The sequence below is a fragment of the Herbaspirillum camelliae genome (genome assembly GCF_001929405.1).
GTDB lineage: Bacteria > Pseudomonadota > Gammaproteobacteria > Burkholderiales > Burkholderiaceae_D > Herbaspirillum > Herbaspirillum seropedicae.
The window spans coordinates 624,929-739,095 of sequence record NZ_KV880769.1 but is presented as its reverse complement, the minus strand read 5'-3'; the positions used below and the strand labels follow the sequence as shown (position 1 = coordinate 739,095).

Below are 114,167 nucleotides of genomic sequence, written 5' to 3'. Positions count from 1 at the left end.
CGTCGGCCAGCGCCTTGACGCTGTGGGAAGCACGCGGGCGGTCGCGCGTGCAGTCGGCCAGCACCGGCGGTTCATCGGCATAGGCCGGGCTGATCAGCGAAAAGAAGGGACGCTTGCTTTCGACCTTGCCGATCGCAGCCGTTTGCATGGATGCCACCAGCGGGGCGCCGCCAAAGTCGATCCAGTTGCCGCCGTCGGTGGCAGCGGCCTTGGCAGCTGCTGGTGCGGATGCTGGCGTCGTCTCGGCAGGTGCTGTGGCGACGGCGCCTGCCTTGGCCTTGGTGTTGCCAGCGGTGGAGGCGCTGGTGCTGGTGGTGGACGTCGTTGCTGCACCATCGCTGTTGCTGGTGCCGTGGCGCGCCGTACGCGTATTACGGGCGCGGACACCGCCCTGTGTTGCGGCTGTACCGCTGGTAGCTTGGCCGGCCGTGGCCGTGGTTTCGGTGGCGTCACCCTTGTCCTGGCGATAGAACTCCACTCGTGGACGGCGTGCGGCCAGGTAGTTGTCGAAGCTGGCCTTGTCGCTCAGTTCCGCGATCTCCACGCGCCGGTTCTTCGCGCGTCCTTCCTCGGTCTCGTTGCTGGCCACCGGGTAGAACTCGCCGGCCCCCTGGAAATACAGCGAGCCAGCGGCGACACCGTGCTCCTGCATGAAGCGCGACACGGCGCGGGCGCGACGTTCGGAAAGATCGGCATTGAGGCGGGACGAACCGGTGTCATCGGTATGGCCCACCAGCAGCAGCTTGCGTTGGGCCATCTTCTCGAGGTACTGCTTGCGCAGGTTGGGGTCCTGGATATCGGCGGCGCTCTTGCGCACGTCGTAGGTGGCGGCGATGGCGGTGAAGTAGTCGCGGGCGCGTGCAGTGAGCTGGTCGGAGTTGCTTTCGAAATGTCCGCCCGCTCCAGCCGGGTCGCGGATCTCGACCACCGAGCCGGCCGTCTCCTGCTTGGCCTTGGCGCTGTCGGCGCCGGTGATCGCTTCACCCTGGGTATCCAGGGTCGTCACCTGCACGTCGAGCTGATATTGCTTGGCAATCTTGGAGAGTTCGCAGCGGCGCTTGTCGATGTCGTTGCCGATCAGACCTCCGACCAGTCCGCCCAGTGCGCCGCCGATCAGCAGGCCCTTGTTGTCGCCGCCTACCTGCTTGCCCAGTATCGCTCCGGCCAGCACGCCTACGCCGATGCCGATATTGCGGGCGTTCTGCGAGCATGGATCATCGCTGGCGAAGGTTTCCTTGAAGGAGGGTTTGCCGGTGGCCGGATCGACCGCGCAGCCCGATGCGAAACTTGCACCGATGGCGGCCACGAGCGTGCGCACCACCAGCGTCTTGCGACGAAGTGTCAGTGTCATGATTCAGGTTTGCTGACGGCGCAGCGGGATCGCCGTGTTTTTTCCTGCCAGTCGCGCATGCCCCCCAGCATGCCCCCGGTCGGGTGCTAAGCGTCGTCTGGTGTTGCGGTGGCAGCCGGCATTTCTGGCCCCTGTGCCTGGCTGCCTTTCATTTCTTTCTGCGCCCGCCTTGACGGCGGGACCGGGAAGGGTTCACTGCAGCGGCTAGCGCTTAGTAGATGCTTGCTCTTTTGCAATCCCTTTTCCGGCGGAAAATATACCACGCGGAAAGTTTCTCGTTTAGCGGGATCAAAAGTTTTTTGATTTCTAGTTAAATGGCTAGCTTATTTTTCGGTAATTATCTCGTTTTTTTTTGCGCGGGTCTCGTAACGCGGGAATGATGATTTTCTATGCAGAGCTTGTCTCCGCTGGCCATCGGTGTAGAATCCGGCCCACGACAAAGACCGCGCAAGCGGCCCGCGTCGCACCGCTAGGGGTCCTGGCGCTCAAGCTCATGCTTGGGTAGCCGGGTGAGAAATACCCTTGAACCTGATCTGGATAATGCCAGCGAAGGGAAGCAACCGGCAGCTTGACGCACCCACGGCCTGTATCACCCTCCCGCCGTCCGTCCTCTTCCGCAACCTCCTTTGCTGGCTCCGAGCCATGAGTCATCAAGCAAAGGAGCCGAAATGAATGCCAACCCGAAATTCCTGTCCGCGACGGCCACCGTCGATGAGGCAGCCGTCCAGCCTCTGCCGAATTCCCGCAAGATCTACGTGACCGGTTCGCGCCCGGACATCCGCGTGCCCATGCGCGAGATCAGCCAGGCCGACACGCCCGCCATGTTCGGTTCGGAAAAGAACCCGCCCATCTACGTCTACGACACCTCTGGTCCCTATACCGACCCGGACGTGAAGATCGACATCCGCGCCGGCCTGTCCACCCCGCGCCTGCCCTGGATCCTCGAGCGCAACGATACCGAGGAGCTGCCCGGCCCGACCTCCGAATACGGCCAGCAGCGCCTGAACGACCCGGCCCTGGCCGAGCTGCGCTTCAACCTGCACCGCAAGCCGCGCCGCGCCAAGGTCGGCGCCAACGTGACCCAGATGCACTACGCGCGCCGTGGCATCATCACGCCCGAGATGGAATTCATCGCCATCCGCGAAAACCTGCGCCGCAAGGAATACCTGGAGCAGTTGAAGGCTTCCGGCCCTATGGGCAACAAGCTGGCCGACCTGATGGGCCGCCAGCATCCGGGCCAGTCCTTCGGTGCGTCGATTCCCGCCGAGATCACCCCGGAATTCGTGCGTGATGAGGTGGCTCGTGGCCGCGCCATCATCCCCGCCAACATCAACCATCCGGAAGTGGAACCGATGATCATCGGCCGCAATTTCCTGGTCAAGATCAACGCCAACATCGGCAACTCGGCCGTGACCTCTTCCATCGGCGAAGAAGTGGAGAAGATGACCTGGGCCATCCGCTGGGGCGGCGACAACGTCATGGACCTGTCCACCGGCAAGAACATCCACGAAACCCGTGAATGGATCATCCGCAATTCGCCGGTCCCCATCGGCACCGTGCCGATCTACCAGGCCTTGGAAAAGGTCAACGGCAAGGCCGAAGACCTGACCTGGGAAATCTTCCGCGATACCTTGATCGAGCAAGCCGAGCAGGGCGTGGACTACTTCACCATCCACGCTGGCGTGCGTCTGCAATACGTGCCGCTGACGGCCAAGCGCATGACCGGCATCGTCTCGCGCGGTGGTTCCATCATGGCCAAGTGGTGCCTGGCGCATCACTGCGAATCCTTCCTCTACGAACACTTCGAAGAGATCTGCGAGATCATGAAGGCCTATGACGTCAGCTTCAGCCTCGGCGATGGCCTGCGTCCCGGTTCCATCTACGATGCCAACGACGAAGCCCAGCTGGGCGAGCTGCGCACCCTGGGTGAGCTGACCCAGATCGCCTGGAAGCACGACGTGCAGGTCATGATCGAAGGCCCCGGCCACGTGCCCATGCATCTCATCAAGGAGAACATGGACCTGCAACTGGAGCAGTGCCACGAAGCGCCGTTCTACACCCTCGGCCCCTTGACCACCGACATCGCGCCCGGCTACGACCACATCACCTCCGGCATCGGCGCGGCCCAGATCGGCTGGTATGGCACGGCCATGCTGTGCTACGTCACCCCCAAGGAACACCTGGGCCTGCCCAACAAGACCGACGTCAAGGACGGCATCATCACCTACAAGATCGCCGCCCACGCCGCTGATCTGGCCAAGGGCCATCCAGGTGCGCAGATCCGCGACAACGCCCTGTCCAAGGCGCGCTTCGAATTCCGCTGGGAAGACCAGTTCAACATCGGCCTGGACCCGGACAAGGCGCGCGAATTCCACGACGAGACCCTGCCCAAGGATTCGGCCAAGGTGGCGCACTTCTGCTCCATGTGCGGCCCGCACTTCTGTTCCATGAAGATCACCCAGGAAGTGCGCGACTACGCCGCCAAGGAAGGCATCTCCGAGATCGACGCCTTGAAGCAAGGCATGCAGGTCAAGTCGGTCGAGTTCGTCAAGATGGGCGCCGAGATCTATGCCAAGCAGTAAGAGCCGGCCACCATGCAGATCGAACTGAACGGCAAGCCTCACCCGCTGCCTGACGGCGCCACGCTGGACCAGCTCATTGCCGGCCTTTCTCTGGCCGGCCGTGCAGTGGCGGTGGCGGTGAACCGCCAGGTGGTGCCCAGCGCGCAATGGCCTGAGCGCACACTGGCCGAGGCCGACAAGGTAGACGTCGTGCGCGCCATTGGCGGCGGTTGATCCGCCCGCCTGCGCACATCCCAAGACAAGGAATCGACATGAACATGAATGACGCCCCCCTCGTGAACGAGGACAAGGGCCTGACCATTGCTGGCAAGACCTATCGCTCGCGCCTGCTGGTGGGTAGCGGCAAGTACAAGGACCTCGACGAGACCCGCGCGGCGACGGTGGCCAGCGGCGCCGAGATCATCACGGTGGCGATCCGCCGCGTCAACATCGGCCAGGACCCCAATGCGCCCAGCCTGCTGGACGCGGTGCCGCCTTCCGAATTCACCATCCTGCCCAATACCGCTGGTTGCTATAACGCGGCCGATGCGGTGTACACGCTGCAACTGGCGCGCGAGCTGCTGGGCGGCCACAAGCTGGTCAAGCTGGAAGTGCTGGGCGATGAAAAGACCCTGTTCCCCAACATGCCAGAAACCCTCAAGGCCGCCGAGACCCTGGTCAAGGACGGCTTTGATGTGATGGTCTATTGCAGCGACGATCCCATCCAGGCGCGCATGCTGGAAGACCTGGGCGTGGCCGCCGTCATGCCGCTGGCTTCGCTGATCGGCTCGGGCATGGGCATCTTGAATCCCTGGAATCTCTCGCTGATCATCGAACAGGCCCGCGTGCCGGTGCTGGTCGATGCGGGCGTCGGCACTGCCTCGGATGCCGCTATCGCCATGGAACTGGGCTGTGATGGTGTGCTGATGAACACCGCCATTGCCGGTGCACGCGATCCCATCCGCATGGCCCGCGCCATGAAGTTGGCGGTGCAAGCGGGTCGCGAAGCCTTCCTCTCTGGCCGCATCCCGCGCAAGTTTGCCGCCTCGCCGTCGTCGCCGATGGCGGGTCGTGTGGCGTAAGCATGCAGGCGGCCTATCGTTGCACGCCACCCTGCGTGCTGGTCTTCTCCGGCTCCGACCCTAGCGGCGGGGCCGGCATGCAGGCCGATATCCCGGCCATCACGGCGCTGGGGTGCCATCCCTTGTCGGTGCCGACGGCCTTGACGGTGCAGGACAACGTCAGCGTCTTTGCCGTGCATGCACTCGATCCTGAACTGGTGCGGCACCAGGCCCAGGTGCTGATCGACCGCTTCGACATCGCGGCGGTCAAGCTGGGCATTGCGGGCAGTCGTGAGAATGCCGAGGTCATCGCGGCCTTGATCCGGCAATTGCGCGAGCGCAATCCGCAACTGCCGGTGGTGCTTGATCCGGTACTGGCCAACGGCAAGGGAGACCAGCTGTCGCGTGATGATGCGGCGCGTGTGATCGAGCCGTTGTACGAGCTGGCTACAGTGATCACGCCCAATCTCAACGAGGCGCGCCGGCTGTGCGGCGAGGTGGAGCCTACGCAGCAGGCGGCGCAGTTGATGGCGCGGGGTTGCGCGCATGTGCTGCTCAAGGGCGGTCATGGTCCGCAGGAGCAGGATGTGATCAATCGCTGGTATGGACAGCTGTTCCGTTCCGAGTTTGCCGAAGAAGCGATTGAAAGTGCGCGCTGGCGCTGGACCCGCCTGCCCGATGAATTCCACGGCAGCGGCTGCACGCTGGCGGCGGCCCTGTCGGCCTGCCTGGCGCGGGGCCTGCCGATGCGCCAGGCCATCGAGCTGGCCCAGCACTACACCCAGCATGCGCTCGCTACCTCGTATGCCATTGCCGACGGGCAGCGCATTCCCAACCGCGTGCCTGCCTTCGAACCTGTTGTTGATGCCGCACCTGCGGCAGGAGCCTGACATGAAACCCGAGTATGCAAAGCGTCTGCGCGGCCTCTACATCGTCACACCCGACTGGGATGACACCGCCCAATTGCTGGCGGCCACCGAGCTGGCCTTGCAGCAAGGTGCTGCGCTGGTACAGTACCGCCACAAGACGGCCGGCGCGCAGCAACGGCAGGCGCAAGCCTCGGCACTGCTGGCCTTGTGCCGGCAGTACCAGGTGCCGCTGATCATCAACGATCATGTGGACCTGTGCCTGGACATCGATGCCGATGGCATCCACGTCGGTGGCACCGACGCTTCCATCGCCGAGGTGCGCAAGGCCGTCGGGCCGGACCGCATCGTGGGCGCGTCCTGCTATGGCACGCTGGAGCTGGCGCATGCGGCCTATCGTGATGGCGCGAGTTACGTGGCCTTTGGCGGCTTCTATCCGTCGCGCGTGAAAAAATATGATTTCCGCACTGCACCGGAAATCATTGCGCAATCCAAGCGCGAGATTGCCTTGCCGGTGGTGGTGATCGGCGGTATCACCCTGGAGAATGCACCGCCGCTGGTGGCGCAGGGGGCCGACATGGTGGCCGTCATCAGCAGCGTCTATCTTGTGCCGGTGGAAGAACGCAAGACGCGGCAACTGGCCGACCTCTATCACTGATGCATGCCATCCTCCGCCAACACCGTTCGTACTGAGTAGACCCGCAGGGTCGTATCGAAGGCGCGCCAGCGGTGGCGCAAGCATCGCCGCGCCTTCGATACGCCGCAGGGCGGCTACTCAGTGCGAACGGTGACTGGAAAAGACGCCGTTCGTGTGGAGCAGGTAATTGTCTTGGCAAGCAGTGCCGGCCTGGTTGAGGCCGCCATCCATCGGATCTGACGCCCGACTTATCCGGATGACGAATTTTTCCGTGAGTACCAAGCGTGGGGACTTCGCCATTTTTTGATTAGATATTAGCCAGATTTAGTGGATTCCGCCGAAAAGTAGTGAGATCTAATATTCGTTCCAAGCAAGGCATTCAACACAAAAAGCTGCGCAGCAATGTGTTGCCAGCTAGTGCATTGCGATCCAGCTATTCATCTCTATGGGAAGGAACGAATCATGAAACTCAACAACAAGGTGGCATTCATTACCGGTGGCACATCGGGTATCGGCCTGGAAACCGCAAAGCTGTTCCAGGCGGAAGGGGCCAGTATTGTCCTGGTCGGTTCGAACGCTGAACGCCTGGCCGAAGCAGGCGAGGCACTCCATGGCAAGGCTCTGTTGATCCAGGCCGATATCCGCAAGGTCGCCGACATCGAACGTGCGGTCGAAGAGACCCGTCGCAAGTTCGGCAACATCGACGTGGTGTTTGCCAACGCCGGCGCCAGCAAGGTCGCCCCCCTTGATGCAGTCACCGAGGAGTACATCAACGACAACATCGCCTTGAACTTCACGGGCACATTCTTCACGATCCAGAAAACCGCTGCCTTGATGCGAGCGGGCGGTAGCGTGATCGTCACGACCTCTTTCCTGAACACGATCGGCTACCCGGGCCTGTCGATCCTGGCCGCCACCAAGGCTGCGACCCGCTCCCTGGTGCGTACCCTGGGTGCCGAACTGGCATCGCGCGGCATTCGCGTCAATGCCGTCAGCCCAGGGGCGATCGCCACACCCTTCTACAGCAAGATCGGCCTGCCTGAAAACGTGCTGGCCCAGGTTGCCGCAAGCATTACCGACAAGGTTGCCCTCAAGCGTTTCGGTAATGCCGAGGAACTGGCCAAGACCGCCCTGTTCCTGGCCAGTGAAGATTCCTCCTACACCACCGGTACGGAGCTGGTGGTGGATGGTGGCCTGACCCAGTTCTGACGCCTCAAATCAGCAAGCAGCAATCCGGGCAGCCTCCATCCTTTGGATGGAGGCTGCGATCATTTCGGCGAACCGAATTAGAATTGCTCCCTCACCCATTTTTTCAGAGCCCCAATTGGACAGACTAGAAGCAATGGCAATGCTGGTGGCCTCGGTCGAGGAAGGCAGCTTGTCGGCGGCTGCCAGAAAACTGAACATCCCGGTGGCCACGCTCACACGCAACGTCAATGACCTCGAAGCGCTGGTAGGCACGCGGCTGCTGGTCAGGACAACGCGCAAGCTGGTATTGACCGATGCAGGCGATGAATATGTGGTGGTGGCCAAACGTATCCTCGAAGAAGTGGATGAACTGGAAAGACGCGCCGCCGGCGAATTCACGACACCACGAGGAGAGTTGGTGGTCGCCTCTCCCGTGCAGGTAGCACGCCTGAGAGTGCTGCCAGTCATCAACCAGTTTCTCGCCCTGCATCCGGAGATCCGCATTCGGCTCATCCAGTCTGATCGGGTCATTGACCTGGTGGATGCCCGCGCGGATGTCGCCATTCGCGTCGGCCGCTTGCGCGACAGCAGCCTCATCGCCACCCGGGTCGGGGCATTGCGCGTGGTGACGGTAGCCAGTCCGGCCTTTCTGGATAAGTATGGTTGTCCCGAAACGCCGGAAGACTTGCGTGATCGGCCATGTGTGGTGTTCGACAGTCCCAGCCTATCCCCTTGGCGCTATGTCTGCCACCATACGGGCCAGACCTTTACCGTGGCCGACACCCCGAGACTGCTCGTTTCGTCGCCGGACGCTGCCGTGGACGCGGCCATCGCCGGAATCGGTGCGACGTTTGTGCTCGAGCACGATGTTCATGATGCGATCATCGCGGGAAAGCTCAAAACCATCCTGCCATCGTTTGAAGTCGAGCCCATCCCGATCCATGTGGTTTATCTCTCCAGAGATGCCGTCCCCGCGAAGCTACGGCGATTCATCGATTATGCCGTGCCGCAACTTCGCCAATTGCTCGCTGAATTCGGGCGCATTCCTTCCGAGTAAGTTCTTCCCGATCATGCTCGCCCACGACAGGCGCACAGGTCGCTGCGCTGATTGTCGTACCTCCGCGTACTGCGCGCAGATTGCCGTTCTCGTCGTCTTCCCTTTTTCCATCAGGGAGAACCTGGCCAGCCCTGGCCCGGGTTGGATGGGTTCCACCGCGCTGCATTCTCCTCCCTATTTCATCATTTCCTGGTCAGATGCTTCTCGCTGTCGGGTGATTCTGTTTTGAATTTGGCAGGCGCATGATTCTTTCAGGCGAAATGATCAGCTTAGACAGATGACCGAATCGATGGACCGACAGACAGATCCCGGTTCGCATTGTGGGTTGGCGGTCGTTCTGCCACTCCAATCAACCAAGATGAGATAAACGAAATGAAGACCATGCACAAAGCTGCGCGCAGCCCAGGCAATGCAGGCGCGCCAACAGCGAAAGCCGCACCGATCACCTCAGCGCTGGCCATGATGGCAATAGCTATCGGCGTGATGTCCCAGGTACCGGCCCAGGCGCAGGTATCGATCAGTGGAAGGACACTTCCCTTGAGCACGGCCATCATCGCCGCGCAAACGGCGGTGGATACCTGCAAAGCCAACGGCTATGACGTCACGGCCACCGTGGTTGACGTATCGGGCACGCCGCAGGTGGTCCTGCGGGGCGACCATGCGGTCATTCACACCAAGGACAGCAGTTTCCGGAAAGCCTATACGGTAGTGACCATGGGCCCGATCTTTCATGCCGACACCACCAGCGGCTATATCGGGGTGCTGTCGAAGTATCCGCCCCTGCTAGCGCAATCGCTGGCAAGCACACCCAATGTCACGGCGCTGCCCGGCGGTGTGGCGTTCAAGGTGGGAGAGGAAACCATCGCCGGGCTCGGCGTGGGAGGCTCGCCTGGTGGTGACAAGGACGAAGTGTGTGCGCAGGCTGGCGTCGCCCAAGTGGCAGAGCTTTTGAAGAAGTAAGGTGACACGGTCTGATGGAGGATATCGCCTTCATCGACCGCCGCGTGGATCATCAGCATGATCTCCGGCTGTCACGGTCGATCAACATCATTCAACTCAAACATCATGAAGACAAGACATGTGGCCCTCGCGATGGGCCTGACCATCAGCCTCTCTGCAGCCGCAAGCGCTGCAGACAAGAAACCGATGCACGAAGGTCCCTCGGTGAGCATTCCCGCCAACGAAATCAAATTCGTTGATACGGGCGTCAATTCGGACGGCAAGGAACTCAAGGCAGGACCGGCCTACGGCAATCTCGCCAATGGACGCCACGGTACATTCGTTCGTGCGCCAGCCGGCTTCAAGAGCGCGCCGCATACGCATACCGAGGACTACTATGCAGTGGTCTTGAAAGGTGTCGGTGCGAACTATCAGGAGGGTGGGAAAGTCGTTCCGCTTCCGGTAGGTTCCTACTGGTTTCAACGTGGTGAAGAATCACACGTGACGGAGTGCATCTCGGACACCGATTGCCTGTTCTTCCTGGTTCAGCCAGGCAAGTTTGATTATGTGCTGAGCAAATAATCAAGATGCGGGATCCCGATCCTGGGATCTCGCTGTGAGCCAGGAAAAATGGCCGGCAGAATGATCTGCCGGCCATTTTTTCGTGGATCAACTTCAGGTCAGCATCAGCCTTCCAGCAAGCTGCGCAGCATCCATGCATTCTTTTCATGCAGCTGCATGCGCTGGGTCAGTAGGTCGGCGGTCGGTTCATCGGCGGCTGCATCCACGGTCGGGAAGATCGAACGGGCAGTGCGGGTCACGGCTTCCTGGCCGGCCACCAGCTGGGCGATCATCTCCTGGGCGTTGGGCACGCCATCGGCTTCGGGGATCGAGGACAGCTTGGCGAATTCCTTGTACGAACCCGGAGCCGGATAGCCCAGTGCGCGGATGCGTTCGGCGATCAGGTCCACGGCCAGCGCCAGTTCGTTGTACTGGCCTTCGAACATCAGGTGCAGGGTGTTGAACATCGGACCGGTCACGTTCCAGTGGAAGTTGTGGGTCTTCAGGTACAGGGTGTAGGTGTCGGCCAGCAGCTTGGACAGGCCGTCGGCAATCTTCTTGCGGTCCTTGTCGTTGATGCCGATGTTGATCGAGGGGGCTGCCACATTCTTCTTTGCCATTATTCGCTCCTTAGCTGTTCGGTTGTTCGTAAGCGGTTACACAACTCCGCGATTCTATTGCAAATCCGCAGGGACAAACTGCGGCTACGCAAGTATTGATAAGAGAGTCGGGACGACGTTCCTTATTTCAACCGATTTTTCAGCGCACCGCTGCGCAATAAATCAATGGGGCCGATAGATAAACACCTATCGGCCCCATGTTCAGTCAGCGTTCAGATCGTGCAGATCAAGACTTGCCGCGCTGCTGCGCACTCCGATACAAGGACAGCGACAAGGCCACCGCACCGATGGCGGCAATGGCGGCGAAGAGGAATACCTGCGCATAGCCAAGCTGCCCCGCGATGGCCCCGGCCAGCGGGCCGGTGATGCCCAGCGCCAGGTCGAGGAAGACCGAATAGGCCGCCAGCGCCGCGCCGCGATTGGCCGGCGACACCAGGTTGACGGCCTCCACCCCCAGCGAAGGGAACACCAGCGCAAAGCCGAAACCGGCCAGGCCTGCCCCCAGCAGCGCCAGTTCGGGCGTGGTGGCGCTCCACAGCAGCAGCAGGCCGACCGCTTCGGTGAGGAAGCTGACCACGGCCACGCGATAGCCGCCGAAGCGCGTGATGGCATTGGCAAACAGCAGGCGCGCACCGACGAAGGCGCTGGAGAAGGCGGTCAGCGCAAAGGCCGCGCCGCTCCAGTGCAGGTCGGCGTAATAGAGCGTAATGAAGGTGGCGATCGAACCAAAACCGATCGTGCCGAAGGCCAGCCCCATGCCATAGGCGAACACCTTGCGCAGCACCAGCTTGAAGGACAGCTGTTCACCCTGCACCACCGGCGTGACCGGGCCGCCACGCGCCAGCACGTAGCCCAGCACGGTCAGCAGCATGCCCGACAGGCCGATCATGGCAAAGCCCAGCGAGCGGTCCAGCACCACGCCCAGCGGTGCGCCGATGGCCAGTGCCGCATAGGTGGCGATGCCGTTCCAGGAAATCATCTTGGCCGTGTTCTCGGAACCCACCCGGCCCACGCCCCACATGATGGCACCAGTGCCGACCAGGCTCTCGCCCAGGCCCAGCAAGGCGCGGCTGGCAAACAGCAGGACCAGCGACAGGAAGGGCAGCGGCTGGGCCAGCGCCGAGCACAGCAGCAAGGCGCCGCTGGCCGAACACAGCAGCATGCCGCGCATGACGGTCTGCTTGGCGCCGACGGTGTCGATCATGCGGCCCGCATTGGCGCGGCTCACGAAGGTGGCGAAGTACTGCACGCTGATGCCCAGGCCGGCCATCACCGAGCTATAGCCCAGGTCCAGGTGGATGTAGCCCGGCAGCACCGCCATCGGGATGCCGATGGCCAGATAGACCAGGAAGGTGAAGAAGGCGGTGGCGATGATCTGCCGGGTGACCTTGGCCGGCGTCAGCGGACGCGGCGGCGCGGCCGGCACAGGCGTGGCGGAGGGACTGGGACTACAGGAATCGTCGGACATGGCGGGGGAGTTCGGAATGAGGTGTCGCAGGCGCGGATGTGCGCGTGAACAACATGCCGGATTTTACTCCCGCCAGAAAAATGCTGCAGGACAGCAAAAGATTTTTTCCTGTCGATTCAGTCGCTTAGTCGCTTTTCTGCCACGTTATCCGGATGGCAAGACGGCCTTCAGCGTTGGCAGCGCAGGGCTTCGGTGGCGCGTTCGCGCACTGCCGGGGGATAGTCCGCGCCCAGGATCTCCGCATCCAGCTCGGCCAGGTCGCGCTGCACGGCGGGTTCGCACCAGTGGCCGTTCAGGCGCGCCAGCGCAGCCAGCAGGTCGGGGGTGAGGCGGTCCAGCACCGGGCGCACCTGCAGCGCCAGGTCCGGCGGATTGGCGAAAGGTGGGCGCTGCTCCACGCGCCACTGGCGGTGCAGGTCGCGCTGCACGATCTTGCCGGCCTCGAACTGGTCCTGGAAGAAACGCCGCGTCCACGCCGCATCCAGGCCCAGCTTCTGCGCCCGGGCGGCCACATCGTCGAGGATCACCGCCTCGCGCGCCGGATCATCAATGGGCGCATGCGAATTCCATTTGCTGCGCGCCACCGGGGCGGCGACGTCCAGACGCGTCTTCTGCAAGCTCAGCAATTGCTCGACATCGCTGCGCGCGGCCGGTGGCGTGCTGGTGGCGCAGGCGCTCAGCAAGAGGGTGGCGATCAGGGCGAGGGCCGGAAGGCAGGAGGAGGACAGGCGGCGCATGGGCGGGAGAGTCGTCGATTGAGAAAGGCTGTGGATAAATCAAGGCACCGCAGTATAGCGCCGCCCCTGCTCGCCCGGTCAGGGCACGCGCCCTTTATAATCGCGGGATGCAAAATCTTCTCCACAACCTCAACGAAGAGCAGCTCGCCGCCGTGACGCTGCCCGCGCAATCGGCGCTGATCCTGGCGGGCGCCGGTTCCGGCAAGACCCGTGTGCTGACCACCCGCATCGCCTGGCTGATCCAGACCGGGCAGGTCTCGCCTTCCGGCATCCTGGCGGTGACCTTCACCAACAAGGCCGCCAAGGAAATGACGGCGCGCCTGTCGGGCATGCTGCCCATCAATACCCGGGGCATGTGGATCGGCACCTTCCACGGTCTGTGCAACCGCCTGCTGCGCGCGCATCACAAGGATGCGGGCTTGCCGCAGACCTTCCAGATCCTGGATACGCAAGACCAGCTCTCGGCCATCAAGCGGCTGTTGAAGCAGATGAACGTGGACGATGAGAAGTATCCGCCGCGCAACCTGATGTACTTCATCAACAGCGCCAAGGACCAGGGCCTGCGCGCCAAGGACGTCGATGCCTACGACGACTACAACCGCAAGTTCGTCGAACTCTATGAGCTCTACGACCAGCAATGCCAGCGCGAAGGCGTGGTCGATTTCGCCGAGCTGCTGTTGCGCACCTATGAATTGCTCTCGCGCAACCAGCCCCTGCGCGAGCACTACCAGAGCCGCTTCCGCCACATCCTGGTCGATGAGTTCCAGGATACCAACGACCTGCAATACAAGTGGTTGAAGCTCATGGCCGGCCAGCACAACGCGGTCTTCGCGGTGGGCGACGATGACCAGAGCATCTATGCCTTCCGTGGCGCCAACGTGGGCAACATGCAGGCCTTCGAGCAGGAATTCCATGTGCAGAACCTGATCAAGCTGGAGCAGAACTATCGCTCGCATGGTCACATCCTCGATACCGCCAACGAGCTGATCGCCAACAACAGCAAGCGCCTGGGCAAGAACCTGCGCACCGATGCCGGTCACGGCGAGCAGGTGCGCGTCTATGAAGCCACCAGCGACCTGCAGGAAGCGCAATGGATCATCGAACAGGTCAAGGACCTGATCGCCGAAGGCTGGGCGCGCAGCGAGATCGCCATCCTCTATCGTTCCAATGCGCAATCCCGCGTACTGGAGCATGCGCTGTTCAGTTCGGCCATTCCCTATCGCGTCTATGGCGGCCAGCGCTTCTTCGAACGCGCCGAAATCAAGCACGCCATCGCCTACCTGCAGTTGATGGACAACCTGCACAATGATTCGGCCTTCCTGCGCGTGGTCAACTTCCCCACGCGCGGCATCGGCGCCAAGGCCATGGAGTCATTGCAGGATGCGGCGCGCCAGTACGGTTGCTCGCTCTATGCCGCCGTGCCTTACGTGGCGGGCAAGGCGGGCTCTTCGTTGAATGCCTTCATCAAGCTCATCGAAGGCGCGCGTTTCGAGACCCAGCATCTGCCCTTGCCGGAAATGGTCAAGGTGGTACTGGACCTGTCCGGCCTGATGACCCACTACCGCAACGAGAAGGAAGGCGCAGACCGCATCGAGAACCTGGAGCAATTGGTCAGCGCAGCGACCCTCTTCGTCTCGGAAGAAGGCTATGGCCTGGATGCACCGGCCTTCCTCGGCCCGCAGGCGCAGGCCTCGGCCGGCACCGCCCTCACCACCGCCGATGGCGTGGAAGTGCTGGACGCCGATGCACCGCTGGTGACCATCATGTCGCCGCTGTCGGCCTTCCTCTCGCATGCCTCGCTGGAAGCTGGCGACAATCAGGCGCAGGCGGGCCAGGATGCCTTGCAGTTGATGACGGTGCACTCGGCCAAGGGGCTGGAGTTCGACGCGGTCTTCATCACCGGCATGGAAGAAGGCCTGTTCCCGCACGAGAACAGCGCCAAGGAAGAGGGTGGGGTGGAAGAAGAACGGCGCCTGATGTACGTGGCCATCACGCGTGCGAGGAAGCGCCTCTTCATGACCTTCTCGCAGACCCGCATGCTGCACGGCCAGACGCGCTACAACATGCGCTCACGCTTCTTCGATGAGATGCCGGAACAATCGATCAAGTGGCTCTCGCCCAAGATCGCCCAGCATCACTGGTTCGCCAATCCCAAGTCGGCCTGGGATGAAGTGCCGGAGGCGGGCAACAACAAGATCGCCCAGAGCTTTACGCGCCAGACCGATTCTGGCTGGCGCATCGGGCAGAACGTGTCGCATGCCAAGTTCGGCGAGGGCGTCATCGTCAATATCGAAGGCGGTGGCGGGGCGGCGCGGGCGCAGATCAACTTCGGCAAGTTCGGGATGAAACTGCTGGATCTGTCGGTGGCCAAGCTGGAGAAAATCTGACGCGTGACGCGGCGTGACCGCGCCCCGGTCAAGCGTCTTCCCACCCCTGGGCGCGCTGGCGGCGGGCATGTTTGAGCCAGCTCCTGACCTGTTCGATATCGCCAAACGCCGCCAGCGCGGCGCGCAGGTCCTGACCTTCCTGGCGTAGCGCGGTGATGCCCCGGTTCAGGTAGCGCATCATCTTCTCGGGCGTCAGCCTTGCCGTGGAAGGCAGGCCATAGGCGCGCCGGAACTGGCGTTCGACGTGGTTGATTTCCTGGTCCAGCTCGTCGGCCTGTTCCTGCAGGATCTGGTTGTAATGCGCCAGCCGCGCCTCACTCACCTCGGTCTGGGGATGCCGGGTGATGTGTTCCATTTCCAGCTGCAATTCCAGCAGCTTCAACAAATCATTTTTTTCGTAGGCCTGGTTGACCTGCTGCATCAGCGCGGTCTTGCGGGTGCGCTCGTCTTCGTCGGGTTCGCGGTCCGGATGCAGGGCGCTGGCCAGACGGCGGTAGACGGCGCGGATGGACTGGCTCAGTTCGCTGCGCTGCGCCTGCTGCTGGTGTTCGGCGGCGCGCTGCTTGGGCGGCTTCTTGCGGCTGGCGCGGCCGGCTTCCCGCGCCTGGGCGGCGGCCTGGCGTTCGCGCTCCTGGCGCTCCAGCATGGCCTCCATGCGCTGCATGATTTCCTCGGGCGTGCCGGTGGTGAAGTCGTCCTCGGCAATGGTCTCGTTCCCGGCAGGCGATGATGGCGCGTGGACGATCTCTTCGGCGTCCTCTTCTTCTGCGTGCTGCTGGTAGATCAGCGCCAGCTCGGCATCCGCGCTACGTTGCAGCAGCGCTTGCGCCATGTCGGCGATCAGGCCCGACAGGGTGATGCGCTCCCCCTTGCCCAGTGCCTTGTGCGCCCAGGCTTCGTGCAGACGGTAGACGGCCTGGCGCTTCAGTCCCAGCAGTTCCTGTTCCAGCGGCACGTACTGGGCCGCGTATTTCCTGTGGAATTCGTCGCTGGCGGTTTCCCATTCCTTGAGCCGCGCGCGGCGGGCGCCGATGGCGTCGATGAGCGCATTGAACTGCTCTTGCGCCGGTGACAGCCGGGTAGCGGACTGGCCGTTGACCAGGGTGACATCGTGGGGCGTGGGCTTGTTCATGGAGAGAAACGGATTGAGCGGTGGCGGATTCTAGCCATTCGGCCAGCGACCCACAAGCGCAGCCGCTGCTGCGCGATCAGACGGCGAAGCGGCCATCAGGATACTGCTGGCACATGAAGTCCACGAATGCCCGCACCTTGGGACTCTGCAAGCGGCGCGAAGTATGCAGCACCCACAGCTCGACTTCGCCACCCAGCTTGCCCCACAGCTTCAGCTGTCCCGCTTCTACCAGCGCGCCGACCACCGACCATGGCAGCAGCGCCGCACCCGCTCCGGCACAGACCGCATCCTTGACCATCATCAGCGAAGACAGCCGCAGCACCGGTTGCGGTGCGATCAGCAGTTTGCCTTCGCGCAAGGACCAGATATCGCTGTCGCGGAAGGTCGGCATCACCACCGCCGGCACCGGGTGCGACTTGCCCACCCGTGCGCGCGGCATGGATAGCGTGGGTGCCGCCACCAGGGCCAGGCTGTCGCGAGCGAAGCAGCGGCCCACCAGGTTGCCGTCTTCGCCGGGATTGATTCGGATGCAGAGGTCGAAGTGTTCCTGCACCAGGTCCACCAAGCGGTCTTCGGCCGCCACTTCCACTTCGACCTGCGGGTAGGCAGCATGGAACAAGGCCACCAGCCTCCCCAGCGCCAGTTGCGAAAACACCAGCGGTGCGGCAACGCGCAGACGGCCGCGCGGCGCGCTGCTGCCTTCGCGGGCCTGGGTCATGGCTTCCTCGAGTTCGCGCAGCGGGCCTTCGCTTCGTTGCAGCAGCAACTCGCCAGCCTCGGTCACGGTGAGGCGTTGCGTGCCGCGCTCAACCAGGCGTACACCCAGTTCTTCTTCCAGCTCGGCCACGCGGCGCGACAGCGTGGCCTTGGCGCGTCCGCTCTCGCGGCTGGCGCGGCCAAAGCTGCCATGGGCGGCGACCAGCTGGAAATCCACTAGGGCATTGATGTCCATGGTGTCTCAATAATGATCCGGATAGTCTCGATTTTAGCGTCTGTGTTTCGAATGCGATACCCATTATCGTGTGTTCCATCAACCACCGACCCGCAACGGCAGCGTGCAAGCGATGCCTAGCCCTGCTAGCCGGTGCTTGCTTTGCATCGAGGTGATGCAAGTCCTGAACCTTTCATCGAAGCAGAGTTTTTAACTTATCCACAAAGGAAAACATCATGAGCATTCTCGTTACTGGCGCTACCGGCGCCGTTGGATCCCTGGTCGTGCAAGGTCTGGCCGCCGCTGGCGCCGAGGTCCGCGCACTGGTGCGCAGCCCCGGCAAGCTGGCGTTGCCCGCAGGTGTCAAGGAAGTGGTCGCCGATCTGCGCGAGGTGACTTCGCTGCGCACCGCCCTGCATGGCGTGCGCACCCTCTTCGTGCTCAACGCCGTGGTGCCTGACGAACTGACGCAGGCGCTCAATGTGCTGAACCTGGCACGCCAGGCGGGTATCGAGCGCATCGTCTATCTCTCGGTGATCCATGCGGATCGCTTCACCGATGTGCCGCACTTTACCGGCAAGCACACGGTGGAGCGCATGATCGAAGGCAGCGGCCTGCATGCCACGATCCTGCGCCCGGCGTATTTCATGCAGAACGATGTGCCGCTCCTGCCGGTGGTGTCGTCCTACGGCGTGTATCCGATGCCCATCGGCCCCTCAGGCGTGGAGATGATCGACGTGCGCGACATCGCCGACATTGCGGTGGCCGAACTGCTGGCGCGTGACCGGGCGGACAAGCCGCTGCCAACACGCACGCTGGACCTGGTCGGTCCGCAATCCTTCACCGGGGCGCAGGCGGCGGCTGTATGGAGCGAGGTGTTGCAACGGCCCATCCAGGCGGGTGGCGATGATCTGGATGCGTTCGAGCAGCAACTGGCTGCCCAGGTCCCTGACTGGATGGCCTTCGACCTGCGGCTGATGACGGCGCAGATCCAGCGCCACGGCATGCATGGCCGCCCAGGTGCGGTGCAGGTGCTGGAAGGATTGCTGGGCCGACCCTTGCGCACTTACCAGGATTTCGTGAAGGAACTGGCCGGCGCGTGATGCAGCAGGCGAGCGGGAGGGCAGGCCTCCCGCTCATGGTGAGAAGGTGGGGGGGACGGCCTTCAGGTGCGGGCGATCAGCGCCTGCACTTCGTCCCAGGTCGCCGCATAGGCGCCGGCCTTGGAGGCCGCAATGGCCGCGCCCGCCGCCGCGCATTGCAGGTGGACCTGGGCCGGCGCATCCGGCTGGCGCAACTGGCTGGCGATCCAGCCGCCCATGGAGGCGTCGCCGCAACCGACGGTGTCGATGACCTCCACGCGATAGGCGGGCTGGTCGATGACCTGCTCACCCTTGATCCACTGCATCCCCTTGGCGCCCAGCGTGTAGAGGATCTCGGCTTGCGGGGCCAGCGATTGCAGTGTGGCCAGCGCATTGGTGTCGCCGGGGAAGAGGCGTTCGAGGTCTTCGTCGGATACCTTCACGTAATGCGACAAGGACAGCAGCTGCTGGAACAGGAGGCGATAGGACGGGCTGTCCATGAGCTTGCGCCAGTTCGGATCGAAGGCGATCTTCTTGTTGCGCAGCGCCGCTTCCTGCGCAATCTGCAGAAGGCGCGAGGCCAGCGGTTCGCGGGTCAGGCTGATGCAGCCGAAGTGCAGCACCTGGGCATCATCGAGCCAGCCCGCCGGCAGGCGCTGCGGGTCGAAGTGCAGGTCGGCGCTGTCGTCGCCGATGAAGAAGTAGTCGGGCGGGGTGGTCGAGGTCACCATCGCCAGCAGCGGGGCCTTGGCGTATTGCTGGGTGAAGCGCATGTCCAGGCCGGCCGCTTGCGTGAGGGCGTACAGCTCTGCGCCGAACACATCGGTGCTCACACTGCCGGCATAGCCGGTGGGCACGCCCAGGCGGGCGGCTGCGCGCGCCACGTTCCAGCAGGCGCCGCCGGGAATGGCGCGCCACTGATCGTCGGGCTGGCGGATGAAATCGGTCAGGGCTTCGCCGAAGACGACGAATGCGGCGCTCTGGGTCATGCTGGTCTCCGTTGTATCAGGTCGTTGTTGTGCTGGTGTAGTGGCGGGGCCGAAGGCCATTCAATCCTGCAAGGCGTGGCGTGCGCAGACCTCGTCAGTGACCAGGCCGGTGAGCCAGCCGCCGCGCAGCGCTGCGCGCACCGCCTCGGCCTTCTTGCTGCCGCCGCAGAAGGCGATCACCGGACGCTGCGGCCTTTGCGTCAGCGGCGGGGTGGTCACCCGCGCCGATAGCGAGGAAGGCAGCATCACGCCATTGATGTCGAAGGCGTGGCAGATCATTTCTCCCACCGCGCCCTGGCGCTGCAACTCGGCCACTTCGCCGTCGTCGATGAAACCGTCTTCGTGCATCGCGCCCTGCAAGGCGATGGTGCCGATGCCCAGGAAGGTCACATCGGCGCGCTCGGCCAGGCCAGTGACGATCTTGTAGGCGCGGTGGTTGCACCACTGCTGGCGGTCGCTTTCGCTCTCGGCCACGCGCGGGGCGGGCAAGAGGTAGAAGCGCGCGCCCAGCTTTTCGGCGGCCTGCAGGGCCACGTCATAGCGGTTGGCCGAACCATCGGAGGCGAAGGCGCCGATCATCGAGACGATCTGGTGCTGCGGACGCTCCAGTTCGGAGAGCCGTTCGATGGCGGCCTTGAGCGTGCGGCCGGAACCGACGTTGACCACCAGCGGCGCTTCCGAACCGAGGTATTGCTCCATCAGTTCCGCGCCGGCCACGGCCAGCATCTGCTGCACTTCCTGCGATTCGTTGGGGTTGCCGGCCCCGCCCGCGCCAGGGACCACCCGGCAGACGTCCAGGCCGTAACGCTCCTGCAGGCCTTGCGCCAGTTCCAGGCAGGACGAGACCGGATGCGTGATCTGCACCTTGACCAGGTTGGCGTCGGCGGCATAGGCCACCATGCGTTGCGCCATCTGGCGCGAGATGCCGAGCCGTTCGGCGATTTCGTTCTGGGTGTTGCCGGCCACGTAGTACATCCACGCGGCGCGGGCCGCCAGGTCCAGTTTGGAGGTGCTGCTCGACATGTTCTCCTCGCCAGCCGCCGGCGCGCATGCGTCGGGGCCTGTGCTGTCTCTGATTCGGTTGGCTGAATTACTGCATTGCCCATTGTTCAATGCTCATTGTTCAATGCTCAATGCTCAATGGCGGTGGGCCATTTTACGGCGAGTTGGCATCCTCATTATTGCCAAATATGGGCAATTGCTCAATCAAAAAGCAAATGCTTGACATGTTTTTGGGAATGGATGATTATTTGCTCATAAAAATAATATTTGCTCAAAGTTGTTCAAGACAACCGGCCCCACCCGCACGTACGCAAGGCGTTTGACGATGCCACCCGGGAAGAGCGTGCAGGCGGCCCATAACATTCGGAGACCAGCATGTCCAAACTCGTGCGCCCCTGTGCGTCCGGCTTTACCCGCGTTCGCTTCACCCTGGCCGCTGCGGCCATCTCGACCCTGTTCGCTGCGGGCCTGGCCCAGGCCGAGCCGGTGACGCTGAACATCGCGTCCATCAACAATCCCGACATGATCGAACTGCAGAAGCTGGCGCCGGCCTTCGAGAAGGCCAACCCGGACATCAAGCTGCGTTGGGTCACCATGGAAGAGAGCGTGCTGCGCCAGCGCCTGACCACCGACATCGCCACCAACAGCGGCCAGTTCGACCTGATGACCATCGGTGCGTATGAAGCGCCGATCTGGGCCAAGAAGGGCTGGCTGGCGCCGATGACCGGCCTGCCGGCCGACTACGACGAGGCCGACCTGATCAAGCCGGTGCGTGAGGGCCTGAGCGTGGATGGCAAGCTCTATGCGCTGCCGTTCTACGCCGAAAGCTCGATGACCTACTACCGCAAGGACCTCTTCGAGCAGAAGAAGCTGACCATGCCGCAGCGTCCGACCTGGGACGAGATCGCCAAGCTGGCCGCGCAACTGCATGATCCGGCCAAGGGCGTCTACGGTATCTGCCTGCGCGGTCGCGCCGGCTGGGGCGAGAACATGGCCATCATCACCACCATGGCCAATGCCTGGGGTGGCCGCTGGTTCGATGAACAATGGCAGCCGCAACTGTCTTCGCCGGAGTGGAAGAAGTCGGTGGCCTTCTATGTCGACCTGATGCGCAAGTACGGCCCGCCCGGCGCCAGCTCCAACGGCTTCAATGAAAACCTGGTGCTGTTCTCCAGCGGCAAGTGCGGCATGTGGGTCGACGCCACGGTGGCCGCCGGCATGCTCTATCACGGCAAGGACTCCAAGGTGGCCGACAAGACCGCCTTCGCGCCCTCTCCCATGCAGGTGACCGACAAGGGTTCGCACTGGTTGTGGATCTGGTCGCTGGCCGTGCCGAAGTCCTCCAAGTCGCAGGACGCCGCCAAGAAGTTCGCCGCCTGGGCCACTTCGAAGGAATACATCAACCTGGTGGCCAAGGATTCGGGCTGGGCGCTGGTGCCGCCGGGTACGCGCAACTCGACCTACGCTTCGGCTGAATACAAGAAGGTCTCGCCCTTCTCCGACTTCGTGCTCGACGCCATCCAGACGGCCGACGCCAACAAGCCGACCGTCAAGCCGGTGCCTTATACCGGCGTGCAGTTCGCCACCATTCCCGAGTTCCAGTCCATCGGCACCGTGACTGGCCAGGCCATTGCTGGTGCGCTGGCGGGCAAGACCACGTCCGACGCGGCGCTGGATGCCGCCCAGGCGCAGGCGGTGCGGATGATGCGCCAGGGTCGCTACATCAAGTAATCCAAGCAAGCGAAGTAAGCCAAGTAAGCCATAGAGGCTGCCGTTCCGATGGCATGCATTCCGATGCATGCCCCGTGCGCGGTGAGGCAGGCATGTCCGCATGCCGGTCCGCATCCGCGCCGTCCTGCCCGTCCGCTCGCACCGCACGTGCGTGGCGGCGGGACTGAAATGCCGAGGCCGTCATGTCCACCCTCCACTCCACCCAGGTGTCGTCCACCTCACCGATGATGCAGAGCACCTCCCAGCCTGCTCCCCGCAGGCAGCAGACCAGTCCGCCGCGCAAGGAGCGCTTCAATCCCATCCGCCTGATGCAGACACCTTCGGTGCTGATCCTGCTGGCCTGGATGATCGTGCCGCTGGCGATGACGATCTATTTCTCGGTCAATCGCTACAACCTGATGGCCCCTGACCAGACCGGTTTCGTGGGTCTGGAAAACTATATCTTCCTGTTGCAGGATCCGGCCTTCTGGCCCTCCATCGGCAACACTGCCCTGCTGATCGGGTCGGTGCTGGCCATCAGCGTCATCGGCGGCACCCTGCTGGCGGTGCTGTTCGACCAGCCTTTCCGTGGACGCGGCATTGCGCGCCTGCTGGTGATCGGTCCCTTTTTCGTGATGCCCACCGTGGCCGCGCTGATCTGGAAGAACATGATCATGCACCCGGTCTACGGCATCCTGGCCTACGTGATGCGCCACCTGGGGCTGGAGCCGATCGATTGGCTGGCCGAGTATCCGATGCTGTCGGTCATCATCATCGTGGCGTGGCAGTGGATTCCGTTTGCCTTCCTGATCCTGCTGACCGCCCTGCAATCCCTGGATACCGACCAGAAGGAAGCCGCCCAGCTCGATGGCGCAGGGCCGGTGCGCATCTTCTTCTACATCGTGCTGCCGCACCTGAAGCGCGCCATCACGGTGGTGATCATGATCGAGACCATCTTCCTGCTCTCGGTCTTCGCCGAGATCTTCACCACCACGGCGGGCGGCCCCGGCACGGCCACGACCAACCTGACCTTCCTGGTCTATTCCATCGGCCTGCAGCAATTCGACATCGGCATCGCTTCGGCGGGCGGCATCTTTGCTGTGGTGCTGGCCAACATCGTCTCGTTCTTCCTGGTGCGCATGCTGGCCAGGAACCTCAAGGGAGTCAACGAAAAATGAGCGATCCAAAGAAAAGCCCCCTGTGGGTGGCCGTGCTGGGCTGGGCCTGCGCCATCGTGCTGTTCTTCCCCATCTTCTGGGTGGCGGTGACGGCCTTCAAGACCGAGTCCCAGGCCTATACGCCTTCGCTGGTGTTCCTGCCGACGCTGGAGACCTTCCGCGAAGTCTTCAGCCGCAGCCACTATCTGGGCTATGTGCAGAACTCGCTGATCGTCTCGCTGGGCTCGACCTTGCTGTCGCTGTTGCTGGCCGTGCCGGCAGCGTACTCGATGGCCTTCTTCCCGACCGGCCGCACGCAGAAGCTGCTGCTGTGGATGCTCTCCACCAAGATGATGCCGGCCGTGGGCGTGCTCATCCCCATCTACCTGATGGCCAAGAATACCGGCCTGCTCGACACCGTCACCGGGCTGACCATCATCTATACGCTCATCAACCTGCCCATCGCGGTGTGGATGGCCTTCACCTACTTCAATGACGTGCCCAAGGAAATCCTGGAAGCGGCCCGTATCGATGGCGCCAATGCCTGGCAGGAAATGATTTACCTGCTCTTGCCCACTGCCATGCCGGGGCTCGCTTCGACGGCCTTGCTGCTGGTCATCCTGTCATGGAATGAAGCCTTCTGGAGCCTCAACCTGACCAGCGTCAATGCCGCGCCGCTGACGGTGTTCATCGCCTCCTATTCCAATCCCGAAGGGCTGTTCTGGGCCAAGCTGTCGGCCGCCTCGCTGCTGGCCATTGCGCCCATCATGGCGCTGGGCTGGCTGGCGCAGAAGCAGCTGGTGCGCGGCCTGACCTTCGGAGCGGTGAAGTGATGATGACGCGTCAGGCGATCACCCATCTGATCTGCGATTGCGACGGCGTGCTGCTCGACAGCGAGAGCATCGCCCTGCGCGTGCTGCATCGTGAGCTGTTGCCGCTGCTGCCGGCCTGGAGCGGGGCCGGTGGCGCCGATGATGGCGAGCAGGAAGAGCAGCGCAGCGCCGCCCTGCATGCCGCCATCGCGCATCGCCTGGGCATGTACACCGACATCCTGCTGGGCGAAGTCGATATGGAATTCGAACTGGGCCTGGACGCCGCCCAGGCCGAACGCATCCACCAGACCGTGGCGCTGGCCTGCGGTGACGAAGCACTGCCGGTGCCGGGCGTGGTCGAGGCCTTGCAGGCCATCCGATTGCCGCGCGCGGTGGCCAGCAACAGCGATGCGCCGCGCATCGAAGCGGGCCTGCGCCGCTGCGGCCTGTATCCGCAATTCGCGGGCCGCATCTATAGCGGTCACGATGTGGCCCATCCCAAGCCGGCGCCCGATGTGTATCTGGCCGCAGCCGCCGGCTTCGGTGTCGATCCTTCACGCTGTGTGGCAGTGGATGACAGCGTCACCGGCGTGCGTGCGGCCGTGGCCGCCGGCATGCATGTGCTGGGCTTTACCGGCGTGGCGCATGACCGCAAGACGATGGCGCGCAAGTTGAAGGATGCCGGTGCGCATCAGGTCTTCGAGGACATGAAGCTGTTTCCGCAACTGGTGAGTGAATTGATCTGGCTGCGCTGAGCATCGTGCGCGCAGTCCCCCTACAAGAGAACCGAGGAGAACCCCATGGCAGCCGTGAGCATCAGGAATCTGGCCAAGCGTTATGACGACAACGAAGTCATGCGCGACATCAATCTGGAAATCGAGGATGGCGAATTCGTCGTCTTCGTCGGCCCCTCGGGCTGCGGCAAGTCCACATTGCTGCGCATGATCGCGGGCCTGGAAGAGATCAGCGATGGCGACCTCGACATCGGCACGCGCCGCATGAACGAGGTGCCCGCTTCCAAGCGCGGCGTGGCCATGGTGTTCCAGTCCTATGCGCTGTATCCGCACATGAGCCTGTACGACAACATGGCCTTTGGCCTCAAGATCGCCGGCAAGTCCAAGGCCGAGATCGATGCCGCCGTCCAGCATGCAGCGAAGATCCTGCACATCGATCACCTGCTGGACCGCAAGCCCCGCGCGCTTTCCGGCGGCCAGCGCCAGCGCGTGGCCATTGGCCGCGCCATCACGCGCCAGCCCAGCGTGTTCCTCTTCGACGAGCCGCTGTCGAACCTGGACGCGGCGCTGCGCGTGAAGATGCGACTCGAATTCGCCAAGCTGCATGACGACCTCAAGACCACCATGATCTACGTCACCCACGACCAGATCGAAGCCATGACCCTGGCCGACAAGATCGTAGTGCTCTCCGAGGGCCGCATCGAACAGGTCGGCTCGCCCCAGCAGCTGTATCACCATCCGGCCAATCGCTTCGTGGCCGGTTTCATCGGTTCGCCCAAGATGAACTTCATCGATGGCACGGTGGCAGCGATACAGGCCGATGGCGTGCAGGTGCAATTGCCCGGTGGCGGTTTGCAATGGGCCGCGGTGGATGGCAGTGCGCTGCAGGTTGGCCAGAAGGTCACGCTGGGCGTGCGTCCCGAGCATCTCAACATCGCCTAGGGGCAGGCCGCATTGCAGGCACGCTGCACGGCGCTGGAACTGCTGGGGGATTTCTCTTACCTGTATGCGGCCTATGAAGGCAGCGAGGATGCGCTGATCCTGCGCGTGCCCGACAGCCTCGATCCGCCACACGGCAGCGTATTGCCGCTGGCCGCCGATCCGGCGCGCTGCCACCTGTTCGGCGCCGATGGCCAGGCCTTGCCGCGCCTGGCGTCGAGCGTGGCGGCGCCGCGCCCGCATTGAAGTTGTCGACGAAGCGCTTTTGAAGCCGTTGTTTGGCTGTTCACCGTTCGTCCTGAGTAGCGGCGTAGCCGCGTATCGAAGGCGCACCGTCTGTACGCCTTCGATACGGCCCTGAAGGGCCTACTCAGTCCGAACGGTCTCAGATGTTTCACCACAGTGTTCCAAGGGCTCGGCAAAATTTGCCCCCACTTTCAATCTCCTCGACAAGGACCAGGCATGACCCGCACCGCCACTTCCATCGACCAGGACGCCGCCGACAGCCTGACCTGGCTGCACATCGGCGCCGGCTCCTTTCACCGCGCCCACCAGGCGGTCTACCTGAACGCGCTGCGCGAGAGCGGCGCCGACCGCCGCTGGCAACTGGCGCTGGCCAACATCCGCGCCGACATGAGCCCACTGCTGGAGGCGCTGGCGCGCCAGCAAGGCCAGTACACGCTGGAAACCGTCACGCCCCAGGGCCAGCGCAGCTACCAGCGCATCGCCTCCATCGGCCGCATCCTGCCCTGGGATGCGCAACTCACCCAACTGATCGAAGCCGGTGCCGAAGAACGCACCCGCATCATCTCCTTCACCGTGACCGAAGGCGGTTACTACCTTGATCATCAGCACCAGCTCGATACCAGCAACGCCGACCTGGCCGATGACCTGCGCTGCGCCCTCGATGGCAGCGGTGCGCCGCGCACCATCTACGGCGCCATCGCCGCCATCCTGCATGCGCGCAGCCAGGCGCATCCGCAAGCGGCGCTCACGCTCTTGAACTGCGACAACCTGCGCCACAACGGCGAACGCTTCCGCGACGGCCTGCGCCAGTTCCTCACGCTGCGCGGCGAGACCGCACTGGTGACGTGGATGGAAGCGCACACCACCAGCCCCAACGCCATGGTCGACCGCATCACGCCGCGTCCCACTCCAGCGGTGGCGCAGCGGGTGAAAGAAGCCACTGGCATCGACGATCCCTGCGCGCTGATGGGCGAGTCCTTCATCCAGTGGGTGATCGAGGATGATTTCAAGGCGGGGCGCCCACGCCTGGAAGAGGCGGGGGTGGAAATGGTGCAATCGGTGTTGCCCTATGAAGAGGCCAAGATCCGCATCCTCAACGCCAGCCACAGCTGCATCGCCTGGGCCGGTACGCTGGCCGGGCTGCAATACATCCACGAAGGCACGCTGCGCGATGACATCCGCCAGATGGCGCACGACTACGTGACCCAGGATGTGATCCCCTGCTTGACGCCCAGCCCCATCGACCTGGCGGCTTACCGCGATACCACGCTGGCGCGCTTCTCCAATCCGGCCATCCAGGACACCAACCAGCGCGTGGCCGCCGATGGCTATTCCAAGATCCCCGGCTTCATCCGCCCGACCTTGCAGGAGAGCCTGGCGGCGGGACGCGATCCGCGCGCCACGGCCATGCTGCCGGCCTTGTTCCTGGTCTTCCTGCAGCGCTGGAATGCGGGACAACTGCCCTATGAATACCAGGACGGCATCTTCGACCCCGCTGCCGTGCGCGCCATGCTGGGGGCAGCCGACCCGGTGCAGGCCTTCTGCGCCGACGCCGTGCTGTGGGGGGAACTGGCCGGCGATGCACGCTTGATCAAGCTGGTGCGCGAGGCGGTGCAGCGCGTCCGGCAATGGCTGGGCGCAGGAAACTAAAGCAGGCCAGCAAGGCCCAAGGCGTCATAGAATTGCCGTTCAAATACCGATAACGAGGAGCACCATGTATCTTGGGATCGACCTGGGCACGTCCGAGGTCAAGGCCGTGGTCATCGACGAGCAGGGCAGCCTGGTGGCGTTGGCCGGCAGCACCCTGAACGTCTCGCGCCCGCATCCGCGCTGGTCCGAACAGGCGCCGGCCGACTGGTGGCAGGCCACCTGCGACACCGTGGCCAAGCTGTGCACCCAGCTGGGCAGCGAGCGCTTCGGTGGCATCCGCGCCATCGGCCTGTCTGGACAGATGCATGGTGCGGTGCTGCTGGATGAGCGCGATGAAGTGCTGCGTCCCGCCATCCTGTGGAGCGATTCGCGCAGCGCCCCGGAGTGCGCCGAACTGGAAAGCCGTGCGCCGCGCCTGCATGGCATCGCCGGCAACCTCGCCATGCCGGGCTTCACCGCCCCCAAGCTGCTGTGGGTGGCGCGGCACGAGCCACAGCTCTTCGCGCGCATCGCCACGGTGCTCTTGCCCAAGGACTGGCTGCGCCTGAAGATGACGGGCCGCAAGGTCTCCGACCCTTCCGATGCCGCTGGCACGCTGTGGCTGGACGTGGAAGGCCGCAACTGGTCCGACGAACTGCTGGCGGCTTCGGGCATGCGGCGCGATCAGATGCCGGCGCTGGTCGATGGCAGCGCGGTGTCGGGCAGCCTGCTGCCCGAGGTGGCGCAGGCCTGGGGCTTGAGGTCCGATGTCATCGTTGCCGGCGGCGCTGGCGATGGCGCGGCCAGTGCGGTGGGCATCGGCGCGGTCAAGCCGGGCGATGGTTTCCTCTCGCTGGGAACATCGGGCGTGCTCTTCGTGGTCAATGACCGCTTCCGTCCCAATCCCGGACGCGCCATCCATGCCTTCTGTCACACCTTGCCGCAACGCTGGCACCAGATGAGCGTGATGCTGTCGGCGGCCAGTTGCCTGCGCTGGTTCTGCCGCTTGTGTTCGGTGGACGAGAAGAGCCTGTTGGCCGAGATCGAACAACTGGATGAGCAAGCGTGCAACAATGCGCCGCTGTTCCTGCCCTACCTCTCGGGCGAACGCACGCCCCACAACGATCCCTACGCCACCGGCGTCTTCCATGGGCTGACCCCGGAGCACCAGCGTGCCGCGCTTGGCTATGCGGTCCTCGAGGGCGTCGCCTTCGGCATGGTCGATGGCCTGGACGCGCTGCGTGCGGCGGGCACCGATGTGGCCGAATTGTCGCTGGTCGGCGGTGGCGCGCGCAGTGCTTATTGGGCACAGTTGCTGGCCGATGCGCTGCAGGTGCGCATCGTCACCCACGTCGGCAGCGAAGCAGGCGGGGCCCTGGGCGCGGCGCGCCTGGCCTGGCTGGCCGACGGCGGCGATGAGGCCGAGGTCTGCCGCAAGCCGGCACAGCAGGCGCTGTACCAGCCCGACCCTGCGCGGCACGCGGCCTTGCAGGCGCGCCTGCAGCGCTATCGGGCGATCTATGCGCCCTTTGCGCCTTTGTACGGGGAGGGCCATTAACTTCAATCAGAGGAGAGATATGCAGGTCATCGAATGCAGTGAACCCCAGCTTGATATCCTGGCCGCCCTGTTCAACGACTACCGGATCTTCTATGGATATCAGGATGACCTGCCGGCGTGTCGCGACTTTCTGGAAGAAAACCTGCGGTTGCGCCGTTCCTCGATGTTCCTGCTCACCGATGACGGGGGAAACGCAGTCGCTTTCGCGCAGTGCTATCCCGCCACCTGTTCACTGAGCATGCGCCCTTACCAGTATCTCTCCGACCTGTATGTCATCCGCAGCGCGCGCCAGCAAGGCCATGGCCGCCACCTGATGCAATACCTGCGCGATCACTTCAGAGCGCGGGGAGCGCAAAGGATCACGCTCGATACGGCCACGACCAACACGACCGCCCAGCGGCTCTACGAAGCGCTGGGCTATGAGCGGGAGCAGGTCTACATTACTTATCACCAGGTGCTGGATGCGCCTGGCCAGCCATGAGCGAGCCCGTCGCTACCACTAAGGCGTCCAGGTGGTCGTGGATCAGCGCCGATTGAACTTGAACACCGAAATCGCCTGCAACAAGCGCACCGTCTGCTCCTGCAGGCTGCCCGCTGCAGCCGCGGCCTCTTCCACCAGCGAGGCGTTCTGCTGGGTGCTGGCGTCCATCTGGGTGATGGCTTCATGGACCTGGTTGATGCCGGCGCTCTGCTGCTGCGTGGCTTCCTTGATCTCGCCCATGATGCCCGAGACCCGCTGTACCGATTCCACGATATCGCGCATGGTGCTGGTGGCCTGTTCCACCTGACGGTTGCCCACGTCGACCTTTTCCACCGAGGCATCGATCAGCTGCTTGATCTCCTTGGCTGCTGCCGCCGAGCGTTGCGCCAGCGAGCGCACCTCGGAGGCCACCACCGCAAAGCCACGGCCCTGCTCACCCGCGCGGGCCGCTTCCACGGCGGCGTTCAGGGCCAGGATGTTGGTCTGGAAGGCGATGCTGTCGATCAGGCCGATGATGTCCACGATCTTGCGCGAGGATTCGCTGATCTCGTTCATCGTCGTGCCGGTGCTGGCGACCGCGTCGCCGCCGCGCATGGCGATGGCCGAGGCGGTGCCGGCCAGGTCGTTGGCCTGCACGGCGTGATCGGCGTTCTGGCGCACGGTGGAGGCCAGCTCATGCATGCTGGAAGCGGTTTCTTCCAGGTTGGCGGCTTGCGCTTCGGTGCGGCGCGACAGGTCGAGGTTGCCGGTGGCGATTTCGCGCGTGGCCAGGGTGATGGTCTCGACGTTGGAGCGCACGTCGCCGATGATGGCCGTCAAGTTCACGTTCATCTGGCGCAGCGAGCGCAGCAGGCGTCCCAGTTCATCGTGGCGGGTCGTCTCGATGCGCACCGAGAGGTCGCCGCCGGTGATGGCGTGGGTGATGTCCAGCGCCTGGTGCAGCGGCTTGATGAGGGCGTTGCGCAGGGCGATCCATTGCACGATGGACAACAGCGCTGCGGCTGCCGCCAGGGCGCTGATCCACCATTGATGCAAGGCCGCCATGCCCGCGACCACGACGGCCAGCTGGATGGTCAACATGATGCCCATGGAGAGGTTCAGGCGCGAATTCAACTGCATGCGCGAGAGCTTGCCCAACCAGCCTGCCAGCCCGGTGCGCACCACTTCGCCGCGATGCAGGGCGATGCCCTTGGTCTGGCCACGGCGGATGCTGGCGTACAGCTTTTCAGCGCCGGCCACGGCGTCGCGCTCGGGCTTGGTGCGCACCGACATGTAGCCGACGATCTGGCCGTTCTCGCGGATCGGCGTGACGTTGGCGCGCACCCAGTAGTGGTCGCCGTTCTTGCTGCGGTTCTTGACCAGGCCGGTCCAGGGTGTGCCGCCCTTGATGGTGGCCCACATGTCGGCAAAGGCTTCGGCCGGCATATCGGGATGGCGGATCAGGTTCTGCGGCGCGCCCAGTAATTCGTTTTCTTCGAAACCGCTGATCTCGATGAAGTAGGGATTGACGTAGGTGATATTGCCCTTGAGATCGGTCTTGGAAACAATCGCCTTGCCGTCGATCAGTAGACGCTCCTGGCCCGTGACCGGCATGTTCATGCGCATCTTTTACCCTCGCGTTGACTAGTGATGGAAAGGGCCGGCCGGCGGCAGGAGAGGTGCGGCGGCCAGGGCAATCGCTCCCCGTGCGAATGCTGTGACCGCGCGCGCCAGGCAGGAACGACAACCTGACGCGGGCCATGTCCGACGATGGTCAGACGGGGGGATTGTCTCCGGAGTGCGGTGGGCTGTCGGACCCTCTGCGGGGCTTTCCGAAGACGGTAGTGTAAGTCGGATAGAACGAACAGTACATGACCACCGTCAATATTATCGAGATGGGCAGAAGGATGAAGAACACTGCGCTGAAGCTGCCGGTCAGCAGCGTGATCACCATGCTGATGACGGAAGGGACCACGATGGCGATCACGATCCAGGCCAGGCCATAGACCAGGAAGGCCCCGCCGGCGCGGCGCACGGTGAAGAAGCTGTAGAACAGCGCTTTGCCCAGTGGCATCTGCTGCCACATGATCAGCGGCGCAGCGTACCAGAAGGCCATCGCAGCCGGCACGTACAGCGCGGCGGCCACGAGCATGGCGATGCGCATGCTGCCGGCGGCGCTTTCCAGTTCCTTGGTGGACAGTCCGCCCCCCATCATGGCCTTCCAGAAGGCGCCGCCGTCGGCCAGCGCCGAGGCCGCCACCACCAGCGTGGCCACCAGCAGGTAGAGCAGGCCCAGCTTGAGCAGGGTATTGCGCGCCGGGCTGCGGAAGCCCACCAGCAGCAGGTTGGGATAGACGCGCTCGCCCTTTTCGATCTGTGCGCAGGCCTGCATGAAGGACATGGCAAAGAGCGGGATGAGGATCAGCGGCAGCATCTGGCCGAGCACCGGGATGATGCCCAGGGCCAGCATCAGGAACATGTAGGCCAGGAACAGGGTGGAAATCTCGGCGGGCTGCTTGCGAAACAGCGCGAAGCCTTGCTTGACCCAGGACCAGCCGGTATGTGCGGGGATCTTTTCCATAGCTCCAGTCAGGACAGCGCCGGCGGCGTTTCTGCGATGCGCAGACGCAGGATGCGTTCGAAGTGGGTGGGATCGTGCGGCGTGAGCATTTCGGCTGCACGGGGCATGTAGAAGTCGTACAGGCGCGAGAGCCAGAAGCGCAGCGCGGCCGCGCGCAGCATGGGCTGCCAGGCGGTGTGTTCGGCCTCCGAGAACGGGCGCACGGCGCGGTAGGCCGCCAGCATGGCGTCGGTGCGGGCTTGGTCCAGCACGCCCGTGTCCAGGTCCACGCACCAGTCGTTGACGGTCACGGCCAGGTCGAAGAGCCAGGTATCGCAACCGGCGAAGTAGAAATCGAAGATGCCTGAGAGCTGTTCGCCGACGAACATCGCGTTATTGCGGAACAGGTCGGCGTGCACCGGACCGCGCGGCAGGGCGCGGTAGTCGGCGGTGGCGGCGAAGTCCTTCTGGTACTGGACTTCGTCGGCCAGCAGGCGGCCCAGTTCGGCCGGCAGGAAGGGCAGCACGGTGGGCGTGGTTTCCAGCCACCAGGCCAGGCCGCGCAGGTTGGGCTGGAGGATCTTGAAATCCTTGGCCGCCAGATGCATGCGCGCCAGCATATCGCCCAGCGCGGCGCAGTGCACCGGTTGCGGGTCCAGCTGCGACTGGCCTTCCAGCTTGCTGACGATGGCCGCCGGCTTGTCGTTGAGCAGGCTGACGATGGCGCCCTTGTCATTGGCCACCGGCGCGGGCACCGGGATGCCGCGGTCGGCCAGGTGGCGCATCAGTTCCAGGTAGAAGGGCAGTTGTTCGATGTGCAGCTTTTCGAACAGGGTCAGCACGTATTGGCCACGCTCCGTGCCGATGAAGAAGTTGCTGTTCTCGATGCCCGAGGAAATACCCTTGATCGAGGTAGCCGCGCCGAGCGGGAAATGTTTGAGCCAGTCGGAGAGTTGTTCCAGACTGACCGGTGTAAAGACTGCCATGACGAAATCGAAAGTGGGATGCTGAGGGGCTTGCCCGGCCACGGTGGCCGTTGGCAAACCTGATGAACGAGGAGGGCCGGGACGGCGCCAGGCCCGCTCCCGACCCTTTCAGACCTGCCGCGCCGGGCGGCAGGTCTGGGGGGCGCTGGCCCGGTATACCGCTTGGGCGCCGGGCCGGTATGGCTTACTTCTTGGTCGCGCCCTCGGTCTGACCTTCCTGCTGCGGCTTCTTCACGCCCCAGTCGAATTCACCGACCTTCCATTGGGCCGAGGTCGGCGGGCCGCTCTGGGTGTCGCCCGGGGTGGAGCTGCCCACGTTCTGGTTCGGGCGCAGGTAGTAGGTGCTGGGGCCGGACTTGACCTCGATTTCCTTGACCTGGCCGTGGTCACGTTGTTCCTTGATGCTGTTGCCCTGGTTGCGGCTGTCTTCGCCCGGCTTGCGGATGGTCACGGCCGGCGGTTCGCCCTCTTCCAGCTTTTCCAGCTCGGGCGGCGGCGGCGCCGGCTGCGCGGCCACGCCGGCCGGGGCCGGTTGTGCTACTGCCAGCGGTGCGGCCAGACCGGCCGATGCGCACAGCAGCACGGCTGCCAGGGACTCTTTGAACCAGGGGTGGGATGGTTTCATGATGTATGCAGGAAAAAGGGGGTGTTGTTTGCTTCATTGTAGCAAACCATTGTGCTCCGCCCCCCGCGTTTATTCGGGGGAATGGTCAGAGTAACAACATCCCTTCCTATCTGCACCTGCCTGCTGGCCGCTAGTCCAGCAGGGGGATGCGGGTCTGGACCCAGTCAGACAGGGTGGGCGGCATGGCGATGACGCGGGCGAAGTCTTCCTCATCGCCGGCGTCGAAGTAGCTGAGGTGATCGCGCGAGTATTCGAGCAGGGCCGGAAAATCCCGTCCCCATTGCACGCCGAAGTAGCGTACGGCGCGCAGGTCGCCGCTTTCGTCGTAGATGCGCAGCCGCACCCGGTCCAGCCGGTCCGATTCCCGCGGTCCGGCCCCGCACAGCTCGACGCGGAAGCTGAGGCCGCGATACTGGCGCACCCCGCCGTTGAGCTTCTGGGTATAGGTCTCGCAGTCGCGGTATTGCGGCGCCAGGCCGGTGGTGACGAAGATGGCCAGCCCATAGCTCATCGCCAGCATGTAGAGCAGGGTCGCGGTCTGGTAGTTGAGCCTGGGCCCGGCCTTGGCGGGCGCGACGACGCGGTTCATGGAACGATAGAACAGGCCCAGCACGCAGGCCAGTATCGCTCCCAGGATGCAGTAGAGGTCACCCGGCTCCGACGTGGCCTGGTCCATCCACGGCTGCACGCCCAATTGCTGCTCCAGGGACGCAGGCACGACCAGCGGCAGCGTCAGCAGGGCCGCCATGATGCTGCCGAACAGGGCGAGCGTGTAGAGCGTGCTCAGGAAGAGCTGGGTGAGATAGGCTTTGGCGACCGGCATGATGATAAAAGGCGGACAAGGTGAAATGGTTCATCTGGTTGCCTTTCATCATGAAGTTGCGACAGGGGTTTTTAAATCGTACCAAGGTGATGAAAAGTGAACAGTTATCCGCCTTTCGTGACAATGATGCGGTTCACGGGGGAATAAATGAAAAGGCCGGGCGACATTTCTGCCGCCCGGCCTGATCGGAGTGATGAAGGGGAGATATCAGAGATACATCCCGCTCTGCCGCTCCGCCTCCTGCTGGGTCTCGGCCGGCTTGGCCTTCTCGGCATGGAATTTCTGGATCGCCGCCAATACCTCGGCCGGTTCGTCGATCACCTGCAGCAGGTTCACGTCCTTGGGCGAGATCATGCCATCGTCCACCAGGCGGGTCTTGATCCAGTCCACCAGGCCAGCCCAGAACTGGCTGCCCACCAGGATCACCGGCATCATGCGCGACTTGCCGGTCTGCATCAGGGTCAGTGCTTCGGTGAGTTCATCGAGGGTGCCGAAGCCGCCCGGCAGGACCACGTACGCATCGGCATACTTGACGAAGGCCACCTTGCGCGCAAAGAAATGACGGAAGGACAGCGAAATGTCCTGCCAGGCATTGCCGTGCTGTTCGTGCGGCAGTTCGATGTTCAGGCCCACCGAAGGGGATGCGCCTTCGTAGGCCCCCTTGTTGGCCGCCTCCATGATGCCGGGGCCGCCACCGGAGATGACGGCGTAGCCGGCGTCGGAGATCAGGCGGGCGATCTCCACGCACAGTTGATAATGGGGATTGTCGGGCCTGATCCGGGCAGAACCGAAGATGGAAACGGCAGGACGCAGCTCAGAGAGACGTTCGGTCGATTCGATGAATTCTGCCATAATCGTGAGTACATGCCACGACTCGCGCGCCTTCTTGGCCGTCGCGCGTTCGATGTCCCCCACCTCCCGCAGACGCGGGACATTTTTTCCTCTCTGTTCCATATGCAAAAAACCTTGTTGTTAGTTGATGGTTCCAGTTACCTCTATCGTGCCTTCCATGCATTGCCCGATATGCGTAACGCGGAAGGCGCGCCCACCGGTGCGCTGTACGGCATCATCAATATGCTGCGCCGACTGCGCAACGATTATCCCGCAAGTTACGTTGCCTGTGTGTTCGACGCCAAGGGCAAGACTTTCCGTGATGATCTGTACCCCGACTACAAGGCCACCCGCAAGTCCATGCCGGAAGACCTGGCCCTGCAGATCGAGCCCATCCATGCCGCCGTGCGCGCGCTGGGCTGGCCGATCCTGATGGTCGAGGGCATCGAGGCCGATGACGTCATCGGCACGCTCTCGGTACAGGCCACCGCCGTGGGTCTCGACACCATCGTCTCCACCGGCGACAAGGACATGGCCCAACTGGTCAATGAACACGTTACCTTGGTCAACACGATGAGCAATGAAGTTCTCGACATTGCCGGCGTGACTGCAAAATTCGGCGTGCCGCCCGAGCGCATCGTCGATTACCTGAGCCTGATCGGCGATACCGTGGACAACGTGCCCGGCGTCGAGAAGTGCGGTCCCAAGACCGCCGTGAAATGGCTCAGCGCCTATGGCACGCTCGATGGCGTCATGGCCAATGCCGACAAGATCAGCGGCGTGGTCGGCGAGAACCTGCGCCGTGCGCTCGACTGGCTGCCGCAAGGCCGCGTGCTGGTGACCGTCAAGACCGATTGCGACCTGTCCGCGCACATGAAGTCCATCCTCGAATCGCTGACCATGCAACCGGTGGACAAGGATGCGCTCAAGGAACTCTTCACCCGCTACAACTTCCGCACCTGGCTGCGCGAGCTCAGCGATGGCGCCGAGACGGGCGCAGCGAAGGCTCCCATGGTGGGAGCATCGGCAGCGGCCGCGCTGGAAGCGCCGGCGCAAGGCGGCCTGTTCGCGGCCGCGCCCAAGGTCGAGTACGAGACCGTGCTCACCGATGCGCAACTGGACCAGTGGATCGCCACCATCAACGCCGCGGAACTCACCGCCGTCGATACCGAAACCACCTCGCTGGAAGCGATGCAGGCCGAGCTGGTCGGCATCTCCCTGTGCTGCGAGCCGGGCCGTGCTGCCTATATCCCGGTGGCGCACAACTACCAGGATGCGCCTGCACAATTGTCGCGCGAGCATGTGCTGGAGAAACTCAAGCCCTGGCTGGAAGACGCCAGCAAGCCCAAGCTCGGCCAGCACCTGAAGTACGACAGCCACATCTTCGCCAACTATGGCGTCCACCTTGGCGGCGTGAAGCACGATACGCTGCTGGAATCCTACGTCTTCGAGTCGCATCGTCCGCATGACATGGACAGCCTGGCCGCGCGCCACCTGGAGCGCAAGACCATCACCTATGCCGAGGTCTGCGGCAAGGGCGCCTCCCAGATCGGTTTCAACGAAGTGGCCATCGAGCGCGCTACTGAATACGCCGCCGAAGATGCCGAGGTCACGCTGGCCCTGCACCAGGCCATGTGGCCGCAGATCGAACACGACGACAAGCTGCGCTTCATCTACGAGAAGATCGAAGTCCCCACCTCGGTGGTGCTGCAGAAGATCGAGCGCAACGGCGTGCTGATCGACAGCGAGCGCCTGGGCCAGCAATCGCATGACCTGGGCAAACGCATGCTGGAGATCGAACAGCAGGCCTACGACCTGGCCGGTCAGCCCTTCAACCTGAATTCGCCCAAGCAGCTGGGCGAGATCCTGTTCGGCAAGCTGGAACTGCCGGTGGTCAAGAAGACCGCTTCCGGCGCGCCGTCCACCGATGAAGAAGTGCTGCAGAAGCTGGCCGAGGATTATCCGCTGCCCAAGGTGTTGCTGGACTATCGGGGCCTGGCCAAGCTCAAGTCCACCTATACCGACAAGCTGCCCAAGATGGTCAACCCGACCACCGGTCGCGTGCATACCAACTATGCGCAGGCCGTGGCAGTGACGGGGCGCTTGTCCTCCAATGATCCCAACCTGCAGAACATCCCCATCCGCACCGCCGAAGGCCGTCGCATCCGCGAAGCCTTCGTCGCGCCCGAAGGCAGCGTGATCGTCTCGGCCGACTATTCGCAAATCGAGCTGCGCATCATGGCGCACATCTCGGAAGACGAGAACATGTTGAAGGCCTTTGCCAACAACGAAGACATCCACCGCGCCACCGCCGCCGAGATCTTCGGCATCGCGCCCGAGCAGGTCGAGTCCGAGCAGCGCCGCTACGCCAAGGTCATCAACTTCGGGCTGATCTATGGCATGAGCGCCTTCGGCCTGGCGAGCAACCTGGGCATCGAGCGTGCGGCTGCGCAGATGTATATCGACAAGTACTTCATGCGCTTCTCGGGCGTGAAGCGCTACATGGATGAGACACGCCTGCAGGCCAAGGCGCGCGGCTATGTGGAAACCGTCTTCGGTCGCCGCCTGTGGCTGCCCGAGATCAATTCGCCCAACGGTCCGCGCCGCCAGGGCGCCGAGCGGGCGGCGATCAATGCGCCCATGCAAGGCACTGCCGCCGACCTGATCAAGATGGCCATGATTGCCGTGCAGGACTGGCTGGAAGCGAACAGCATGCAGACCCGCATGATCATGCAGGTGCATGACGAACTGGTGCTGGAAGTGCCGCAGCAAGAGCTGGAGGTGGTGCGTGAAAAGCTGCCTGCATTGATGAAAAATGTTGCGGAGCTGAAAGTTCCCTTGCTTGCCGAGGTGGGAATCGGTAAGAATTGGGACGAAGCACACTAATTGGTCATTCGGGCAAAACAGGGGCGCGGTTCGCATGCGTCCTTGTCATGCGAACGTGATGCCCGCCCCGCCTGGGATGCGGGGCAGGTGGCCATGCTGGACAAGCAGGCGTTGGCGATTCAACAAGCTGTCGAAATAACAAGTCAGCGCGAGAACAATAACAAATTGGCATCGGCACCTGGTGCTTAAAAGTTAAAACTTAGAACTTAGAACTTAGAACTTAGAACTTAGAACTTAGAACTTAGAACTTAGAACGTAGAAAAAAAGACAGGCTGCCGTCGCAACCGCAGTAGTCAAAGACGGGACGACGCGCCGAGTGGGACCGGACCTGGTCCGGTGCAACAGAGGCTGTGGCAGGGAGACGATCAGGGGACAGCAGATAGGCAGCGTGCCAGCAGGGCATGGACGTATGACGCGCGCAGCTCTCCGGTTTTTCCGTCCGGCCTCCGACGACTACACGGAGGAGACGTCATGAAGTCAGGAATGAAGATGGGCACGCGCCTGGGACTCGGGTTTGCGTGGGTGGTGCTGTTGCTGGTGCTGGTGACCGGCTTTGGCATCTTCAACATGCACCAGGTGCAGGGCCGCTTTACCCATGTGGTCGAGGTCAAGAATCCCGAGAGCGCGCTAGTCAAGGAAATGCTGGAGACGGTGGGCGAGCGTTCCATCTCGCTGCGCAACCTGATGCTGCCGGCCGCGCCCGAGGACGTGGATATCGAAGCGCAGTACATCGAAGCGCAATCCCTGAAATACAAGATGGCGGCCCAGAAGCTGCAACAGCTCTTTGCCGAATCGAGCGACACCAGCGATGAAGAAAAGGCGGCCTTGCCCAAGATCGCCGCCCAGGCCAGCAAGGCCGAGAAGCTGATCAACGAAGCCGTGGAGTTCGGCAAGCGGCGCGAGGCCTATGAGCTGGCGCAATTCCTCAAGGAACAGTACCTGCCGGTGCAGAAATCCTGGCAGGTCGAGCTCAAGGCCCTGGCTGCGCTGGAAGACCAGCTCAACAAGGATGCCGCCGAGGCCAGCGCCGTGGCCTATTCGCGCGCACGCATGCTGATGCTGCTCATCAGCGCCATCGGCGTGGTCACCGCCGTCCTGGCCGCTTTCTGGCTGACCCGTCACCTGCTGCGCAAGCTCGGCGGCGAGCCTGACTATGCGGTGCAGATCGCTGGCCAGATCGCCGAGGGCGACCTGGCTGTGGTCATCGATACCCGCGCCGGCGACCACGACAGCCTCATGGCCGCCATGCGCGTCATGCGCGACAAGCTCGCGGCCATCGTGGCTGAGGTGCGCAAGGGTTCCGAAACCATCACCACGGCGTCCTCGGAAATCGCCCGCGGCAACCTGGACCTATCGGCCCGCACCGAACAGCAGGCCGGTGCGCTGGAAGAGACCGCCTCCTCCATGGAGCAGTTGAATTCCACCGTCAAGCAGAACGCCGAAAACGCCCACCAGGCCAATGACCTGGCGCTGGCCGCCTCGGATGTGGCGGTGCAGGGCGGCAGCATCGTCTCGCAGGTGGTGGAGACCATGCAGTCCATCAATGCCTCGTCGCAGAAGGTGGCCGACATCGTCAGCGTGATCGATGGCATTGCCTTCCAGACCAACATCCTGGCGCTGAACGCCGCGGTGGAAGCCGCCCGCGCCGGCGAGCAGGGACGCGGCTTCGCGGTGGTGGCCTCCGAAGTACGTTCGCTGGCCCAGCGCTCGGCCTCGGCGGCCAAGGAAATCAAGGTGCTCATCGGTGATTCGGTGGGCAAGGTCGAGAATGGCAGCAAGCTGGTCGAGCAGGCCGGCAGCACCATGCACGACATCGTCACCAGCATCCGCCGCGTGACCGATGTGATGACCGAGATCAACCATGCCAACCGCGAGCAGAGCAGCGGCATCGAACAGGTCAATGAGGCCATCATCCAGATCGATGACATGACCCAGCAGAATGCCGCGCTGGTCGAGCAGGCCGCAGCGGCGGCGCGCTCGCTGCAGGAGCAGGCGGCCGGGCTGCAGCAGCTGGTGAGCGTGTTCCGCCTGGATGCGGCGCAGGCGCATGGGCATGCCGCCGCGCCGGCCCATGCCCCGGCGGCGGTCGAGCGCGTCATCGATGTGACACCCGGTGCACCGGAGCTGCCGGCCGGCGGTAACGTGCTGGCGGTGCAGGGCTGAATCGCAGGGCGGCGTCAGCGCGCTGCTGCTCCGACGCGCTGGCGCAATTGCGGTTAGACTCCGGCATGAGATCGGTCGGAGCGCGTCCGGATGACGCAAGAAGCGGCCCAAGCGTTCTGCCAAGGCCGCTTTTTCATGGGCCGGCCCGATCCGTTCTGTCTTTGTCCTTCCACCACAATGAGGCCAAGCGCCCCCCAAGATGGAGAACCCGATGAACGACCTTCGCAATGATTTCAACAGCCTGCTGGGCCAGAGCTCCCTGTCCGGCAACGCTGACCGCCGCACCTTCCTCAAGACCGCCCTGGGCACCGGCTTTGCGGCCGCCGTGCTGCCGGTGTGCGCCCAGTCCATGATCAAGACCGATACCCAGGGCCTGACCGCAGGCGAGGTGTCCATCGAGGTCAACGGCCAGCGCGTGCCGGCCTATCGCGCCCAGCCGGAGGGCAAGACCGGCTTGCCAGTCATCATCGTGGTCTCCGAGATCTTCGGCGTGCATGAGCACATCGCCGACATCGCGCGCCGCTTCGCCAAGCTGGGTTATCTGGCCATTGCGCCGGACTTCTTCGTGCGCCAAGGCAATCCCATGGCCTATACCTCCATTGCCGAGCTGCAGAAGGACATCATTTCCAAGGTGCCCGACGCCCAGGTGATGGGCGATATCGACGCCTACGTGAAATGGGCCGGCGAAAACGGCGGCGATACCCGGCGACTGGGGATCAATGGCTTCTGCTGGGGTGGCCGCATCGTCTGGCTCTACAGCGCCCACAATCCCAAGGTCAAGGCCGGTGCGGCCTGGTATGGCCGCCTGGTGGGCGAGAAGAGCGAGCTGTTCCCGCAGCAGCCCATCGATATCGCGCCTACGCTGAAGACGCCGGTCATCGGTCTGTACGGCGGCAAGGACCAGGGCATCCCGGTCTCGACCGTGGAGCAGATGAAGGAAGCGCTGCAGAAGGCGGGCAACAAATCGGAATTCCATGTGTACATGAATTCCGGTCATGCCTTCAACGCCGACTACCGTCCCAGCTATGTGGAGGCCGATGCCAAGGATGCGTGGAGCAAGGTGGTGGCCTTCTTCAAGCAGCACGGTGTGGCCTGATGCCGATGCGATAAGCAGCACGAGCTTCGTGTTGGTGCGCTTCTGATGCAGATCAAGGCAGGGCGCACCAAGATGTGCGGCCTGCATGCGAAGGGACGGAGTCTTCCGTCCCTTTTTCATTGATGTCCAGAAAGAACACATGGGTTTACGGCGCATCGCGCCTTGGCACGCCGTTTGCTAAACAAGCCCGTGAGTAGAAGCGGCTAGCAGTCGGTAACCAAGACACTTACCTTCTTGCGGGGCATTGCTCGTGACGCCATCGGAGCCTTCCGATGGCCCCTCTCTTTTGACAGGACACGAGACCATGCACATTGCCCGAGCGCCCTCTCTATCTGCGTTACCGTTTTTCGCAACATCGCCCACGATTGATTCCATTTTCGGCAATGATGACCGGGGTGCGCGATGAACGCCGTCACTGATCGTTTCAATGGCGGCGCCGCTACCACGCTGCGCTTGCGGGTGAGGGCAGTGCGCCGCGCGGCCGAAGGGATCCTTCTCTTTGAACTGGCGCCGCAGGACGGCGCTGCGCTGCCACCCTGGACCCCGGGCGCGCACCTGCGCCTGCATCTGCACGACGGCCTGGTGCGCGCCTATTCCCTCTGCAATACGCCGCAACAGCGTGATTGCTATCTGATTGCGGTCAAGCGCGAGCCCGATTCACGCGGCGGTTCCGTCTTCCTGCATGAGCAGGTGCAGGAGGGGATGACCATCAGCGCATCGCCTCCCGTCAATGCCTTTCCCCTCATCGCCGATGCGCGCGCCCCGCTGTTGCTGGCCGCCGGCATCGGCATCACGCCGCTGCATGCGATGGCCGCCGAGCTGGCCATGCAAGGTACGCGACATCGTCTGCATTACTTTGCACGCAGCCTGGCGCATGCCGCCTTCTTCCATGAGCTGGCCGCGGGTTCGCAAGGCATGTCGCTGCACCTGGGGCTGGATGGCGCCGAGACCGAGCACGCCATCGCGGCCGCCCTGGCGGCGGCGCCGCGTTCTTCACCGCTCTACGTGTGCGGACCTTCGCCCTTCATCGACGCCGCACGTCGCCATGCGCAACTGGCGGGCTGGCGCGAGCAGGACATCCACTTCGAACGGTTTGCCGCACCGGCCATGCCGACGGCGGACGCAGATCCGGCCCGCCCGGCGCAGGCGCCAGACAGCACTTTCGAGCTGGTGCTGCAGCGTTCCGGCCTGCGCTGCCAGGTGCTGCCCGGCCAGAGCATCGTGGCCGCGGCAGCGCAAGTGGGTGTGGTGATCGGCACCTCCTGTGGCGAAGGTTTCTGCGGCAGTTGCGAGAGCACCGTACTGGAAGGCCAGCCTTGGCATCGCGACAGTGTGCTCTCGGCCGCCGAGCGCGCCAGCGGGCGGCGCATCCTGCCGTGCGTGTCGCGCTGTGCGGGTACGCGGCTGGTGCTGGATCTGTGAGGTCTGTCACACCGTCGTCGAGATTTGTCAGTGCAAGTTCAACCCACCTGGAGAGGAAGGCTATGAAGAAGCAATCGATGCAAAAGCGTACGTTCCTGCGGCGTGCAGCGGTGTTGTGGCTGGGCGCGGCCGCGCTGTCGATCACGGGCCTGGCCCAGGCCCAGGACAAGGTCACGCTGCTGTCGAACTGGTATGCGCAGGCCGAGCACGGCGGCTTCTACCAGGCCGTGGCCAAGGGCATCTACAAGAAATACGGCATCGACGTGACCATCAAGATGGGCGGCCCGCAGGTCAACAACATGCAGATCCTGGTGGCGGGGCAGGCCGACTTCAGCATGGGTTACGACTTCACGGTGATGAAGGGCGTCGAGCAAGGCCTGCCGCTGGTGACGGTGGGCACTTCCTTCCAGTCCGATCTGCAGGGGATGATGACGCATGACGATGTCGCCAGCCTGGGCGGCCTGAAGAACAAGACCATCCTGGTGGCCGGCTCGGGCCAGTCGAGCTGGTGGCCGTGGCTCAAGGCCAAGTATGGCTATACCGATGCGCAGTCCCGGGCCTATACCTTCAACCTGCAACCTTTCTTTGCCGATCCCAACATCGCGCAGCAGGCCTATCCCTCCTCCGAGCTGTTCCAGGCCGACAAGGCCGGCGTGAAGAGCAAGTTCTTCCTCTTTGCCAGCGAGGGCTACCCGCCCTATGGCACCACCATCGTGACGCTGCAGAAGACGGTAGCGACCAAGCCTGACCTGGTGCAGCGCTTCGTCAAGGCGACGGCGGAAGGGTGGAAGAGCTACCTGGAAGATCCAGCGCCGGGCAATGCCCTCATCAAGGCCGACAACAAGAACATGGGTGATGAACAACTGGCCTATGCCCTGGGCAAGCTCAAGGAGCTCAAGGTGGTCACCGGCGGCGATGCGGCCAGGCTGGGTATCGGTGTCATGACCGACGAGCGATGGAAGCAGACCTACGAGGTCATGGTGGCCACCGGCCTGCTCAAGGCGGGGACCGATTATCACAAGGCCTACACCACCCAGTTCGTCAAGGACATGAAGGTCATGCCCTGACTTTCCTGACGGGATTCACTCTCGGTGAATGCACGGGAGCAGCGTTTCTTTCCGGCGAAGGCGACCATGTTGGCACGCCGGCCGGACTACTGCGGACCATGGTGTTCGCAGTCCAAGCAGAAGGAGCAGCATCATGCTGGTAACCCAACAAAAAGTCTTGCGCAGGTTCTGGTACGCGCTCATGCCGGTCTCTCAGTTGAAGGAGGGGCCGCAGCCCTTCACGCTGTTGGGCGAGAAGCTGGTGGTGTGGTTGAAGGAAGACGGCTCGCCCGCCGCGCTGCAGGATCGCTGCTGCCATCGTACGGCGAAGCTGTCCAAGGGTTTCGTGGAAAACGGCAACATCGTGTGCGGCTATCACGGCTGGACCTTCAATGGCGAAGGGGCCTGCGTGCGCGTGCCGCAGAGCGCGGATGGCAGCGTGCCGGCGGGGGCCTGTGTGAAATCCTATTTCTGCAAGGAGCGTTACGGTTACGTGTGGGTGGCGCTGGAAGAACCGCTGCGCGATATTCCGGAGTTTCCCGAAGAGGGTGCGCCGGGCTATCGCCGCATCTTCCAGTTCTACGAGCGCTGGGAGACCAGTGCCTTGCGGATGATGGAAAATTCCTTCGACAATTCGCATTTCAGTTACGTACATCGCGCCACCTTCGGCCTGTACGACCAGCCCAAGCCGGAGAAATACGAAATCGCCGAAACCGACTACGGTTTCGAAGCCGAAACCCGCGTACCCATCAAGAACGTGCCGGCCAGCCATCGCGTCACCGGCAGTACCGCCGACACCACGGTGCGCCACATGTTCAACCGCTGGTATCTGCCCTTCGTGCGCCGCTTTGGCTGCACCTATCCGGAGAGCGGACGGCATCACATCATCTACAACTGCGCCACGCCCATCGATGATGGTTCCATCATGCTGTCGCAATGGCTGTATCGCAACGACACCGAAGAACAGTGTTCCGAAGCCGAGCTCATCGCCTGGGATGCGCCCATCCTGGTGGAAGACCGCGAGATCCTCGAAGCCACCGATCCCGATGCCTGCATCGACGTGCGCCGCCGCCAGGAATTCCACATGGCCTCGGACCGGCCGGGCCTGATCATGCGCCGCATGCTGCTGCAGTTGCTGGAAGAGCACGGCGAATCTGAAGTGTTCCGCCTCTACCCCGCTGCATGAACCCCCCAGGAGATTCCATGGACAGAGATGAACACGCGATGTCGCAGGCCGCAGCCTGGGAGCAGCAGAGTGCCGCCGCAGTAGCGGCCCCGGTGCTGTCGGCGCAGCGGGTGGAGAAGACCTATCGCAATGGCACGCACGCGCTTGATGAGGTCAGGCTCGATATCGGACGGGGCGAGTTCGTCTCGCTGCTGGGCCCATCGGGCTGCGGCAAGAGCACCTTGCTGAAGATGTTCGCCGGGCTGGAAGAGCCGTCCCACGGGCATATCCGCTGGTGGGGCGGCAACCTGGCCACGGTCGGCACGCCCGAGCGCACGTTGGCCATGGTATTCCAGGAAGCCACGCTGATGCCCTGGGCCACGGTGGAGCAGAATGTGCGCCTGCCGCTGGACTTGCGCCACGTGCCGCGCGCCCAGGCTGATGCGCGGGTAGCTGCATCCTTGAAGCGGGTGGGGCTGGAAAAATTCCACAAGGTGCTGCCGCGTGAGCTCTCCGGCGGCATGCAGATGCGCGCCTCGATTGCACGCGCACTGGCCACCTCGCCCAATCTGCTGCTGATGGATGAACCCTTCGGCGCCCTTGATGAATTCACCCGCAACAAGCTCGACGCCGACCTGCGCGACATCTGGAGCCGGCAGGACCTGACGGTGGTGTTCGTCACCCACAGCATCTATGAAGCGGTGTTCCTGTCCTCGCGGGTGATCGTGATGGCGGCGCGTCCCGGGCGGGTGATTGCCGATGTGGCCATCGATGCGCCGGGTCCGCGTGATGAGGCCTTTCGCATGTCGGCGCCGTTCATGCAGTACTGCAAGACCCTTTCCGATTACCTGACGCTGGCCAACCAGCAGGGAGACGGCCATGAAGCCCAACACTGATCCGCTGGTCAATCGCCCCGGTTTCTGGCGCGTGGCGGCGCCGTTGATCATCGGCATTGCGCTGCTGCTGATGTGGCAGATCGTCTGTACGCTGCTGGAGGTGCCACCTTACCTGGTGCCCACGCCTGCGCTGATCGTCAAGACCCTGGCGGCCGACTGGAGCATGCTGATGGCGTCGCTGCTGGTGACCTTGAAGATCACCTTCCTGGCCTTCGCGCTGGCGGTGGTCCTGGGTGTGGCGATTGCTTTCGTGTTCGTCCAGAGTCGCTTCATCGAGATCAGCCTGTTCCCCTATGCGATCATCCTGCAGGTCACGCCCATCGTCGCCATCGCCCCGCTGATCATCATCTGGGTCAGGGACACCACCGCTGCGCTCACGGTCTGCGCCACCATCATGGCGCTCTTTCCCATCATCTCCAACACCACGCTGGGACTGCGCAGCGTCAATCCGGGCTTGCTCAACCTGTTCCGGCTGAACAAGGCCTCGCGCTGGCAGACCTTGCGACGCCTGCGCATTCCCAGCGCCTTGCCGTATTTCTTCGGCGGCCTGCGCATCTCCAGCGGGCTGGCGCTGATCGGGGCGGTGGTGGCCGAGTTCGTGGCGGGCACCGGCGGCACCGGGTCGGGACTGGCCTACCAGATCCTGCAGGCGGGTTTCCAGCTCAATATTCCGCGCCTGTTTGCGGCCTTGCTGCTGATCACGCTGACCGGCATCCTGCTGTTCTGGCTGATGAGTGCGCTGTCGCGCGCCATGCTGGCCGGCTGGCATGAGAGCGAGATGGCATGATGATGCTCATCCAGGGAGCCAAATTTTCATGAGTACTTTTCTGATCAGGAACCTGCAGGCCATCATGACCGGCCTGCCCGGCGCCGCCGCGCGCCACGCCGGCCCCGACATCCGGGTGAGCGATGGCGTCATTGCCACCATCGGCCAGCTCGATGCGTTGCCGGGCGAAGACCTCATCGATGCCAGCGATTGCGTGGCCTATCCGGCCTGGGTCAACACCCATCATCACCTGTTCCAGTCGCTGCTCAAGGGCGATCCGTTGGGCATCAACGCCACGCTCACGCCCTGGCTGGCGGCTACGCCCTATCGCTATCGCGCCAGCTTCGACGCCGACCTGTTCCGGCTTGCGGCGCGCATTGGCATGGTGGAACTGATGCGTTCGGGCTGCGGCACCATCGCCGATCACAATTACCTGTACTACCCCGGCATGCCCTTCGATACCTCGGAGATCCTCTTCGAGGAGGCCCAGCAACTGGGCCTGCGCTTCGTCCTGTGCCGAGGCACTGCCACCCGCACGCGGCAGCTGGAAGCGGAATTGCCCAGCGCGCTGCGACCGGAGACGCTCGATGGCTTCCTCGCAGACATGCAAGGTCTGGCCGGGCGCTTCCATGATCCCGCGCCGGCGTCGATGCGGCGCGTGGTGATGGCGCCGACCACGCCACTCTATTCGGCCGCTCCCGACGAGTTGCGCGAGATAGCGGTGGCCGCGCGGGCCATGGGCTTGCGGCTGCACAGTCATCTCTCGGAAACGGTCGGCTATCAGGACAGTGCGCACGCCATGCACGGCTGCCGTCCGGTGGAATTCTGCGAGCGCGTGGGCTGGCTGGGGCCGGACGTGTGGTTTGCCCACCTGGTCAAGCTCGATGCCGAGGAAATCCAGTTGCTGGGCGGCACAGGGACAGGTATTGCCCATTGTCCGCAAAGCAACGGCCGGCTGGGCAGCGGCATCGCCCCGATCCGGGCGCTGGAGGCGGCCGGCGTGCCGGTCTCCATCGGCGTGGATGGCGCGGCCTCCAACGAGGCGGCCGACATGATCTCCGAGACCCATGCGGCCTGGCTGATGCAACGCGCCCGGCGCGGCCAGGAGGCGACGCCGTCTTTCCGCGGCGGTCACTTCGAAGGAGGCGCCGACGCCGCGACGGTGGAAGACGTGGTGCGCTGGGGGACCACCGGCGGCGCGCGCGTGCTGGGCCTGGGTGCGCTGGATGGCTTGCAGGTCGGTCAGCAGGCCGATATTGCCCTGTACCGCCTCGACGATCCGCGCTACTTCGGCCTGCATGACCCGGCCATCGGCCCGGTGGCCTCGGGCGGGCGGCCTTTCCTGAAGGCAATGTGGGTCGGCGGGCGCGCCGTGGTGCGCGAGGACGCCATCCCCGGCGTGGACCTGGCCGAGCTGGGCGCGCAGGCGCGGCAGGCAGTCAAAAAAATGCTGAGAAGCAACTGAAGACATGCAAAGCAGGCCTGGCGGGGCCTGCTTTGCCGGCGCTTCCCCATGAGCCACATGGGATCCCGGCCAAAACTGCTAAAATGCCGGGATGACCAAGAGACGCAATTCTCCCTTCAGTTTCTCAGCCGAGGATTTCGACGAATCCATGGATTCCTTTGGCGCTTTCGACCCTTTCCATTCTGACTCCACCTCCCGCCAGGCTGCTGCGACCGATGCCGGCAAGCGCGCCGAAGGCGACGATGCCGCGGCAGACGAGGACCGCCCCCCGCTGGAGCTGGACCTGACCAATCATTTCCTGATCGCCATGCCGTCCATGCTGGACCCGATCTTCGGCGGCACCGTGGTCTACCTGTGCGAACACAACCATAACGGCGCGCTCGGCGTGGTCATCAACAAGCCCACCGACATGACCATGGATGTGCTGTTCGACCGCATCAACCTCAAGCTCGAGATCAAGCCCGATACCCCTGACGCCATGCCGGAACTGTATCGCCGCCCGGTCATGTTCGGCGGTCCGGTGCAGGTGGAGCGCGGCTTCGTGCTGCATTCGACCTCGGAAAAGTATTCCTCGACCCTGCAGGTCACCGATGAGGTTGCCCTGACCACCTCCAAGGATGTGCTCGAAGCGGTGGCCCACGGCAATGGCCCGGATCGCGTGCTGGTCACGCTGGGCTGCTCGGGCTGGAGCCCGGGGCAGCTGGAAGGCGAGATCGGCCGCAATGGCTGGCTCACCGTCAAGGCCGACCCCTCCATCATCTTCGAGCTGCCGGTGGAGGAGCGCTTCACGGCGGCCCTGGCCTTGCTGGGCATCGACCCGGTGATGCTCTCCGGCGACGCCGGACGGGCCTGAGAGGGCAGGGACGCTTGGATACCATCCTGGCCTTCGACTTCGGCTTGAAGCGCATCGGCGTGGCCGTGGGCAACACTGGCCTGAAGCAGGCGCAGCCGCTGGCCGTGATCAGCGAAGCGACCAACGACGGCAAGTTCGCCGCCATCGCGCGCCTGATCGAAGAGTGGCAACCGGCACGCTGCGTGGTCGGCCTGCCCTTGCATCCGGACGGCGCCGAGCACGAGATGAGCGTGCGCTGCCGCCGCTTTGCCAACCAGTTGCATGGCCGCTACGGCGTCGAGGTCGTGCTGGTGGATGAACGCTACAGTTCGGCGGTCATCCAGCACCAGCGCGGTGAACAGATCGATGACCAGGCTGCCGCCATCATTTTGCAGCAATACTTTGACGACGCACATTCATGAGCACAACACCTTCCCAGCTTGATGCAGAAGCGCTGTACCAGACCCTGGTGCAGCAGATCAAGGCCGGCCTGCAGGGCGCAACCGAGCTTGCGCTGGTGGGCATCCACTCGGGCGGCGCCTGGCTGGCCGAACGCCTAGCCGCTGAACTGGACCTGGGCGAGCGCCTGGGTTTCGTCGATGTTTCCTTCTACCGCGATGACTTTTCCGAGAAGGGTCTGCGCGCCGATGTGAAGCCCAGCCAGATTCCCTTCGATGTCGAGGGCGCCACCATCCTGCTGGTCGACGACGTGCTCTACACCGGCCGCACCACGCGCGCGGCCATCAACGAACTGTTCGACTATGGCCGCCCGGCGCGCGTGCTGCTGGCGGCGCTGGTGGATCGCGGCGGCCGCGAGCTGCCCATCGCCGCCGATTTCGTGGCGGCCTCGGTCGAACTCAGCAAACAAGAAAACCTGCAACTGCAACGCGCCGATGACGGCCGCTTCTCCCTTACGGTGGTCCATGCTTAATCCCCAACTCAACAAAAACGGCGAACTGCAACACCTGCTGACCATCGAGGGCCTGCCGCGCGCTATCCTCACGCACATCCTCGATACCGCTTCCTCCTTCGTCAGCATCGGCGACCGCGAAGTCAAGAAGGTGCCGCTGATGCGCGGCAAGAGCGTCTTCAACCTGTTCTTCGAGAACTCCACGCGCACCCGCACCACCTTCGAGATCGCCTCCAAGCGCCTCTCGGCGGACGTGATCAACCTCAACATCCAGGCTTCCAGCACCAGCAAGGGCGAGTCGCTTCTGGACACCATCGACAACCTGGCGGCCATGCATGCCGACATGTTCGTGGTGCGCCACGCGCAATCGGGCGCGCCCTTCCTGATCGCCAAGCACCTGATCGATACGAAGCAGTCGCATGTCCACGTGGTCAACGCCGGTGACGGCCGCCACGCGCACCCGACCCAGGGTCTCTTGGACATGTACACCATCCGCCACTACAAGAAGGACTTCACCAACCTGCGCGTGGCCATCGTGGGGGACATCCTGCACAGCCGCGTGGCGCGCTCGGATATCCATGCGCTGACCACCCTGGGCGTGCCGGAAGTGCGCGCCATCGGCCCGCGCACCTTGCTGCCCAGCGGCCTGGAGCAGATGGGCGTGCGCGTCTTCCACAACATGGAAGAGGGCTTGAAGGATGTGGACGTCATCATCATGCTGCGTCTGCAGAACGAGCGCATGAGCGGCGCCCTGCTGCCCTCGGCGCAGGAGTTCTTCAAGAGCTATGGCCTGACTCCGGAACGCCTGGCCCTGGCCAAGCCGGACGCCATCGTGATGCACCCCGGCCCGATGAACCGCGGCGTGGAAATCGATTCCGCCGTGGCCGATGGCGCCCAGGCGGTGATCCTGCCGCAGGTGACCTTCGGTATTGCGGTGCGCATGGCGGTCATGAGCATCGTGGCCGGTAATTGAATTCCAGGCTGACGACGACTATCACCGCGACGTTTTGAACGATCCGTTAAGAAGACAAGAACTGATGAAACTGCATATCAAGAACGGCCGCCTGATCGACCCGGCCAACGGCATCGACGCCCAGCAGGATGTGTATGTGGCCGCCGGCAAGATCGTAGGCGTGGGCCAGGCCCCGGCCGATTTCGTGGCCAACAAGACCATCGACGCCACCGGCCTGATCGTGGCCCCCGGCCTGGTGGACCTGTCGGCCCGCCTGCGCGAGCCCGGCTACGAATACAAGGCCACGCTGGAGTCCGAGATGCAGGCCGCCATCCAGGGTGGCGTGACCAGCCTGGTCTGCCCGCCTGACACCGATCCGGTACTGGATGAGCCTGGCCTGGTGGAAATGCTCAAGCACCGCGCCCGTTCGCTGAACCAGGCGCACGTCTACCCGCTGGGCGCGCTGACCGCCGGCCTGAAGGGCAAGGCCTTGACCGAGATGGCCGAGCTGACCGACGCAGGTTGCATCGGCTTCTCGCAGGCCGAAGAGCCGATTACCGACACCACCGTGCTGCTGTCGGCGCTGCAATACGCCAAGACCTTCAACTACACCGTCTGGCTGCGTCCGCAGGACCCGCACCTGGGCCGCACCGGCATCGCCCACAGCGGCCCGGCCGCTTCGCGCCTGGGTTTGTCGGGGGTGCCGGTGATGTCGGAGACCATTGCGCTCTATACCCTGTTCGAACTGATGCGCGCCACTGGCGCCCGTGTCCACCTCTGCCGCATGTCTTCGGCCGCCGGGCTGGAGCTGGTGCGCCAGGCCAAGAGCGAAGGCCTGCCGGTAACCTGCGATGTGGGCGTGCACCACATCCACTTGTGCGATCTGGACATCGGCTTCTTCGATTCCAATGCCCGCATGACCCCGCCGTTGCGCTCCCAGCGTGACCGCGAAGCGATCCGCACGGCGCTGCTGGATGGCACCATCGATGCGGTCTGCTCCGATCACACTCCGGTCGATGACGACGAGAAGCTGTTGCCCTTCGGCGAAGCCTCGCCGGGCGCGACCGGCCTGGAGCTGCTGCTGTCGCTGTCGCTGAAGTGGGCGCTGGAGACCGAAGGAGAGGGCAAGGAGGTGCTGTCCAAGGCCATCTCCAAGGTCACCCACCGCGCCGCCAAGGTGGCGGGCCTGAAGGCCGGCAACCTGGCCGTGGGCAGCGTGGCCGACCTCTGCCTGTTCGATCCCAACGCCATGTGGAAGGTGCAGGGTGCGGCGCTGGCCAGCCAGGGCAAGCACACCCCGTTCCTGGGCTACGAGCTGCCGGGCGTGGTCAAGGCCACCATCGTGTCGGGGCATATCGCCTTCGAGCGGTGATTGCTGCAGCTTGACTCTTGCTTGATCGATAGTTTCCTTTAGGCAACTCCGATCTTGTTTTCTACTTAAGCCGTTTTTCCGTCGACGACGACCTGATCACGACCCGATTACGCCATGTTCGTTTTCCGTTTGCTGCGCCTGATCGCGCATCTCTTCAAGGGCATGGCGGTCTGTGCCTTCCTGTTCCCATTCACGTCCCAGAAGGGCCGCGAGGCGCATATCCGGCGCTGGTCGCGCAAGCTGCTGCGCATCTGCGGCATCGACGTGCGCATCGACAGTCCGCTGCCGATCCAGCGTTCGCTGCTGGTGTCCAATCATGTGAGCTGGCTGGATATCTTCGTGGTCAATTCATTGCAGCCCTGCCGCTTCGTGGCCAAGTCCGAGATCCGCAACTGGCCCCTGATCGGCTGGCTGTGCGCCAAGACCGGCACCATCTTCATTTCGCGCGGCAAGGCCAGCGATGTGCGCCGCATCTTCAAGGGCCTGGTGGAAAGCATCGAGAAGGACGAACACGTCGCCTTCTTCCCGGAGGGCACCACGGCTGCGCAAGGCACGCTGCTGCCGTTCCACGCCAATCTGTTCGAGGCTGCCATCGATGCCAAGGCGCCGGTGCAACCCTATGCGCTGCGCTATGTGGACGCCAATGGGCAGTTGCATGCAGCGGCTGACTTCATCGGCGAGATGTCCATCGCCGAGAGCATCCTTACCATCCTCAAGGCGCGCGGCATGACGGCAGAATTGAAGCAATTGCCGCTCATCAGCACCGAAGGCGCACATCGGCGCGACCTCGCGCGCAGCACGCGTGAGGTCATTGCCACCGGACTGGGCTATTCGCTGGCCTCGCTCAGCCCGGCCGGCGCGCCTGCGGACACTGCACCTGGAACAGCGCCCGATCCTCAAGTCGCACCGCACTGAGCTGGCCGCCCCAGACGCAACCGGTATCGAGGGCGATCAGCTTGGGGCGCATCACCAATCCCAGCGTGGACCAGTGACCAAAGACCACGGTCACCTCCTCGGTCCGCCGGCCCGGCACATCGAACCAGGGCATCAAGCCTGCCGGCGCCGCTGCCGCGCCTTCCTTCACTGCAAAATCCATCGTCCCGTCGGCCTGGCAGAAGCGCAGGCGGGTGAAGGCATTGATGATGCAGCGCAGGCGATCGTAGCCGGCCAGGTCGTCGCTCCAGCGGTCGGGTTGGTTGCCATACATATGGCGGAGGAAGGCGATCCACTGGTCGCTGCGCAGCATGCTTTCCACCTCACCGGCCAGCGCCAGCGCCTGTTGCAGGTCCCATTGCGGCAGTACCCCGGCATGCACGATCAGGTGGCCCTGTTCATGGATGGCAAGGGGACGATGGCGCAGCCAGTGGATCAGTTCTTCGCGGTCGGGAGCCTGGAGGATCTCGGCCAGGGTGTCGTCACGGTGGGCGGGGCGGATGCCGCAGGCCACCGCCAGCAGGTGCAGGTCGTGGTTGCCCAGCACCGCCTGCGCGCGCTGGCCCATCTGCATGATGGTGCGCAGGGTCTGCAGGGATTGCGGGCCGCGGTTGATGAGGTCGCCGGCGAAGATGAGCTGCGCGTCTGCGCTCAGCGGCAGCTGGCGCTGCAGATCCAGGAACGGGGTGAGGCAACCCTGGAGGTCGCCGATGACGTAATGATGAGTCTCTTGCATGAGGCTGGACAATTCTGGCTGGGAGCGTTTGCGCTGGGCGCGGGCGCCGATGTTCAAATGTTAAGATGTGGCCCGTTCAATGCATCTGAATGTTGCCGGAATGAAATGCGGCGGGGCTGAATGCTGCAATGCGCAACCATTTTGCGTCAAGCGGATCACAAGCGGGTAGCGTCAGGCAGACGCCTTCCGGTTCTCCTATCAATGAAGGAATCATACTGTGACATCACTTTCGCCATCCATCTTCAAGGCTTACGACATCCGCGGCATCATCGGCAAGACGCTCGATGGCACGGTAGCGTACCGCATCGGCCAAGCCTTTGGCGCCGCCGCCCTGGCCAAGGGCCAGAAGAAGGTCGTGATCGGTCGCGATGGTCGTCTCTCGGGGCCTGAGCTGGCTGCCGAGCTGGCTCGCGGGCTGCAGGCAGTGGGCGTGGATGTGATCGACCTGGGCATGGTGGCCACTCCCATGGTCTATTTCGGCACCCATGTGCTGGACACCCAGTCGGGCATCATGGTCACCGGCAGCCACAATCCGCCGGACTATAACGGTTTCAAGATGGTACTGGCCGGCGAGGCCATCCACGGTGAGACCATCCAGGCGCTCTACCACGCCATCGTCAAGGGCGACTTCCCGCAGGGCGCGGGCGGCTACGCCACTCATGACATCAAGGCCGCCTATATCGAGCGCATGCTCTCCGATGTCAAGCTGGCGCGCCCGCTGAAGATCGCCGTGGATTGCGGCAATGGCGTGGCCGGCGCATTTGCCGGCGAGATCTACCGGGCGCTGGGCTGCGAGGTGACCGAGCTGTTCTGCGAAGTCGATGGCACCTTCCCCAATCATCATCCCGATCCGGCCCATCCGGAAAACCTGCAAGACCTGATCCGCTGCCTGCGCGAGACCGACTGCGAACTCGGCCTGGCCTTCGACGGTGACGGCGACCGCCTGGGCCTGGTGACCAAGGATGGCCAGATCATCTATCCGGACCGCCAGCTCATGCTCTTCGCCGAAGACGTGCTGACCCGCCATCCGGGCAAGGAAATCCTCTACGACGTCAAATGCACCCGCCATCTGGCGCCCTGGATCACCGCGCGCGGCGGCCGCCCGCTGATGTGGAAGACCGGGCATTCGCTGGTCAAGGCCAAGCTGCGCGAGACCGGCGCCCCCCTAGGCGGCGAGATGAGCGGCCATATCTTCTTCAAGGACCGTTGGTTCGGTTTCGATGATGGTCTCTATGCCGGCGTACGCATGCTCGAGCTGATGGCGCGCCAGGCCGATCCGTCGGCGGTGCTCAATGCCTTGCCCCAGTCGGTGAGCACGCCCGAATTGCAGCTCAAGCTGCAGGAAGGCGAGAACGTGGCGCTCATCGGCAAGCTGCAAGGCGAAGCCAGTTTCGACGGTGCCCAGGAGATCATCGCCATCGACGGCCTGCGCGTGGAATATCCGGACGGTTTCGGCCTGGCGCGCTCGTCCAACACCACGCCGGTGCTGGTGCTGCGCTTCGAGGCGGAAACCCCCGAGGCGCTGGCGCGCATTCAGGCGCAGTTCCGCAAAGCCATCCTGGCGGTGCGTCCGGACGTGGCATTGCCGTTCTGATGGGGTAAGATGCTGGCCCACAGATAACGCCAGAGTGGGTCAGCCTTGAAAATCCTTATCGTCCGCGTCTCCTCGCTAGGCGACGTCGTCCATAACATGCCGATGGTCGCGGACATTCATCGTCATTTCCCTGATGCACAGATCGACTGGGTGGTCGAGGAGGCCTATACCGGCCTGGTCGGCCTGAACCCCCATGTGCGCAATATCATCCCCATCGCCCTGCGGCGCTGGCGCAAGAGCCTGTGGTCGGCCGCCACCCGCGCCGAGATCGGCGCGTTCCGCCGGCAACTGCGTGCCGAGCGCTATGACCTGGTGTTCGATACCCAGGGTTTGCTCAAGACCAGCGTCGTCATGCGCATGGCGCGCCTGTCGGACAATGGTCGCCGCATCGGCCTGGCCAATGCCACCGAGGGTTCGGGCTATGAACCGCTCTCGCGCATCTTCCATGACCAGAGCATTGCCGTGGACCGGCGCACCCATGCGGTGACCCGCGCGCGTCTGGTGGCCGCTGGCGCACTGGGCTACCAGTTGGACCCGCGGCCCGACTTCGCCTTGCAGGCGGCGCCGCAGCAGCGCTGGCCATGGATGCCCGAGCAAGACTACGTGGTGTTCTTCCACGGTACGGCGCGCGCGGCCAAGCAGTGGCCGCAGGCGCAGTGGATCAGGCTGGGCCAGGCGCTGGCCGCGCGCGGCTTGCCCATCTTGCTGCCGTGGGGCAGCCAGCGCGAGCAGCAGGCCGCCCAGCAACTGGCCCAGGCCATTGCCGGTGCGACCGTGTTGCCGGCCTTGCCCCTGATGCAGGCTGTCGCGCTGGTGCAGCAGGCCAGGCTGGTGGTGGGCCTGGATACGGGGCTCACGCATATCGCCGCAGCCTGCGGCAAGCCCACCATCGAGCTGTATTGCGATTCCCCGCGCTGGAAGACCGAGGGCAACTGGTCGCCCTCCATCATCAACCTGGGCGATCTGGGCAGCCCGCCCAGGGAAGACGAAGTGCTGCAAGCCGCCCTGCAACTGCTGGCATGAGCGCCGCGTTGGCCGATCATCCGATGCGTTGAAGCAGATCAAACCGCATCAGCAAACTTGTCGGAAGCGCCGCCAGAGCGCCTGGGGCGGGCCTGTCGCGGTTTTTTTGCGGTGCTGCGCCAATATACGGGGCTGGCGCTTGCGGGCATAATACCGGCCATGGAATCACAAATTATCGAGATCGGCCTGACCGAATGGCAGGCTGACAATCCCCATCAGGAGTGGATCACCGCGCTGGAAGCCGGCAAGGTGCTGTATTTCCCGCATCTTGGCTTCCAGTTGCTGGAGTCCGAGCGCGCGCTGCTGGATCCGGCTGTGCGCGACCCCAAGGTCCGCAACATCAGCCTGGACGCCCGCGGCCACATCAAGGGCGCCGCCGGCGACGCCGAGCAGCAGTTGGCGCTGGCCGCCATGGTCGGACGTTTCCGCGAACAGGCGCTTGGGCTGGTGCATTCCCTGCTGCCCAAATACAGCGACGCGCTGCGGGTGGCGCCCACCAGCTACCGCCCGATGCAGGTCGAGACCCGCGCTCAGTCCTGGCGTGCCGATGACCGCCGCATGCATGTGGATGCCTTTCCCTCCCGTCCCAACTATGGCGAGCGCATCCTGCGCGTGTTCACCAATATCAATCCCGACGGTGTGCCGCGGGTCTGGCGCGTCGGCGAGCCGTTCGAAACCGTGGCCCGGCGCTTCCTGCCGCGCGCCAAGCCCTATGTGCGCTGGCAGGCCAGTGCGCTGAAGGCCTTGCATGTCACCAAGTCCTTGCGCAGCGAGTACGACCACCTGATGCTGCAACTGCATGACGGCATGAAGGGCGACATGCAGTACCAGCAGGACGCCCAGCAGGTCAGCATGCCCTTTGCCGCCGGCTCGGTCTGGATCTGTTTCTCGGACCAGGCTTCCCACGCGGTGATGTCCGGCCAGTACATGATGGAGCAGACCCTGCACCTGGCTCCGGAGCGGCAGTACGATCCGCAATCCAGTCCGCTGGCCATCCTGACGCGCCTGGTCGGCCATCCGTTGGTCTGATGCGCTGGCTGTATAGTGCATTGTGGTGGTTTGCCATGCCGCTGGTGCTGCTGCGCCTGTGGCGGCGCGGTCGCCAGGAGCCCGGGTATCGGGCCCATGTGGCCGAACGGCTGGGGTTCTATCCGCGCCTGCCTGATCCGCAGGCGCGTTTCATCTGGGTGCATGCCGTGTCCGTGGGCGAGACCCGTGCCGCTGAGCCGCTGGTGGACGCCCTTCTTTCCCGCTACCCGGACTGCAAGATCCTGCTGACCTGCATGACTGCCACAGGTCGTGCGACCGGCGCGCAGGTGTTCGGCAAGTATGGCGCGCGGGTGGTGCAAAGCTTCCTTCCGTATGACACGGGATGGATGTGCGGTCGTTTTCTGCGCCATTTCAGGCCGATGGCTTGCATTCTGATGGAAACCGAGGTGTGGCCGAACCTGATCCGGCAGTGCCGGCGTCATGATGTGCCGGTGATGCTGGCCAATGCCAGGTTGTCGGAGCGTTCATTGCGGCGCGGCCAGCGGTTTGCCTCCCTGTTGCGACCGGCTGCCGAGGCCATCGACGTCGTCGGTGCGCAATCGGATGGGGATGCCCAGCGTTTGCGGGCCTTTGGCGCTCGTCACGTGGAAGTGACTGGCAGTCTCAAGTTCGATGTGCAGCCGCCCATGCAAGTGGTTGAGCGGGGCCGGCAATGGAAGCGCGCGCTAGGCGAGCGCAAGGTCTTGCTGTGCGCCAGTACCCGTGAGGGCGAAGAAGTCCTGATCCTCGATGCCTTGGCCAAGCTGGGGCAGGCGGATTGGCTCACGGTCATCGTGCCGCGTCATCCGCAGCGCTTCGACGAGGTCGCCGCCTTGATCCGCGCCCGTGGGCTGAGGCTGCGCCGCCGTTCCGAACTGGCGCAGGGCTTTGCCGTAGAAGATGTGGACGTGGTGCTGGGCGATTCGATGGGAGAGATGTTCGCCTACTATGCCCTCTCCGACGTCAGCTTCATCGGCGGCAGCCTGTTGCCCTTGGGCGGACAGAACCTGATCGAGGCTTTGGCCTTGGGCAAGCCGGTGCTGATTGGCGAGCACACCTTCAATTTCCTGCGGATTACCGAGGAGGCCGTGGCCGATGGGGCGGCGGTGCGGGTGGGGGATGCGGTGGAGTTGCTGCGGCAGTGGTCCATCCTCATCGCAGAACCCGACCGTATTGATGAGATGGCACAGGTTGCGCTGTCATTTGCCCAGCGCCACCAGGGAGCGACCGATCGGAGCCTGGTGCTGCTGGCCCCTCTGCTGGAGCACGCTCATGCGCGCCGATAGGCTTCTACGGTCTTCCTGAAGGCGGCATCTACCGTAATAGGCGGCGACCAGCCCAGCAATTCGCGGTTCTTGCTGATGTCGACCTGTAATGAGCCACAGAGTCTTTGCGCGATTCCTTTCTTGCCCATCAGGAGCGCCGCCAGTGTCAGCCATGATGCAGGTACCGGCAGCAGGGTGGGTGATTTGTCCAGGGCCTGGCCCAGCCGCTGGAGCATTGCGGTGGTGGACAGGTCTTCCCCATCCGATGCCAGGAATATCTGGCCTGCTGCGGCCGGGTGAGCGAGACAGACGGTAATCAAATCCACCAGGTTGTCCAACGCCACCAGGCTACGCCGGTTGTGGGTGATGCCGCCCAAGGGCAGCGGTATTCCCTTGTCCAGCCAGCGCATCATGCTCAGGAAGTTAGCTTTCACGCCCGGGCCATAGACCAGCACCGGCCGTATTATCACCACTTGCATCTTTCCCGTGCGGCCCAATTCAAGCAATGCCTGTTCAGCCTCCATCTTGGAAATGCCATAGGGGTCGGTCGGAGCAGGCCTCTCATCGGGGGTAAAGGGCTGCCCAGGACGGGTTTGTTCGCCATTGACCTTGATGGAACTGATGAAAATGAAACGTTGCACCCCAGCCTGTTGCGCCTGACGCGCCAGGGAAAGGCTGCCCTCGAGATTGACGCGCCGGAATTCGGCCAGTGGATCGCTGGCCGTTTCGTTCATCACATGTACCCGGGCAGCGCAATGGACTACCGCCTCTATATTGTGCAAGGCTGCTGACCAGTCTGTTTCAGGATCCAGGCCTGAAATGACGGTGCGTTCGATACGCTCCTTATCCATGACTGTTTGGGAGGACGGGCGAAATGCGCCTCGCAGAACGTGTTGTCCTTCCGAGGCCAGGCGGCTGAGCAAAGCTCGGCCTACGAAACCCGAGGCGCCTGTGACAAGAATATGCATGGATAGGAAACGGCTGAAATGAAGAGGGGCAAATCTTATCATCACGCCCTGATCGGGCTGCTCAGCCGCGGCTGAGCGGGGCGTGTGATTATTCGGCAGGGTGAGCGGAAGATCGTTTTTAATTATTTACGATTATTTTTCAAAAAGGGCTTGCGCGGCTGCAGGTGGATTGCTATAGTTCGCCCCCTGCTGACGCGACACACGAAGCGAAGTTGAAAAACAAAGCGACAGATGTCGGCGAAGCAATGAGTAGTGGGGCAGTTTGTAGGGCGTTTTAAATGGAAGTAGTCGAAGCGGTAAGTTCAGCGAAGACGAAAAAATTTAAAACGAATCGCAAAAAAGTAGTTGACGCGATAAACAAGCTGCTACATAATCTCGTTTCTCTGCTGCTGACGAACAAAACGATTCGCAGCGATGCAAACAGCGCCAAGCGCGTTTGCGACAGACAAGATCTTTAAAAATTAACAGCCGATAAGCGTGGGCGTTTAATGAAGTGCGACAGAACTTCGGTTCTGGAAACTTTAAACATTAAATGCTCACAAGAAATATAGGTAAGATCGCAAGAAATTACCTGTCAGTATTTTGAGAGAGCGATGCCCTTCGGGGTAGCCAGAAATGGCACAAAACAGAGATTAAACTAAAGAGTTTGATCCTGGCTCAGATTGAACGCTGGCGGCATGCCTTACACATGCAAGTCGAACGGCAGCATAGGAGCTTGCTCCTGATGGCGAGTGGCGAACGGGTGAGTAATATATCGGAACGTGCCCTAGAGTGGGGGATAACTAGTCGAAAGACTAGCTAATACCGCATACGATCTACGGATGAAAGTGGGGGATCGCAAGACCTCATGCTCCTGGAGCGGCCGATATCTGATTAGCTAGTTGGTGGGGTAAAAGCCTACCAAGGCAACGATCAGTAGCTGGTCTGAGAGGACGACCAGCCACACTGGGACTGAGACACGGCCCAGACTCCTACGGGAGGCAGCAGTGGGGAATTTTGGACAATGGGGGCAACCCTGATCCAGCAATGCCGCGTGAGTGAAGAAGGCCTTCGGGTTGTAAAGCTCTTTTGTCAGGGAAGAAACGGTAGTAGCTAATATCTATTACTAATGACGGTACCTGAAGAATAAGCACCGGCTAACTACGTGCCAGCAGCCGCGGTAATACGTAGGGTGCAAGCGTTAATCGGAATTACTGGGCGTAAAGCGTGCGCAGGCGGTTGTGTAAGTCAGATGTGAAATCCCCGGGCTCAACCTGGGAATTGCATTTGAGACTGCACGGCTAGAGTGTGTCAGAGGGGGGTAGAATTCCACGTGTAGCAGTGAAATGCGTAGATATGTGGAGGAATACCGATGGCGAAGGCAGCCCCCTGGGATAACACTGACGCTCATGCACGAAAGCGTGGGGAGCAAACAGGATTAGATACCCTGGTAGTCCACGCCCTAAACGATGTCTACTAGTTGTCGGGTCTTAATTGACTTGGTAACGCAGCTAACGCGTGAAGTAGACCGCCTGGGGAGTACGGTCGCAAGATTAAAACTCAAAGGAATTGACGGGGACCCGCACAAGCGGTGGATGATGTGGATTAATTCGATGCAACGCGAAAAACCTTACCTACCCTTGACATGGATGGAATCCCGAAGAGATTTGGGAGTGCTCGAAAGAGAACCATCACACAGGTGCTGCATGGCTGTCGTCAGCTCGTGTCGTGAGATGTTGGGTTAAGTCCCGCAACGAGCGCAACCCTTGTCATTAGTTGCTACGAAAGGGCACTCTAATGAGACTGCCGGTGACAAACCGGAGGAAGGTGGGGATGACGTCAAGTCCTCATGGCCCTTATGGGTAGGGCTTCACACGTCATACAATGGTACATACAGAGGGCCGCCAACCCGCGAGGGGGAGCTAATCCCAGAAAGTGTATCGTAGTCCGGATTGGAGTCTGCAACTCGACTCCATGAAGTTGGAATCGCTAGTAATCGCGGATCAGCATGTCGCGGTGAATACGTTCCCGGGTCTTGTACACACCGCCCGTCACACCATGGGAGCGGGTTTTACCAGAAGTGGGTAGCCTAACCGCAAGGAGGGCGCTCACCACGGTAGGATTCGTGACTGGGGTGAAGTCGTAACAAGGTAGCCGTATCGGAAGGTGCGGCTGGATCACCTCCTTTCTAGAGTGCGCACGAAGTTAAGCGTCCACACTTATCGGCTGTAATTCAAAGAACAGTTATTTGGTGAAGCGCGGTCCGTGACACAACGTCATCGACTGGCTACTGATACTGATCCAAGCGGGTCTGTAGCTCAGCTGGTTAGAGCACCGTGTTGATAACGCGGGGGTCGTTGGTTCGAGCCCAACCAGACCCACCAAGGTTTCGGGGGTTTAGCTCAGCTGGGAGAGCACCTGCTTTGCAAGCAGGGGGTCGTCGGTTCGATCCCGTCAACCTCCACCAAGAAATATCAAACCTAAGTCAGCGTCGCCAACGCAAGACGTAGTGATTTAGGTTTGATCTTTTACGATCAATGGCTGTTTTTGTTCTTTAACAATCTGGAAGAAGTAAAGATTCATTTAAACGATCGCCAGGACTTCGGTTCTTGCGAAAGTAAAAATGGGTGTGATTGTATCAATCAAAGTATTACGAAGTGATCTTAGCAATTAGAAGACTTACTTTGGAATACGGCAAACGCTAAAACTCAACGCTTCTTTATAACGCTCTTGCAAAAGAGGCTAACGTTATAGGAACAAGCGAATAAGTGCACATGGTGGATGCCTTGGCGATTACAGGCGATGAAGGACGTAGTAGCTTGCGATAAGCTGCGGGGAGCTGGCAAACGAGCTTTGATCCGCAGATTTCCGAATGGGGAAACCCGGCCGTAAGGTCATCGTTATCTGAATACATAGGGTAACGAAGCGAACGTGGCGAACTGAAACATCTAAGTAGCTACAGGAAAAGAAATCAACCGAGATTCCCAAAGTAGTGGCGAGCGAAATGGGATCAGCCTGCAAGATTTAGCATCAACGATAGCAAAACGGAATGGAAAGTCCGGCCATAGAGGGTGATAGCCCCGTATGCGAAATCGATGGTGTGGAACTAGGCTTGCGACAAGTAGGGCGGGACACGTGAAATCCTGTCTGAACATGGGGGGACCATCCTCCAAGGCTAAATACTCGTAATCGACCGATAGTGAACCAGTACCGTGAGGGAAAGGCGAAAAGAACCCCGGAAGGGGAGTGAAATAGATCCTGAAACCGTGTGCATACAAACAGTAGGAGCCCTGTAAGGGGTGACTGCGTACCTTTTGTATAATGGGTCAGCGACTTACATTCAGTGGCAAGCTTAACCGAATAGGGAAGGCGTAGAGAAATCGAGTCCGAATAGGGCGTTCAGTCGCTGGGTGTAGACCCGAAACCAAGTGATCTATCCATGGCCAGGTTGAAGGTGCGGTAACACGCACTGGAGGACCGAACCCACTAATGTTGAAAAATTAGGGGATGAGCTGTGGATAGGGGTGAAAGGCTAAACAAACTTGGAAATAGCTGGTTCTCTCCGAAAACTATTTAGGTAGTGCCTCAAGTATCACCATCGGGGGTAGAGCACTGTTATGGCTAGGGGGTCATCGCGACTTACCAAACCATTGCAAACTCCGAATACCGATGAGTGCGAGCTTGGGAGACAGACGCCGGGTGCTAACGTCCGACGTCAAGAGGGAAACAACCCAGACCGCCAGCTAAGGTCCCAAAGATTGGCTAAGTGGAAAACGAAGTGGGAAGGCTAAAACAGTCAGGAGGTTGGCTTAGAAGCAGCCATCCTTTAAAGAAAGCGTAATAGCTCACTGATCGAGTCGTCCTGCGCGGAAGATGTAACGGGGCTAAGCCAGTCACCGAAGCTGCGGATATCCGTAAGGATATGGTAGGAGAGCGTTCTGTAAGCCTGTGAAGGTGTCTTGTAAAGGATGCTGGAGGTATCAGAAGTGCGAATGCTGACATGAGTAGCGATAATGCGGGTGAAAAGCCCGCACGCCGTAAGCCCAAGGTTTCCTGTTCAACGTTCATCGGAGCAGGGTGAGTCGGCCCCTAAGGCGAGGCAGAGATGCGTAGCTGATGGGAAGCAGGTTAATATTCCTGCACCGTCGTTAGATGCGATGGGGGGACGGATCGCGGAAGGTTGTCCGACTGTTGGAATAGTCGGTTTTTGCATCGAAGAAGGCTGTTAGGCAAATCCGGCAGCGTAATTCAAGGGTGTGAGACGAGCGAACTTGTTCGCGAAGCAATCGGAAGTGGTTCCAAGAAAAGCCTCTAAGCTTCAGTCTAACGAGACCGTACCGCAAACCGACACAGGTGGGCGAGATGAGTATTCTAAGGCGCTTGAGAGAACTCGGGAGAAGGAACTCGGCAAATTGGTACCGTAACTTCGGGATAAGGTACGCCCAAGTAGTTTGACTGGCCTGCGCCAGAAGGACAAAAGGGTTGCAATAAAATGGTGGCTGCGACTGTTTAATAAAAACACAGCACTCTGCAAACACGAAAGTGGACGTATAGGGTGTGACGCCTGCCCGGTGCTGGAAGATTAAATGATGGGGTGCAAGCTCTTGATTGAAGTCCCAGTAAACGGCGGCCGTAACTATAACGGTCCTAAGGTAGCGAAATTCCTTGTCGGGTAAGTTCCGACCTGCACGAATGGCGTAACGATGGCCACACTGTCTCCTCCCGAGACTCAGCGAAGTTGAAATGTTTGTGATGATGCAATCTACCCGCGGCTAGACGGAAAGACCCCATGAACCTTTACTGTAGCTTTGCATTGGACTTTGAACCAATCTGTGTAGGATAGGTGGGAGGCTTTGAAGCAGGGACGCTAGTCTCTGTGGAGCCAACCTTGAAATACCACCCTGGTTTGTTTGAGGTTCTAACCTTGGTCCGTTATCCGGATCGGGGACAGTGCATGGTAGGCAGTTTGACTGGGGCGGTCTCCTCCCAAAGTGTAACGGAGGAGTTCGAAGGTACGCTAGGTACGGTCGGACATCGTGCTAATAGTGCAATGGCATAAGCGTGCTTAACTGCGAGACTGACAAGTCGAGCAGGTACGAAAGTAGGACATAGTGATCCGGTGGTTCTGTATGGAAGGGCCATCGCTCAACGGATAAAAGGTACTCTGGGGATAACAGGCTGATTCCTCCCAAGAGTTCATATCGACGGGGGAGTTTGGCACCTCGATGTCGGCTCATCACATCCTGGGGCTGTAGCCGGTCCCAAGGGTATGGCTGTTCGCCATTTAAAGTGGTACGTGAGCTGGGTTTAAAACGTCGTGAGACAGTTTGGTCCCTATCTGCCGTGGGCGTTGGAAGTTTGAAGGGGGCTGCTCCTAGTACGAGAGGACCGGAGTGGACGAACCTCTGGTGTATCGGTTGTCACGCCAGTGGCATTGCCGAGTAGCTAAGTTCGGAAGAGATAACCGCTGAAAGCATCTAAGCGGGAAACTCGCCTTGAGATGAGACTTCCCGGGAACTAGATTCCCCTAAAGGGTCGTTCGAGACCAGGACGTTGATAGGTCAGGTGTGGAAGCGCAGTAATGCGTTAAGCTAACTGATACTAATTGCCCGTGCGGCTTGTTCCTATAACATTAGCTCTGTTATAGACAAGTTGAGCATATATTGTGTTTGCCCTAGTGCATCACACCCCAAGAATCTATTAAATACTTCTTCCAGTTTGGGTTAGTTGCTGCTCGATCGAGAGCAACTGACTTTACAAGTTATGCCTGATGACTATAGCAAGTTGGTACCACCCCTTCCCATCCCGAACAGGACCGTGAAACGACTTCGCGCCGATGATAGTGCTGCAACCAGTGTGAAAGTAGGTCATCGTCAGGCTTGTTACTCCCAAGAACCCTCGTTACGAAAGTAGCGAGGGTTTTTGCTTTGGGCGATCCGGTTCTAGATCCTCCTGCTTCGAGGCCTTGCCATCGGCTTCAATATCCTCGCTCCACTCTTCTATCCTCTGTCAGCAGGACAACCAAGAACTCCAGATAGCAGCTTGTCGCTATTGAATGACGATGCAAATGTGCGGTGGCCAATATTTATTTGGTTTTATGCACAACGTCCATCGAGACAGGACCGATTGCGTTACTTCCGTTATTCCCAAATCTGTTAGGGCTCGGCAGCCAAAGTTGCTGGAAAGCCGCTATAGCGCACAATCGCAGTGAACAGAGATTTAGTCTTATGCGCAGCTGCTTCAGCTCTCGGGTGCCGCAGTTAATTTATGCACAGGCAAAAACTCCAACTTTCTGGTTCAACCATCACCACATTTGCTGTAACCATCAATGCTCCAGCCAACAAAAATGCCGTTCAGTTTTCACTGAACGGCATCTCAAGGCAGATAATCCGCCCTTCTTTCTATACGGCCCGGTATGACTTACTGCTTGGCCGCCACACTCACCGTGTTTTCATTCAAGCCGCCTCCTAATGCCTTGTACAGATCAATGGCATTGTTCAACCGCAGCTGCCGCGCCTGGATCAAGGCTTGTTGCGCCGAGAACAGGTCGCGCTGCGCATCCAGCTGATCCAGCGACGAGGCTATCCCATTCTTGAAGCGCAGGTCAGTCAACTTGAGACGCTCCTGCTGAGCAGCTACGAAAGCTTCCTGCGCCTTGACCTGCTCATCCAGGCTGCCACGCGCCACCAGGGCATCCGCAACTTCGCGGAATGCAGTCTGGATGGCCTTTTCGTAGCTCACGATGGCCTTGTTCTTGCGCACTTCCGTCAAGTCCAGATTGGCGCTGTTACGGCCGAAATCGAAAATCGGCAAGGACAGCGAAGGACCAAAGCTCCACGCGCCAGAACCGCTTTCGAACAACCCGCCCAGCGTGCTGCTGGCGCTGCCGAAGCTGCCGGTCAGCGAGATACGCGGGAAGAATGCCGCGCGCGCCGCGCCGATATTGGCGTTGGCAGCCAGCAGGCTCTGCTCGGCCGAGCGGATGTCAGGACGATTGGTCAGCAGGTCCGAAGGCAGGCCGGCGGGAATGTCGGTCACGATCTTTTCATCCGACAGCAACTGCGCCGGCGGTAACTCGCCGATCTTCTTACCGACCAGAAGCGTCAGGGCATTCTCTGCCTGGGCGCGCTGGCGCTCCAGCTGGGTCTTGGCGACCCGGGCCGATTCCACCAAGGTTTGCGTCAGGCGGAAATCCAGCGCGGTGCTGGCGCCCACATCCAGGCGCTTCTGCGCCAGTTCGAGATTGGACTGGCGCGACTTGAGGGTCTCATCGGCCAGCTTCAACTGCTCGGCATAGGAACGTTCGGCCAGATAGGCCTGCGCCACCTGCGCCACCAGGCTGATCTGCGCGGACTTCTGCGCTTCTTCGGTGGAGAGGTAGCTGGCCAGCGCCGCGTCCTTCAGGTTGCGCACGCGGCCGAAAAAGTCCAGCTCGTAGGCAGGCACCGCCAGGCCGACCTGGTAGCTGTTGCTGATGGTCGGCTGTCCCGTCAGGGACTGGCTGGCGGCGGTGCGGGTACGCGCCGCATTGCCCGACAGGTTCAGGTTGGGCAGCAGATCGGCGCGTGCGATCTGGTATTGTGCGCGCGCCTCCTCGATATTGAGCACGGCGGTGCGCAGGTCACGGTTGTTTTCCAGCGCCGTAGCGATGAGCTGCTGCAAACGCTGGTCCGGGAAGAACTGACGCCAGCCCAGGTTGACAGCCTGCAGTTCGGCACGGCCAGCGGCGTCGGCCGGGTAGGACGATTCCACCGGCGCTTGCGGACGCTCATAGGTGGGAGCCAGCGAGCAGCCCCCCAGTACGCCGGCCACCACCAGCGCTGCGCACATGTGCAGCAGGCGAGGCGAGCGCGGCATCGACAGATTAGCCATTGTTATTCTCCACTATTGATCTTGGGCGAGTGCTCGGCGTCGAACTTGCGCTGACGCTCGCTGCCCTTGAATATCTTGCGCACGACCACGAAGAAGATCGGCACCAGGAACACCGCCAGCACCGTCGCCGTGATCATGCCGCCCATCACACCGGTACCAATGGCGCGCTGGCTGGCCGAACCGGCGCCAGAGGCGATGGCCAAGGGCAGCACGCCCAGGATGAAGGCCAGCGAGGTCATGATGATCGGGCGGAAACGCAGGTGCACCGCTTCCAGCGTGGCCTCGATCAAGCCCTTGCCTTGCGCTTGCAGATCCTTGGCGAACTCGATGATCAGAATCGCGTTCTTGGCCGACAGACCCACCACCGCAATCATGCCCACCTTGAAGTACACGTCATTGGGCATGGCGCGCAGCGTCACGCCCAGCAGTGCGCCGAGAATACCCAGCGGCACCACCAGCATCACCGCCAGCGGAATGGAGGTGCTTTCATACAGCGCAGCCAGCACCAGGAACACCGCGATCAGCGACAGGGCATACAGGGCCGGAGCCTGGTTGCCGGAGGTCTTTTCTTCCAGCGACTGGCCAGTCCATTCGAAACCGAAGCCCGGCGGCAGCTTGGCCACGAAGGATTCCATCTCGGCCATGGCTTCACCGGTACTGCGGCCAGGGGCTGCGCCGCCGGCAATCTTCATGGCCGGGTAGCCGTTGTAGCGGATCAATTGCACGGGGCCGTTGATCCACTTGGCGGTCACGAAGGCCGAGAAGGGCACCATGGTGCCGCTGGAATTGCGGGCGTACAGGTTGGTCAGGTCTTCCGGCTGCAGGCGGCGCTTGGCGTCAGCCTGCACGATCACGCGCTGTTGGCGTCCGACATTGGGGAAGTCGTTCACATAGGACGAGCCCAGCGCCGTGGAGAGCACGCTGTTGATCGTCGAGAACGGCACGCCCAGCGCATTGGCCTTGTCGCGGTCGATGTCCAGTTGCAGCTGCGGGGCATCTTCCAGACCTTCCGGGCGCACGCCTGCCAGCACCTTGCTCTGCGCAGCCATGCCCAAGATCTGGTTACGTGCCTGCACCAGGGCGGTGTGCCCCAGGCCAGCGCGATCCTGCAGACGGAAGGTGAAACCGGTCGCATTACCCAGTTCCGGAATCGGCGGCGGGTTCAGCGGGAACACGATCGCATCCTTGATCTGCGAGAAGGCGCCAAAAGCCTTGCCCGCAATGGCGTCAGCGGACTGCGACTTGTCGCGCTGCGACCAGTCCTTCAGCGGCGTAAACACCAGCGCAGCGTTCTGACCGTTACCCGAGAACGAGTAGCCCAGCACGGCAATGGCATGCTCCACCGCCGGGTCCTTCAGGTAGTACTCTTCGATCTGCTTGACCACGGCCGTCGTGCGGGAAGTGCTGGCGCCAGGCGGCAGCTGCACGTTGGTGATGATGTAGCCCTGGTCTTCGTTGGGCAGGAAGGAGGCCGGCAGACGCACATACAGCAGGCCCACGCAGGCCACGATCAGTACATACACGATCATGTAGCGGCCAGCCTTGTTGAGCATGCCGCCGATAATGCCCTGGTAGCCACTGGCAGTGCTGTTGAACTTGCGGTTGAACCAGCCAAAGAAACCCTTCTTCTCGTGGTGGTGCCCCTTTTCCACAGGCTTGAGGATGGTCGCGCACAGCGCCGGCGTGAGGGTGAAGGCCATCAGCACCGAGAACACCATGGAGGCCACCATCGACAGCGAGAACTGGCGATAGATCGCGCCCACGGCACCGCCGAAGAAGGCCATCGGGATGAACACCGCGATCAGCACCAGGGTAATACCGATCAGCGCGCCGCTGATCTGTCCCATGGCCTTGCGGGTGGCGTCAGCCGGCGAGAGACCTTCCTCGCTCATGATCCGTTCGACGTTTTCCACCACCACGATCGCATCGTCCACCAGGATACCGATGGCCAGCACCATACCGAACATGGTCAGCACGTTGATCGAGAAGCCGAACAACAGCAGCGTGGCAAAGGTACCCAGCAGCGCCACCGGCACCACGATGGTAGGAATGATGGTGTAGCGGATGTTCTGCAGGAACAGGAACATCACCAAGAACACCAGCACGATCGCCTCGATCAGGGTCTTGACGACTTCCTCGATGGAGATCTTGACGAACTTGGAGGTGTCGTACGGGATGGTGTACTTCACACCGGTCGGGAAGTACTTGGCCAGCTCTTCCATCTTCTTGTGCACGGCCGTAGCGGTACCCAGCGCATTGGCGGTAGGGGAGAGCTGCACACCGATGAAGGAGGAGGGCTTGCCATCGAGACGGCCGGAGGTGTCATAGCTCTGGCCGCCCACTTCGACCCGGGCGACATCGCGCAGGCGCACCGTGGCGCCATTGGCGTTGGCGCGCAGGATGATATTGCCGAACTGCTCAGGCGAGGTCAGCTGGCCGTTCACCACCACGGTGGCGGCGATCTGCTGCGTTCCCGGGCTGGGCAGTGCACCCAGCGTACCACCGGCCACCAGGGCGTTCTGCGCCTGGATGGCGGCAGTCACGTCGGCAGGGGTGAGGTTGAGCCCGATCAGCTTGTTCGGATCGATCCAGATGCGCATGGCGCGCTCGGTACCGAACAGCTGCGCCTGGCCCACGCCTGGCACACGCTTGATTTCGTTGAGGACGTTACGCGAGAGATAGTCACCCAGCGCCACCGGATCAAGCTTGCCATCGGTCGAGGACAGGCCGATGAAGAGCAGGAAGTTGGAACGCGACTTGGTCACCTGCACACCCTGTTGCGTCACCGCCGCCGGCAGGCGTGCTTCGACGCGCTTCAGGCGGTTCTGCACATCCACCGCCGCCAGGTCCGGATTGGTTTCCGGCGAGAAGGTGATGGTGATCTGCACCTGGCCGTTGGCCTGGCTTTGCGACTCGATGTATTGCAGGCCATCGGCGCCGTTCATTTCCTGTTCGATCAGGCTGGTCACCGAATCGTCCAGGGTCTGCGCGGTCGCACCCGGATAAGTGGCCGTGACCACGATGGTCGGCGGCGCAATGTTGGGGTACTGGGACACCGGCAGGCCGGTGATGGCCAGCGCGCCGGCCAACATGATGAAGATCGCTAGCACCCACGCAAATACGGGGCGATCAATAAAGAACTTTCCCATCTGGCAGCCTCTTAGTTAGCTTTCGGTTGGGCGCTCGCCTCTTGCTTGGCCGGTTGGCCAGACGCTTGTGCGGGAGCGCCCGCGGGATTCCATTGCACCGGCTTGACGGTGGCGCCCGGACGCACCTTCTGCAGGCCTTCCACGATCACGCGGTCGCCTTCCTTCAAGCCATCGAGGACCTGCCAGTTGTTGCCACGCGCGCCGCCGGTCTTGACCGGACGCGGTTCGACCTTGTTCTCGGCATTGACCACCATCACCGTCGAACCGCCGGCATCGCGCACCACTGCCTGTTGCGGCACCAGCAGCGCTTGCTCATCGACGGCCTGTTCGATCTTGGCGCGCACATAGGTGCCCGGCAGCAGCAGGCGCTTGGGGTTGGGGAACTCGGCGCGCAGCGACACCGAACCGGTGTTTTCATCCACGCTGATGTCCGAGAACAGCAGCTTGCCCGGCAACGGATAAGCCTGGCCATTTTCCAGCTCCAGGGTCACGCTGGCCTTGTTCTCGCCCACGCTCTTGAGCTGGCCGGCCGCCATGGCCTGCTGCAGCTTGAGCAGGTCGGCGCTGGACTGGGTCACGTTCACATAGACCGGATCGAGCTGCTGCACCAGTGCCAACTGGGTCGCATCCCCCTGGCCCACCAGCGCACCCTCGGTCACCAACGCGCGGCCGATGCGGCCCGAGATGGGCGAAGTCACGGTGGCGTAACCCAGGTTCAGGCTGGCAGTCTGCACCGCAGCCTTGCCTGAGGCGACGTCGGCCTCGGCCTGCTTCTGCGCGGCCACGGCGTTGTCATATTCCTGCTTGGAGACCGCGTTGACTTCCACCAGCGGCTTGTAGCGCTGGGCGGTCAGGCTGGTCTGGGTCAGGTTGGCCTGGGCGCGCGCCAGCGTGGCTTGTGCGCTTTCCAGGCTGGCCTTGTACTGGGCCGGATCGATCTTGAACAGCACCTGGCCTTCCTTGACCTCGCTGCCTTCCTTGAAGACGCGCTTCTGGACGATGCCCGCCACGCGCGCACGTACCTGCGCCACGCGGAAGGCTTCTACCCGGCCCGGCAGTTCATTGGTGATGGCCACGCGTTGCGGGGCAATGGTCACCACCGAAACCTCGGACGGCGGCATCGGACCACCCTGGGCGGCGGGTTTCTGTCCGCAGGCGACCAGAGCGGCGGCGATTGCGACGGTCATGGTGAGGCGCGTGAAACGACTGACTGAGCTCATAGATATCTCGCACGAAAGTAAAGTTGAAGCCGCCAGCAGCGGCGATGAAACGAATTCGGATACACCGGTCACGACGATGCAGCATCGTCGATATCGATCGCCACGGGGCTCGCCCGATGGCAGTGAACTGCGTTGCTGCGATGCAAAAAGCCACCGCCCGCTTCCCGGCAAGGGCGCTGAAAATTTTTGCAGGTGGGGTACGGCAGGATCTTGAAGCGGATGCTATTATACATACATCCATGAATGTATGTATTTCTACGGAACATCATCGTAATTTAGCAAACTTGGCTGAAACCGCGTAGCGAAATATGAGTGATTCCTTGCATTTTCGTCCGAAAGCCGCGAAAACGCCTTTTCACCGCCAGGAAAACCGAGCTCTTCCATGTTGGATCAATTTCATACCGGCCGCAGGGCAAGACGAATGAGCACCTCAGATATTGTGACTTCGCCAGTCTTTCATTGGCCCGAGGGTGGAGTAGAGCGCTCGACCGCTGCGTCGCCGCCCGAGGGCGCCGCCAATGTGCGCGCGCAGCATGCGTATGCATCGGGCGATTCGGCGCATAGCGCTGTCTCCTGCTTCGCATCGCCGGTCTCAGGCGAGGAGTGCTGAGATGGCCCGTTCCACCAAGGAAGAAGCGCTCGAGACCCGCTCCCGCATCCTGGATGCTGCCGAGCAGGTGTTCCACGAGCGTGGCGTCTCCCAGACCTCACTGGCCGACGTGGCCAAAGCCGCCGAGGTCACCCGCGGGGCGATCTACTGGCATTTCAAGAACAAGAGCGACCTGTTTGACGCCATGTGCGAACGGGTGCGGCTGCCGATGGAAGCGGTGCTGGAAGAGAACGCCAGTCCCCAGGTGGAGGACCCGCTGGGGCAGTTCCTGCGCAGCGGCGTCTACGTGCTGACCATGGCCGCCACCGATGAGCGCTGCCGGCGGGTGTTCGACATCATTTTCAACAAATGCGAATTCGCTGATGCCCACGATCCCATCCTGATTCGCCAGCGCGAATGCCATGTGGATGGCATGCTGCGGCTGGAGCAGATCCTGGGTAATGCCGTAGCGCGCGGCCAGTTGCCGGCCACGCTGGATATTCGCCTGGCCTGCCTGATGGCGCACGCCACCTTCAGTGGATTGTTGACGGATTGGTTCTTTTCACCGGACAGTTTCGACCTGGTCAGCGAAGGGGAGCGGGTGCTGGCAGCGTCCATGCACGCGCTGAAGACCGCGCCGTCGCTGCAACGTCGCTGAGTCAGTCAGTCCGATGCAGGCGGCTCAGAGGATCTTGCGCAGGGAGCCAGGCGCCACAGCGACCGAGACCGGTTTGCTCAGCATTTCGATGAGCACCATGACCCGGCGCTCGCCATCGGCTTCGAGGAAGATGCCTTCGATGCCGGACAAGGCGCCTTCGACCAGCTGCACGCGCTGGCCGGGCGTGAAGGCGCGCTCAACAGGGGCTGCCTCGCTCTGCTGGGCCGCTTGCAGGGCCAGTACCAGTTCATTGCTGATCTTGGCCGGTTCGGTGCCGAAAGTCACCAGCCGGCTCACGCCCTTGGTCGAACGGATGGGCGCCCAGCTCTTGCTGGTGAGGCCCGCACCCAGGCGGATGAACAGATAGCGGGGGAAGAGGGCCTCGCTGCTGAGCGTCAAGGCGCCGCGGCGGACTTTCTCTTTATGCAACAATGGCAGGTAGCACTCGTAACCTTGCTGCTCAAGATTCTGCTGAGCACAGATTTCCTGTCGGGGTTTTGTATGCACCAGATACCATTGCATGGCCTTCTCCAGGACTCGTTATGGACCATCATTGTAAGCGCGCGTTAAGAAGCGGCAAAGCAAGCTGTGGTCAGCAAGATACGCTCGGCCAGAGAGAATCAGGCAAGACTGTCGCGCTTGATCCGCGCTTGACTCGCGTTTGAATATGCATCCGGGCTTGTCCCGATGATGCCCTTAGCCGGCTTGCTGGCTGCGCTCAGCTCAGTAGGTCGGCATGCCGGGATCGACCTGGCCGGCCCAGGCATGCACGCCGCCGCTGAGGTTGATCACCTTGGTAAAGCCCTGGCGCTCCAGGAAGGCCGCCACCTGCATGCTGCGGCCCCCGTGATGGCAGATGCACACCACCGGCTGTTCTTCATCGAGCTCCGAGAAGCGGCCGGGGATGGTGTTCATCGGCACCAGCTGCGAGCCGGCAATGTGGCAGGTCTGGTGTTCCCAGGGCTCGCGCACATCCAGCAACAGCGGGGTGGGACGGTCCGGATCATTGATCCACGCGGCCAGTTCCGTGGCAGAGATGTGCTCCATGGTGCGCTTTCCTGTGCGATCAGAAGGTGAAGTGGGACGGGGTCAGGGCTGCGTGCAGCGGCTTGGCCAGGGTTTCCACCACGTTGACGGTCTCGAAGGCGTGTTCGGAGGTGCGGGTGATCAGTTGCAGTTCCATCACCGGCAGCGAACCGACGATGGCCAGCAGGCGACCGCCGATCTTGAGTTGCTTGCCGAAGGCTTCGGGCAGTACCGGCAGCGAGCCCGAGATGACGATCACGTCATATTCAGCCGCCTTGCCATCGGCGCCCACCCAGCCTTGCGCGCCATTGCCCAGCTGCACATCCACATTGGCCACGCCGTAGTCCGACAGGTTCCGCTCGGCCAGGGCCTTCAGTTCCGGCGAAATCTCGACGGTAGTGACGTGACGCGCCTTGTGCGCCAGCAGCGCCGCCATGTAGCCCGAACCGGCGCCGATTTCCAGCACGTATTCATGCTTCTTGACGTTGGCTTCCTGCAGGATGCGCGCTTCGATCTTCGGCGCCAGCATGTTCTCGCCACCCGGCAGCGGGATTTCGGTGTCGAAGAAGGCCAGGCTGCGATGGGCGGCCGGGACGAATTCTTCGCGCTTGACGACCATCAGCAGGTCCAGCACGTCCTGCGCCAGCACGTTCCAGGGGCGGATCTGCTGTTCGATCATGTTGAAGCGGGCTTGTTCGATATTCATGGCGGTGGGCTCGATCTAATCTAATAGCGACGGAAAGGCAGCATTTTAGCAAACACCGACGAGCTAATCAGCCCATCTGCGCGGGGAACAGGGCTGCCAATGGGCCTGTGTTGCGGGTTTTCCTCGGAGAAAGTGCTCCGGCGGGCGGCGCTCATGCCTTCAGCCCATGGACGCAGAGGTCGATCAGGCTGGCCAGGTAGGCATCGCTGTCGATGGGCGCGATGGCGCAAGGAGCCAGCGACTGATCCCACAGCATCAGCATCATGATTGGCGCGGCGATGACCTTTTTCAGCGCGTGGGCGTCGAGAGGGCGGAATTCCCCACGGGCCATGCCGCGTTCCAGCACCCGCACCAGGGTGGCGTCGCCTCGTGAGGTGATTTCTTCATGGTAGAAGCGCGCCAGCTCGGGGAAGTTGCCCGACTCCGCCAGCATCAGCTTGGCGATGCCCTTGAGCCCAGAGCGGGAGGCGCCTTGCCACCAGCCCAGGATCAGCTCGCGCAGCAGGTCGGCGGTGTGGCCGTCGTGGCTGTCCACGCGCGCTTCGGCCTCGTCCAGCAGCGGCAGCATATGGGCGCGCACGACTGACTTGAAGAGGCTTTCCTTGCTGTCGAAATAGAGATAGAGCGTTCCCTTGGAAACGCCGGCCTGCGCCGCCACGTCTTCCAGGCGGGTGGCGGCATAGCCGCGCTCGACGAATAATTGCAGCGCCGCCGCCAGCAGTTCTTGCGGGCGGTCCTGCTTGCGTCGTTCCCAACGCGGTTCTTTGGCCGATGCAGACATGAGAAACTAGATTACCGGGAGTGGGCAATGTAAGTGCGAAGCGCGCGCGGCGTCAAGGAGATGGATCAGGTCGCCGCCAAAGTCCGGTCAAGAGCCGGCTTTGGTCTACAATGCGCCCGTCCAGACACAACCCGGAGCCGCCATGCAATGCCGCGATCGTTGTGGCGCCTGCTGCATCGCGCCGTCCATCACCAGTCCGATCCCGGGAATGCCGCAGGGCAAGCCGGCCGGCGTGCCCTGCATCCAGCTCGATGAAGAGATGCGTTGCCGGCTGTTCGGACGCCCCGAGCGGCCGGCCTTCTGCGGTGGCCTGCAGCCAGCGGCCGACATGTGCGGCGACAGTCGTAGCGCCGCCCTGATCTGGTTGCAGACGCTGGAGCAGGCCACCGCGCCATAAGCCTTGAGTCAAGGCCGGGCGCGGCGGACGTGCTTACGGAAAGATTTCCTTGAGACGCTCGCTGGGCCGCACCAGCATGGTCCCCTTGGGTGCCACCACGATAGGGCGGTTGATCAGGATGGGATGCGCCAGCATGGCCTCGATCAACTGCCCATCGCTCACGCCGGCAGCGTCCAGCCCCAGTTCCGTGTACAGCGCTTCCTTGGTGCGCACCACCTCCAGCACGGGCACACCCATGTCATGGATGAGCTTTTCCAACGTGGCGCGGTCAGGCGGATTCTTCAGGTATTCGACCACGGTCGGCTCGACGCCGCCGTCCCGCAGGCCTTGCAGGACGTTACGGGAGGTGCCGCATTTGGGGTTGTGGTAGATGGTGATGTTGCTCATGGGGAATCCTGATCTGTGCGCGGTTGACATCCGAATCGTTCACAATCTTGCGAAGCATCCGAAATCGGCCAAAAACCGCATGGTAGCGCGGATTTACCCCCGCAAAACAGGCTTGTCAGAGGGCTTGCGGTAGAATTTCGCCCTATTGCACTGCACCTTTGACGCCGGAGATAGTCAAAATGCCGGTTTTGACCGGCTTGCCAGCAGTCATCTCGCTATTTTTCCTTGTTTATCCTCCTTTATTTCCTTTATTTCCTTCAACCCCCTCACATAAACAGTCACCCAGCCACCGTATGGATACTCTCCTCGCGCTCAAGGCGCTCATCATGGGCATCGTCGAAGGCCTGACCGAATTCCTGCCCATTTCCTCCACCGGCCACCTGATCCTGGCCAACAGCCTGCTGCAATTCACCGGCCCTGATCTCTCCAAGGAAAAGGCCGACGTCTTCGAAATCGTCATCCAGGCCGGCGCCATCCTGGCCGTCTGCTGGGAATACCGCGTGCGCATCGCCACCGTGCTGACCGGCATGTTCACCGACCGCAAGGCCCAGCGCCTGATCGTGAACCTCATCATCGCCTTCCTGCCGGCCGCCATCCTGGGCTTCCTGTTCAGCCGCCGCATCAAGGAAGTGCTGTTCAACCCCGTCTCGGTGGCCATTGCCTTCATCGTCGGCGGTCTCATCATCCTGTGGGTGGAACGCCGCAACAAGGACCGCATGAGCATGGCCTCGGCCCGCGTGGAAACGGTCGATGACATGACCCCGCTGGACGCCCTCAAGGTCGGCATCGCCCAGGCCTTCGCCCTGATCCCCGGCACCAGCCGCTCGGGCGCCACCATCATCGGCGGCATGATGTTCGGCCTGTCGCGCAAGGCGGCCACCGAATTCTCCTTCTTCCTGGCCATCCCCACGCTGTTTGCCGCCACCATCTACTCGCTCTACAAGGAGCGCGCGCTGCTGTCGGCCGCCGATGTGCCGCTCTTTACCGTGGGCACCGTGGCCGCCTTCGTCTCGGCCTTCCTGTGCGTGCGCTGGCTGCTGCGCTACATCAGCTCGCACGACTTCACCATTTTTGCCTGGTATCGCATCATCTTCGGCATCATCGTGCTGGTCACGGCCTACACCGGCGTGGTGGCCTGGGTCGAGTAATCCGGCCGGGTATTCAGCCATTTGTCAGCCTGCGGCAACCCTGCCGCGCTACACTGCAGCACCCCGCCGCCGGCCTCGCTGCCGGCGGCGGTTCCTCAGAACCATCCATCCTCGCCAATCCCATCCAGAGCACATCCCCATGGCCAATGTTTGCAGCGCCGGTCTCGATATCGGCTTCGCCTCCCTCAGTTACGCCCAGATCGGTCTGCTGGGCATCGTCCAGGGCATCACCGAACTGCTGCCCATTTCCTCCACCGCCCACATGCGCATCGTGCCGGCCCTGCTGGGCTGGCATGATCCCGGCTCGGCCTTCTCGGCCGCCATGCAGCTGGCCGCGCTGGCCGCCGTGATCAGCTACTTCCGGCGCGACGTCAGCGCCGTCACTGGCGGTAGTCTGGCCGCCTGGCGCCGGCGCGACTTCAACGATCCCATGTTCCGGCTGGCCGTGGCCATCATCCTGGCCACCATTCCCATCGGCATCGCCGGCCTGTCGCTGTCGCACGTGCTCAACGCCTGCGGCTCGCCGCTGCGCAGCCTCACCGTGATCGGCTGGTCCTGCGTGGGCATGGCCATCCTGCTGGCCATCTCAGAGATGGTCTGCCGCCACCGCCGCAGCGTCGACCAGATGCGCCTGCGCGATGCCCTCATTGTCGGGCTGGCCCAGGTGGGGGCGCTCATTCCGGGCGTCTCGCGCTCGGGTTCCACGCTCACCGCCGCGCTGTTCCTCAACTTCCGCCGCGAAGAGGCGGCCCGCTTTTCCTTCCTGCTGGGTTTGCCCGCCATCGCCCTGGCTGGCCTGAAGGAACTGGCCGTTCTGCTGCATGCGCATATCCCTCTGGAAGCCTGGGGCGTACTGCTGTTCGGCCTGCTGGTGGCGAGCGTGTCGGCCTTTGCCGCGATCTGGGGATTGATGAAATTCCTGGAGCGTTTCTCGACATGGCCCTTCATTGTCTATCGAGCTGTTCTCGGTGCTTTTTTGCTGGTTGCGGTGGCGCAGGGCTGGCTGCAATAAAATAGCGCCTTCGCTGCACACAGCATCAAGGCTCTTCTTCCATGGTCGACTTCGATTCCCTGCCCGCCGGCGCCCCTCCGCAAGAACGCGCTCTGCACGTGCTGGAGACGGTGTTCGGCTATTCCTCCTTCCGTGGCCACCAGGGCGAGATCGTCCAGCACGTCGCCGGCGGCGGCGACGCTCTGGTGCTCATGCCTACCGGCGGCGGCAAGTCGCTGTGCTACCAGGTCCCGGCCCTGCTGCGGCAAGGGACGGGCGTGGTGATCTCGCCGCTGATCGCGCTGATGCAGGATCAGGTCGACGCCCTCGATGAAGTGGGCGTGCGCGCCGCCTTCCTCAACTCCACCCAGAGCTTCGACGAAGCCATGCAGATCGAACGCCGCCTGCGCCAGGGCGACCTCGACCTGCTCTACGTCGCCCCCGAACGCCTGATGACGCCGCGCTGCCTGGAGCTGCTGGAGTCGGCGCGCATTTCGCTCTTCGCCATCGACGAAGCGCACTGCGTCTCGCAATGGGGCCACGATTTCCGCCCCGAATACATCAAGCTGTCGGTGCTGCACGAGCGCTTCCCGCAGGTGCCGCGCATCGCCCTGACCGCAACCGCGGACCAGCAGACCCGCGAAGAGATCATCCATCGCCTGCAGCTGGAAGATGCGCGTCAGTTCGTCTCGTCCTTCGACCGTCCCAACATCCGCTACCAGATCGTCGAAAAGGCCAATGGCCGCAAGCAGCTGCTGGACTTCATCAAGAGCGAACATCCCGAAGACGCCGGCATCGTCTATTGCCTCTCCCGCAAGAAGGTCGAGGAGACCGCCGACTTCCTGCGCAGTGAAGGCATCAACGCCCTGGCCTATCACGCCGGCATGGACTACGCCCAGCGCACCGCCAACCAGGCGCGCTTCCTGCGGGAAGACAAGATCGTGATGGTCGCCACCATCGCCTTCGGCATGGGCATCGACAAGCCCGACGTGCGTTTCGTCTGCCACCTCGACCTGCCCAAGAGCGTCGAAGGCTATTACCAGGAGACCGGCCGCGCCGGTCGTGACGGCCTGCCCGCCAACGCCTGGATGGCCTATGGCCTGCAGGACGTAGTGCAGCAGCGCCGCATGATCGACGAATCCGACGCCGACGAGACCTTCAAGCGCGTCCTCGGCACCAAGCTCAACGCCATGCTGGCCCTGTGCGAAACCCTGCATTGCCGCCGTGTCCATCTGCTGGATTACTTCGGCGAGAAGTCCGCCCCCTGCGGCAATTGCGACACCTGCCTCACCCCGCCGGTCTCCTTCGACGCCACCGTCGAAGTGCAGAAGCTGCTCTCCACCGTCTACCGGGTCGACCAGCGCTTTGCCCCCGGCCATGTGATCGAGGTTCTGCGCGGCATCGACGGCGAGCGCGTCAAGCAGTGGCGGCATGACCAGCTTTCCGTCTTCGGGGTCGGCAGCGATCGCGGCGAAGCCGAATGGCGAGCCATCCTGCGCCAGGTGATCGCGCTGGGCCTGCTTACGGTGGACGCCGACAACTACAGCGCCTTGAAGCTCACCGAAGCCGCCCGCCCGGTCCTGCGCGGCGAGCAGGCCGTACAACTGCGCCGCTACCAGAAGCCCGAGAAGGCCAAGCGCAGTTCGCAGCGTTCCAGCTTCGTCGAGACCGATCTGTCCACCGACGAGCAGGCCTTGTTCGAAAAGCTGCGCTGGTGGCGCGTGGAAACCGCGCGCGCCCACAACGTCCCCGCCTACGTCATCTTCCACGACGCCACCATGCGCGAGATCGCCAAGGCCCGCCCGCAGTCGCTGGACGACCTGCGCCACGTCACCGGCGTGGGCGAGAAGAAGCTGGAGACCTATGGTGCGCAGATCATCGCCCTGATTGCCGAGATGCAGTCCGCGCAGTCCTCGTAGTCCTTGCAGTCCTGATAGGCGCGCCTGACGTTTTCTGCACCATCCTCATTGCATCGCCCATGAAAAAACGGCATGTCCCGCAAGGGGCATGCCGTTTTGACGTGAGGGCGAGAGAGGACCGGCGTCAGGCGCGCTTCTCGAACACCAGGTCCCACACCCCGTGCCCCAGCCGCAGGCCGCGGTTTTCGAACTTGGTGGTATCGCGGTATTCCGGACGCGGCACATAACCGGACGGATCGGTCGCCGTATTCTTCAGCGTCGGCTCGGCCGACAGCACGTCCAGCATCTGGATCGCATATTCTTCCCAGTCGGTGGCGCAGTGGAGATAGCCACCCGGCGCCAGGCGCGAGCTGATCAGCTGCACCAGCGGGCTCTGGATCAGGCGACGCTTGTTATGGCGCGCCTTATGCCACGGATCGGGAAAGAACACATGCACGCCAGCCAGCGCATCGGGCGCGATCATGTTGGTCAGCACTTCCACGGCATCGTGCTGGATGATGCGCACGTTTTCCAGATGGCCTTCGCCGATCAGTTTCAGGTAGCTGCCCACGCCGGGGGTATGCACTTCCACCCCGATGAAATTCTTTTCCGGCATCAGCGCGGAAATCTTGGCGCTGGTCTCCCCCATGCCGAAACCGATCTCGAGGATGGTCGGCGCCTTGCGTCCGAAGGCTGCTTCGAGGTCCAGCGGCGCCTTGTCGTAGGGCAGCAGGAAGCGCGGCCCCAGTTCTTCCAGCGCGCGCCCTTGCGCGACCGACACGCGCCCGGCGCGGGTAACGAAACTACGGATGCGACGCTCGCTGGGATCATAGAACAGCGGCTTGCCGGATTTGTTTTCAGACATGGATGACTCGAGAAACGGTGAGGAGCGGCCTGGAAGCATCTTGCCAGGCAGGGCTGGAAGCGGTCGCAGGCATGCGAGCTGGAGCGGGTGAAGGGGATCGAACCCTCGTCTTAAGCTTGGGAAGCTTCTGCTCTACCATTGAGCTACACCCGCGTTGGGTACGGATTATACCGGGTTACGGGCGGTTATTTCTCACGTTGGAAATTGCCGGGCGCATAACGGGGCAGTTCAGAAATGTATGTCGTCAAGTGGAGAGTTATCTTGTCGGATGAGAGGTCCGCTAACATAAGATCGCAGTCGGACATTATGTCCGATTGTAAAAAAGTTGACTTGCAGGTGTTCGGGAAGTTGATTTTTCGCTTAGAATTTTTGACTAAATTTAATACAAAAATGATAAACAAGAACAATGAAGCCAAAGATCGTCGCACCGATATGGAGTATCTACTGGCATGAGCCATACGTGCGTGCGATTCGCATCCGTCATCAAATTGTCAGCCAGCCTTGCACCTCCCCGCTGTATTTGTCTGTTGTCTGATCCACCAAAGCAAACAATAAATAAAGAAAGAAAACAATGGCCACAACTTTTCGCCCCTTGTTGATCGTCGCATTGCTGGCCGTAGCCCTGACAGGTTGCGCACCGATGGAAGTAAAGGACATCACTGCCGACCGTACCGGCTATCTTGAAAAGAACTTTACGCCCGCGCTTCTTCCGGCAGATGTCGGCAAGACCATTGCTGCAACAAAGATTGCGCCGCGCTTCCGCAAGGCCACGATCGAATACAAGTTCGATTTCGAGACCAATCTGGGCGAGAAAAAAATAACTGAATCGGCAACCATTCAGTACGAAGATCTGGGTAACGGTGTCATCCGCGAGCTAGCCGAATATTTTAATAATGGCATTCCGGTCTCAACCAGCTACGAATTGCGTTACGGTGGCCTAGTACCGTTGCGCTCCCAGCGCGTAATCAACGTGAATCGCTTTGCCAACATGATCATGGAAGTCAAACATTTTAAATCTATTGACAAGAATTTCACCAATCTGCAAGCAGACACCAGATACGAAGCAGACTGGGCCGGCGGTACGTCGGTGCAGATTGTGAATTTTTTTGACAGGAAGCAGACCTGCACCACCGGTAAAGTATATGCGGCCAATACCGTGCATTCGGCATTTGCCGGCAACGCGGTGGATGTCGATTGCGAGATGTCTTTTAACGGAAATCTGGATACCAAACAGCAATTCGTCTTTTTGCAGCAATACGGTTTTGCTGTGGTGCGCGGGTTGATCAGCACTTCCGGCAAAGGAAAGGCATCCATCACGTCGGTCAAGCTGCAGTAAATTTCTCTGACCTCGATGTGGCATCGAGTACCTTCCAACGGCTCGCTTCGATGGCGGGCCGTTGGCGATTCAATTCCCGCATCGGCTTCCTTCAAAATTCCAATAATCTGCTCTTCCGTAAATCTCGATTTCTTCATGACTAGGCCTCCATCAGCACAGTCACAGAGGCGTACTTGATTTCATCTCTAGCCGCGATGACGTAGTTTCTTTTTGGCGGTGTACGTGAATCTTACGAAGTAGCATTCGCAGAATTAGATGGTGGAGATGCAGGGGATGACGAACGGCGAAAGCACTTTGGAAATCGCATCCGCTTCTATTAATTGTTGTGTTTGGCCTTGATCAGCTGATAATAAGTTGATGCGCCAGCTTTCGAGAGCTTTGCCTCCTTGACGAATTCATCGATGAATTCCATGCGTGTGAGGTTTTTATTCTTCTGCATGCGCGGGTAGATTGCCGTGGCGATCTCCATTTTGCGGGCGGTTTTCCCTTCGCATCTACGGCTATCGGCTCGGAGAGAGCCTGAGCTTTCCGCGGGATTGTACTTTTCGAACCAACCGGAGGCGGGGTAGGGCGGGGCGAGATCGGACGACGGATTTCCCCCGGGAGCTATCGAATTTGCTATTCAAATCCTGGGCAAATCCAGTTCCCAGCTCATTTATCCTTCTCCTCAGCCTCCCGCGCTTTCCTCTCCTTGGCATATTTCTCCGACATCTTCCGCCATTGATTCAATTGCCGGAAATAAGTCCTCTTGACGCTAACCTCCGACAGCGGCCGGATGCCACGGACTGGACTGACAGGGGGAACGCGACGCTCGCTCATGATGCCTGGCTCCTGCTGGGGATGGTTGGCTGGTGGACCCTATCTTACTCCCAGGACCCTGCCCAACGCATTCACCGGCTGAACTGAACAACGACACCCCAGTCTATCTCCTCGTCATTTCCCTGGTTCAGCCATCGGAGGCCGTCACCATGTCCCTGCACGAACAATACATCTTCCCGCTCCAGCCCCACCTGCCGCCGCCCGACTGGCCAGCGCTCGACGCGCTGTTGCTGGAAAAGGGCTTTGTCATTTCACCGCGCGGCAGCGATGTACCTGCCTGGGCGCTCAATGAGCTGCGCCACTGGCTGTGCCAGGCATTGGATTGCCAGCTGGTATGGCGGGAGGGAGCGCAGACCACCGGCGACGTGCTGCGTGACTACGTTGGCGCGGGCGCGTTGCCCGAGGGCTTGCCCATCCGCGATGACATGACGATGGCCGAGACGCTGCAACTGCTGGCGCATCACGACATCTGTCCTCTGATCAAGGAAGAGTCGGACCACTGCACCTGGCACAGCCCGGCCTACAAACTCGGACCCGCTGCACTGGCGCTGCTGAGCGAAGAAGGTGCGCAATACTACAAGCAATATCCCGACATGTTCTATCTCATGCTGCTGGCCTACGATGGTCTCGAGCCGTCGGTGCGCGTTGGCGAAAACCTTGAGCCGCCTTGCCTGCCCGGCAGCGATGAACCATTGGAGGCGCTGCCTCCCTTCGATAGTCATGTCGACTTCATCGGGGCAGCGTTCGAGGACCCCAGCGTGCAATGGTATTGCGAACAAACCGGCCAGCGTTATCACCTCTTGGAGCTGGACTGGCAATACAGCCTCGGGTTTGGATTCCGGATGGTTCGGCTGGAAGGGCTGGACCAGGACAGCACCATGCGACTGGCGCAGGCAATCGGCGAGCTGGTCGGCCAGCCCATGGGATGCAGCCACCTGGTTTTGTGAGCAGCTGCGGCGGATCAAGCTTTGGCGCTACACCGGTCACTGAGCAGCGGTTCCGGTCAGCGCCTCGATCTCGACAATATCCACCGCATCAATCTGCCCCTCCTTGAGCAACTCCCCTGCATACACCTCCCACAAGCGGCTGTGCAGGAAATAGCGGAACAATTCCGTATCCAGATGCCGTTCCCGGCACATATTGGCCATTATGCGCAGCGACTCCGAGAGTGTCTTGGCCGGCTTGTAGGGCCGGTCCGCTGCGGTCAGCGCTTCGAATACATCGGCCAGCGCCATCACCCTGTCCTGCAAGGGCAGCTCGCTGGCCTTGAGCCGACGCGGGTAGCCGGTGCCATCCATCTTCTCGTGGTGATTGGCCGCCGTGTCCGGCACGCTCTTGAGCGACTCCGGCCAGGGCAGGCTCTTCAACATCACCAGCGTCTGCACGATGTGATTGTTGATGGCGAAGCGGTCCTCGGGTGTCAGCGTGCCACGGCGGATGCCCAGGTTGTGCAGCTCGCCCATGTTCTGCCGATAACGCGGCAATGTCATGTCGAAGCCCAGGGTATTGCGCGGGTCGCCTCGCTCCACCGCAGGACGGTGCTCTTCATCCCAGGGCACGATGTGGTCGGGACGATCGGCCAGCAAAGGTTCTGTCACCGGCAAGACCGGCGCGGCCTGTCCCTGGCGCGTGGTGGCGAGGCGGCGCGCTTCCTCTGCCGCCAGGCCCAGGCTGTCATCGAAATGGCGATCCCAGGTCTGCGTGGCAATGCGCGCCAGGCGCGCATTGGCTTCCTCGGACATCGCTTCACTGCCCACATTGCACTGGGCCACGAAGGCAAAGTCCTCGCGCAGCCGCGCACGCTGCGCCTCCAACGCCTGCGCCTGCTGCTCCGTTAGCGCCTGCGGCAACTGATGCAGCAGCGCCAGCTCGGCGTCGCGCCATAAGACTTCAAAGCGCATCCGCACTTCATGGATGCGATTGTGGATCACCTCCAGCTTGGTCGCCTTGTCGACGATGTGCTCGGGGCTGGTGACCTTGCCGCAGTCATGTAGCAGGGCGGCCAGCCGGAAGGCATAGCGTTCGTCTTCAGTCAGGCTGAAGCCGGCATACGGGCCTTCGCGCTCCTGCGCCAGTCGCTCCACCAGCATGATCGCCAGATGCGGCACGCGCTCGCAATGGCCGCCGGTGTAGGGACTCTTGGCGTCGATGGCGTCGGCCATCAGGCGGATCAGCGACTCCAGCAGCGCCTTCTGCGAGGCGATCAACTGGCGCGTTTCAATGGCCACGGCCAGCATCCCCGACAACCTGCGGGCAAAGGCCAGGAAACGCGGATCGCCGTGCGCGATGTCGTGCGCATGCACCAGCACCAGCAAGCCCTCCAGCGCACCATTGCGTCCGCGCAGGTCCAGCTCTACCCACAAGCTGCCATCGGGCAGCGCGCGCGTGCTGGTGGAGGGGGTCGACTCGCCGTCATGGCCAAAGGACTCGGCCAGATCATGGCCAGCGCCGTACCAGGCGGCGCGCTGCATCGTGCGGCCCTCGCTCTGCCACAGATAGACCGCACCAGCCTGGCAGCGGGTAGCCTGTACGAATTTCTCCAGCACCTGTTGCAGCATCTGCTCCACATGCGTCTCGGTGCTGAGGATGGCGCTGATGTCGAGGAAGGCTTCCACGGTCAGGCTGACGTTGTCCACCATCTCGGTGAGCATGTTGACCTCGCGCAGCATGCTGGAGGTCTTGCCCTGCTTGCGGAAGTCGAAGCGCGACATGCGCCGGGCGCGCGCGGCCAGCCGCTCCATGCTGCGGCCAATGGCGCGGCCGGCCCACCAGCCCAGCGGCAGGAAGGCGATCACCAGGAACAAGGCGATGAGCACCATGGTCTTGCGATTGCGTTCGAGCTGGCCCAGCAGCTCGCCACCGGGCGCGGCAATGAGCAGATGCAGGGGATGGTCGTCGATGACATTGAAGGGCAGCGACAGCCCCAGCCATTCCTGGCCATCGACGTGATAGAGCGCATTGGTTTCGTTGCGGCGTGCACGCGCGGACAGCCGTGACAGGGTCGGGACGTTGAGCTCGTCCAGCGAGCGGAAGCGGAAGCTGTCGCCGTCCTGTTCCAGCACCCGGCTCATGTCGCTATAGGCGATGACCTTGCCGGCATCGTCCACCAACGCCAGTTCGCTGTGGGGCGTAAGGCGCAGATTGCCCAGGCTGGTGGCAAGATCGTCGAGGGTCATGTCGATGGCCACCACGGCGTCGCTGGCATGGGCGCGCTGCGACAGGCTGATGCCGATCTGGCGGGTGGTGAAGAAGACGTAGGGCGCAGAGATCGAAGGCATCAGTGCGCGGTTGGCGCTGGCGTACCACGGGCGGGTGCGCGGATCGAAGTGATAGTCGGGTTGCTCGCGCAGCGAGAGCAGCCTCAGGTCGTCGTCATAGAAACGATACTGTCCGTGCTCCTGCCCACTGGCGCTGCGGGTGATGCTCTGCACCAGAAAGCGCGCCGCCTCGGGAGCGCTGAAGAAGCTACGCTGCTCGGCCCCGCGCAAGGCACGTACCAGCAGGAAGTCGCCATTGGAATAGCCTACGTAGACGGCCGACACCAGGGGATTGGCCACCATGTCCGCCGAAAACGCCGCGATGCGGGTGAGCCGCGTATCCAGGTCCTTGGTCTCTGTGATGGGATCAAAGGCCAGCTGGCGCAGCGTCGCCACGGCCGGGTCGATGATGCGGCGCGAGCGCTCGGTCATGATGCGCCCGGCGTCCTGGGCCGAACGTTCGGCCATGTCCAGCAAGACCTGGCGCGCACCCCACCAGCCCACCGTCACCAGCACCACGGCCAGCAGGATCATGCCTGCCATTACCAGCGCGGAAATGCCGAACCTGACTGGCAGGCCAGTGCTGCGCAGATCACGGGAAGGGGCGTGCAAGGACGAGCGCGGAGAACGTCTGAAAAGTGGCATGGATACGCAAGGGTAGGTGGGCATGCAGGGAAACCGTGGTTCCGTTTGCCGCCCCAACCTGTGCAAAACAGGACCCGGTCTTTTGCTGCAAGCAATATACCGTATTGATGACCTGGCCGCAGTTACGCCAACGGTGAAAAAAGCGGTTAAGCCCGCCCCGCCTGCGCCCTGGCCCCTGCCAGAGGCGAGATTGGACGAAATGCCACACAAAAGTCACTAATTTTCGTCATCTTGTTTGTGGTGGTGTATAATTCGGTTTGTACTTGCATCAAGTTGTATTCTTGTTGGTTCCAATTCCGCCTGACTGTCGTTCCTTCCTCGGTCGTTCTGTTTTCTTTCCTTCGGTTTCAGTTCTTGGTCTCAAGTGCCCTCCAGGCATGTTGCCTCAACACGTTTCAAAGGAAATAAACATGAGCGGTCAAACCGGCGTAGTCAAGTGGTTCAACGATGCCAAGGGCTTCGGTTTCATCACCCCTGATGCAGGTGGCGCAGACGTCTTCGCCCACTTCCAGGACATCCAGTCCAACGGCTTCCGCAGCCTGTCGGAAAACCAGCGCGTGTCCTTCGACCGCGGCGTGGGTCCGAAGGGCGAGAAGGCGACCAACATCAAGGTCATCGCCTAAGCTACCGAACATCCTCGCTGCCCTTGCCTGGCAGTGTGCTGGAATTCCATACGCTCCAGCACGCAGGCAGGCAGCAACAAGCCTCACCGACCTGTTCCAGACGGTCAGCCGCAGACTGTCATCTTGCAGATAGCAAGGGCCGGTCATTCTGGACAAGGAAGGTGAGGCGAGTCTTGCGTGCGTCGGGATTCTTCCGGCACGCCGGACGCGGCAGGTAGCCGCCAGGCCGCATGTGGCCGTGCAGATAGCGCGGGCATGCAGCAGGGAGTGTGCAAGCCAGCCGCTCACGGGTTTGTCCCGTGTAGCAAATAGTTAATTATGGTTCGTCACCAGTGTCGCTCCCCCCGTCAACACAACGGCGGCAGGACAATAAAACGAACAACTGCATGACGACGGCACCGTCCAGATAGGCCGGGTACGTCAGGCCAGCGGCACTGCGCAGATAGCGTGGGCCTGGGCCAATCCAGTGTAATCAATGAACGGCCCGCCTGATCCAAGGCGGGCTTTTTGCGTTCTGGGGCGCAGCTTGCACAAAGTGCACAAAGCGCCTAGCCATCACCGCTGCGGTCGATGACGTCCGGCCAATGGTCCGGCCAATGGTCCGGCCACACCACTGTGCTATATTTTGTCCTAGGACAAAGTACGGAATGGATGAGGTCATCATGAGCGATTCGCAATTCCCTGAAGACGAGAGCACCGCAATCCGTCATGACATGCACGGTCGCTGGCCGGCAGCAGCGTCGTTGGATGAATTTCGCGCCAACCTGGCGGCAGTGCGCACGCGCATTGCTGCGGCATGCGAACGCGCAGGGCGTCCCGCCGCCAGCGTGCGGCTGCTGCCGGTGAGCAAGACCAAGCCGGAGTCCAGCATCCGTCTCGCCTATGCCGCCGGCTGTCGTCTGCTCGGTGAAAACAAGCCGCAGGAAGCCTGCCACAAATGGGAAGCGACGCAAGACCTGAGCGCACTGCAATGGTCGGTGATCGGCCATCTGCAAACCAACAAGGCCAAGCTGGTCGCCCGCTTCGCCTCCGAGTTCCAGGCGCTGGACAGCCTGCGTGTAGCGGAGGCGCTGGAGCGCCGCCTGCAGCAGGAAGGACGGGGGCTGGATGTCTTCGTCCAGGTCAATACCTCCGGCGAACCGAGCAAGTATGGTCTGGCGCCCGAGGAGGTGGCGCCATTCCTGCGCCAATTGCAGGCCTATCCGGCGCTGCGCCTGCGCGGGCTGATGACGCTGGCCGTGTTTTCGCCCGACCCGGCGCAGGTCAGGCCCTGCTTCAGCCTGTTGCGAAACCTGCGCGAACGCCTGCGGCAGGACGTGCCGGCAGGCGCGCAGCTCGATGAACTTTCCATGGGCATGTCGGGTGACTACGAGGTCGCCATCGAAGAGGGCGCCACCGTGGTACGCGTGGGACAGGCGCTCTTCGGCGCCCGCGCCTTGCCGGATTCCCATTATTGGCCGTCACCCGAACGCTGACGCCGCAGGGTGTTCCAGGGCGATGGCCCGCTGAATCAGCGCTGCATTCAGCGCAGGCTGCGTCGTAGATCGGCAGCGAGCTTGTCGGCGGCGTCAGCCTCCAGCGCCGAAAGGGTGATACGCAAACCGTGCACGCGCTGCTGCACGGAAAAGGCTTCGCCGTGCCGCAACAGCCATCCCAGGCGCGCCATCGACAGGGCAACGGCCTGGTCATCGTCGGGTAGCGCGATCCACAGATTGAGGCCATCACCGCCGGTGGCGCATGGGATACCCTCCTTGTGCAGCGCTCGCTCCAGCCGTTCTCGCCGCGCCGCGTAGTCGGCACGCGCTTGTTGTATCAACCTGGCAGTATCCGGTCTGCCCAAGGCCGACTCGATGCTGTCCTGGAGGAAATGACTGACCCAGCTGCCGCCAGGACTCAGGCGTGTACGCAGCAGTTGCGAGGTGGTGGTGTCGCTTGCCACTGCCGCCACCCGCAGGTCCGGGCCCAGCGCCTTGGAAAACGAGCGCACCAGCGCCCAGCGCGGCGCAGCCGCAGGAATGACGGAGTGATACCGCGCCGTGGAGACCAGGGAAAAGTGATCATCCACGATCACCAGCACATGCGGATGTTTTTCCAGCAGCCGTCGTAGCGCCTGCGCGCGCGCTGCGCTCAGCGCGCAGCCGGTGGGATTGTGCGCGCGCGGTGTCAGGATCACGGCTTGTACGCCCTTGGCCAGCGCTGAGCGCAGTTCGTCCACCCGCATGCCCTCGGCATCGACGCTCACACCGACGGACTCCAGTCCCGAGGACCGGATCAGATTGATGCTGGCAAGAAAGCAGGGGTTCTCCACGGCCACCTTGTCGCCGGGACGAAGATGGGCAACGAGCAGGCGTTCGATCGCATCGACCGCGCCGTGCGCCAGATCGACCTCGAATCCCGCAGGACAATCCGGGCCACACCACTGGGCGATGTAGTTGGCCAGCGCAGGATTGACCGTATCGGCTCCATACAGCCGTGGCTGATACGACCGGCCCCGCCAGAGCGCGGCCAGATCAGGCAGCCAGCGCGGATCGGGATTGCCGTGGGCGAGGTCGATGAGCGCCGTGCCCGGCTGGCTGCCTTCCTGCTCTCCAGGGGCAGGCAAGCTGCGGATGCTCGTTCCCAGCCGGCGCTGCGTGCTGGCGATGCCCGCCGTGGACAGGCGGCGGTAGGCCGCTGCCACGGTATTGCGATTCACGCCAAGCTGCTCGGCCAGCTCGCGCACCGGAGGCAATAGCTGTCCGGGAAGCAGGCGCTGGGTCTGGACCAGGGTGCGCACGCACTCGAAGATTTCTGCTGCGGTCTTGCCGTGGATTTTCATGGAGGCGAAGTTCTCAGGAGATTGGGCGCCGGGATGCTTCCAGCTTATCCAGCCAGCTCGACATGACCGCGTGCGCCGCGCTGCGTAGATCAGCACCGAAACGCTTCGCCTGTTCGCGCAACTGGCGGGGATCGATGCCGGCCTGGCCGAGCTCGCAGGCATGGCCGACCAGCCATTGGTCGATACGCGCAGCATCGGCCTCCAGATGGAATTGCAGCGCCAGGACATGGGCGCCCAGCGAGAATGCCTGATGCGGACACACCGTCGTACTGGCCAGGCAGGTGGCGCCGGGCGGAATATCGAACTGGTCTCCGTGCCAATGCAGTACGGGCTGCCCCTCCAGCGCGGCCAGGGGCGAGAGCCGGCCTTCCGTGCTCAGGTCGAGCGGTGCATAGCCGATCTCCTTGAGCCCCATTGGCGCCACCGCCGCCCCCAGCGCCCGGGCGATCAGCTGCGCCCCCAGGCAGATGCCCAGGATAGGCCGCTGCTGCTGCAGGCGGCGGGTGATGAGGTCGAGCTCCCTGACGAGGAAGGGATGCAGGGCCTCGTCATAGGCGCCGATGGGACCGCCGAGAACGATCAGCAGATCTGCCTGTTCGGCAGCTGCCGTATCCGGTTTCTCGATGGTGGCGTCGATATAGCGCAGCTGGTAGCCGCGTGATGCGAGGAGGGAATCAAGTATGCCGACATCTTCGAAATGGACGTGGCGCAGCGCAATGGCTTCTTTCATGGGATGCTCATCAGCAGAAGGTGGATGGGATGACTTCGGCTGATATTCTAAGACAAAATGGATTATGTCCTAGGTCAAAATCGCAGGCGGAAGAAAGATGTGCCATCAATCAAATTTGATGGCGCACCTGGAAATAGAAGTGGCGCAGTCCCCTTCTTGCATGCTGCTCAGTCGAAACCGCGCACGCGCTCCTTGTCCATGCGCGGCAACTCCCAATGGAAGCGGATGGCCAGCAGGCGTACTGCAAAACCCAGCAGCAGCGAGCTCAGCGTGGCGATACGCGGATCGACCTGCAGATGCAGCACGCCCACATAGGTCGCGCCGGTCAGCAGCGAGACGCTGGCATAGATTTCCCGGCGCAGCACCAGCGGGATTTCATTGCAGAGCACATCGCGCAGGAGGCCGCCAAAGACCCCGGTGACCATGCCCAGCATCACCACGATGGCGGGATGGAAGTCGGCAAAGCCGCGCGCGATATCGCAGCCGATGACGGTGAAGGCCACCAGGCCCAGGGCATCGACCACCAGAAAGGCCGACTTGAAATGATGCAGCGCCCGCGCCGCCACGGCGGCGACGACTGCCGCACAGATGGTGAAGGCAAGGTATTCGGGATGCGCCACCCAGCCCAGCGGATAGTGACCGATCAGGATGTCGCGCACGGTGCCGCCGCCCAATGCCGCGACAGTGCCGATGAGGCAGACGCCAAAGATATCCATGTCCTTGCGGATGCCCATGAGGGCGCCCGAGATGGCTTCGGCGCAGATGGCGATCAGGTAGATGGTGTGCAGCAGCATGGCAGGTCCGGGCAGGCCGGGAGAGTCGGATTGCCGCGATTATTGCATGACTGCCATGCGCGCAAGGAATGCCAGGCATCCCTTGCACAGACTCAGGCGCTGGTGTCGATGATGTTGCCGATCGCCTTCACGCCCGAGGAAACGCTGTCAGCCACCGCGTGCGCCGCAGAGGAGACCGCATCAGCGGTGGCGTCATAGGCATCACCGATTTCGTCGCCGACTTCGGAGACGACGTTCTTGATCGGTTGCACGACGCTGTTGTAGAAACTGCTGTTGCCGGAAGAGACGGATGAGATGCTCATGATGGACCCCTGTGTAATTAACGATGAAACCGGTCGCTCCATCTTGGATGGGCGACCGGATGTTCATCATAAGGAACACAGGTATCAAGCAAAAGGCGCGCACCGCCACAAACGGGTAAAGATTTGCAATTCCCTGTAAAGCGGTGCGGACTGCTTTTGTACGCTCATGTGCAGATCAAGCGTCGTTGACCGTTTCTGCACTATCGCGCCAAGGCCAGCTTGCGAGGTTCCTGGCTGGCAGGCGGCAGGGCCAGGCTGTTATCCGGCGCGACATTCGATGCACGGCTGACCGCGTAACTGATCTTGAACACTGACACGGCCTGGCTCAGCTTGACGGCCTGGTCGCGCAGGTTCTCGGCGGCAGCGGCAGCCTGTTCCACCAGGGCGGCGTTCTGCTGGGTGGTTTCGTCGATGGCGTTGACGGCCTGGTTCAACTGCTCGATGCCACCGCTCTGCTCATTGCTGGCCACCGTGATCTCGGCCATGGTGACAGCCATGTTTTCCACAGCGCCGCCGAGTTCGCCCATGGCCTGCGCGGTTTCGCGCACCAGCTGGTTGCCGCTTTCCACCTTGGCGCGCGAATCGTCGATGAGGCCCTTGATGTCCTTGGCGGCCGCCGCCGAGCGCTGCGCCAGCGTGCGCACTTCGGAGGCGACCACGGCGAAGCCGCGTCCCTGCTCACCGGCCCGGGCCGCTTCGACGGCGGCGTTCAGGGCCAGGATGTTGGTCTGGAAGGAGATGCCATCGATCAGTCCAATGATGTCCACGATCTTGTGCGAGGCGGCGTCGATTTCTTCCATGGTCTTGCCCATGCGCTGTACAGAGTTTCCACCGCGCTGCGCGATGGCCGAGGCCGACTGCGCCTGGCGATCGGCGTTGGCGGCGGAGTCGGCGTTCTGGCGTACGGTGGCGGCGAATTCTTCGACGCTGGAGGCGGTCTCTTCCAGCGCCGAGGCCTGTGCTTCGGTGCGTCCAGAGAGGTCCATGTTGCCGTTGGCGATCTCACCGGTGGAGATGGTCATCGATTCGACGTTGCGGCGCACGTCGCCGATGATGGCGCGCAGGTTGACGTTGAGCTGCTGCAGCGCCTGCAGCAGCAATCCCATGTCGCCGCGTGCGGTGGTATCGATGTGTGAATCGAGGTCACCGCCGGCCAGGCCATGCACGGCCTTGATGGCTCTTTGTAGCGGCGCCACGATACTGGCGTGCAGCATGGCCCATGAGGCCAGCAGCAATAGCGCGCCCGCCGCCGTTCCCAGCCAGACCGCGTAGGGGCTGCCACCGGCGTTCATGACGGCATTGCCCGCCACCGCGCCACCCAGGATGAACATCAGGGTCAGCACGCCCATCGTCCAGCCCAGCCGGCGCGCCACCGGCATCTCGCGCAAGCCCTGCAGCCAGCCCGACAGGCCGGTGCGCACCACGGCCCCGCGATGCACGCGCAGACCGCGCGCCTGGCCTGCGGAAAACTTGCGATAGGCTGCCTCGGCAGCCTGCACCTGTTCGCGCGAGGGGCGCGTGCGCACCGACATGTAACCCACGGCGCGGCCATTCTCGCGCACCGGCGTGACATTGGCCTGGACCCAGTAGTAGTCGCCATTCTTGCAGCGGTTCTTGACCAGGCCGTTCCAGGGCAGGCCTTCCTTGAGCGTGGCCCACATGTCGGCGAAGGCTTCGCGCGGCATCTCCGGATGGCGCACGATGTTCTGCGGCGCGCCGATCAGTTCTTCTTCCTCGAAGCCGCTGATCTCGATGAAGTAGGGATTGACGTAGAGAATGTTGCCCTGGAGATCGGTCTTGGAGACGATGGACTTGCCATCCTCCAGCAGCCGTTCGTTGGTGGTGATTGGTAGATTTTTGCGCATGCAAGCCCCCGTTGCCTGGTCGGGCCGGCGCTACCAGCGCTGACCTTAGCCTTTTTTTGATGAAAGCTGCGCTGCTTCTTTCCCAAGCGTTGCAGCCCCGATTTCAGGGCGGGCGCATGTTGCGCCCGCCTGGAATTCCCCTGGTTGAAAAAGACGTACGTGATTCTCAACGCCCTGCGTTACCGCTGGCCTTGTGGTCGGCCTGTTTTCGGTAATGCGGAAAAACACTCGGTACCGAATCTATACTGCCGGGCGCCGCTTTAATCCGCGAAACAGGCGGGGCAAAGGCGGCATTTCATGTTGCTTGCACATGCGCGGCCAAGGGGACGATGCAGGTTTTTGATGCCGGGAAATATTGTCTGGCGTCAGCATCTGACCAAGGGCCTAACGGCGGCTACTGGCGCGGCTGTACCTGGAACAGCACGCCCTGCGGCACCAGTTCCACCGACAGCAACTGGTCGGCCACCACTTCGCTCATGCGCTGGCCGGGATTGTCCAGCGCCACGGTGGTCAGACGGGTGATCAACGGCAACAGTTTTTCCTGACCGGCGTCGACGAAGCTGCGCGCGGCGCTGGCGGCGCAGACCAGGAATTCCTCGCGCGCCCCCGGGGTCTTGTTGGTCAGCATGACGCCGACGTTGCGTAACTGACCACTCTTGTTGAGGGTGCCGATGATGGTGGTCTGGGAAGGGCCGACCTTGGTATCGAGCACGTATTCATACTGGCCAGGATGCAGCCGGCTGGCGTCTAGCATGTAGAGATGGGCCATATGCTCGGGGTCATCGACCTGCATTTCGGTGAGCACATCGCGCAGGCGGTTGTTGAAGCGCCCTGCGAACTCCTTGGGTGTCACGCCCAGGGTGTTCTGCGCCGCTTCGTGCGCGGCCAGTTGCTGGTCGATGCTGCGGTCGCAGCCGCTGAGCAGCAGCGCCGAGGGCAGGCCCAGCAAGGCCGCCAGCAGCAGGGTCGGCACGGGCCGGCGCAACGGGAAAGGCAAGGGTCTCGGAGTCGGCATGGTGGTCCTGAGGTTGCGGTTTGATGACATTGTGCATGATGGCACGTTCGTACAGGCTGTTCCAGATCAAGCCCGTGCCGGCGCTTGTGTGGGTTGGTGATAAAGTACGATGTTGATAACACCTCTGCCCGATGCCACGCTATGAATGATGCCACCTCCGCTGCTCCCGTCTCGGACCTCCACGAACTGCGCGCGATGATCCGTCAGTTTTGCAGCGAGCGGGACTGGCTGCGTTTCCATACGCCCAAGAACCTGGCCATGGCCTTGTCGGTCGAGGTCGCTGAACTGCTGGAGCATTTCCAGTGGCTGCCCACCGGCGCGGATCACGAACTGGATGCCGCCGCCCGCGAGGGAATCCGCCACGAGATGGCCGATGTGCTGGTCTACCTGATCCAGCTGGCCGACCACACCGGCGTAGACCTGCGCAGCGCCGTGCTGGAAAAGATGGAGCTCAATGCCCGCAAGTATCCGGTCGAACTGGCGCGCGGCAAGGCAGACAAATACACCACGCTGGGCGCTGCATCGGCCACATCCGCTTGCGGCGGCGATCGTTAGAGCGCGCCTGCCCTTTTCCATTTCTGATTCGCCCACGCCACCCGCCCGGGAGCCCGCCTTGAACAACTGGAATGACGGTTACGTTGTCGATATCGCCTACACCTATGGCTACTACCCGGGCATGAACCCGGCGCGCCTGCCGCTGGCCTTTGCCTTCCACGGCTTGCAGGCGCCGGCCGTGCAGACCGCCTGCGAACTGGGCTTTGGCCAGGGGCTGTCGAGCAACATCCACGCCGCTGCCTCCACCACGCGCTGGTGGGGCAATGATTTCAATCCGCGCCAGGCCGCCTTTGCCCAGGAACTGGCGGCCGCCAGCGGCAGCGGCGCGCAACTGGAGGATTCCAGCTTCTCGCGCTTCTGCCGGCGTGATGATTTGCCGGACTTCGATTTCATTGCGCTGCATGGCATCTGGAGTTGGGTGTCGCAGGAGAATCGCGACATCATCTTCGATTTCATCGACCGCAAGCTCAAGCCGGGCGGCGTGCTCTACATCAGCTACAACACCCAGCCGGGGTGGGCGGCCTTCATGCCGCTGCGCGCGCTGCTGGTGCAGCACACGCAACAGTCCGGCAACGAGGAGCAGGGCCTGCCCACCGCGGCCCGCATCGATGCCGCGCTGGCCTTCGCGGCGCGCCTGTTCGAGGCCGATCCGGTCTATGCCCAGGCCAATCCCTTCATGCGTGATCGCCTGAAGGTCTTGCAGCAGCAGAGTCGCAGTTATCTCGCGCACGAGTATTTCAATCGCGACTGGCATGTCGAATCCTTTGCCGACATGCATCGCCGGTTCAGCGGCGCGGGGCTGGAGTTTGCCTGTCCGGCCCATTATGTCGATCACCTGGACATGGCCAACCTGACGCCGGCGCAGCGCCAGCAGCTCTACGAGATCAGCGATCCGGTGCTGCAGCAGAGCGTGCGTGACTTCATGGTCAACCAGCAGTTCCGGCGTGACTATTGGGTACGCGGCGCGCAAGCGCTCGATGACCGGCAGCGGGTGCAGGCGCTGGCCCTGCAAAGCGTGATCCTGCTGACCGAACCTGACAAGGTGCCGCTGACGATACAGAACGTGGCCTCCGAGATCACGCTCAACCGTCTCATCTACGAACCCATCCTGCAGGCCCTGTCGGATTACCAGCCGCATACGCTGGTGGACCTGGCGGCCTCGCTGGCGCATCGCAACCTGAACCTGGCGCAGGTGCTGGACTCGGTGCTCATGCTCATCGGCACCGGCCACGCCGCACCGCTGCCGGCCGAGCCCGATGCCGCTACCCGCGCCCAGATCGAGCGTCGCACCGGCGACCTCAATGCCTGGCTGCTGCAGCGCGCCGCCCTGGCCTCGCCGGCGGGCGAGCACGGGGAGGAGGGCGAGATCACCCATCTGAGCAGCCCTGTCATCGGCGGTGGCGTGCGGGTCGAACGCGTCGAACAGTTGTTCTTGCTGGCGCGGCAATCCTGCGGCGATGACGTGGATGCGTGGGCGGCGCAGGTGTGGCGGTATATCGCCGCGCAGGGCAAGCGCCTGCTGCGCGAGGGCGTGCGCCTGGAAGGAGAGGCCGAGAACCTGGCCGAGCTGGCGACCCAGGCGCGTCTTTTCGCCCGCACCCGGCTGCCTTTGCTCAAGGCCCTGGGGGTGGTTTGAAGGCGGTTGGCGGCGCAGTCAGGACGTGACTGGCGCTGCCCCCGGCATCTGCGCGTTGCGTCGCAGCGTGCGAGCCTGTAGCATCTCGGCTGGCCGCATTGCCAGCCATCACTGCCGCGCCAGCAGCCCGGGCGCCGGAATTGTTCCAACGGAAAAATCGGTTTAGCCTATGTCCCTGTCGCAAACGCTCCAAACACGTCTGAGCCTGGCCACTGCGGCCATGGTCCTGCTGACCGCCGCCGTCCTGACCGCGCTTGCCACGACCGCGCCGGCCAGCATGGTGGTCGCCGCCATCGCGCTGGTGCTGGCGGCGGCGTTGCTGTCCTGGCTGCTGTTGCGCCAGTTGCTGCGGCCGCTGTCCGGGCTGGAAGCCAATCTCCAGGCCTTGCAGCAGGAACGCGTGCAACTGGTGGAAGAGCGCGATGACGCCCGCGTCCACCTGGAAGAAATGGAAAAGACCCTGGCCCGCGTGGGCCTGGAAGATGCGCTCACCGGGCTGGCCAACCGCCGCCAGTTCGAGCGCGGCCTGCTGGAAGAATTCAACCGCGCCGCCCGCACCAGCCTCTCGCTGGCGGTGATCATGATCGACATCGATCTCTTCGACGAGTACAACGACAGCTATGGCCGTATGGCTGGCGACAAGGTGCTGCGCCGGGTCGGCAGCGCCATTCGCGATACCAACGTGCGTCCGGAAGACCTGCTCTCGCGCTTTGGCGCGCAGGAGATCGCCGTGCTGCTGCCGGGCTCGCGCCTGGACGGGGCGCTGATCGTGGCCGAGCGCATCCGCAAGTCGATCGAACTGCTGGACATCCCGCACAGCGCCAGCCCGACCGGACGCGTGACCATCAGCATCGGCATTTCCTCGGTGGCCCCGCAACGGCAGGTCGATGAACCCGAGACCGTCTTGCGCGAGGCCGAAGAATCGCTGGCGATGGCCAGGTCGGCCGGACGCGATTGCATCCGCACCGTGGAAGACCTGCGCAAGATGCGCGGCCAGGCCTGATACTTGTAGACTTCGCGCTCTTGTGCCGCTGTAATCGTCGTCAAGGCGGTAGCGCGCGGCGGTGCGTTCGTGACGCGACTACCATGAAAGCCTCTTAACGCACCACTGACACCAAGGAGCACGAACATGGATCACCCTCTCTTTGCCGGTTTGGACGTCTCCATCCAGGAGACCGCGGTGTGCGTCATCGACGACGCCGGACACGTGCTGATGCAAACGACCGTCGCAACGCAACCCACCGCGATCGCGACGGCGCTGGCGCCGTACCGCAAGCGCCTGGGCCGGGTCGGCCACGAAGCCGGCGCGCTGTCGCCGTGGCTGCATCCGGCGCTGCTGGCCCAGGGACTACCGGCGGTGTGCCTGGAAGCACGACGCGTGCGTGCCGCGCTGTCGGCGCAGCGTAACAAGACCGACGCGGCCGATGCGCTGGGCATTGCGCACATCGTGCGCACCGGCTGGTACGGCACGGCGCACATCAAGCAGGAGAGTACCTATCGATTGCGCCTGCTGCTCACGCAGCGGCGCAACCTCAAGCGCAAGTTCCTCGACCTGGAGAACACCATTCGCCACTCGCTCAAGGCGTTTGGCATCCGCCTGCACAAGGTCGGGCGGGCCGGTTTCGAGCCGGCCGTGCGCGAGGCGGTGGCCGAAGACGCGCTGACCCGCGAGCTGATGGACAGCATGCTCACGGCGCGCGCGGCGCTCTGGAAGGAGTACCTGCGCCTGCACAAGCTGGTGGTGCGATACGTCGCCCAGCATCCCGTCTGTCGCCAGTTTCTCGCCATCCCCGGTGTCGGTCCGGTGACCGCGTTGAGTTTCCTGACCGCCGTCGAGGATCCGTCCCGGTTCCGGCGCAGCCGCAACGTCGGCGCGTACTTCGGGTTGACCTCCAAACGCTGGCAGTCGGGCAGTTCGATCGACATCCAGGGGCGCATCAGCAAGGCGGGCGACCCGGACGTGCGCCGTGCGCTCTACGAAGCCGCGACCGTGATGCTCAAACGCTATCGCGGCCAGGACAAGATCCGCGAGTGGGGCCTGCAACTGGCGCGCAAAAGCTGTCATCACAAGGCGGCCGTGGCGGTGGCCCGCAAGCTGGCCGTCCTCATGCACGCCATGTGGCGGGACGGCACGGTCTATATCGGCGACGCGACGCTTAGCGATGAGGCGCGTGCCCGGCACCACCACGACAAGGCAAGGCGGTTGCTGGGCGCCGCCTTGGCGTGAGCCTGGCTGGACTTAAGCCCAGCCACTGAACACCTTGATGAGGTCAACGCGTTCCTTGTGAACACCGTAGCGATGATGCAGACCTGGACCGACGGCACGCACGATGTCTTGCCTGTGGCGGCGTACGCCGACCACGCTCGAATGCCTGTGATGTGGCGCCGTCAGACCGATCGCGTAATGCGCCCCGACGATTCGCCTGCCGTGGTCTTCTACGGCCGCGGCCCCATTCGCCCGTCGGTGAGCGCGGAGGAATGCACGGCGCATCCCCGCTCGGTTTGCCAAGGACACGACGCCCTCGTGGTGTGGACTGATGTGATGTTCCGTCTCCGTGCGCGAGCATGCCGACAGAGACGGAACCGATGTGCAGATGGTCGTCACCCAAGAGATCCGCCATGCAACCCCGCACGGAACCCTTGACGCCGATTAGGAAGGCAAGACAAAAGGACGCGGCACCGGGCCGCGTCGAAAGCCAGTCTGCACATGGGGGTGGCGCGGCACAGAGCGGCTTTGCCGCCGTGCCGCGTGGGGCGCGGGGGGCCAGCCAATGCAGGCATGTCCGCGTGCTTCGCACGAGCGGACACGCTGTAGCTTGCGGGAGGCGCAGCCATGACCGACCGCCGCGACGATGATTTCCGGGTGCGTCCGAGCGCCCCGAAGAACCGGGGCAAGGGCCAGGGCCAGAGCTTCGTTTCCAAGGTGCTCAAGCAGGCGGGCAAGGCCAGCGGCGGCAAGTCGGCGGTGCGCCGTCCTGCCACTGGCGGCAACAGCCAGCGCGCCGGCCAGCGGCCCGGCTCACGCCTGGGGCGCGGCCACACGGCGGTGCGTTTCGCGGGGGCGAAGCTGACGCCCATGTCGCGGCGCGTGACCATCAAGACGCTGCTAGTCAACCAGCGCAACGCCAGCCCGCAGTCGCTCGCCAGGCACCTGCGCTACATCGAACGCGACGGTGCCGGTCAGGATGGCGAGCCGGGCCGTGCCTACGGGCCCCAGACCGATACCGCCGACCTGGACGCCTTCAAGGAACGCTGCCAGGACGACCGGCACCATTTCCGCTTCATCGTTTCCCCGGAGGACGGGGTCGAACTGGATGACCTGCGCACCTACACCCGGCACCTGATGGGACGCATGGAAGCCGATCTGGGCACGCAGCTGGAATGGGTGGCAGTGGACCACTGGAACACCGACAACCCGCACACCCACCTGATCGTGCGTGGACGCGATGACACCGGCAAAGACCTCATCATCGCCGGTGACTACATCGCTCACGGCTTCCGCCATCGCGCCGCCGAGCTGGCGACCGACTGGCTGGGGCCGCGCACCGAACTGGAGATCCGGCAGACCTTGGGACGCGAGGTGGAACAGGAGCGGTGGACGAGCCTCGACCGGACGCTCCAACGCGAGGCCATCAACGATGGCAAGGTGCAAATCGAACGCTTCAACGAACCCCGGCTCCAACGCCAGCGCCTGCTGCTGATGGGCCGCCTGCAACGCTTGCAGCGCCTGGGTCTGGCCGACGAGACGAAGCCCGGCGCCTGGGCCGTCCATGCGGACGCGGAGAAGACCTTGCGCGCCCTGGGCGAGCGTGGCGACATCATCCGCACCATGCAGCGCGCCATGAGCGGCGAGCCGCGCGAGCTGGCGGTGTTCGAGCCGGGCGAGGATGGCCGAAGCGTCATCGGCCGCGTGGCCGCCAAGGGACTGGCCGACGAGCTGCACGACCGCGGCTATCTGGTCATCGACGGCGTGGACGGCAAGGCCCACTACGTCGCCTTGAACGCCCGCGACGAGCTGGCGAACTATCCCACCGGAGCCGTGGTGGAGGTACGTGGTTCCGCCGAGGCGCGGGCGGCCGACAAGAACATCGCCTCGTTGGCGAGCGATGGCCTGTACCGCACCGATCACCACTTGGCGATCGAGCAAGGCCGAGCCAAGGCAAGACGTGACCCGCAGGAAGTCGTTGCGGCCCACGTCCGCCGGCTGGAAGCCTTGCGCCGGGCCGCCATCGTGGAGCGTGTGGCCGAGGGGCTGTGGAAGGTACCGGACGATTTAGCCGAGCGTGGCCGCGAGTACGACACGCAACGGCTGGGCGGCGTGGCGGTGGAGCTGAAATCGCACTTGCCGATCGAGCGGCAGGCCAGCGTCATCGGCGCGACATGGCTGGATCAGCAGTTGATCGGCGGCGGTAAGGGGCTGGGCGACCTGGGCTTTGGCGGCGAGGTCAAGAACGCCCTGCAACAACGCGCCGACTTCTTGGCCAGACAGGGGCTGGCCGAGTGGCGGGGACAGCGTGTGATCCTCGCCCGAAACCTGCTGGGCACGCTGCGCACTCGGGAACTGGCGCAAGCCGCCAAGGACATTGCCGCCGACACCGGACTGGAGCATCGGCCCGTCGTCGACGGTCAGCGCGTGGCCGGCATCTACCGGCGTTCGGTCATGCTCGCCAGCGATCGCTATGCGATGCTCGATGACGGCATGGGATTCAGCCTGGTGCCCTGGCGGCCGGTGATCGAACAGCGGCTGGGGCAACAACTCGCCGCGACGGTGCGCGGCGGCGCGGTGTCGTGGGAGATAGGGCGCCAGCGTGGATCGTCAATTGGTTAGCACGCCGTTCGCCGAACTACAGTGAATCCGTCACCTCCATCACGGTTTCGCGCACCCAGCGCTGACCGCTGTGACCATGATTTCGCTCATGCCACAGCATGCTCACGGTGAAGCCCGGCACCGGGAAAGGACACTCGACGATCTTGAGTGCATCGCGACGATCGCGCACCAGCCGTTCCGGCACCAGGGCCACGAAGTTCGAGTGGCTGACGATCTCAGGCACGATCAGAAACGACGCGGCAGACAGCGCCACGTTGCGTTGGCAGCCCAGTGCTGCCAACCCATCGTCCACCGGAGTCGTAAAGTCGCCGCCGCGCAGCGAGACGATGACGTGATCCAGACGCGCGAACTCCTCTACCGTCAGCCCGCGCCGCAATCCGGGGTGGTGTTTTCGACCGATGAGTACATAGCGTTCATCGAATAGACGCCGTGCGCGCAGGCTGCCTGGGCCCTGCTCAGGCGTCATCAGCGCCAAGTCCACATCCCCCCGTACCATCTGCGCTTCCAGCTGCGGTGGGTCCAGATGGCGCAAGGCAATCCGCACGCCGGGCGCCTGCTTGCGCAGCGCCACCGCCAAAGGGTGGGCCACGACGGCCTGGAGATAGTCGGTGCAGGCAATGGCCACGGTGAGCTTGGCATTGCCCGGGTCGAAATGGCGGTGCTCGGCCAGCGTGGCGCGAATCTGGTCCAGCGCATGGCGCAGCGGATCGAGCAGTTCAAGGGCCTTGGCTGTAGGGGTCATGCCTCGCTGTGCCGGAATCAGCAGAGGATCGTCGAACAGGTCGCGAAGGCGGCTGAGCTGCGCGCTGACCGCCGGCTGGCTGAGGTGCAGGCGATTGGCCGCCTTGGTCACGTTCTGTTCGGCCAGAAGAGCCTCCAGCGTGACCAGCAGATTGAGATCTATGTCTTTGGTATCCATTACATGGATAGTAGATCATAAAAATAGTGATTTCACATATACATGGTGTCGGCTGAGACTGTGGACTTCATGACGGGCATTTTGCCCGTGCCCATCCGGAGAAACTGTATGTCCATCGCCTCAGTCAAACCCTTGATCACCGTGGCGGGTGCTTCCAGCAAGCAGGGGCGCAGCGTGGCGACGGCCTTGCTGGCCAGCGGTCGTTACCGCGTGCGTGCGCTGGGCCGGCGCGCTGACAGCGCACCGATGCGCCAATTGGCAGCGCTGGGTGCCGAAGTCATGGTGGCTCCGCTGGAATTGGGCCGCCAGGGCGAACTCACTGCCGCGCTTCGTGGCTCACATGGCGCTTATCTGATGACGCCACCGACCACGCCGGTTCCGCCGCCCGACCAGCCCGAGTTGGCGCTCGGCCGCGAGCTTGCCGATGCGGCGCAGGCTGCGGGTGTTCAGCATGTCGTGTGGAGTGGCCTGGAGAACGTCGAGGCGCGTACCGCTGGTGCGTTGTGGGTCCCTCATTTCACCGAGAAGGCGCTGGTTGAGGATTACATCCGCACACTGCCCGTGCGCAGTTCCTTCATCTACCTGGCGTTCTTCTACAGCAACTTTCTGGAGTACTACGTTCCCCAACGTGGCGCTGATGGCAGTCTGACCTTCGCCATCTATTTGCCGCCCGACATTCCCATGCCGTTCGTCGATCCGCTGACCGCTGCCGGGCCGGCGGTGCTGGAGATGTTCGACCATCCGGAGACCTATTTGGGCAAGTCTGTGCCGGTGATCGGCGAGGTGCTGACCGCGCGGCAGATGGTGGACACGTTCGTCCGTGTGACCGGACAGAAGGCGCACTACGCCTCGGCGTACACGCGCGAGGAACTGTTGCAGCACTTTCCCACGTTCGGTCAGAACGAGTACCTCGTGCGTGAGCTGGTGGGCATGACGCAATACGCAGTCGAATACGGCTACTACGCGCCCGGACGCGACCTAGAATGGAGTCGCAAGGTTGATCCCGGCGCGCTGACCTGGGAGATGTTCCTCCGAAGCAACCAGTGGCAAGGCGGGGAAGTCCGCTATGGGCTTGAGCCTTCAGCGGGTGAATGACCCATGCTGGTCGATTATCGGCTTTTTCCGCCAGGAGGTTGAGAAGAGTACGCACTGAACCTTCGCGCGTCCGCTATATCAGCGGGTTGCGGTCTCAGTCTTCTGCGTGCTTCATTCCACATGGGCATCGCCCCACTTCTTCAATATTTGGCCGTAGGCTATCAACCGGTATTCAACCTTGGACGACACCTCGGGGTAAACCTTCCGCGCGATCAGCCCGTCGCTTTCCAACTCGCGCAATTGATCGGTGAGCATGCGCTGGGTGATGTTGAGTAGCAGGCGGCGCACTTCGTTGAGACGCAGCAGCGGCTCTGCGGCGTGGCCGTGGAGCTGAAATCGCACCTGCCCATTGAGAGGCAGGCCCGCGGCGTCGGCCCGACTTGGGCTTTGGTGCCGAGGCCAAGGAAGCCTTGCAGCAGCGCGCCAACTTCTTCGAAGAACAGGGATTGGCCCAGCGGCGCGTGCAGCGGGTGATCTTCGCCCGCAACCTGCTGGGGACGCTGCGCAATCGGGAACTGGTGCAGGTCCGCCGCAACCGGCCTAGAGCATCACCCGACGACAGACGGGCGGCACGTGGCCGGTATCTACCAGCGCTCCATCATGCTCGCCAGTGAACGCTACGCGATGCTCGATGACGACATGGGGTTCTCGCTGGTACCGTGGCGACCATTGATCGAGCAGCGTCTGAGGCAACAGATCGCCGCGACGGTGCGGGGCGGTGGTTAAAGCCTTCACTGCCAAATATCGTCAGCATATAAAATACCCAGTGCTTTGTTCATGGTGCGGTAGCTGTTCCCGGGAAGAAATCCGCAGCGGTTTTTTCATAACCTCAAGGAGCGCATTATCGGAATGCAGGCATTGAAGAAGAACGTAGATAGGCGCGACTACGAGAGCCCCAGCGGCCCCGTCGTGGTCATGGCCAAAGACTATCCGGCGGGGCATGCCGTGGCGTACCACACCCATCCTAGCGCGCAACTCATCTACGCAGTGTCCGGCGTGATGGAGATCCGCAGCGATGCGGGGGTGTGGCTGGTGCCGCCTCAACGCGCCTTGTGGATGCCGGCAGGCGTTGCTCACGCCATGCGAACCCGCAGCAGTTCAGTGGCTTTGCGCACCTGCTACATCCGTTCGGATTGCCGCCCAGGCGATGCGCCTGGTCAACCCGCTATTACACAAGTCTCCGGCCTTCTGCGCGAACTCGTTCTGCGTGGGGCCGACATCCCCTTGGACTATTCCGGCGATAGCCGCGACGCCCGAATTCTTGCCTTAATTCTCGAAGAGATCGCGTGGCTGCCCGAAAAACTCGGGTTGCGCCTCCCGACGGGACGCGACAAGCGCTTAGCGGCGATCTGCGAATCCATCCTCGCCAGCCCACAGGACAACCGTACGCTGGACGAATGGGCCAGCCAGCATGGTGCGACCGCGCGCACCTTATCCCGCCTGTTCACATCCGAACTGGGAGTGCCGTTTCAAGTATGGCGGCAACAGGCACGCGTGATGGCGGCACTGCCGCGTCTGGCCTCAGGAGAACCCGTGACGACAGTGGCACTGGAGATGGGCTATGACACGCCGGGCGCCTTTTCGGCCATGTTTAAACGGTTGCTTGGGATGTCGCCAAGCCGCTATTTTCCAAAGTCCGGTTGAAGTGGCCTGTCCTGTTTGACGTAGAAGTTGTCTTTCTACGCGAAGCGCGACCGGCGACAGAGAAACACACTATCGGGTAATCCGGCGACATATCGCTCGCCGCCACGCTCGATAGGACATGCATGAACCAACGTGTAGAGCAACGCCGCTATCTGTTGCTGATACTCAGCTCCACCTTTCTCCAAGGCTCATCTTTCGTCGCCAGCAAGGTTGTCCTGACCGAGCTGGCGCCGCTATGGCTGGCGGCGCTTCGGTTTTTCGTGGCGGCTCTGTCGCTGTTGCCGTGGCTGCATTGCCGGTCGCGGATCGCCTCCGGTACGGCGTTTCCGGTCACCACTTTTCCCTGGCTGCAACTGATCATCATCGGCCTGTTGCAGACGGCGGGTGTCATGGCGTTCCTGACGATGGGCCTGACGCAAACGACCGCATCCAAGGCAGCGATTCTGATGGCAAGCAATCCGCTGCTGGTGGCATTACTGGCCGGCATTCTGCTCAAGGAGCGAGTGCGCCCCCTCGGCTGGCTGGGCCTGGCATTGGCCTTCACCGGTGTGGTGGTCTGCATCGGCGCGCAATCGGTGGCGAGCGGTGCGATCGGCCACGGGGAAGTGCTGGTGATGATGGGTTCGGCCTGCTGGGCGCTCGCTACGTTGGTCAGCAAGCGCTTCCGCTTGGCCGTCAACACCTGGACCCTGGCGTTCTGGCAAATGCTCATTGGCGCGGTCGCGCTGGCGCTATTGGCAGCCTGGCGTGGTGAATCTTTCGCTTTGCCAACCCATACTACAGTCGCGTTCCTGTGGCTGGCTATCCCAGCATCAACAGGCGCAATGGGACTGTGGTTCGCGGCGCTGCACAAGGGTGGTGCCGTGCGCACTAGCGGCTTCCTGTTTCTGTGCCCCTTCTTTGCCGCCGTGATCACCTTCGCCATCAGTGGCGAAATGCTCTCGGCCCATGAACTAGCGGGAGGTGTGCTGATCGCCGTCGGCATCGTGTTGCTGTCCCGGACGCCGACCGCGCGGCAGGCCAGCCGCACCGCTTCCTTGGAGACTTCCTCGTGAGATCCCCTTTCACTCTGCCATCCATGCGGCTACGCCGGCTGCGGCGAACCCCTTTGCTGCGCGACATGGTGCGTGAAACGCGTCTTTACGCCGACGACCTGATTTATCCCGTCTTCGTGGAGGAATGCATCGAAGTCGCACAGGAGATTTCGACCATGCCCGGTGTACTGCGTATTCCCGAGCGCCACTTGACCAGCGAGTTGGAGGCCGTCGCCCGTGACGGTGTGCGGGCGGTGCTGCTCTTCGGCATCTCACATCACAAGGACGCGACCGGCAGCGACACATGCCGGGAGAACGGTTTGATGGCGAGGATGGTGCGCATCGCCAAGGCGGCGGTGCCCGAGTTAGTCGTCATCACCGACAACTGCTTCTGCGAATACACCGACCACGGACATTGCGGTGTACTGACGGGTGACAGCGTGGACAACGACGCCACGCTGGCACTGCTCGGTCAGCAGGCTGTCGTCGCGGCACAGGCAGGCGCGGACATGGTGGCACCATCGGCGATGATGGATGGTCAGGTTCGGGCTATTCGAGAGGCGTTGGATACCGCAGGCCATCTGCAGGTGCCAATCATGGCGTATTCGTCAAAGTTTACCTCGGCGCTCTATGGCCCCTTCCGTGTGGCGGCCGGCTGCTCCCTTCAAGGCGACAGGGCCAGCTACCAAATGGATGCCATGAACGGACGCGAAGCCTTGCGCGAGTCCCTGCTGGATGAAGTCGAAGGTGCCGACATGCTGATGGTTAAGCCAGCGCTGGCCTATCTGGATGTGCTAACCCGGCTGCGCGCGCAGACCTTGCTGCCCCTGGTCGCGTATCAAGTAGGGGGTGAATACGCCATGATCAAATTCGCGGCGGCGGCAGGTGCCATCGACGAAGCACTCACCGTGCACGAAACGCTAGGCGCGATGAAGCGAGCCGGTGCTGATCTCATCATCAGCTATTTCGCTCGCGACGTTATCCGGCGCATTTAAAGATGCCCGGATGCCTGCTCGATCCACAGCACAAAGAAGAGAAACTTAGCGACGATATCTTTTCAGCGATCCCACGGCGCGCTCTGCCAGCGCTCCAGCAGGAAATCGCTGAACGCCGTCAGCCGCCGCGGCACGGGTTCGCGTCGCGCCCGCACGATGCTGATCTTCGAGGGCGTGGCTTCCCATTCCGGCAACACGCTCACCTGCCGCCCGTCGCGCAGCTCGTCGTGAATGTCCCAGGTTTCGCGCAGCGAGATGCCCAGCCCGGCCAGGCAAAACGCATGCAGCACGTCACCGCTGTCGCTACACAACGTGCCGCTGACCGCGACAGGTTTCTCGCGACGGCCCTTGCGCAGCGGCCGAGTGCTTTGCAGCAGCACCGGATAGGCGAACACCAGGCAGTTGTGTCGCTCCAGTTCTTCCGGCTGTGCCGGCAGTCCATGCGCTTTCAGGTAGTCGGGAGACGCCGCCAGGATGCGCCGGTTGTCGGCCACGCGCCGCGCCACCAGCCGCGAATCGGCCAGCGCGCCCGTGCGGATCGCTAAGTCCAGATCGCCGCTGTACAGATCCTGCACCTGGTCGGAGAAGCGCAGGTCGAAGCCGACCTCGGGATGCAGGCGGCAGAAGTCGTGAATCACCGGTGCCACGAACTTGCGAGCGAACGGCGTGGGTGCTGTCAGGCGGATGATGCCGCTCAGTTCCTGGCTGCCGCGGGTCGCCAGTTGCTGCACTTCATCCAGCACCGCCAGGGCAACCGGCGCCCGCTCGACGATAGCGCGGGCGGCAGCGGAAAAGCTCTACCGCTCCACCACATGCACGAATACAGCCAGGTCATCCAGATTGCGCAACGCCATTTAGGTCATTCCGCGCCAGGCTATTTCCCTGCCCCCTCTGAGGAACCGAACCCATGAGGAAGGCAATGTCGCTTTTACTGGCAGTGGTGCTGACCGCCTGCGGACAATCCGAAACTTCCAAGCAGGCCGGCGTGCCAACCGTTGCAGAATTGGCTTCCGATCCTGCACGCCTGAAAGAATTACGCCAACAGTGCAAGACGGATCGCGCCACGCTAGGCGACGTGCTGTGCAACCGGGTGGCCGAGGCTACGCGCAAACGGTTCTATGGTGACGGCAAGGTGCCCTATACGCCGCCGGCGAATCCGCCCACGTTCTGACCGTGGGCGCATGGCCGTCCTGCTGATGGTTCAGCCAAATCCTGCGCGACCCGTTCGGCCAGGAAATCGAGCAGCACTCTGACCCTGGCCGGTACATGGCGGCCGGAGCCGACGAAGACCGCATGGATGTCTTCCACGGCGCCGCAGTCGTGGTTTTCCAATAAGGGCACCAGCCGGCCGGCGGCAAGATCGGCGCCGACGTGGTAGCGCGCCAGTCGGGCCACGCCAACGCCAGCCAGCGCCATCTGGCGCATGCTCTCGCCATCACCGAGGCGCAGGTCGCCTGACGGTGCGATGGCGATGTGCGCGCCATCACCGCCGACAAAGGGCCAGGCATCCACATGCCGGGCGTAGTTGAAGCCCAGGCGCCGGTGCTGGTGCAGGTCTTCGGGCCGCTCGGGAGTGCCGGCGCGCCGCAGATAGTCCGGCGAGGCGACCACCACCAAGCCGCTGGCGCCGAGCCGGCGCTGGGTCAGACGCGAATCGGGCAGCGGCCCGGTGCGGATGGCCACGTCGCTGCGATCGTCCAGCAGATCGACCACGATGTCGTTCAGCGTCACGTCCAGTTGCACGTGCGGGTAGCGTTCCAGAAATTCCGACAGGCGCGGCAGCAGGTAGTGGACGCCGAAGGCCACATGGCTGTTGACCCGCACGTACCCGCGCGGCGATCCCACCTGTGCGGCTTCGTGCTCGGCGCAATCGATGTCGTCCAGGATGCGCAGGCAGCGTTCATGGAAGGCACTGCCTTCGGGCGTGAGTTGCAGCTTGCGCGTGGTGCGATGCAGCAGTTTCGTTCCCAGGCGCGTTTCCAGCCGATGGATGAGCTTGCTGACGGCTGAGGCCGTCATGCCCAACGGCTCGGCGGCGGCAGTGAAGCCTTCGGCGGCGACCACCGCGATGAACACTTCCATCTCGAAGGCGCGGTTGATGTTCTGCCGTGACATAGGATGAATCCATTTCAATGGTGAATTGAATTAACGCATCTATTTCATCATATCTATTTCATCTATGCTCTGAGAGGTCGATCAATCAGACCTATCCGGAGCGTTTTCATGCGGGCTGTTTCCAAGCAACGCAGCACCTTGCCGGCTTTGCTGTCCATGATGGTCGGTGGCTTCGCCATCGGCACCACCGAATACGCCAGCGTCGGCGTGCTGCCGCAGATCGCCAACGATTTCGGCGTCAACCTGGTGCGGGCCGGTCTGGTCGTCAGCGGCTATGCGCTAGGCGTCAGCGTCGGATCGCCGATCCTCGCGGCGCTGACGGGCAACCTGTCGCGCAAGACGCTGATGCTGGCGGTGATGGCCCTGTTCGTCCTCGCCAATGCGGCCGCTGCGTTGAGCGCGAGCTACGAATTCCTCATCGTTGCGCGCGTCGTCTCCGCCTTGCCACACGGCATCTTCTTCGGCGTCGGTGCTGCGATCGCCGCGAGTCTGGTGGGGGAAGACCGGCGGGCCTCGGCCGTGGCGATCGTGTTTGGCGGGCTGACAATCGCGGTCGCCGCTGGCGTGCCGATTGCGACCGTCATCGGCCATCGCTTGGGCTGGCCGATGGCCTACTGGTTCGTCGCGGCCATCGGTCTGGTGTCGCTGCTGGCGATGGCAGCCACCTTGCCGCGCAAAATCGACATCGCACCGGCCGGAAGCCTCATCGAACAGGTCAAGGTGCTGGGCAGCGGACGCCTGCTGATCGCATTCGGCATGAACTTCTGTGCCTGGGGCGGCACCTTCGTCGCCTTCGCCTATCTGCCGAGCATCCTGGCCGAGATCACCGGATTCGGCCCGAACGGTGTTGCGTGGATGCTGGCCCTCTACGGTGTCTCGGTGATCGTCGGCAATTTCCTTGGCGGGCGCGTCCCCGACAAGAAGGTGGTGCCGGCGCTGGCGCTGATGCTCGGCGCGCAGGCGGTGGTGCTGCTGATCTTCACCTTCGCCGCGTCCTCAATGCTCGGCTCGATCCTGACGCTCGGCGTGCTCGGTGCGCTCATGTTCTGCAATGTGCCTGGTCTTGCACTGTACGTTGTACAGCTCGCCCAGCGCCATCGGCCTGGCAACGTGGACATCGCTTCCACCATCAACGTGTCGGCCGCCAACGCCGGTATCGCGCTTGGTGCCTTCATCGGCGGGCTGGTGGCGGATTCCCGCCTGGGCTTGGGTGCGACGCCGTGGGTCGGCGCCCTCATGGTCGGCGTGGGCCTTCTGCTAACCCTGTGGAGCGGATGGCTGGACCGCAAAGAGACGGATGCAGGTTCAGTGCTCTCGAACGCTGTTCGAGAGCACTGAACTTTGGAGGCGGCATGGGCCACGTCTTGTTACCGACTGCACTGACCTCCGGGGCTCGGGGCCTTGCTCTTCGTGGCCGGAAACACCCTCGCGCTCAGGAAGTCCACCAGCGCCCGCACCTTCGGCGAGGGGTGCTTGCTCGCCGGCCAAAGCACGTGGAAGACGCCGCCGCGCTCCACATGGTCAGCAAGGATGGGTTGAAGCCGGCCGTCGGCCAATGGCTCGCGGATGGCGAAATCCGGCAAATAGGCGATCCCCAATCCTTGCAGTGCAAAGCACACGCGCGTCTCGATGTTGTTGCAGATCATCGAGGTGGGCAATTGCAGTTCCGGCGCGCCAGGTTCCTGTCGCAACGCCCAGGTCTCCAGCTTGCCGCTATTGGGGAAGCGGTAATGCAGGCAGGTGTGCAGCAGAAGATCGGCAGGTACTTGGGGTGTCCCCCGCAGTTCCAGGTAGCCAGGCGAGGCGACCAGCACCGAGCGGAAGGTGCCCAACCTGCGCGCAGTGAGGCGAGAGTCGGTCGGTTCGCCCGTGCGTACCACCGCATCGAAACCTTCCTCGATCACATCGACCATCCGGTCGGTGAAGTCCAGGTCCAACTCGATCTCGGGGTACTCGCGCATGAACTCGCCGAGGACCGGCAGCACCAGCGAGCTGACCAGCGGCAGGCTTACCCGCAGGCGCCCGCGCGGTGCTGCGGTGGCTTGCGACAACTCCAGTTCCGCCGCCTCGATCTCGGCGAGTATGCGGCGGCTGCGCTCCAGGAACAGCGTGCCCTCGGCGGTCAGCGTGACGCTGCGCGTGCTGCGGTGGAACAGGCGCACCCCCAGCTTCTCCTCCAGTCGCGCCACGCTCTTGCCGACGGCTGAGGCCGACACGCCCAGCAAGCGGCCGGCGGCGACGAAGCTACGCGTCTCGGCCACCTGCACGAACACCACGAAGCCGTTCAAGCTGTCCATTCCACACCTCAATTACGGACACATTGCTCCGCACAAACAGGAACTGTAGCCTACTTTTTCTTTAATCGCAGGGTGTCTATCGTCAAGGCTTTACTCATTGAGGCGAGCGAGTTGCCATGACGAATCCCCCACTTTCCCTGCGCCAAGGCGTTCCGCCGGCGCACCTCAGCACGCGCATTCACAACACCGTGCAGCAGGCGCTCGACGACCAGCGGCTGGTCGGTGTCGTCATCCTCGTGGCGCGTGACGGCGAACTGATCCACCAACAGGCCGCCGGCTTTGCCGACCGGGAAAGCCGGCGGCCGATGACCTTGGAGGCGGTGTTCCGGCTGGCCTCGGTGAGCAAGCCCATCGTCTCCACGGCGGCATTGGTGCTAGTGGCGCAAGGCCGACTCGACCTGGATGCGGGCATCGAGCGCTGGCTGCCCGAATTCCAACCCCGGCTGGCCGACGGCCGCTCGGCACGCATCACGGTGCGGCAACTGCTCAGCCATACGGCCGGCCTCGGCTACCGCTTCTTCGAGGCCGACGCAGACGGCCCCTATGCGCGGGCCGGCGTCTCCGATGGCATGGATGCTTCCGGCATCAGCCTGCAGGAGAACCTGCGCCGCCTTGCCAGCGTGCCGCTGCTGTACGAACCGGGCACGGCCTGGGGCTATTCATTGGCGACGGACGTGCTGGGCGCGCTGATCGCGCGCGTCCACGGCACGCCGCTGGACGAAACGGTGCGCCAACTCGTGACCGACCCGCTGGGCATGGTCGATACGGGCTTCGCCGCGCGCTATCCCCAGCGCGTAGCGACCGCCTACGTCAACGACACGCCGCAGCCGCATCGGCTGGCCGAGGGGGAGACGGTCTCGGCCTTCGAGGGCGCCGTGGGCATCACCTACAGCCCCTCCCGCATCTTCGATCCGCAGGCATTTCCTTCGGGCGGCGCAGGCATGGCGGGGACGGCGCAAGACCTGCTGCGCCTGCTGGAAGCCTTGCGCCAGGGCTGCGGTGCGTTCCTGCCCAACCAATG

At 62.7% G+C, this 114,167-nt stretch carries 98 protein-coding genes, 3 tRNA genes, 3 rRNA genes, 3 pseudogenes and 1 riboswitch (2 of these 108 running past the window's edge); of the genes and pseudogenes, 67 read left to right on the top strand and 40 right to left on the bottom strand.

All coding sequences use genetic code 11. The features are described from left to right. Positions 1–1,351, bottom strand: the 5' portion of a protein-coding gene (locus BGK68_RS03360) for an OmpA family protein (protein ID WP_075255922.1). Its footprint begins 395 nt before the window's first position; the window shows 1,351 of its 1,746 coding nt (coding positions 1–1,351); its start codon is at positions 1,349–1,351; its stop codon lies off the left edge, out of view. Positions 1,352–1,812: 461 nt separating this feature from the next. After that, positions 1,813–1,923, top strand: a riboswitch (TPP riboswitch). 96 nt (positions 1,924–2,019) lie between these two features. Here BGK68_RS03360 and thiC point away from each other — a divergent pair. The 9 genes from thiC (at position 2,020) to BGK68_RS03315 (ending at position 10,242) form a co-directional block, all read left to right on the top strand. Beyond that, positions 2,020–3,933, top strand: a complete 1,914-nt coding sequence (gene thiC, locus BGK68_RS03355; protein ID WP_075255921.1) for a phosphomethylpyrimidine synthase ThiC — start codon at positions 2,020–2,022, stop codon at positions 3,931–3,933. 12 nt (positions 3,934–3,945) lie between these two features. Continuing rightward, positions 3,946–4,146, top strand: a complete 201-nt coding sequence (gene thiS / locus BGK68_RS03350; protein WP_075255920.1) for a sulfur carrier protein ThiS — start codon at positions 3,946–3,948, stop codon at positions 4,144–4,146. Positions 4,147–4,184: 38 nt separating this feature from the next. Beyond that, positions 4,185–4,994, top strand: a complete 810-nt coding sequence (locus BGK68_RS03345) for a thiazole synthase (RefSeq protein ID WP_069372902.1) — start codon at positions 4,185–4,187, stop codon at positions 4,992–4,994. A gap of 2 nt (positions 4,995–4,996) precedes the next feature. After that, positions 4,997–5,863, top strand: a complete 867-nt coding sequence (gene thiD / locus BGK68_RS03340; protein WP_075255919.1) for a bifunctional hydroxymethylpyrimidine kinase/phosphomethylpyrimidine kinase — start codon at positions 4,997–4,999, stop codon at positions 5,861–5,863. A 1-nt stretch (position 5,864) separates the two neighbouring features. Continuing rightward, positions 5,865–6,497 carry a thiamine phosphate synthase gene (gene thiE / locus BGK68_RS03335; protein WP_075255918.1) on the top strand — a complete coding sequence of 211 codons (633 nt, stop codon included), beginning with the start codon at positions 5,865–5,867 and terminating at the stop codon, positions 6,495–6,497. A gap of 441 nt (positions 6,498–6,938) precedes the next feature. Further along, the gene (locus tag BGK68_RS03330; protein WP_075255917.1) at positions 6,939–7,685 is read left to right on the top strand and encodes an SDR family oxidoreductase; all 747 of its coding nucleotides are present in this window, start codon (positions 6,939–6,941) and stop codon (positions 7,683–7,685) included. A 133-nt stretch (positions 7,686–7,818) separates the two neighbouring features. Continuing rightward, positions 7,819–8,721 carry a LysR family transcriptional regulator gene (locus BGK68_RS03325; protein ID WP_083657915.1) on the top strand — a complete coding sequence of 301 codons (903 nt, stop codon included), beginning with the start codon at positions 7,819–7,821 and terminating at the stop codon, positions 8,719–8,721. Positions 8,722–9,093: 372 nt separating this feature from the next. Beyond that, positions 9,094–9,681 carry a GlcG/HbpS family heme-binding protein gene (locus BGK68_RS03320; protein WP_233149229.1) on the top strand — a complete coding sequence of 196 codons (588 nt, stop codon included), beginning with the start codon at positions 9,094–9,096 and terminating at the stop codon, positions 9,679–9,681. A gap of 105 nt (positions 9,682–9,786) precedes the next feature. Next, entirely contained in the window at positions 9,787–10,242 is a 456-nt protein-coding gene (locus tag BGK68_RS03315) for a DUF4437 domain-containing protein (RefSeq protein WP_158035414.1), read from the top strand. A 104-nt stretch (positions 10,243–10,346) separates the two neighbouring features. On the opposite strand, the gene BGK68_RS03310 is transcribed toward BGK68_RS03315, so the two are convergent. The 3 genes from BGK68_RS03310 to aroQ all read right to left on the bottom strand — a co-directional run bounded on the left by BGK68_RS03310 (position 10,347) and on the right by aroQ (position 13,046). After that, positions 10,347–10,841, bottom strand: coding sequence for a Dps family protein (locus tag BGK68_RS03310; protein WP_013232475.1), 495 nt, complete (start codon positions 10,839–10,841; stop codon positions 10,347–10,349). Positions 10,842–11,067: 226 nt separating this feature from the next. Further along, a complete protein-coding gene (locus BGK68_RS03305; RefSeq protein ID WP_075255915.1) occupies positions 11,068–12,309 on the bottom strand; it encodes an MFS transporter in 1,242 nt (413 codons plus the stop codon). Between the two features lie 167 nt (positions 12,310–12,476). After that, positions 12,477–13,046 (bottom strand): gamma subclass chorismate mutase AroQ, encoded by a 570-nt coding sequence (aroQ, locus tag BGK68_RS03300; RefSeq protein WP_075255914.1) that lies wholly within the window; start codon positions 13,044–13,046, stop codon positions 12,477–12,479. A 107-nt stretch (positions 13,047–13,153) separates the two neighbouring features. Between aroQ and BGK68_RS03295 the strand changes: the two genes are divergently transcribed. Continuing rightward, on the top strand, positions 13,154–15,433 hold the full coding sequence (locus BGK68_RS03295) for a UvrD-helicase domain-containing protein (protein ID WP_075255913.1): 2,280 nt from the start codon (positions 13,154–13,156) through the stop codon (positions 15,431–15,433). Positions 15,434–15,461: 28 nt separating this feature from the next. Here BGK68_RS03295 and BGK68_RS03290 read toward each other — a convergent pair whose 3' ends face one another. Beyond that, positions 15,462–16,565, bottom strand: coding sequence for a J domain-containing protein (locus BGK68_RS03290; protein ID WP_075255912.1), 1,104 nt, complete (start codon positions 16,563–16,565; stop codon positions 15,462–15,464). Between the two features lie 76 nt (positions 16,566–16,641). Then, positions 16,642–17,517 carry a LysR family transcriptional regulator gene (locus BGK68_RS03285; RefSeq protein WP_075255911.1) on the bottom strand — a complete coding sequence of 292 codons (876 nt, stop codon included), beginning with the start codon at positions 17,515–17,517 and terminating at the stop codon, positions 16,642–16,644. A 215-nt stretch (positions 17,518–17,732) separates the two neighbouring features. On the opposite strand from BGK68_RS03285, the gene BGK68_RS03280 reads away from it, so the two are divergent. Then, positions 17,733–18,599: an SDR family oxidoreductase gene (locus tag BGK68_RS03280; protein WP_075255910.1), complete on the top strand. Its 867-nt coding sequence runs from the start codon at positions 17,733–17,735 to the stop codon at positions 18,597–18,599. Positions 18,600–18,661: 62 nt separating this feature from the next. Here the strand turns inward: BGK68_RS03280 and BGK68_RS03275 are convergent, their stop codons facing one another. Together BGK68_RS03275 and BGK68_RS03270 are read right to left on the bottom strand one after the other, a co-directional pair. Continuing rightward, a complete protein-coding gene (locus BGK68_RS03275) occupies positions 18,662–19,567 on the bottom strand; it encodes a carbohydrate kinase family protein (protein WP_075255909.1) in 906 nt (301 codons plus the stop codon). A 60-nt stretch (positions 19,568–19,627) separates the two neighbouring features. Further along, positions 19,628–20,590, bottom strand: a complete 963-nt coding sequence (locus BGK68_RS03270; protein ID WP_075255908.1) for a sugar-binding transcriptional regulator — start codon at positions 20,588–20,590, stop codon at positions 19,628–19,630. Between the two features lie 354 nt (positions 20,591–20,944). Between BGK68_RS03270 and BGK68_RS03265 the strand changes: the two genes are divergently transcribed. From BGK68_RS03265 to BGK68_RS03230, 8 genes and pseudogenes are all read left to right on the top strand, one after another. Beyond that, positions 20,945–22,300: an ABC transporter substrate-binding protein gene (locus tag BGK68_RS03265; protein WP_075255907.1), complete on the top strand. Its 1,356-nt coding sequence runs from the start codon at positions 20,945–20,947 to the stop codon at positions 22,298–22,300. 182 nt (positions 22,301–22,482) lie between these two features. Then, positions 22,483–23,457, top strand: a complete 975-nt coding sequence (locus BGK68_RS03260) for a carbohydrate ABC transporter permease (RefSeq protein ID WP_083657716.1) — start codon at positions 22,483–22,485, stop codon at positions 23,455–23,457. 50 nt (positions 23,458–23,507) lie between these two features. Further along, a pseudogene (locus tag BGK68_RS03255) lies at positions 23,508–24,269 on the top strand (carbohydrate ABC transporter permease); the annotation flags it as partial. Next, complete coding sequence (locus BGK68_RS03250; protein ID WP_013232487.1) at positions 24,269–25,003, top strand: HAD family hydrolase; 735 nt, start codon at positions 24,269–24,271, stop codon at positions 25,001–25,003. The pseudogene BGK68_RS03255 and the gene BGK68_RS03250, both read left to right, overlap by 1 nt. 45 nt (positions 25,004–25,048) lie before the next feature. Continuing rightward, positions 25,049–26,167, top strand: a pseudogene (locus BGK68_RS03245) (ABC transporter ATP-binding protein). Between the two features lie 216 nt (positions 26,168–26,383). Beyond that, positions 26,384–27,817 carry a D-arabinitol 4-dehydrogenase gene (gene dalD, locus BGK68_RS03240; RefSeq protein WP_075255906.1) on the top strand — a complete coding sequence of 478 codons (1,434 nt, stop codon included), beginning with the start codon at positions 26,384–26,386 and terminating at the stop codon, positions 27,815–27,817. Positions 27,818–27,881: 64 nt separating this feature from the next. Further along, positions 27,882–29,354 (top strand): xylulokinase, encoded by a 1,473-nt coding sequence (gene xylB / locus BGK68_RS03235; protein ID WP_075255905.1) that lies wholly within the window; start codon positions 27,882–27,884, stop codon positions 29,352–29,354. A 19-nt stretch (positions 29,355–29,373) separates the two neighbouring features. Continuing rightward, the gene (locus tag BGK68_RS03230) at positions 29,374–29,835 is read left to right on the top strand and encodes a GNAT family N-acetyltransferase (protein ID WP_075255904.1); all 462 of its coding nucleotides are present in this window, start codon (positions 29,374–29,376) and stop codon (positions 29,833–29,835) included. A 42-nt stretch (positions 29,836–29,877) separates the two neighbouring features. On the opposite strand, the gene BGK68_RS03225 is transcribed toward BGK68_RS03230, so the two are convergent. From BGK68_RS03225 to BGK68_RS03205, 5 genes are all read right to left on the bottom strand, one after another. After that, entirely contained in the window at positions 29,878–31,440 is a 1,563-nt protein-coding gene (locus BGK68_RS03225) for a methyl-accepting chemotaxis protein (protein ID WP_075255903.1), read from the bottom strand. Between the two features lie 148 nt (positions 31,441–31,588). Next, positions 31,589–32,395, bottom strand: a complete 807-nt coding sequence (locus BGK68_RS03220) for a BPSS1780 family membrane protein (protein ID WP_069372918.1) — start codon at positions 32,393–32,395, stop codon at positions 31,589–31,591. Positions 32,396–32,403: 8 nt separating this feature from the next. Continuing rightward, positions 32,404–33,360 carry a homoserine kinase gene (locus BGK68_RS03215; RefSeq protein ID WP_075255902.1) on the bottom strand — a complete coding sequence of 319 codons (957 nt, stop codon included), beginning with the start codon at positions 33,358–33,360 and terminating at the stop codon, positions 32,404–32,406. A gap of 184 nt (positions 33,361–33,544) precedes the next feature. Beyond that, positions 33,545–33,985, bottom strand: coding sequence for a hypothetical protein (locus tag BGK68_RS03210; RefSeq protein WP_075255901.1), 441 nt, complete (start codon positions 33,983–33,985; stop codon positions 33,545–33,547). A 130-nt stretch (positions 33,986–34,115) separates the two neighbouring features. After that, complete coding sequence (locus tag BGK68_RS03205) at positions 34,116–34,808, bottom strand: hypothetical protein (RefSeq protein ID WP_075255900.1); 693 nt, start codon at positions 34,806–34,808, stop codon at positions 34,116–34,118. Positions 34,809–34,828: 20 nt separating this feature from the next. Here BGK68_RS03205 and BGK68_RS27780 point away from each other — a divergent pair, with 20 nt between their 5' ends. Continuing rightward, positions 34,829–34,993 (top strand): hypothetical protein, encoded by a 165-nt coding sequence (locus BGK68_RS27780; protein WP_158035412.1) that lies wholly within the window; start codon positions 34,829–34,831, stop codon positions 34,991–34,993. Between the two features lie 22 nt (positions 34,994–35,015). Here BGK68_RS27780 and BGK68_RS03200 read toward each other — a convergent pair whose 3' ends face one another. Next, entirely contained in the window at positions 35,016–35,762 is a 747-nt protein-coding gene (locus BGK68_RS03200) for an LOG family protein (RefSeq protein WP_013232497.1), read from the bottom strand. Between BGK68_RS03200 and polA the strand changes: the two genes are divergently transcribed. From polA to BGK68_RS03125, 15 genes are all read left to right on the top strand, one after another. Beyond that, entirely contained in the window at positions 35,763–38,525 is a 2,763-nt protein-coding gene (gene polA / locus BGK68_RS03195; protein ID WP_075255899.1) for a DNA polymerase I, read from the top strand. Between the two features lie 471 nt (positions 38,526–38,996). Further along, complete coding sequence (locus BGK68_RS03190) at positions 38,997–40,688, top strand: methyl-accepting chemotaxis protein (protein WP_075255898.1); 1,692 nt, start codon at positions 38,997–38,999, stop codon at positions 40,686–40,688. A 211-nt stretch (positions 40,689–40,899) separates the two neighbouring features. Continuing rightward, positions 40,900–41,784: a dienelactone hydrolase family protein gene (locus tag BGK68_RS03185; RefSeq protein WP_075255897.1), complete on the top strand. Its 885-nt coding sequence runs from the start codon at positions 40,900–40,902 to the stop codon at positions 41,782–41,784. Between the two features lie 402 nt (positions 41,785–42,186). Further along, a complete protein-coding gene (locus BGK68_RS03180) occupies positions 42,187–43,206 on the top strand; it encodes a PDR/VanB family oxidoreductase (RefSeq protein WP_075255896.1) in 1,020 nt (339 codons plus the stop codon). Between the two features lie 77 nt (positions 43,207–43,283). Further along, positions 43,284–44,273 carry an ABC transporter substrate-binding protein gene (locus BGK68_RS03175; RefSeq protein WP_233149228.1) on the top strand — a complete coding sequence of 330 codons (990 nt, stop codon included), beginning with the start codon at positions 43,284–43,286 and terminating at the stop codon, positions 44,271–44,273. Positions 44,274–44,406: 133 nt separating this feature from the next. After that, entirely contained in the window at positions 44,407–45,438 is a 1,032-nt protein-coding gene (locus BGK68_RS03170; protein WP_075255894.1) for an aromatic ring-hydroxylating dioxygenase subunit alpha, read from the top strand. 17 nt (positions 45,439–45,455) lie between these two features. Next, complete coding sequence (locus BGK68_RS03165) at positions 45,456–46,313, top strand: ABC transporter ATP-binding protein (RefSeq protein ID WP_075255893.1); 858 nt, start codon at positions 45,456–45,458, stop codon at positions 46,311–46,313. Further along, positions 46,297–47,100: an ABC transporter permease gene (locus BGK68_RS03160; protein ID WP_075255892.1), complete on the top strand. Its 804-nt coding sequence runs from the start codon at positions 46,297–46,299 to the stop codon at positions 47,098–47,100. The genes BGK68_RS03165 and BGK68_RS03160 overlap by 17 nt, the downstream gene beginning before the upstream one ends. A gap of 28 nt (positions 47,101–47,128) precedes the next feature. After that, positions 47,129–48,544, top strand: a complete 1,416-nt coding sequence (locus BGK68_RS03155) for an amidohydrolase family protein (protein ID WP_075255891.1) — start codon at positions 47,129–47,131, stop codon at positions 48,542–48,544. Positions 48,545–48,635: 91 nt separating this feature from the next. Beyond that, positions 48,636–49,397: a YqgE/AlgH family protein gene (locus tag BGK68_RS03150; RefSeq protein WP_198937157.1), complete on the top strand. Its 762-nt coding sequence runs from the start codon at positions 48,636–48,638 to the stop codon at positions 49,395–49,397. A 14-nt stretch (positions 49,398–49,411) separates the two neighbouring features. Continuing rightward, positions 49,412–49,798, top strand: coding sequence for a Holliday junction resolvase RuvX (ruvX, locus tag BGK68_RS03145; protein ID WP_075255890.1), 387 nt, complete (start codon positions 49,412–49,414; stop codon positions 49,796–49,798). Next, positions 49,795–50,307 carry a bifunctional pyr operon transcriptional regulator/uracil phosphoribosyltransferase PyrR gene (gene pyrR, locus BGK68_RS03140; protein ID WP_075255889.1) on the top strand — a complete coding sequence of 171 codons (513 nt, stop codon included), beginning with the start codon at positions 49,795–49,797 and terminating at the stop codon, positions 50,305–50,307. The genes ruvX and pyrR overlap by 4 nt, the downstream gene beginning before the upstream one ends. Then, positions 50,300–51,259: an aspartate carbamoyltransferase catalytic subunit gene (locus BGK68_RS03135; RefSeq protein WP_017454302.1), complete on the top strand. Its 960-nt coding sequence runs from the start codon at positions 50,300–50,302 to the stop codon at positions 51,257–51,259. Before pyrR ends, BGK68_RS03135 begins: the two co-directional genes overlap by 8 nt. Before the next feature lie 64 nt (positions 51,260–51,323). Then, entirely contained in the window at positions 51,324–52,610 is a 1,287-nt protein-coding gene (locus BGK68_RS03130; protein ID WP_075255888.1) for a dihydroorotase, read from the top strand. 114 nt (positions 52,611–52,724) lie between these two features. Then, positions 52,725–53,525 carry a lysophospholipid acyltransferase family protein gene (locus tag BGK68_RS03125; protein ID WP_075255887.1) on the top strand — a complete coding sequence of 267 codons (801 nt, stop codon included), beginning with the start codon at positions 52,725–52,727 and terminating at the stop codon, positions 53,523–53,525. Here BGK68_RS03125 and BGK68_RS03120 read toward each other — a convergent pair. Continuing rightward, positions 53,455–54,279: a symmetrical bis(5'-nucleosyl)-tetraphosphatase gene (locus tag BGK68_RS03120; RefSeq protein ID WP_075259659.1), complete on the bottom strand. Its 825-nt coding sequence runs from the start codon at positions 54,277–54,279 to the stop codon at positions 53,455–53,457. The genes BGK68_RS03125 and BGK68_RS03120 overlap by 71 nt on opposite strands. 217 nt (positions 54,280–54,496) lie before the next feature. Between BGK68_RS03120 and BGK68_RS03115 the strand changes: the two genes are divergently transcribed. The 4 genes from BGK68_RS03115 (at position 54,497) to waaA (ending at position 59,211) form a co-directional block, all read left to right on the top strand. Next, positions 54,497–55,873 (top strand): phosphomannomutase/phosphoglucomutase, encoded by a 1,377-nt coding sequence (locus BGK68_RS03115; RefSeq protein WP_075255886.1) that lies wholly within the window; start codon positions 54,497–54,499, stop codon positions 55,871–55,873. A 45-nt stretch (positions 55,874–55,918) separates the two neighbouring features. Continuing rightward, the gene (waaC, locus tag BGK68_RS03110) at positions 55,919–56,896 is read left to right on the top strand and encodes a lipopolysaccharide heptosyltransferase I (RefSeq protein ID WP_075255885.1); all 978 of its coding nucleotides are present in this window, start codon (positions 55,919–55,921) and stop codon (positions 56,894–56,896) included. Between the two features lie 159 nt (positions 56,897–57,055). After that, on the top strand, positions 57,056–57,925 hold the full coding sequence (locus tag BGK68_RS03105) for a Kdo hydroxylase family protein (RefSeq protein ID WP_075255884.1): 870 nt from the start codon (positions 57,056–57,058) through the stop codon (positions 57,923–57,925). After that, positions 57,925–59,211 carry a lipid IV(A) 3-deoxy-D-manno-octulosonic acid transferase gene (waaA, locus tag BGK68_RS03100; protein WP_075255883.1) on the top strand — a complete coding sequence of 429 codons (1,287 nt, stop codon included), beginning with the start codon at positions 57,925–57,927 and terminating at the stop codon, positions 59,209–59,211. The genes BGK68_RS03105 and waaA overlap by 1 nt, the downstream gene beginning before the upstream one ends. Here waaA and BGK68_RS03095 read toward each other — a convergent pair. Then, positions 59,196–60,158, bottom strand: a complete 963-nt coding sequence (locus tag BGK68_RS03095) for a UDP-glucose 4-epimerase family protein (RefSeq protein WP_075259658.1) — start codon at positions 60,156–60,158, stop codon at positions 59,196–59,198. The genes waaA and BGK68_RS03095 overlap by 16 nt on opposite strands. Before the next feature lie 278 nt (positions 60,159–60,436). Between BGK68_RS03095 and BGK68_RS27295 the strand changes: the two genes are divergently transcribed. The 6 genes from BGK68_RS27295 to rrf all read left to right on the top strand — a co-directional run bounded on the left by BGK68_RS27295 (position 60,437) and on the right by rrf (position 66,016). Next, on the top strand, positions 60,437–60,616 hold the full coding sequence (locus BGK68_RS27295; protein WP_143432923.1) for a hypothetical protein: 180 nt from the start codon (positions 60,437–60,439) through the stop codon (positions 60,614–60,616). 176 nt (positions 60,617–60,792) lie between these two features. Then, positions 60,793–62,325: ribosomal RNA gene (locus tag BGK68_RS03090) — 16S ribosomal RNA — on the top strand. Between the two features lie 119 nt (positions 62,326–62,444). Next, positions 62,445–62,521: transfer RNA gene (locus BGK68_RS03085), tRNA-Ile, on the top strand. A gap of 7 nt (positions 62,522–62,528) precedes the next feature. Further along, a tRNA-Ala gene (locus BGK68_RS03080) sits at positions 62,529–62,604 on the top strand. 287 nt (positions 62,605–62,891) lie between these two features. Beyond that, a 23S ribosomal RNA gene (locus tag BGK68_RS03075) occupies positions 62,892–65,763 on the top strand. A 140-nt stretch (positions 65,764–65,903) separates the two neighbouring features. Further along, a 5S ribosomal RNA gene (rrf, locus tag BGK68_RS03070) occupies positions 65,904–66,016 on the top strand. Together the 16S, 23S and 5S rRNA genes with 2 tRNA genes alongside form the textbook arrangement of a ribosomal RNA operon. 541 nt (positions 66,017–66,557) lie before the next feature. Here the strand turns inward: rrf and BGK68_RS03065 are convergent. From BGK68_RS03065 to BGK68_RS03055, 3 genes are read right to left on the bottom strand one after another with little or no spacing between them, the layout of a single operon-like run. After that, on the bottom strand, positions 66,558–68,009 hold the full coding sequence (locus BGK68_RS03065) for an efflux transporter outer membrane subunit (RefSeq protein WP_075255882.1): 1,452 nt from the start codon (positions 68,007–68,009) through the stop codon (positions 66,558–66,560). 2 nt (positions 68,010–68,011) lie between these two features. Continuing rightward, a complete protein-coding gene (locus BGK68_RS03060; protein WP_075255881.1) occupies positions 68,012–71,158 on the bottom strand; it encodes an efflux RND transporter permease subunit in 3,147 nt (1,048 codons plus the stop codon). An 11-nt stretch (positions 71,159–71,169) separates the two neighbouring features. After that, positions 71,170–72,378, bottom strand: a complete 1,209-nt coding sequence (locus tag BGK68_RS03055) for an efflux RND transporter periplasmic adaptor subunit (protein WP_075255880.1) — start codon at positions 72,376–72,378, stop codon at positions 71,170–71,172. A 611-nt stretch (positions 72,379–72,989) separates the two neighbouring features. Here BGK68_RS03055 and BGK68_RS03050 point away from each other — a divergent pair. Further along, the gene (locus BGK68_RS03050; protein ID WP_075255879.1) at positions 72,990–73,625 is read left to right on the top strand and encodes a TetR family transcriptional regulator; all 636 of its coding nucleotides are present in this window, start codon (positions 72,990–72,992) and stop codon (positions 73,623–73,625) included. A gap of 24 nt (positions 73,626–73,649) precedes the next feature. On the opposite strand, the gene rfaH is transcribed toward BGK68_RS03050, so the two are convergent. The 4 genes from rfaH to BGK68_RS03030 form a co-directional block, all read right to left on the bottom strand. Next, positions 73,650–74,147, bottom strand: a complete 498-nt coding sequence (gene rfaH / locus BGK68_RS03045) for a transcription/translation regulatory transformer protein RfaH (protein ID WP_075255878.1) — start codon at positions 74,145–74,147, stop codon at positions 73,650–73,652. 201 nt (positions 74,148–74,348) lie between these two features. Then, positions 74,349–74,672, bottom strand: a complete 324-nt coding sequence (locus BGK68_RS03040) for a rhodanese-like domain-containing protein (protein WP_075255877.1) — start codon at positions 74,670–74,672, stop codon at positions 74,349–74,351. Positions 74,673–74,691: 19 nt separating this feature from the next. Beyond that, the gene (locus tag BGK68_RS03035; RefSeq protein ID WP_013232526.1) at positions 74,692–75,357 is read right to left on the bottom strand and encodes a protein-L-isoaspartate O-methyltransferase family protein; all 666 of its coding nucleotides are present in this window, start codon (positions 75,355–75,357) and stop codon (positions 74,692–74,694) included. A gap of 151 nt (positions 75,358–75,508) precedes the next feature. Continuing rightward, complete coding sequence (locus tag BGK68_RS03030) at positions 75,509–76,138, bottom strand: TetR/AcrR family transcriptional regulator (protein ID WP_069372939.1); 630 nt, start codon at positions 76,136–76,138, stop codon at positions 75,509–75,511. A 142-nt stretch (positions 76,139–76,280) separates the two neighbouring features. Between BGK68_RS03030 and BGK68_RS03025 the strand changes: the two genes are divergently transcribed. Further along, positions 76,281–76,535: a YkgJ family cysteine cluster protein gene (locus BGK68_RS03025; RefSeq protein ID WP_075255876.1), complete on the top strand. Its 255-nt coding sequence runs from the start codon at positions 76,281–76,283 to the stop codon at positions 76,533–76,535. 33 nt (positions 76,536–76,568) lie between these two features. Here the strand turns inward: BGK68_RS03025 and arsC are convergent, their stop codons facing one another. After that, positions 76,569–76,922 (bottom strand): arsenate reductase (glutaredoxin), encoded by a 354-nt coding sequence (gene arsC / locus BGK68_RS03020; protein WP_075255875.1) that lies wholly within the window; start codon positions 76,920–76,922, stop codon positions 76,569–76,571. Positions 76,923–77,215: 293 nt separating this feature from the next. Here arsC and BGK68_RS03015 point away from each other — a divergent pair, with 293 nt between their 5' ends. The 3 genes from BGK68_RS03015 (at position 77,216) to recQ (ending at position 80,980) form a co-directional block, all read left to right on the top strand. Continuing rightward, on the top strand, positions 77,216–78,070 hold the full coding sequence (locus BGK68_RS03015) for an undecaprenyl-diphosphate phosphatase (protein ID WP_075255874.1): 855 nt from the start codon (positions 77,216–77,218) through the stop codon (positions 78,068–78,070). 139 nt (positions 78,071–78,209) lie between these two features. Then, complete coding sequence (locus BGK68_RS03010; RefSeq protein WP_013232531.1) at positions 78,210–79,082, top strand: undecaprenyl-diphosphate phosphatase; 873 nt, start codon at positions 78,210–78,212, stop codon at positions 79,080–79,082. A 41-nt stretch (positions 79,083–79,123) separates the two neighbouring features. Further along, positions 79,124–80,980, top strand: a complete 1,857-nt coding sequence (gene recQ / locus BGK68_RS03005) for a DNA helicase RecQ (RefSeq protein WP_075255873.1) — start codon at positions 79,124–79,126, stop codon at positions 80,978–80,980. A gap of 124 nt (positions 80,981–81,104) precedes the next feature. Here recQ and trmB read toward each other — a convergent pair whose 3' ends face one another. Both trmB and BGK68_RS02995 read right to left on the bottom strand, forming a co-directional pair. Next, on the bottom strand, positions 81,105–81,824 hold the full coding sequence (gene trmB, locus BGK68_RS03000) for a tRNA (guanosine(46)-N7)-methyltransferase TrmB (protein ID WP_075255872.1): 720 nt from the start codon (positions 81,822–81,824) through the stop codon (positions 81,105–81,107). A 79-nt stretch (positions 81,825–81,903) separates the two neighbouring features. Continuing rightward, positions 81,904–81,977, bottom strand: a tRNA-Gly gene (locus BGK68_RS02995). A gap of 418 nt (positions 81,978–82,395) precedes the next feature. On the opposite strand from BGK68_RS02995, the gene BGK68_RS27775 reads away from it, so the two are divergent. Beyond that, entirely contained in the window at positions 82,396–83,160 is a 765-nt protein-coding gene (locus BGK68_RS27775; RefSeq protein ID WP_075255870.1) for a hypothetical protein, read from the top strand. A 316-nt stretch (positions 83,161–83,476) separates the two neighbouring features. Here the strand turns inward: BGK68_RS27775 and BGK68_RS27975 are convergent, their stop codons facing one another. Both BGK68_RS27975 and BGK68_RS27970 read right to left on the bottom strand, forming a co-directional pair. Next, complete coding sequence (locus BGK68_RS27975) at positions 83,477–83,629, bottom strand: hypothetical protein (protein ID WP_197516742.1); 153 nt, start codon at positions 83,627–83,629, stop codon at positions 83,477–83,479. Positions 83,630–83,811: 182 nt separating this feature from the next. After that, complete coding sequence (locus BGK68_RS27970; protein WP_198937156.1) at positions 83,812–83,979, bottom strand: hypothetical protein; 168 nt, start codon at positions 83,977–83,979, stop codon at positions 83,812–83,814. 149 nt (positions 83,980–84,128) lie between these two features. Between BGK68_RS27970 and BGK68_RS02980 the strand changes: the two genes are divergently transcribed. After that, positions 84,129–84,926, top strand: a complete 798-nt coding sequence (locus BGK68_RS02980) for a hypothetical protein (RefSeq protein ID WP_075255869.1) — start codon at positions 84,129–84,131, stop codon at positions 84,924–84,926. Between the two features lie 36 nt (positions 84,927–84,962). Here BGK68_RS02980 and BGK68_RS02975 read toward each other — a convergent pair whose 3' ends face one another. Next, the gene (locus tag BGK68_RS02975) at positions 84,963–87,881 is read right to left on the bottom strand and encodes an HD domain-containing phosphohydrolase (protein WP_083657715.1); all 2,919 of its coding nucleotides are present in this window, start codon (positions 87,879–87,881) and stop codon (positions 84,963–84,965) included. Positions 87,882–88,291: 410 nt separating this feature from the next. Here BGK68_RS02975 and BGK68_RS02970 point away from each other — a divergent pair, with 410 nt between their 5' ends. After that, a complete protein-coding gene (locus tag BGK68_RS02970) occupies positions 88,292–88,504 on the top strand; it encodes a cold-shock protein (protein WP_075255867.1) in 213 nt (70 codons plus the stop codon). 662 nt (positions 88,505–89,166) lie between these two features. Then, complete coding sequence (locus BGK68_RS02965; protein WP_075259657.1) at positions 89,167–89,979, top strand: YggS family pyridoxal phosphate-dependent enzyme; 813 nt, start codon at positions 89,167–89,169, stop codon at positions 89,977–89,979. Positions 89,980–90,026: 47 nt separating this feature from the next. Here BGK68_RS02965 and ptsJ read toward each other — a convergent pair whose 3' ends face one another. The 6 genes from ptsJ to BGK68_RS02935 form a co-directional block, all read right to left on the bottom strand. Beyond that, positions 90,027–91,322, bottom strand: coding sequence for a MocR-like B6 salvage transcription factor PtsJ (ptsJ, locus tag BGK68_RS02960; RefSeq protein WP_075255866.1), 1,296 nt, complete (start codon positions 91,320–91,322; stop codon positions 90,027–90,029). A 13-nt stretch (positions 91,323–91,335) separates the two neighbouring features. Continuing rightward, complete coding sequence (locus BGK68_RS02955; protein WP_075255865.1) at positions 91,336–92,052, bottom strand: glutamine amidotransferase; 717 nt, start codon at positions 92,050–92,052, stop codon at positions 91,336–91,338. 167 nt (positions 92,053–92,219) lie between these two features. Continuing rightward, positions 92,220–92,846: a trimeric intracellular cation channel family protein gene (locus tag BGK68_RS02950; RefSeq protein WP_075255864.1), complete on the bottom strand. Its 627-nt coding sequence runs from the start codon at positions 92,844–92,846 to the stop codon at positions 92,220–92,222. A 92-nt stretch (positions 92,847–92,938) separates the two neighbouring features. Then, positions 92,939–93,148, bottom strand: coding sequence for a protamine P1 domain containing protein (locus BGK68_RS02945; protein ID WP_075255863.1), 210 nt, complete (start codon positions 93,146–93,148; stop codon positions 92,939–92,941). Between the two features lie 200 nt (positions 93,149–93,348). After that, on the bottom strand, positions 93,349–95,013 hold the full coding sequence (locus tag BGK68_RS02940) for a methyl-accepting chemotaxis protein (RefSeq protein ID WP_075255862.1): 1,665 nt from the start codon (positions 95,011–95,013) through the stop codon (positions 93,349–93,351). A 394-nt stretch (positions 95,014–95,407) separates the two neighbouring features. Continuing rightward, a complete protein-coding gene (locus tag BGK68_RS02935; RefSeq protein WP_083657714.1) occupies positions 95,408–96,028 on the bottom strand; it encodes an attG domain containing protein in 621 nt (206 codons plus the stop codon). A gap of 141 nt (positions 96,029–96,169) precedes the next feature. Here BGK68_RS02935 and BGK68_RS02930 point away from each other — a divergent pair, with 141 nt between their 5' ends. The 5 genes from BGK68_RS02930 (at position 96,170) to BGK68_RS02905 (ending at position 103,047) form a co-directional block, all read left to right on the top strand. Beyond that, positions 96,170–96,583: a nucleotide pyrophosphohydrolase gene (locus BGK68_RS02930; protein WP_075255860.1), complete on the top strand. Its 414-nt coding sequence runs from the start codon at positions 96,170–96,172 to the stop codon at positions 96,581–96,583. A gap of 58 nt (positions 96,584–96,641) precedes the next feature. Next, positions 96,642–98,219 carry a methyltransferase regulatory domain-containing protein gene (locus BGK68_RS02925; RefSeq protein WP_075255859.1) on the top strand — a complete coding sequence of 526 codons (1,578 nt, stop codon included), beginning with the start codon at positions 96,642–96,644 and terminating at the stop codon, positions 98,217–98,219. Between the two features lie 169 nt (positions 98,220–98,388). Next, positions 98,389–99,222 (top strand): diguanylate cyclase, encoded by an 834-nt coding sequence (locus BGK68_RS02920; protein ID WP_075255858.1) that lies wholly within the window; start codon positions 98,389–98,391, stop codon positions 99,220–99,222. 126 nt (positions 99,223–99,348) lie between these two features. Next, positions 99,349–100,446: an IS110 family RNA-guided transposase gene (locus BGK68_RS02915; RefSeq protein WP_075255857.1), complete on the top strand. Its 1,098-nt coding sequence runs from the start codon at positions 99,349–99,351 to the stop codon at positions 100,444–100,446. A gap of 606 nt (positions 100,447–101,052) precedes the next feature. After that, the gene (locus tag BGK68_RS02905) at positions 101,053–103,047 is read left to right on the top strand and encodes a relaxase/mobilization nuclease and DUF3363 domain-containing protein (RefSeq protein WP_075255856.1); all 1,995 of its coding nucleotides are present in this window, start codon (positions 101,053–101,055) and stop codon (positions 103,045–103,047) included. A 16-nt stretch (positions 103,048–103,063) separates the two neighbouring features. Here BGK68_RS02905 and BGK68_RS02900 read toward each other — a convergent pair whose 3' ends face one another. Further along, positions 103,064–103,966 carry a LysR family transcriptional regulator gene (locus tag BGK68_RS02900; RefSeq protein WP_075255855.1) on the bottom strand — a complete coding sequence of 301 codons (903 nt, stop codon included), beginning with the start codon at positions 103,964–103,966 and terminating at the stop codon, positions 103,064–103,066. A gap of 108 nt (positions 103,967–104,074) precedes the next feature. Between BGK68_RS02900 and BGK68_RS02895 the strand changes: the two genes are divergently transcribed. Further along, positions 104,075–105,061: an NmrA/HSCARG family protein gene (locus BGK68_RS02895; RefSeq protein ID WP_075255854.1), complete on the top strand. Its 987-nt coding sequence runs from the start codon at positions 104,075–104,077 to the stop codon at positions 105,059–105,061. Between the two features lie 111 nt (positions 105,062–105,172). On the opposite strand, the gene BGK68_RS28590 is transcribed toward BGK68_RS02895, so the two are convergent. Beyond that, on the bottom strand, positions 105,173–105,403 hold the full coding sequence (locus BGK68_RS28590; RefSeq protein ID WP_075255853.1) for a winged helix-turn-helix transcriptional regulator: 231 nt from the start codon (positions 105,401–105,403) through the stop codon (positions 105,173–105,175). Here BGK68_RS28590 and BGK68_RS02885 point away from each other — a divergent pair. The 4 genes and pseudogenes from BGK68_RS02885 to hemB all read left to right on the top strand — a co-directional run. Next, positions 105,365–105,787, top strand: a pseudogene (locus tag BGK68_RS02885) (DUF3363 domain-containing protein); the annotation flags it as partial. The gene BGK68_RS28590 and the pseudogene BGK68_RS02885 sit on opposite strands and share 39 nt — an antisense overlap. Positions 105,788–105,910: 123 nt before the next feature. Then, on the top strand, positions 105,911–106,705 hold the full coding sequence (locus tag BGK68_RS02880) for an AraC family transcriptional regulator (protein WP_075255852.1): 795 nt from the start codon (positions 105,911–105,913) through the stop codon (positions 106,703–106,705). Positions 106,706–106,827: 122 nt separating this feature from the next. Beyond that, entirely contained in the window at positions 106,828–107,760 is a 933-nt protein-coding gene (locus BGK68_RS02875) for a DMT family transporter (RefSeq protein WP_075255851.1), read from the top strand. 23 nt (positions 107,761–107,783) lie between these two features. Then, a complete protein-coding gene (gene hemB / locus BGK68_RS02870; protein WP_075255850.1) occupies positions 107,784–108,734 on the top strand; it encodes a porphobilinogen synthase in 951 nt (316 codons plus the stop codon). A gap of 62 nt (positions 108,735–108,796) precedes the next feature. Here hemB and BGK68_RS02865 read toward each other — a convergent pair whose 3' ends face one another. Next, entirely contained in the window at positions 108,797–109,477 is a 681-nt protein-coding gene (locus BGK68_RS02865) for a substrate binding domain-containing protein (RefSeq protein WP_233149225.1), read from the bottom strand. 164 nt (positions 109,478–109,641) lie between these two features. On the opposite strand from BGK68_RS02865, the gene BGK68_RS02860 reads away from it, so the two are divergent. Next, positions 109,642–109,905 carry an EexN family lipoprotein gene (locus BGK68_RS02860; protein ID WP_075255849.1) on the top strand — a complete coding sequence of 88 codons (264 nt, stop codon included), beginning with the start codon at positions 109,642–109,644 and terminating at the stop codon, positions 109,903–109,905. Here BGK68_RS02860 and BGK68_RS02855 read toward each other — a convergent pair. Then, positions 109,872–110,849: a LysR family transcriptional regulator gene (locus BGK68_RS02855; RefSeq protein ID WP_198937155.1), complete on the bottom strand. Its 978-nt coding sequence runs from the start codon at positions 110,847–110,849 to the stop codon at positions 109,872–109,874. The genes BGK68_RS02860 and BGK68_RS02855 overlap by 34 nt on opposite strands. A gap of 108 nt (positions 110,850–110,957) precedes the next feature. Between BGK68_RS02855 and BGK68_RS02850 the strand changes: the two genes are divergently transcribed. After that, complete coding sequence (locus tag BGK68_RS02850) at positions 110,958–112,187, top strand: MFS transporter (RefSeq protein WP_198937154.1); 1,230 nt, start codon at positions 110,958–110,960, stop codon at positions 112,185–112,187. Between the two features lie 29 nt (positions 112,188–112,216). On the opposite strand, the gene BGK68_RS02845 is transcribed toward BGK68_RS02850, so the two are convergent. Then, positions 112,217–113,146, bottom strand: a complete 930-nt coding sequence (locus BGK68_RS02845) for a LysR family transcriptional regulator (protein ID WP_075255848.1) — start codon at positions 113,144–113,146, stop codon at positions 112,217–112,219. 116 nt (positions 113,147–113,262) lie between these two features. On the opposite strand from BGK68_RS02845, the gene BGK68_RS02840 reads away from it, so the two are divergent. Further along, positions 113,263–114,167 carry the 5' portion of a serine hydrolase domain-containing protein gene (locus BGK68_RS02840; RefSeq protein WP_075255847.1) on the top strand. Its footprint extends 286 nt past the window's final position, so 905 of the gene's 1,191 nt are visible here — the first part of the coding sequence; the start codon lies at positions 113,263–113,265; the stop codon falls past the right edge of the window.

What these genes read in the sequence shown, in the direction of transcription:
- thiC (WP_075255921.1), top strand. Translation starts at nt 2,020, where the DNA reads ATGAATGCCAACCCGAAATTCCTGTCCGCGACGGCCACCGTCGATGAG.
- thiS (WP_075255920.1), top strand. Translation starts at nt 3,946, where the DNA reads ATGCAGATCGAACTGAACGGCAAGCCTCACCCGCTGCCTGACGGCGCC.
- BGK68_RS03345 (WP_069372902.1), top strand. Translation starts at nt 4,185, where the DNA reads ATGAACATGAATGACGCCCCCCTCGTGAACGAGGACAAGGGCCTGACC.
- thiD (WP_075255919.1), top strand. Translation starts at nt 4,997, where the DNA reads ATGCAGGCGGCCTATCGTTGCACGCCACCCTGCGTGCTGGTCTTCTCC.
- thiE (WP_075255918.1), top strand. Translation starts at nt 5,865, where the DNA reads ATGAAACCCGAGTATGCAAAGCGTCTGCGCGGCCTCTACATCGTCACA.
- BGK68_RS03330 (WP_075255917.1), top strand. Translation starts at nt 6,939, where the DNA reads ATGAAACTCAACAACAAGGTGGCATTCATTACCGGTGGCACATCGGGT.
- BGK68_RS03325 (WP_083657915.1), top strand. Translation starts at nt 7,819, where the DNA reads ATGGCAATGCTGGTGGCCTCGGTCGAGGAAGGCAGCTTGTCGGCGGCT.
- BGK68_RS03320 (WP_233149229.1), top strand. Translation starts at nt 9,094, where the DNA reads ATGAAGACCATGCACAAAGCTGCGCGCAGCCCAGGCAATGCAGGCGCG.
- BGK68_RS03315 (WP_158035414.1), top strand. Translation starts at nt 9,787, where the DNA reads ATGAAGACAAGACATGTGGCCCTCGCGATGGGCCTGACCATCAGCCTC.
- BGK68_RS03310 (WP_013232475.1), bottom strand. Translation starts at nt 10,841, where the DNA reads ATGGCAAAGAAGAATGTGGCAGCCCCCTCGATCAACATCGGCATCAAC.
- BGK68_RS03305 (WP_075255915.1), bottom strand. Translation starts at nt 12,309, where the DNA reads ATGTCCGACGATTCCTGTAGTCCCAGTCCCTCCGCCACGCCTGTGCCG.
- aroQ (WP_075255914.1), bottom strand. Translation starts at nt 13,046, where the DNA reads ATGCGCCGCCTGTCCTCCTCCTGCCTTCCGGCCCTCGCCCTGATCGCC.
- BGK68_RS03295 (WP_075255913.1), top strand. Translation starts at nt 13,154, where the DNA reads ATGCAAAATCTTCTCCACAACCTCAACGAAGAGCAGCTCGCCGCCGTG.
- BGK68_RS03290 (WP_075255912.1), bottom strand. Translation starts at nt 16,565, where the DNA reads ATGAACAAGCCCACGCCCCACGATGTCACCCTGGTCAACGGCCAGTCC.
- BGK68_RS03285 (WP_075255911.1), bottom strand. Translation starts at nt 17,517, where the DNA reads ATGGACATCAATGCCCTAGTGGATTTCCAGCTGGTCGCCGCCCATGGC.
- BGK68_RS03280 (WP_075255910.1), top strand. Translation starts at nt 17,733, where the DNA reads ATGAGCATTCTCGTTACTGGCGCTACCGGCGCCGTTGGATCCCTGGTC.
- BGK68_RS03275 (WP_075255909.1), bottom strand. Translation starts at nt 19,567, where the DNA reads ATGACCCAGAGCGCCGCATTCGTCGTCTTCGGCGAAGCCCTGACCGAT.
- BGK68_RS03270 (WP_075255908.1), bottom strand. Translation starts at nt 20,590, where the DNA reads ATGTCGAGCAGCACCTCCAAACTGGACCTGGCGGCCCGCGCCGCGTGG.
- BGK68_RS03265 (WP_075255907.1), top strand. Translation starts at nt 20,945, where the DNA reads ATGTCCAAACTCGTGCGCCCCTGTGCGTCCGGCTTTACCCGCGTTCGC.
- BGK68_RS03260 (WP_083657716.1), top strand. Translation starts at nt 22,483, where the DNA reads ATGTCCACCCTCCACTCCACCCAGGTGTCGTCCACCTCACCGATGATG.
- BGK68_RS03250 (WP_013232487.1), top strand. Translation starts at nt 24,269, where the DNA reads ATGATGACGCGTCAGGCGATCACCCATCTGATCTGCGATTGCGACGGC.
- dalD (WP_075255906.1), top strand. Translation starts at nt 26,384, where the DNA reads ATGACCCGCACCGCCACTTCCATCGACCAGGACGCCGCCGACAGCCTG.
- xylB (WP_075255905.1), top strand. Translation starts at nt 27,882, where the DNA reads ATGTATCTTGGGATCGACCTGGGCACGTCCGAGGTCAAGGCCGTGGTC.
- BGK68_RS03230 (WP_075255904.1), top strand. Translation starts at nt 29,374, where the DNA reads ATGCAGGTCATCGAATGCAGTGAACCCCAGCTTGATATCCTGGCCGCC.
- BGK68_RS03225 (WP_075255903.1), bottom strand. Translation starts at nt 31,440, where the DNA reads ATGCGCATGAACATGCCGGTCACGGGCCAGGAGCGTCTACTGATCGAC.
- BGK68_RS03220 (WP_069372918.1), bottom strand. Translation starts at nt 32,395, where the DNA reads ATGGAAAAGATCCCCGCACATACCGGCTGGTCCTGGGTCAAGCAAGGC.
- BGK68_RS03215 (WP_075255902.1), bottom strand. Translation starts at nt 33,360, where the DNA reads ATGGCAGTCTTTACACCGGTCAGTCTGGAACAACTCTCCGACTGGCTC.
- BGK68_RS03210 (WP_075255901.1), bottom strand. Translation starts at nt 33,985, where the DNA reads ATGAAACCATCCCACCCCTGGTTCAAAGAGTCCCTGGCAGCCGTGCTG.
- BGK68_RS03205 (WP_075255900.1), bottom strand. Translation starts at nt 34,808, where the DNA reads ATGCCGGTCGCCAAAGCCTATCTCACCCAGCTCTTCCTGAGCACGCTC.
- BGK68_RS03200 (WP_013232497.1), bottom strand. Translation starts at nt 35,762, where the DNA reads ATGGAACAGAGAGGAAAAAATGTCCCGCGTCTGCGGGAGGTGGGGGAC.
- polA (WP_075255899.1), top strand. Translation starts at nt 35,763, where the DNA reads ATGCAAAAAACCTTGTTGTTAGTTGATGGTTCCAGTTACCTCTATCGT.
- BGK68_RS03190 (WP_075255898.1), top strand. Translation starts at nt 38,997, where the DNA reads ATGAAGTCAGGAATGAAGATGGGCACGCGCCTGGGACTCGGGTTTGCG.
- BGK68_RS03185 (WP_075255897.1), top strand. Translation starts at nt 40,900, where the DNA reads ATGAACGACCTTCGCAATGATTTCAACAGCCTGCTGGGCCAGAGCTCC.
- BGK68_RS03180 (WP_075255896.1), top strand. Translation starts at nt 42,187, where the DNA reads ATGAACGCCGTCACTGATCGTTTCAATGGCGGCGCCGCTACCACGCTG.
- BGK68_RS03175 (WP_233149228.1), top strand. Translation starts at nt 43,284, where the DNA reads ATGCAAAAGCGTACGTTCCTGCGGCGTGCAGCGGTGTTGTGGCTGGGC.
- BGK68_RS03170 (WP_075255894.1), top strand. Translation starts at nt 44,407, where the DNA reads ATGCTGGTAACCCAACAAAAAGTCTTGCGCAGGTTCTGGTACGCGCTC.
- BGK68_RS03165 (WP_075255893.1), top strand. Translation starts at nt 45,456, where the DNA reads ATGGACAGAGATGAACACGCGATGTCGCAGGCCGCAGCCTGGGAGCAG.
- BGK68_RS03160 (WP_075255892.1), top strand. Translation starts at nt 46,297, where the DNA reads ATGAAGCCCAACACTGATCCGCTGGTCAATCGCCCCGGTTTCTGGCGC.
- BGK68_RS03155 (WP_075255891.1), top strand. Translation starts at nt 47,129, where the DNA reads ATGAGTACTTTTCTGATCAGGAACCTGCAGGCCATCATGACCGGCCTG.
- BGK68_RS03150 (WP_198937157.1), top strand. Translation starts at nt 48,636, where the DNA reads ATGACCAAGAGACGCAATTCTCCCTTCAGTTTCTCAGCCGAGGATTTC.
- pyrR (WP_075255889.1), top strand. Translation starts at nt 49,795, where the DNA reads ATGAGCACAACACCTTCCCAGCTTGATGCAGAAGCGCTGTACCAGACC.
- BGK68_RS03135 (WP_017454302.1), top strand. Translation starts at nt 50,300, where the DNA reads ATGCTTAATCCCCAACTCAACAAAAACGGCGAACTGCAACACCTGCTG.
- BGK68_RS03130 (WP_075255888.1), top strand. Translation starts at nt 51,324, where the DNA reads ATGAAACTGCATATCAAGAACGGCCGCCTGATCGACCCGGCCAACGGC.
- BGK68_RS03125 (WP_075255887.1), top strand. Translation starts at nt 52,725, where the DNA reads ATGTTCGTTTTCCGTTTGCTGCGCCTGATCGCGCATCTCTTCAAGGGC.
- BGK68_RS03120 (WP_075259659.1), bottom strand. Translation starts at nt 54,279, where the DNA reads ATGCAAGAGACTCATCATTACGTCATCGGCGACCTCCAGGGTTGCCTC.
- BGK68_RS03105 (WP_075255884.1), top strand. Translation starts at nt 57,056, where the DNA reads ATGGAATCACAAATTATCGAGATCGGCCTGACCGAATGGCAGGCTGAC.
- waaA (WP_075255883.1), top strand. Translation starts at nt 57,925, where the DNA reads ATGCGCTGGCTGTATAGTGCATTGTGGTGGTTTGCCATGCCGCTGGTG.
- BGK68_RS03095 (WP_075259658.1), bottom strand. Translation starts at nt 60,158, where the DNA reads ATGCATATTCTTGTCACAGGCGCCTCGGGTTTCGTAGGCCGAGCTTTG.
- BGK68_RS27295 (WP_143432923.1), top strand. Translation starts at nt 60,437, where the DNA reads ATGGAAGTAGTCGAAGCGGTAAGTTCAGCGAAGACGAAAAAATTTAAA.
- BGK68_RS03065 (WP_075255882.1), bottom strand. Translation starts at nt 68,009, where the DNA reads ATGGCTAATCTGTCGATGCCGCGCTCGCCTCGCCTGCTGCACATGTGC.
- BGK68_RS03060 (WP_075255881.1), bottom strand. Translation starts at nt 71,158, where the DNA reads ATGGGAAAGTTCTTTATTGATCGCCCCGTATTTGCGTGGGTGCTAGCG.
- BGK68_RS03055 (WP_075255880.1), bottom strand. Translation starts at nt 72,378, where the DNA reads ATGAGCTCAGTCAGTCGTTTCACGCGCCTCACCATGACCGTCGCAATC.
- BGK68_RS03050 (WP_075255879.1), top strand. Translation starts at nt 72,990, where the DNA reads ATGGCCCGTTCCACCAAGGAAGAAGCGCTCGAGACCCGCTCCCGCATC.
- rfaH (WP_075255878.1), bottom strand. Translation starts at nt 74,147, where the DNA reads ATGCAATGGTATCTGGTGCATACAAAACCCCGACAGGAAATCTGTGCT.
- BGK68_RS03040 (WP_075255877.1), bottom strand. Translation starts at nt 74,672, where the DNA reads ATGGAGCACATCTCTGCCACGGAACTGGCCGCGTGGATCAATGATCCG.
- BGK68_RS03035 (WP_013232526.1), bottom strand. Translation starts at nt 75,357, where the DNA reads ATGAATATCGAACAAGCCCGCTTCAACATGATCGAACAGCAGATCCGC.
- BGK68_RS03030 (WP_069372939.1), bottom strand. Translation starts at nt 76,138, where the DNA reads ATGTCTGCATCGGCCAAAGAACCGCGTTGGGAACGACGCAAGCAGGAC.
- BGK68_RS03025 (WP_075255876.1), top strand. Translation starts at nt 76,281, where the DNA reads ATGCAATGCCGCGATCGTTGTGGCGCCTGCTGCATCGCGCCGTCCATC.
- arsC (WP_075255875.1), bottom strand. Translation starts at nt 76,922, where the DNA reads ATGAGCAACATCACCATCTACCACAACCCCAAATGCGGCACCTCCCGT.
- BGK68_RS03015 (WP_075255874.1), top strand. Translation starts at nt 77,216, where the DNA reads ATGGATACTCTCCTCGCGCTCAAGGCGCTCATCATGGGCATCGTCGAA.
- BGK68_RS03010 (WP_013232531.1), top strand. Translation starts at nt 78,210, where the DNA reads ATGGCCAATGTTTGCAGCGCCGGTCTCGATATCGGCTTCGCCTCCCTC.
- recQ (WP_075255873.1), top strand. Translation starts at nt 79,124, where the DNA reads ATGGTCGACTTCGATTCCCTGCCCGCCGGCGCCCCTCCGCAAGAACGC.
- trmB (WP_075255872.1), bottom strand. Translation starts at nt 81,824, where the DNA reads ATGTCTGAAAACAAATCCGGCAAGCCGCTGTTCTATGATCCCAGCGAG.
- BGK68_RS27775 (WP_075255870.1), top strand. Translation starts at nt 82,396, where the DNA reads ATGGCCACAACTTTTCGCCCCTTGTTGATCGTCGCATTGCTGGCCGTA.
- BGK68_RS27975 (WP_197516742.1), bottom strand. Translation starts at nt 83,629, where the DNA reads ATGGAGATCGCCACGGCAATCTACCCGCGCATGCAGAAGAATAAAAAC.
- BGK68_RS27970 (WP_198937156.1), bottom strand. Translation starts at nt 83,979, where the DNA reads ATGAGCGAGCGTCGCGTTCCCCCTGTCAGTCCAGTCCGTGGCATCCGG.
- BGK68_RS02980 (WP_075255869.1), top strand. Translation starts at nt 84,129, where the DNA reads ATGTCCCTGCACGAACAATACATCTTCCCGCTCCAGCCCCACCTGCCG.
- BGK68_RS02975 (WP_083657715.1), bottom strand. Translation starts at nt 87,881, where the DNA reads ATGCCACTTTTCAGACGTTCTCCGCGCTCGTCCTTGCACGCCCCTTCC.
- BGK68_RS02970 (WP_075255867.1), top strand. Translation starts at nt 88,292, where the DNA reads ATGAGCGGTCAAACCGGCGTAGTCAAGTGGTTCAACGATGCCAAGGGC.
- BGK68_RS02965 (WP_075259657.1), top strand. Translation starts at nt 89,167, where the DNA reads ATGAGCGATTCGCAATTCCCTGAAGACGAGAGCACCGCAATCCGTCAT.
- ptsJ (WP_075255866.1), bottom strand. Translation starts at nt 91,322, where the DNA reads ATGAAAATCCACGGCAAGACCGCAGCAGAAATCTTCGAGTGCGTGCGC.
- BGK68_RS02955 (WP_075255865.1), bottom strand. Translation starts at nt 92,052, where the DNA reads ATGAAAGAAGCCATTGCGCTGCGCCACGTCCATTTCGAAGATGTCGGC.
- BGK68_RS02950 (WP_075255864.1), bottom strand. Translation starts at nt 92,846, where the DNA reads ATGCTGCTGCACACCATCTACCTGATCGCCATCTGCGCCGAAGCCATC.
- BGK68_RS02945 (WP_075255863.1), bottom strand. Translation starts at nt 93,148, where the DNA reads ATGAGCATCTCATCCGTCTCTTCCGGCAACAGCAGTTTCTACAACAGC.
- BGK68_RS02940 (WP_075255862.1), bottom strand. Translation starts at nt 95,013, where the DNA reads ATGCGCAAAAATCTACCAATCACCACCAACGAACGGCTGCTGGAGGAT.
- BGK68_RS02935 (WP_083657714.1), bottom strand. Translation starts at nt 96,028, where the DNA reads ATGCCGACTCCGAGACCCTTGCCTTTCCCGTTGCGCCGGCCCGTGCCG.
- BGK68_RS02930 (WP_075255860.1), top strand. Translation starts at nt 96,170, where the DNA reads ATGAATGATGCCACCTCCGCTGCTCCCGTCTCGGACCTCCACGAACTG.
- BGK68_RS02920 (WP_075255858.1), top strand. Translation starts at nt 98,389, where the DNA reads ATGTCCCTGTCGCAAACGCTCCAAACACGTCTGAGCCTGGCCACTGCG.
- BGK68_RS02915 (WP_075255857.1), top strand. Translation starts at nt 99,349, where the DNA reads ATGGATCACCCTCTCTTTGCCGGTTTGGACGTCTCCATCCAGGAGACC.
- BGK68_RS02905 (WP_075255856.1), top strand. Translation starts at nt 101,053, where the DNA reads ATGACCGACCGCCGCGACGATGATTTCCGGGTGCGTCCGAGCGCCCCG.
- BGK68_RS02900 (WP_075255855.1), bottom strand. Translation starts at nt 103,966, where the DNA reads ATGGATACCAAAGACATAGATCTCAATCTGCTGGTCACGCTGGAGGCT.
- BGK68_RS02895 (WP_075255854.1), top strand. Translation starts at nt 104,075, where the DNA reads ATGTCCATCGCCTCAGTCAAACCCTTGATCACCGTGGCGGGTGCTTCC.
- BGK68_RS02880 (WP_075255852.1), top strand. Translation starts at nt 105,911, where the DNA reads ATGCAGGCATTGAAGAAGAACGTAGATAGGCGCGACTACGAGAGCCCC.
- BGK68_RS02875 (WP_075255851.1), top strand. Translation starts at nt 106,828, where the DNA reads ATGAACCAACGTGTAGAGCAACGCCGCTATCTGTTGCTGATACTCAGC.
- hemB (WP_075255850.1), top strand. Translation starts at nt 107,784, where the DNA reads ATGCGGCTACGCCGGCTGCGGCGAACCCCTTTGCTGCGCGACATGGTG.
- BGK68_RS02860 (WP_075255849.1), top strand. Translation starts at nt 109,642, where the DNA reads ATGAGGAAGGCAATGTCGCTTTTACTGGCAGTGGTGCTGACCGCCTGC.
- BGK68_RS02855 (WP_198937155.1), bottom strand. Translation starts at nt 110,849, where the DNA reads ATGTCACGGCAGAACATCAACCGCGCCTTCGAGATGGAAGTGTTCATC.
- BGK68_RS02850 (WP_198937154.1), top strand. Translation starts at nt 110,958, where the DNA reads ATGCGGGCTGTTTCCAAGCAACGCAGCACCTTGCCGGCTTTGCTGTCC.
- BGK68_RS02845 (WP_075255848.1), bottom strand. Translation starts at nt 113,146, where the DNA reads ATGGACAGCTTGAACGGCTTCGTGGTGTTCGTGCAGGTGGCCGAGACG.